This window comes from Peribacillus sp. TH14, from assembly GCF_016651145.1.
Taxonomy (GTDB): Bacteria; Bacillota; Bacilli; order Bacillales; family DSM-1321; genus Peribacillus; species Peribacillus butanolivorans.
Genome location: NZ_JAEKEK010000001.1, coordinates 1901912 through 2012500, shown reverse-complemented (window position 1 = coordinate 2012500; position 110589 = coordinate 1901912). Strand labels below are relative to the sequence as shown.

Genomic DNA, 110589 nt, shown 5'->3' with positions numbered 1-110589 from the left:
AACGATGGGGGGACGCAGAAGGATAGGGTAAGCGCGCTGTTGGATATGCGCGTCCAAGCAGTTAGGCCGGAAACGAGGCAAATCCCGTTTCCATTAAGGCGGAGCTGTGATGGCGAGGGAAATATAGTACCGAAGTTCCTGATTCCACGCTGCCAAGAAAAGCCTCTAGTGAGATGTAAGGTGCCCGTACCGCAAACCGACACAGGTAGGCGAGGAGAGAATCCTAAGGTGTGCGAGAGAACTCTCGTTAAGGAACTCGGCAAAATGACCCCGTAACTTCGGGAGAAGGGGTGCTTTTTAGGGTGAATAGCCCGGAAAAGCCGCAGTGAATAGGCCCAGGCGACTGTTTAGCAAAAACACAGGTCTCTGCGAAGCCGCAAGGCGAAGTATAGGGGCTGACACCTGCCCGGTGCTGGAAGGTTAAGGGGAGAGGTTAGCGCAAGCGAAGCTTTGAACCGAAGCCCCAGTAAACGGCGGCCGTAACTATAACGGTCCTAAGGTAGCGAAATTCCTTGTCGGGTAAGTTCCGACCCGCACGAAAGGTGTAACGATCTGGGCACTGTCTCAACGAGAGACTCGGTGAAATTATAGTACCTGTGAAGATGCAGGTTACCCGCGACAGGACGGAAAGACCCCGTGGAGCTTTACTGCGACTCTGATATTGAATTTTGGTACAGCTTGTACAGGATAGGTAGGAGCCTGAGAAGCCGGAGCGCTAGCTTCGGTGGAGGCGTTGGTGGGATACTACCCTGGCTGTATTGAAATTCTAACCCGCGCCCCTTATCGGGGTGGGAGACAGTGTCAGGTGGGCAGTTTGACTGGGGCGGTCGCCTCCTAAAGAGTAACGGAGGCGCCCAAAGGTTCCCTCAGAATGGTTGGAAATCATTCGTAGAGTGTAAAGGCACAAGGGAGCTTGACTGCGAGACCTACAAGTCGAGCAGGGACGAAAGTCGGGCTTAGTGATCCGGTGGTTCCGCATGGAAGGGCCATCGCTCAACGGATAAAAGCTACCCCGGGGATAACAGGCTTATCTCCCCCAAGAGTCCACATCGACGGGGAGGTTTGGCACCTCGATGTCGGCTCATCGCATCCTGGGGCTGTAGTCGGTCCCAAGGGTTGGGCTGTTCGCCCATTAAAGCGGTACGCGAGCTGGGTTCAGAACGTCGTGAGACAGTTCGGTCCCTATCCGTCGCGGGCGCAGGAAATTTGAGAGGAGCTGTCCTTAGTACGAGAGGACCGGGATGGACGCACCGCTGGTGTACCAGTTGTCTTGCCAAAGGCATAGCTGGGTAGCTACGTGCGGACGGGATAAGTGCTGAAAGCATCTAAGCATGAAGCCCCCTCGAGATGAGATTTCCCATAGCGCAAGCTAGTAAGATCCCTGAAAGATGATCAGGTTGATAGGTCAGAGGTGGAAGCGTGGCGACATGTGGAGCTGACTGATACTAATAGATCGAGGACTTAACCACGCTTTAAAAAATGAAATACCTTCTTATTATCTAGTTTTGAAGGAACAACGTTCCTTTATTGTTTGGTGGCGATAGCGAAGAGGTCACACCCGTTCCCATTCCGAACACGGCAGTTAAGCTCTTCAGCGCCGATGGTAGTTGGGGGTTTCCCCCTGTGAGAGTAGGACGCCGCCAAGCCATTTTGAAAAGATCAGCCATCCTGGCTGATCTTTTTTGTTTAATGAAAAAAAAGTCATTAATAATAAAGTGTTTATCAATTATGGAAACTTTTATAGAGACATACACGTATTGAAAACCTTCATCATACATTGTTAAAAGCAGCCCCGGTTCTCTTAAACTATCTAAAGTTATGTATGCGAACAATGGTTTTTGGGGAGAATGCAGGTATGGAGGTGGAGATGTTGGGGACAACAACAACCAAAACAACGGCAGGGGAATCGTGCGTGGTTTGTGAACAGATAAAAGGTATGGGGATACACTTATATACGACTTTTATTTGTGAGGAATGCGAAAGGGATATGATTGGGACGGATACAAACGATCCTAGGTATAAATATTACTTGAAACAATTAAGAAAAATCACCAATCCTGAAATTTGTTCTTAAGCAATAGTAGTTTATAGAAAGTTGAAGAGTTAGAGAATAAAGAAATGGAATGTTTCTTATTCTCTAACTCTTTTTTTGCTTTAGAAGAATAGTTGCAGACAGCAGGTGCTTGTTTCAGAATTACAAATATACGGAGCGTAGTCCTACATAAATGCTATCCCGCTCGTGTCAATAAGAGATTAAATCGAACTTTTTTGATAAAATGAAATAAATACTATGATTTGAGGGAAGAGAGAGAAATGAATCAATTACAGACGCCATTGTTCGATGCAATGAGTGCATTTAATAAAAAGAATCCGATATCTCTGCATGTCCCAGGGCATAAAAATGGACGGGTGTTTAGTAATAAAGGTCAAGCAGTATATAACTCCTTACTGGGAATAGATACTACGGAACTAAGCGGTTTAGATGACTTACATGCCCCTGAAGGTGCTATTTTGAGATCTGAGGAACTACTCGCTGATTTATTTGGTGTACAGAAGAGTTATTTTCTAGTCAATGGTTCAACTGTTGGGAACCTTGCGATGATCCTTGCCACCTGCCGGGAAGGAGATAAGGTGCTTGTCCAAAGGAACTGTCATAAATCAATTTTACATGGACTGATGTTAGCGAATGTACAACCGATTTTTTTACAACCGATTTTTTACGAGGAATGGGGGGTTGCAGGTGGTGTCAGAATGGAACTATTTGAAGAAGCCCTGGAGGTTCATTCAGATGTAAAAGCTATCATTGTAACGTATCCAAATTATTATGGTCTTGGTGAAGATCTTTCTGAAATGGTGAAGCTGGCACACCAAAGAGGAATTCCAGTGCTGGTAGACGAGGCACATGGTGCTCACTTTCAGTTAGGAGGTCCCTTTCCTAGAACAGCAATTTTAGCTGGGGCGGACGCCGTTGTTCACTCGGCTCATAAAACATTGCCAGCAATGACGATGGGTTCCTATCTCCATATTAATACAACCTTATTAGATATAGATCAGGTGTCATTCTATTTGCAAATGCTCCAATCAAGCAGTCCATCTTATCCGATTATGGGATCTCTAGACTTAGCCAGGGCTTATCTAGCCTCATTTACATTAGAAGATCAAAACTGCCTTATTAAAAGGATATCGGATTTCAGAAGGGAATTAGCTAGTCTCCAATCGGTACGGGTGTTAGAAGCACCACCGGGAACGTCAGCAGACCCTTTAAAAGTAGTCATTCAATCAACAAAGGGTTTAAGTGGGTTTGAGTTACAGCAGTTGTGTGAAGCAGAAGGTATTTATTCAGAATTAGCTGATCCCTTTAATTTGTTAATGATTTTGCCATTATTAAAGAAAAATGACTATTTTCCTTTTCATGAAATTGTTCAAAAAATAAAAAATGTAACTGAAGAAAAAACTGGAAGACGGGAGGCCAATCAAGCAGTGAGCTGGCTAGCTGAGAATTCAATGACAAGCCTTGCGCTTCCATATTCTGTAATGAGTCAAAGGAAATCGAGACACGTAGTATTAAGTCAAGCTGTTGGAGAGGTATCTGCTGAGATGGTCATCCCTTATCCGCCGGGGATCCCTTTAATTATGTCCGGGGAAATGATTACCTCGAAGCATATATTCAACTTAAAAAGACTGCTTGACCTGGGATCGAGATTTCATGGCGGTTCCTCCCTTTCAAACGGAGAGCTAATCGTTTATGAAAGCGGGCAGGTTGGTTAAAATGATATACTACAAACAAAGAACCTTGGAGGTACACCGATGAACCGTGGTATTTTTATAACAATGGAAGGACCTGAGGGAGCTGGGAAAACAACAATTATCCAAATGCTCGGTAAGGCTCTTCAAGAAGAAGGCTACCAAGTCCTATTAACACGAGAACCAGGAGGCGTTCCCATTTCCGAGCAAATTAGGGAGGTTATCCTGAATAAAGCCAATACAGCTATGGACCCAAGAACAGAGGCTTTATTATATGCAGCTGCAAGGCGTCAGCATTTAGTTGAGATAGTTATTCCGGAGCTAGAGCGAGGAGGTATCGTTCTGTGTGACCGTTTTATAGATAGTTCTCTGGCCTATCAAGGGTATGCAAGGGGCTTAGATATAGAAGAAGTATACAATATCAATAAATTCGCAATTGGAGATATGATGCCGGATGCTACGTTCTTTTTTGATATCGATCCAGAAGAAGGGTTGAGACGTATTCAGTCCAATGGAGACCGGGAAGTGAACCGACTAGACCTGGAAGCCATAGATTTTCATAGAAAAGTATGTGAGGGGTATCAGTTAATAATAAATAGATGGAAAGACCGGTTCATTATCGTGGATGCGGGTCGGACAATTGAGGATGTTTTTGAGGAAACGAAAGCCCGCTTACTGACGTTTTTAGAAAAAACAGAACAGTAACTACTTGAATTTCCATATTATTCAACCGGACACTATTCCAAGCAAAGACTAATTGCTATAATAGAGATAGTAGAGTTAGAAAAATTCAGAGTAACCGGAGGATGATGAGAATGAAAATGATCATTGCTGTCGTTCAAGACAAGGATAGTCATCGGCTGCTGAATGAATTAGTAGAAAATAATTTCGGGACAACCAAGCTTGCCAGTACGGGCGGGTTTTTAAAATCAGGAAATACAACCTTTATGATTGGTACAGAGGATGCACGTGTTGACCAAGCCATTCAGATTATCAAACAGAATTGTCAATCACGATCCCAGTTAGTGTCACCGGTTTCACCGATGGGTGGGAATGCCGAATCCTATGTACCTTATCCAGTGGAAATTCAAGTAGGCGGTGCAACCATATTTGTTCTGCCAGTTGAAAACTTTTTACAATTTTAACGGTTAGTTGTATGGAGGTTCATTGTGAAAATCAACCATGATATCCCAATTAAGTTGGATAAAGCGCGGCAGGATACCAAACATACTCAAACGGGCAATGGAAGGTTTCAACAAATGGTCCAAACACAGGATCAAAAGATGCAAATCCAAACATTAAACCGTTTAATAGGTGATATTGAAGGGGCGGGCCAGCGATTGGTTCGGTCACGTACCTTTAGAGAATTGGCGAAATATAAAGCGTTAGTGAAGCGGTTTGTCCGAGAAGCTGTTGAATATGGTCTAGAATTGAAGCAGTCTACGACCTGGAACCAATACGGTCAAAGCCAACCATTGAAAACCGTGGAAACGATCGATGCGAGATTAGTTGAATTAAGCGAGGAAATTCTGAATAAAGAGAAGAGCTCGCTCGAAATATTAGAAATGATTGGTGAAATTAAAGGACTTCTGATTAATTTATATACTTAAGTGAGTTGATAGTGTTGGATAAAACATGGCAAGACATGAGTCAAATTCAGCCACAGGTTATGACGATGCTACAAAACAGCATAACGAAAAACAGAGTGGCTCATGCGTATATATTTGAAGGGGAAAAAGGGTCAGGTAAGCAGGATATAAGTAAAACCTTCGCTAAAAGCTTACTTTGTGAGGCCCTGACAGCAGGTTACAAGCCATGCGAGCAATGTCGGAATTGCAAACGAATTTCAAGTGGGAATCACCCTGATGTTCATTTGATTGAGCGGGATGGGCTGTCGATCAAAAAGGAACAAATTAAGAGTCTTCAAGAAGAATTCTCGAAGAAAAGTGTAGAGGCAGATCGGAAAGTTTATATGATTGCCGATGCGGATAAAATGTCAGTCGGGGCAGCAAACAGCCTATTGAAATTTTTAGAAGAGCCTTCAGCTGATACTGTGGCCATTCTGATGACCGAACAGCTTCAGAGAATTCTTCCAACGATATTATCAAGATGCCAAGTGATTTCGTTTAAGCCGTTATCCCCGGAAAATGTAAAGCGGAAGCTGATAGAACAGGATTTAGATCCGCAGCTTGCCTCGGTTATCTCACATTTAACACAGAATGTGGAAGCTGGAATCGAACTTAGCCATGATGAATGGTTTGTACAAGCTCAAAAAATAGTGGTAAAATTATATGAAGTGTTAAAACAGAATTCCTTGAAGGCTTTGTTATACCTTCAGACGGATTGGTTTTCACACTTTAAAGAAAGAGAACAGGTTGATAGAGGTCTTGATTTGTTACTTCTTATATATAAGGATTTATTATACATTCAGTTGGACAAGAAGGACCTAGTTGTATTTCAAAGTAAACTGAAGGAATTTGAAACTCACGCTCTTCATCTTTCTCCGAGACGCCTCGCTGAACATATGGGGTATATTTTGGAAGCAAAAAGGAAGCTGATGTCCAACACAAATCCACAGCTGTTAATGGAACAGCTTGTGCTGAATTTGCAGGAGGGATCATGATTTGTATGATGTTGTAGGTGTCCGTTTTAAAAAAGCGGGCAAAATATACTACTTTGATCCGGGTGAATTCGCTATTCCTAAGGACGATTTTGTAATAGTGGAGACTGTCCGCGGTGTTGAATTCGGTAAAGTTGTTACAGCCCGTAAACAAGTAGATGAAAATGATGTTGTCCTGCCATTGAAAAAGGTACTTCGGGTTGCCGATGCAAAAGATAAGTTAATTGTTGACGAAAACAAGGCAGCTGCAGAAGAGGCTTATTCTATATGTTGTCAAAAGGTCGATGAGCATAAGCTGGATATGAAGCTTGTAGATGTGTCATATACGTTCGACAGAAATAAAGTTGTATTTTATTTTACAGCGGATGGTCGCGTGGATTTCCGAGATTTAGTCAAAGATTTAGCTGCCATATTCAGAACACGGATTGAACTGCGCCAAATTGGGGTCAGGGATGAGGCAAAAATGCTTGGAGGAATCGGGCCATGTGGCAGAATGCTATGTTGCTCAACGTTTCTTGGTGATTTTGAACCTGTTTCAATCAAAATGGCGAAGGATCAAAATTTATCATTGAACCCTACAAAAATCTCAGGATTATGCGGTCGATTGATGTGCTGTCTGAAATATGAAAATGATGAGTATGAAAGTGCGAAGGAAATGCTTCCTGATTTAGGTGAAATGATTAATACGCCTGGTGGCAAAGGCAAGGTAGTGGGGCTTAATATTCTAGAACGCGTACTTCAGATTGAACTAATCGAGCAGGAAAGAGTATTAGAGTATACTTTAGATGAGATTCTAAAAGAGGGAGCCGTTTCTATTCAAGCCACAGATTATTAAGGTGGTGGGAGAGCGTGGATAAGAAAGATATTTTTGAGTCGGTGACCAATATGGAAACGCAGATAGGCCAATTATATAAACAGCTTGGTGAATTGAAGCAGAATCTAGCGGAAATTCTCGAGGAAAATCAGTCGCTCAAGTTGGAAAACGAGCACTTACGTCATCGATTAGGCCTTGTGGAAGTCGAGAGTGCACCTGCTTCTGTAAAGGTTAAACAAAAAGTAAAAAATCGTACTGCGAGTGCGGAAAAGGTTATGGATATCGGGGAAGGCTATGACAATCTAGCCCGTATCTATCAAGAAGGCTTCCATATTTGTAATCTGCATTTTGGGAGTTTACGAAAAGAAGGAGATTGCCTGTTCTGTTTATCTTTTTTAAACAAGAAGTGAAAATGGAATAATATAAAAGAATGTTCCATCTCTTTTACGTGATAGATAGACCGTTTACAATATATAGTGATTCGGGGTCTGACGCTTACTATGAGTCAGACCCTTTTTGTACGATAGATATGTTAAAGCATGGGCCCTAAACATGCTTTTTCTATACATATATAGGAGGGTAACAGCATTGGTAGAACTTAAAGGAGATGAACGCCTCGATTATCTATTGGCTGAGAATTTAAGAATCATCCAAAGCCCATCGGTGTTTTCTTTCTCATTAGATGCCGTTTTATTATCAAGGTTCGTAAACGTGCCGATTCAAAAAGGAAAACTCGTCGATCTTTGCTCAGGAAATGGGGTTATACCATTGCTGTTGAGCACAAGAACGAAAGGAACAATTAAAGGTATCGAGATTCAAGAGCGGTTATATGACATGGCTCAGAGAAGCGTAGATTATAATGACGTATCCTCCCAGATTGAGATGATTCATGGAGATATAAAAGAGATTCCAAAACAGATAGGGTATAGTAAATATGACGTGGTAACATGTAATCCACCCTATTTTCCTACTCCATCGATCGAGGAAATAAATAAGAATGAGCATTTTGCAATTGCTCGGCATGAAATTATGTGTAACCTTGAGGACGTAATGCGTGTCTCAAGTCAGTTATTACGTCAGGGTGGCAAAGCAGCATTCGTTCATAGGCCTGGCCGTTTAATGGATATTTTACATTTAATGAGAGTGTACAGGATTGAACCAAAGCGACTACAATTTGTTTATCCAAAAAGCACAAAAGAAGCAAATACGATTCTTATTGAAGGGATAAAGGACGGAAGCCCTGATTTAAAGATTCTCCCACCTCTTGTTGTGTATAATGAACAAAATGAATATAATCCGGAAATCAGAAGGATTTTATATGGAGAAGAATAGGCATTATTTTTATGTGTTGAAATGCAAGGATGGCAGCTATTATGCAGGGTATACAAATAACTTAGATCGTAGGGTCGACACGCATAATCAAGGCAAGGGGGCGAAGTATACACGGGGACGTACCCCGGTTGAACTGATTTATCATGAAACGTTTGAATCTCAGACATTAGCCATGCAGGCAGAATACCAGTTTAAGCAATTAACAAGAAAACAAAAACAAAAGTGGATGGCAAAGGAGGATAAGTAACCTATGTGGCAGCAAAAGAGTTTTGAAAAAGAAGGATTGGAGCCGGCCCTATATCTAGTTCCTACACCGATCGGAAATCTTGAGGATATGAGCTTCCGGGCTTTGAGAATTTTAAAGGAAGCGGATGTTATTGCTGCTGAGGACACGCGAAACACGAAGAAACTATGTAATTACTTTGAAATTTCGACCCCTATCGTTAGTTACCATGAACATAATAAGGAATATAGCGGGAAGCAGATGCTTGAGAGGCTTCGTTCAGGAGAAGTAATAGCCTTAGTCAGTGATGCTGGTCTGCCGACAATTTCTGACCCTGGATATGAACTGGTTAAAGATGCGATTGATGAGCAGTTTAAGGTCATCCCATTGCCGGGTGCTAATGCTGCATTAACTGCGTTGATTGCTTCGGGTCTTGCGCCACAGCCTTTTTACTTTTATGGCTTTTTACAGCGGGGAGCAAAAGAAAAAAAGCAAGAGCTAGAGAAGTTGAAAAAAATGGAAGCGACATGGATTGTCTATGAATCGCCACATCGTTTAAAAGAAACATTAAAACATATGCATGAAATTCTAGGAGACCGCCGGATTGTATTATGCCGTGAATTAACGAAGAAGTTTGAAGAGTTCATTCGTGGGACGGTAAGTGAGGCATTGGCGTGGGCAGTGGAATCCGAGATACGCGGTGAGTTCTGTTTGATAATAGAAGGGGCGCAATGGTTGGAGGAAGAGCCTGAAGAAGCATGGTGGATGGCCTTTGACATTGTTGGTCATGTCAATTATTATATAGAAACCAAACAGGTTACCTCCAAGGATGCTATCAAGCAGGTCGCAAAAGACCGTAATATACAAAAACGCGACGTATACCAGGCGTACCACATTGATGAACAATAATATGTTTAAGTAAGCAATAAAAAAAACTTCCGAAGATCGGAAGTTTTTTTATTTATATCATTTATTTAGAAGTTGAAAAGTTTTGTTGAATTTCTTGGATAAGTAATTCAGCGCCTTCACGACTAAGAATTAATTTACCGTTTGCAAGTGTAAGATTATTATCAGAAACTTCACCAGTAACTTGGCAAGTCATGTTTGGTTTGTATTTTTTCAAGATGATGCGCTCGTCATCAACATAGATTTCAAGAGCGTCTTTCTCAGCGATTCCCAATGTACGGCGAAGCTCGATTGGAATAACCACCCGGCCTAACTCATCAACTTTACGAACGATTCCTGTAGATTTCATTTTTGAAAATTCTCCTCTCAGTTTACAATCTAGTACCCATTTTCTATTTTTTTCGCCAATATTCGACAAATTTTTTTATAAATTTATAATACCAGCCATTCCCAAATTCGTCAATGATTTATTTTCATTTTTTTGTAAGAAGAGAGTATAGCTTTTCTTCCCAAGGAAGCAAAAAGGCTGGGAAAGAGAAAAATCCAGCAATTTCGTTTTATGCGAAGATTAAATCAGTAACAAGGAACTACTTACTTCAGCATGATTCGACAAACTACGCATGAAGAACACGCTTCTCTATTATATGATTAAATCCAATTTAGTTTCAAAGTATAAGTTCTGAATTAAGGATAATTTTCTTGGAAAAGACTTTAAATTATGTGATTTGTTGCACAAAAAATAAATATTAGGTATATTTTGTTGAGGTAAGAGGTAATGCTTACATAATATGGGGGCGTGTGTCCTGATATCGAAGGTTTAACTGGGGTATCTACTTATAATATTTTTTATTCTATTATCAAGATAATTTGATTAATGATTCTTGTCGCGTAGAATAGTATATAGAGTTAAAATAGAGATAATAGTTTTAAAGTAGTCTCATTGGCTTGGCCAAGTCCTAAAGCCAGTTTTTTAAAAGTTGAGGAGGGAATAAAGTGCAGGATAAATTAAAAACATTTTATATTACAACACCCATATATTATCCTAGTGGTAATTTACATATAGGGCATGCGTATACGACAGTGGCAGGGGATGCTATGGCTCGTTATAAAAGGATGCGTGGCTTTGATGTGATGTACTTAACAGGAACAGATGAACACGGTCAAAAAATCCAGCGTAAAGCGGCGGAAGAGGGAATTACTCCGCAGCAATATGTAGATAATATCGTATCAGGAATTAAAGAGCTTTGGCAAAAGCTTGATATCTCTTATGATGATTTCATTAGGACAACCGAAGATCGTCATAAAGATGTGGTAGCCAAAATCTTCAAGAAGTTACTTGATCAGGGCGATATATACTTGGACGAATATGAAGGATTATACTGTACACCTTGCGAATCTTTCTTCACGGAACGTCAGGTTGAAGAAAGCAATGGAAACTGTCCAGATTGCGGAAGACCTGTTGAAAAGGTAAAAGAAGAGTCTTATTTCTTCAAGATGAGTAAGTATGCAGATCGGTTGCTAAAGTTTTATGAGGAAAACCCAGAGTTCATACAACCGGAATCCCGTAAAAATGAAATGATTAATAACTTCATTAAACCAGGATTGGAAGATTTGGCTGTTTCCCGTACAACGTTCGATTGGGGTATTAAAGTACCAGGAAATCCAAAGCATGTTATTTATGTCTGGATTGATGCGTTGACTAATTATATTACAGCTTTAGGGTATGGAACGGATAATGATTCTAAATACCTGAATTATTGGCCGGCGGATGTGCATCTAGTCGGAAAGGAAATTGTTCGTTTCCATACGATTTACTGGCCTATTATGTTAATGGCTCTGGACATACCGCTTCCTAAGAAAGTTTTTGCCCACGGATGGCTGCTCATGAAAGACGGTAAGATGTCGAAATCAAAGGGAAATGTAGTCAACCCTGTTACATTAATTGATCGATATGGCTTGGATTCATTACGCTATTACCTTCTACGCGAAGTTCCATTTGGTTCAGATGGAGTATTTACGCCGGAAGGATTTGTAGAAAGAATCAATTTTGATCTGGCGAATGATTTAGGGAACTTATTAAATCGAACAGTAGCAATGGTCAATAAGTATTTTGACGGTGTAATTCCAAGTTACAAAGGTTCGAATAATGAGTTTGAAAAGGCACTGTTAGAAATGAATCAAGATACTGTGGGCAAGTATGAGGAAGCCATGGAGAACATGGAATTTTCAGTTGCTTTAACATCTATTTGGCAGCTTGTCAGCAGAACAAATAAGTTCATCGATGAAACTCAGCCATGGATGCTTGCAAAAGATGAAGCAACAAAAGAAGAGCTTGCGAGTGTTATGGTGCATTTGGCAGAATCTTTACGCAGGACGGCTATCCTTCTGAAACCATTTTTGACACAAACACCGGAAAAAATCTTTGCTCAGCTTAACATCCAGGATGAAATTTTAAAGTCGTGGGATAGCTTAGCGGACTTCGGTCAGATTCCTTCTGAAACAAAAGTGCTAAAGGGAGATCCAATCTTCCCTCGTTTAGACATGGAAGAGGAAGTTTTATATATTAAAGAACAAATGCAGGGTGGAACACCTAAGGTTGCAGAAAAAGTAGAAGAGACTATTCCAGAGGTTGATGAAATTACTATTGATGACTTTACAAAAGTAGAGCTTCGTGTAGCTCAGGTCATAGAAGTAGTGCCAGTAAAGAAAACAGATAAGCTTCTTAAATTGCAGCTTGATTTAGGATATGAAAAGCGGCAGGTTGTCTCAGGTATTGCTCAACACTATAAACCTGAAGATTTAGTAGGGAAAAAAGTGATTTGTGTAACGAATTTGAAACCTGTGAAGCTTCGTGGCGAGCTTTCTCAGGGGATGATTTTGGCTGGTAGCCAGGATGGTGTTCTCTCTGTTGCTACAATAGATGCCTCCATTCCAAATGGTTCGAAGGTAAAATAAACTCAAAACATAAAAGTGTTTCATATGAAACACTTTTATGTTTTTTCTTTATACTTTTGGAAAACATAACTATTATAGGGTCTATGTTTTTAGTCATATATTTGGTGTTGATACATAAAGGGAATATTTGTAATATTTTTGTTACCTAAATGTGAAACATAAAACTCTCATTTTTTTATAAAATAGTGCTAGAAAGGAAGAAAAGTATGTTATTTGATACACATGTGCATGTAAATGCGGAGCAATTCAACGAGGACCTCGAAGACGTCATCGAAAGAGCACAGGAAGCAGGAGTGAATAATATGGTTGTCGTCGGGTTTGACCGACCAACTATAACTAGAGCGATGGAATTAATAGAAACTTATGATTTTATGTATGCTGCAGTCGGTTGGCATCCTGTAGATGCGATAGATATGACAGAAGAAGACTTAAAATGGATTGAGGATCTATCCTCTCATCCTAAGGTTGTGGCTATAGGAGAGATGGGACTTGACTATCATTGGGATAAATCACCGAAAGCTATCCAAATGGAGGTGTTCAGGAAGCAAATCCGATTGGCTAAAAAGGTAGGTCTACCCATTATCATCCATAATCGGGAAGCGACCGCGGATATCGTGAACATATTAAAGGAAGAAGAGGCATCAGAAGTAGGAGGCATCATGCATTGCTTTAGTGGTAGTGCTGAAACGGCAATGGAATGTATTGATATGAACTTCTATATTTCATTGGGAGGTCCTGTAACCTTTAAAAATGCGAAAAAGCCAAAAGAGGTGGCAGCTGCAGTACCTTTAGATCGTCTACTAATCGAAACAGACTGCCCCTATTTAGCACCACACCCTTATAGAGGAAAGCGTAATGAACCGTCCTATGTGAAGCTTGTCGCTGAACAAATCGCTGAAATTAAACAACTTTCAGTAGAGGAAGTTTCTCAAGCGACGACGGATAATGCTAAGAAATTATTCGGCATTAACTGACAGCATTTTTGACACTATCTCCCGGGGTCTGCTAACTAAAATCGCATTTTTTAAGGTTTCTACAAATCTCACTCCTATCATAGGCATATTATGTCGAGAATTCGCCCTTTCCTTTTCAATAGAGAATATGCATAATAGGTAGTAATTTCCTGAATGAGAAGTGAATGGGTTGACAGCTTGATAACTATGTCTATATAATCACCGGGAGGAAGGAGGAGTTTTTCATTCTATTAAAAACTATGAAAAACCTTATTCCCAAGCTAGGAAAGAAGAGAATGGTAATTGCAATATGCAGTGCGATTCTTGTTTCTACGGCACTGGGAATACTAATCCATCAAGGAACAAAGCATACTGTTACAATAATGCTGGACGGAAAAAAAGAGGTAGTGCGGACACACGCAGCTACTGTAAATGATATGTTAAAAGATTTAGAGATTACCGTACAAGCTGCGGACTATGTCCACCCTTCAGGAGACAGTAAGGTAGAGGATAATCTAGAAGTTGTCTGGAAGCCTGCTCAAAAAATTACTTTGGTACAAGATGAAGAGACTGAGGAGGTTTGGTCAACAGCCGATACGGTGGAAGAATTTTTAAAGGAACAAGACCTTGAAGTGAATGAGAAGGATAAAATCACACCTTCAAAAAACACGAAGATGGAAGCGAATATGGAAGTTGCCATCGATAAGGCTTTTTCACTAAAATTAGTGGTAGGTGGAAACGAAAAGCAGGTATGGTCAACTTCGACTACTGTCGCTGACTTTTTAAAGCAACAAGGTGTAAAGCTCAATGATTTGGATCGAGTTGAGCCGGGATTAGTCGAAAAAGTTGAAGCTAAGAATACGGTAAACGTTATTCGAATTGAAAAAGTCACCGATGTAGTGGAAGAACCAGTGGACTTTGCTGTCATAACTAAAAAAGATGACTCCTTATCGAAAGGGAAAGAGAATATCGTCAAAGAAGGAAAAGACGGACTCATTTCTAAGGAATATGAAGTTATTAAGGAGAATGGCAAAGAGGTCAAAAGAAAATTACTTTCAGAAAAAGTCGTAAATAAAAAGCAGGATAAGGTTATAACGGTCGGAACAAAAACGACGGTTGCTCAGGCATCACGCGGAGCGAGTAATGTTAATTCTACAAGTGGAAAAGAGATTTATGTTTCATCAACGGCTTATACAGCAAGTTGTAAGGGCTGTTCAGGTGTTACTTCAACGGGTGTGGACCTTAAGAGTAATCCTGATGCCAAAATTATTGCGGTCGATCCAAGTGTAATTCCAATGGGTTCGAAAGTATATGTAGAAGGTTATGGCTATGCAGTAGCTGCTGACAAAGGCGGAGCGATAAAGGGAAATAGGATAGATGTCTTCTTTTCCTCAAAAAATGATGCATATCGCTGGGGTGTAAAGAAAGTAAAGATTCGCGTATTGAACTAATAAGGTTTCTCTCGCAGGAGATAAATTGTCTCCTGTTTTTTGACGTTTTATTTTCCATTTGTTGAAAACCCCAGTGTAAAACTGTTTTAATAAGATAGACGATTCAATAAGTCATAGGGTTTCCACAATAAGCGGTAAAATTATTTTTATTTAGCAATGGTGTCTAGTTCTAGATTCTAACTCATGGGAAAAACGATGACTCAAAAGGTAATTGTCTATCTGAGTAAAGTCCGTTTTAAAGAGCTAATCAAAGTGCTTGCGCTTTTCTGTATGGAGGAAAACATGAAAAAAATCAAAGAAATAATTGTTGTAGAAGGTAAAGATGATACGGTAGCGATAAAAAGGGCTGTTAATGCTGATACAATAGAAACGAATGGTTCTGCGGTGAATGAATCCTGCATTGAGCAGGTAAAGCTTGCACAAGAGACACGAGGAGTTATCATTTTTACAGATCCGGACTTTCCTGGACAAAAAATCAGGAATATAATTTCAGAACAAGTAAAAGGCTGTAAACACGCCTTTTTAACGAAAAAAGAAGCACTTCCTAAGTCTGGGAGAGGGATAGGTGTGGAGCACGCTTCCCCTGAAGCAATTCGTAATGCCTTGAAAGACGCTCAATTAATGGATGAAGAGGCTTCAGAAGAGATTTCACAGCAGGATTTAATAGATGCAGGTTTAATCGGAGGATCAGGTGCCAAAGAGCGAAGGGAAAGACTTGGCTCTATCTTGAAGATTGGTTTTACAAATGGGAAACAGTTATATAAGAGATTAAAAATGTTCCAAATATCAACTGAGGCTTTTTATGAAGCAATTGTACAGATAAATCAGGAGGAAAAACATGAATAAGGATATTGCAACCCCTGTCAGAACGAAAGAAATACTAAAGAAGCACGGATTCTCTTTTAAAAAGAGCTTAGGCCAAAACTTCTTAATTGATACGAATATTTTGAAACGTATTGTCGATCATGCTGAGTTGACCGAGGAAAGCGGCGCCATTGAAATTGGGCCGGGAATAGGCGCCTTGACGGAACAACTAGCGAAAAGTAGCAAAAAAGTCACGGCTTTTGAGATTGATCAGCGTTTGCTGCCGATTTTATCGGATACACTGTCACCTTATAACAATGTGAACATCATTCATGAGGATATTCTAAAAGCGGATGTAAAAAAGGTCATTGAAGAGGAATTCGCTGATATCTCAGACTTGATGGTTGTTGCAAATCTACCTTACTATGTCACAACACCTATTATTTTAAAGCTTTTGTCTGAGAACCTTCCCATAAGAGGCATTGTGTGTATGTTGCAAAAAGAAGTGGCTGATCGAATTGCTGCTAAACCTGGGACAAAGGAATATGGTTCTTTATCCATCGCCATCCAATATTATACCGAAGCAGAAACAGTGATGATTGTGCCGAAAACGGTTTTCATGCCGCAACCTAATGTCGATTCAGCGGTAATACGTCTGACTAAGCGGGTTAAGCCGATTGTTGAAGTACAAGATGAGGATTTCTTATTTATTGTTACCCGTGCTAGTTTCGCGCAACGTCGGAAAACGATTTTAAATAACTTAACAAGTCAACTACCAGATGGGAAATCGAAAAAAGAACTTATCCTTGACGCTCTCGAAGCCTCAGACGTGGATCCAACAAGACGTGGTGAAACACTAAGCATTAAGGAATTTGGCCGCTTGAGTGATGCGTTATTACCGAATTTCAAATAAGGTAAATGTTAGAAAAGTTTTAGTCGGAACGGGTCTACTCCCAGCTTCCGGCTTTTTTTTATCTAAGCATAGCCTTAGGGGAATAGACTTCTTCTTCCAATAGATATATGTAGTCTCCTTTACTTTCACCTTTCAAGAATGGTTCGCATAACTTAAGAATGAAAATAATCTAGGGCGGGCTGAAAATAAGTCTTCTCATGGGGTGAGGCCATGAATATTCAAATAAACGATATTGTTGGTCGGGTTTCTTATAAATGCGACGTGTTGTTTCGAGTAATCGATATCCGTGATATTGATGGAAGACGTGAAGCGATTCTTTATGGGGAAGATATCCGATTGATTGCAGATGCACCTTTTCAAGACTTAATGATAATAAATGATAATGAGAGAAATGTCCGACAAAGGTCCAATGAGGTACTTCAGGAACAATCTTACCGCTTATTAACACAGGACTTAGAGCTGCAGCAACAAAAAAGCGGCTATCTATCCAGTAATGGGTACCGCTATAGTGGCGAATATTTTCAGATACCAGGTAGGGTGCTTCATGTGGACGGTGATGCTTCCTACCTTAGGAAATGCCTGGATTTATATCAGAAATTCGGTATTCCAGTTAACGGTGTCTATTGCAACGAAAAGGAAATGGCCCAGCGAATAGGGGGGTTATTGGACCATTACAGGCCGGATATCCTTGTTGTCACTGGTCATGATGCCTATTCTAAATCAAAAGGACCAATGAGCGATATCAATGCCTATCGTCACTCAAGGGACTTTGTACAGACCGTACGAGAGGCGAGGAAGAAGGTATCTCATTTGGATCAATTGATTATATTTGCAGGAGCTTGTCAATCCCATTTTGAATCCCTTATCCAAGCTGGGGCCAATTTCGCAAGCTCACCTTCACGTGTTAATATACATGCTCTTGATCCAGTATATATTGTCGGGAAGGTAAGCTTTACGCCTTTTATAGAACATATCCATGTATGGGATGTTCTTCGGAATACGTTAACGGGAGAGAAAGGTTTAGGTGGAGTTGAAACAAAAGGGGTGCTGCGGACAGGGCTTCCCTTTAAGCCATTTCAGGAAGAATAAACGAGCTGCATTTTGAAAGAATGCAGCTCGCTTTTATCATGTTAGAATTCGGATATCATAACAAATAATCTGCTTTTTCTAGATGAAAAGAGCCTAGAAGTGGATTTATTTACGAAAATTCGGCATATTTTATAATGAATAGTTCGTTTACATATTTTCTCATTTACCAGGATATAATAAAAATGTTCGCGATTTTGCCGAATTTCAGGTAAAAATATATTGACTACATTTTTAAGTGCTGATATAATTTATTATTTTGTTTGCGTATATTTACAATTTGTGATATACTAAACTTAGTGAGGTGGACCGAAAATGCCAAAAACTCTAGCTGATATTAAAACTGCACTTGATTCAAACCTAGGTAAAAGATTGCTTTTAAAAGCAAACGGTGGAAGAAGAAAGACTGTAGAACGTTTTGGAACTTTGGCGGAAACTTATCCGGCTGTTTTTGTAATTGAGCTCGACCAAGATGAAAATGCGTTTGAAAGAGTATCTTACAGCTATGCGGATGTTTTAACGGAAACCGTGGAACTAACATTTTTAAACAAACAACAAGAGATGTAACTTAGAGGAGGCAGCGAACAATTATGTTTGCTGCTTTTTGTTTTGTGTTAAATATCTAATACTAACTAGTTTAGGATGAAAAAGGGTGTTATGAAATAGCGTATGATGCAAACACTAGGCATGTGACAGCATGTGAAAGGGGTTGTTTCGCTTGAGTAGAAAAAAAGGGATTATGTCAGAAGGTTTTAAAGAGGAATTGGCAAAAGAACTTGGATTTTACGATGTTGTCCAGAAAGAGGGCTGGGGAGGAATTCGAGCTCGGGACGCAGGAAACATGGTAAAACTAGCTGTCGAAAAAGCACAACGTCAATTGGTGGATAAAGAGTAAGACAAACACTAAATGGAATCATGCTGTCCTTATAAACAAGGCCAGACTCTTTCTACAATGTATAGTCATATTCATTTATGCTTACATTGTAGATATGGAGTCTGGTTTTTTTATGCATGGATCAATACAAATCGGCTGCATATTCACACTTTTTGTGGAGTAGGAGCGATCCCTTCTTCCAAGTGTCTATAGGTGACTATTCCCCTCTATAGTTCAATCTCCACTTCAATACATTGAAATTACGATGAAAAAACCTTTAGAATATAAACAAATATGATAAAATAGGACAAGAACTTTTAAGAACGTTAAAGTAGGTGGACATATTGAAGCTTATGGAAAAAGCCCCGGCTAAGATTAATTTGGCTTTGGATGTGCTTTTCAAACGGCCTGATGGGTATCATGAGGTAGAAATGATCATGACGACAGTCGACCTTGCCGATAGAATTGAACTAAAAGAAATAAAGGGAAATCACATTCAGATTCTATCCCATAATCGATTTGTTCCGGATGATCATCGGAATTTAGCTTATCAAGCTGCATTTATCCTAAAGGAACGTTTTGGAATTAATAAAGGTGTTTCTATTACTATAGAGAAAAATATACCTGTAGCAGCAGGACTTGCAGGTGGAAGCAGTGATGCCGCTGCTACATTAAGAGGTTTGAATAGACTGTGGAAGCTTGGTCTTTCTATGGATGAGCTTGCGGAAATTGGAGCTGAGATTGGCTCTGATGTGTCATTTTGTGTGTATGGGGGTACGGCGTTGGCTAGGGGCCGTGGGGAAAAAATCACGCATCTTCCTGCACCGCCAAAATGCTGGGTTATTTTAGCTAAACCGACAATCGGTGTATCGACTGCTGATATTTACAAAAGGCTGCAAATTGCAAAAATGGAACATCCTGATGTCCCTAGTATGATTTCAGCCATTAAGGAAAGCAGCTATCAAGATGTTTGCCAAGGTTTGGGGAATGTACTTGAGCAAGTGACGTTGCAGTTATATCCCGAGGTTGCGAATATTAAAGATCAAATGAAGACATTTGGAGCAGATTCTGTCTTAATGAGCGGAAGCGGTCCGACCGTTTTTGGTTTGGTGGAACATGATTCCCGCATGCAAAGAATTTATAATGGTCTTCGCGGATTTTGTGATCAAGTCTATGCAGTGCGCTTGTTAGGTGATCGAAACGACCTTGAATAGATACGTACATTAATGGTATAGTTGCAATATAATATTCGGAATTTACAAAGGGGGTGTTTCAATGAAATTTCGTCGCAGCGAGAGGCTAGTCGATATGACAAATTATTTATTAGAACATCCAGGGGAACTTGTTTCGCTGACCTACTTTGCTGAAAGGTATAGTTCTGCCAAATCTTCGATAAGTGAGGATTTAACAATCATTAAAGATACCTTTGAACAACGCGGTATAGGGTCTTTAACGACCGTGCCAGGTGCCGCGGGTGGAGTGAAATATATTGTTTCCATCAAGGAAGATGAAGCCAATGCCTTTATAGATGAACTATGCGATACAATCGCTAGTCCTGAAAGGCTACTTCCGGGCGGCTATCTGTATATGACCGACATATTAGGACATCCGCAAACGGTGAATAAGGTTGGCAGAATAATCGCTTCCATGTATGCTAAAAAAAATGTCTCAGTCATCATGACAATGGCAACCAAAGGGATATCATTAGCATACGCAGTGGCAAATTATTTGAATGTTCCTGTTGTCATAGTAAGAAGAAATAATAAAGTAACAGAAGGTTCTACAGTGAGTATTAACTATGTTTCTGGCTCATCAAAGAGAATTCAGACAATGGTGCTCTCAAAAAGAAGTCTGGTAGAGGGTTCGAATGTATTGATTGTTGATGATTTCATGAAAGCTGGAGGTACGATTAATGGTATGGTCAGCTTGCTGGATGAATTTAAGGCTACCGTTGCCGGAATTGCCGTGCTAGTGGAATCCGAACATACAGAAGAATGTCTCGTAGAGGACTATGTTTCATTAATTAAATTGACGCAGGTAGTTGAAAGAGATAAGAAAATAAATGTCAGTCGTGGCAATTATCTTACGAAAAAGAATTAGGGGGAATTTTTCATGAAAACGATACATACGAATGAAGCACCAGCTGCAATTGGTCCATATTCACAAGGCGTGATCGTAGATAAGTTATTTTTCAGTTCAGGTCAAATTCCTCTTACTGCTTCTGGTGAAATGGTAACAGGAGATGTTAAAGAACAAACACATCAAGTGTTTAAAAATCTTCAGGCTGTATTGAAAGAAGCAGGCGCCTCTTTAGAAACAGTCATTAAAGCTACAGTATTTATTAAAAGTATGAACGATTTCAGTTCAATTAATGAGGTATACGGGGAATATTTTTCAAGTCATAAGCCTGCACGCTCTTGTGTAGAGGTTGCACGTCTTCCTAAAGATGCACTAGTGGAAATAGAAGTGGTTGCGCTCGTTAAATAAACGGGCGTTTTTTATTTTGTCTTCTTTTAGGGGGAATTCGTCATGGGCATTTTCCCTGAAATTTAAGGGGGATTTTTATTTTTTTTGAAAACTAGGCTGAATTTTCTAAAAAACTTACAGATAATAGAAGGAGTTCACGTTTTTTTGTTGAATATGTACTTTAAGTTTTAACAACAACAAAAAGGGATGGTGAGCTTAAATGGAAGTAACTGACGTAAGATTACGCCGTGTGAATACGGATGGTCGTATGAGAGCTATCGCATCAATTACACTGGATAATGAATTTGTGGTTCATGATATTCGTGTAATCGACGGAAACAATGGTTTATTTGTAGCAATGCCAAGTAAACGAACTCCAGATGGAGAATTCCGAGATATCGCACATCCAATCAATTCCTCTACACGCGGGAAAATTCAAGAAGCTGTCTTGACAGAATATCATCGATTAGGAGAACTTGAAACTGAATTAGAGGAAGCGGGAGCTGGAGCTTCTTAATCACTCTTAATTTTGAACTTTAAATTTAAAATTCGTGCATCTAGAGCCTACTTCATAAGTAGTGCTCTTTTTTATTGTTTCAAAACAGAATAGTTTTTTTACTTAACAACTTTAATCGCTTTTTGTTCCACTATTGTCTTATTTTGTATTATTTATGTTAATATCTTCAAAAATTTAAATACCCCCTCTTTTTATTTTTTAAACATTTTTGGACACACTAATTTTTTATTATTTTTAGTTAAAAGGCATTTTAACTATTTTGTAAAAATGTTAACGTAACCTGTGAAAGTCTGAATGTGAAATGACTAGGTAACTCGGATTCGGAATGGAAGTTTACAACAGTGGTTGTGCTTCTAAATGATGTTTACATAGGGCAAAATGCAATTGTAGCAATGCCTTAACATAAGGAGTGGAACGTATTAAAAAGGGTGAGGAGATATCATTTGTGTACTTCTAGCCATTAAGGGGATAATGAAAAAATCTCATTTTTGTAGGCAAATAATTAATATTTAAAGGATTTAATAAATACTAAAACATCAAAAATAAAGTTTGCGAGTAGGTAGAAAATTGAACTTTTTCTTGAATTAGCTGTTGACAATAATATGTACTTTTAATTGTTACCTTGAAATGAATCACTATTTGAGATAATATTTTTAGTGGATAAAAAGGTGAAAATGGAGGCCTGTTATGAGTAATCGCTATGCAATAATTTTGGCCGCTGGGCAAGGTACTAGGATGAAATCTAAGCTTTACAAGGTTTTACACCCTGTTTGCGGAAAACCAATGGTACAACATGTTATCGATCAAGTCAATCAACTTCAGATAGAAGATATTGTAACAGTTATCGGCCATGGAGCTGAAAAAGTTCAAGAACAGCTTGGTGATTCTTGCAAGTATGCATTACAAGAGCAGCAATTAGGCACGGCACATGCTGTAATGCAAGCGGGAGACGTTTTATCCGATAAGAGTGGAATTACCCTTGTTATTTGCGGAGATACACCGTTAATCAAAGCAGAGACGATGGAAGCGCTTATAACATTGCATGAGCAAAGCAAGGCGAAAGCAACGATTCTGACAGCATATGCGGATAATCCGGATGGCTATGGAAGAGTTCTTCGCAGTGAGAACGGCCTGGTTGAAAAGATCGTCGAGCATAAGGATGCCTCAGATGAAGAAAGATATGTTAAGGAAATAAATACCGGTACATATTGTTTCGATAATCAGGCATTATTTAGCGCGCTGAAAAAAGTTTCAAATGATAATGTCCAAGGTGAATATTATTTGCCGGATGTTATTGAAATTTTAAAAGAAGAAGGCGAATCGGTGACAGCCTTTCAATCAAGTGATTTTGATGAGACATTGGGTGTAAACGACCGAGTGGCTTTATCGCAGGCTGAGCAAACTCTACGGAGTCGTATCAATGAATCACATATGAGAAATGGTGTAACGATTATCGATCCACTTACAACGTTTATTGAAGCTGATGTGAAAATTGGGCAGGATACGGTTATTTATCCTGGGTCATTGATTAAAGGGAAAAGTATTATCGGGCAGGATTGCCTGATTGGTCCTAATTCGGAGATTAGTGATTGTGAAATTGGTGATGGAACTGAAATTCACCAATCGGTTGTACACGAAAGCAGTATTGGAAGTTTAGTTAAAATCGGTCCTTTTGCACATGTTCGACCTCAATCCGATATTCAGGATTCTGTTAAAATCGGTAATTTTGTCGAAATTAAAAAAACCGTTTTTGGTAAAGGAAGCAAAGCCTCTCATTTGAGTTATATTGGGGATGCAGAGGTTGGAGAGAATGTTAATATTGGCTGCGGATCTATTACCGTGAATTATGACGGTACAAATAAACATTTGACGAAGATTGAAGACGATGTTTTTATAGGCTGTAATTCTAATCTTGTTGCACCTGTAACGATAGGAAAAGGGGCATATGTAGCTGCTGGGTCAACCATCACTCAAGATGTACCGCAGGAAGCTTTATCTGTTGCTCGTGCTCGTCAAGTAAACAAAGAAGATTATGTGAAAAAGTTAAAATTTAATAATTAACCCACGGAGGTCATCATGTCAAATCAGTATTTAGATCCTAATTTAAAAGTATTCTCTTTAAATTCAAACTTTGATTTAGCTCAAGAAATTGCTGCTGCAATCGGTGTTGAACTTGGAAAATGTAGCGTAACAAGTTTCAGTGACGGTGAAGTTCAGATTAATATTGAAGAAAGTATTCGTGGTTGTGACGTTTACGTAATCCAATCAACAAGCCAACCAGTCAATGAAAATTTAATGGAACTTTTAATTATGATCGATGCTCTAAAACGTGCTTCAGCTAAAACAATCAATATAGTAATGCCTTATTACGGTTATGCTCGACAAGACCGTAAAGCACGTGCTCGTGAACCAATTACAGCTAAACTTGTAGCGAATCTTTTAGAAACAGCTGGTGCCCATCGTGTCATCACATTGGATCTACACGCGCCACAAATCCAAGGTTTCTTTGATATTCTAATTGATCACCTTGTTGCAGTTCCAATTTTAGCTGATTTCTTCAAAGAAAAAGATCTAAGTGACATTGTCATCGTTTCTCCGGATCACGGTGGAGTAACGCGTGCCCGTAAAATGGCAGATCGCTTAAAAGCACCGATTGCTATTATCGATAAGCGTCGTCCAAGACCGAATGTGGCTGAAGTCATGAACATCATCGGTAATATTGAAGGTAAAACGGCAATCCTGATTGATGACATCATCGATACAGCAGGTACTATTACACTTGCAGCTAATGCACTTGTAGAGAATGGTGCGAAAGCAGTCTATGCTTGTTGTACACACCCAGTCCTGTCGGGCCCTGCTATCGAACGGATTCAAAATTCAACTATCAAGGAACTGGTCGTAACAAATTCGATTGTTCTATCTGAAGACAAGAAAATCGATAAAATTGTTGGGCTTTCTGTAGCTCCTTTGATTGCGGAAGCAATTATTCGTGTTCATGAAGAACAATCTGTTAGCACATTATTTGATTGATAAAAAATAAAGAAAACATGGTGGGCCTAGTGTCCGCCATGTTTTTTTATATAAAATATTTGAATTATTCCGAAAATAAATTAATTCTTAGTTGACAGGTGCGAATACTGATATTAATATGTATACATATTCAATTTATATTTTATGAATCTAAAGAAAAAACTCTCTTTCTGGTTCTGAGTAAGAAAAAAGCTCACAAATTAAATGGCCGATCGGGCTACCGAAGGCTCCTTTTCACTTACCATCTCACATTAGGCATCTTTTTGACCTATTGTACTTTTGGTGAAGAAAAGGAGCTTTTTATTTTATACAAATCAGTTTTATGAGGGGTGTATAGTATGGAAAAAAAACGCAATGTGTGGATACTGAGTATTCTTAGCATCATTATGCTGGTATTAGGAGCATGTGGGCAGGAAAAAAGCAGTACAAAGAGTGCTAACGCAAAAGAAAGTGATAAGACTATCAGAATCGGCTATCAAAAATTCGGGACATTAAATATTTTAAAATCAAAAGGAGAGCTGGAAACACGTTTAAAAGAAGTGGGTTATACCGTTAAGTGGACTGAATTTCCTGCTGGGCCTCAGCTGCTTGAGGCTTTGAATGTTGGAAGTCTTGATTTTGGGCACACAGGAGAGGCACCACCGATATTTGCACAGGCTGCTAAGGCCCCACTTGTCTATGTGGCTAATCAGCCAGCAAACCCCTCAGGAGAAGCCATAGTCGTGCAAAAGGATTCGCCTATAAAGAGTGTGGAAGATTTAAAAGGCAAGAAAGTAGGCTTGAATAAAGGGTCCAATGTTCATTATTTATTAGTTAAAGCATTAGAGGAGGCGGATCTTACTCTTGACGATATTCAGCCCGTCTACTTGCCACCGGCTGATGCGAGGGCTGCTTTTGAAGGAAATCAGATTGATGCTTGGGTAATATGGGACCCATTTCTATCTGCAGCGGAACTAGAACTTGAAACAAAAACGATTCAGGATGGAGAAGGATTAGTGGCGAATCGAGAATTCTTTTTGGCAACGGATACATTCGCAGAGAATAAAGAAGTCTTGAAAATTATTAAAGAGGAATTGAAAAAAGTAGATAAGTGGATTGAAGAAAACCCAAAGGATGTTGCAGAGTTCTTAGCTCCAGAGATTGGGATGAGTGTTGAGGCATTAGATAAAACATTAAAAAGAAAAGAATATGGACTAGAGGAAATTTCAAAAACGGCTCTGAACGACCAACAAAAAATTGCTGATACATTTTACAATCTTAAATTAATTCCAACCGAAGTAAATGTTTTCGATGCATCAATAGATGTTAAAAAAAATTAAGGGGGAAATAAAAATGAAAGTATTTTGGTTTATTCCATCACATGGAGAAAGTCGTTATTTAGGGTCAACTAAGGGTGGGAGACCTATTACACTTCCTTATTTGAAGCAAATTGCTCAGGCAGTTGACCATCTTGGGTTTGAAGGAGCATTACTTCCAACTGGACGGTCTTGTGAAGATGCCTGGGTAGTGGGATCTTCATTAATATCTGCAACGGAAAGAATGAAATTTTTAGTAGCCATTCGTCCGGGTTTAATGTCACCGACCTTGGCAGCCCGGATGGCTGCGTCCTTTGACCGGCTGTCGGGTGGTCGCCTTCTAATCAATGTAGTAACTGGAGGAGATCCTGTCGAATTGGCTGGTGATGGTGTATTTCTGAACCATACGGATCGTTATAGGTTAACAGATGAATTTTTGGATATTTGGAGAGCGGAAATGTCTGAAGAACAGGTGAATTTTGAAGGGGAGCACTTGAAGGTTGAAGGTGGGAATATTCTGTTGCCTCCGGTACAAAAACCTTACCCTCCACTATACTTTGGAGGTTCATCTGACCCGGCCATTGATATTTCAGGAAAGCATATTGATGTGTATTTAACTTGGGGTGAACCACCAGCACAAGTGGCTGAAAAAATTGAAAAAGTTCGTAAAAAGGCAGCAGAGTACGGCCGCGAAGTTCGATTTGGTATCCGTATGCATGTCATTGTAAGGGAAACAGAAGAAGAGGCTTGGCAGGCAGCAGATGAACTCATTAAATATGTAGATGATGAAATGATCGAAAATTCACAAAAGATTTTCGAGCGGTTTGATTCAGTTGGTCAGAAGAGGATGTCCCAACTTCATAACGGCAGTAGGGATTCCCTTGAAATCAGCCCTAACCTATGGGCAGGTGTAGGTCTTGTGCGTGGTGGCGCCGGTACAGCATTAGTCGGAAGCGCAGAGAACGTTGCTGCACGAATGAAAGAATATGAGGAAATTGGGGTAGAATCCTTTGTTTTATCTGGCTATCCTCATTTAGAAGAAGCATATCGAGTGGCGGAACTGTTATTCCCTATACTCCCTGTTGAACAGCTGCAAGGTCCCGTGTCAAAAGCTACGAGTCCATTTGGAGAAATATTAGCCAACAACCACTACCCTACAAAAGGAAGTGAAAATAAAAATGAAGAAAAAGTTAAACAAAAAGTTCAATAAGTTCCCTTTCATAACGTGGCTTGTACCTGTTTTTCTACTGGTAGCTTGGCAGTTGCTGTCATTGTGGGGCATTCTGTCGGAGCGGATATTACCTGCTCCGACTGAAGTTCTTAAAGCAGGCATTGCTTTATTGAAAACAGGAGAACTTATAGACTATATCGGCATCAGTGCCCAGCGTGCCTTAATCGGCTTTTTGATTGGTGGGATTATTGGTTTTGTACTTGGTATGTTAAATGGGCTTTCAACCATTGCTGAAACATTATTCGATACTTCTCTTCAGATGTTGCGAAACATCCCACATTTAGCCTTGATTCCGCTCGTAATCCTTTGGTTTGGTATTGAGGAAGAAGCGAAAATATTCCTAGTGGCCTTAGGAGTTCTATTCCCGATCTATTTAAATACGTTTCATGGTGTGAAGTCGGTCGATAAAGGTTTAATTGAAGCGGCGAAGGTTTATGGGTTAAGCGGTTTTTCTTTATTCTGGAACGTGATTCTCCCTGCAGCTTTTCCATCCATTTTAGTGGGCATCCGCTTTTCGCTTGGAATTATGTGGGTCACATTAATAGTCGCGGAAACGATATCCGCCAATTCTGGAATTGGGTATATGGCTATGAATGCCAGGGAATTCATGAGAATGGATATCGTTGTACTCAGTATTCTCTTATATGCTTTATTAGGGAAAATATCAGATGTTTTTGCCAAGGTAATAGAAAAAAGATGCTTGAAATGGCATCCATCATACCAATGAGGAGGCCTTTTATATGAAAAGTGGAAGTTCATTGGAGCTGCAGAATATTAGGAAGGATTTTGGAGGTTTTGAAGTTTTAAAGGGAATAAACCTTACTTTTAAAAAAGGGGAATTCGTAGCTATTGTCGGCAAGAGTGGATGCGGGAAAAGTACCTTACTACGTCTTGCGGCAGGCCTGGATGAACCAACGGAAGGGAAGATACTGGTGGATGGCGAGTCATTAAACGGACTGAATCGATCATCCCGCACGATGTTTCAGGATGGGAGGCTTTTCCCTTGGAAAAAAATTCTTCAAAATGTTGGTGTTGGTTTAAAAGGGGATTGGAAGCCAAAAGCTATAGAGCTACTAGAGCAGGTGGGGCTGGCAGACCGAGCATATGAATGGCCATCGGTTCTATCGGGAGGGCAGAGACAAAGGGTTGCCTTAGCTAGGGCATTGGTGAACGAACCTGACATTCTTCTATTGGATGAACCATTAGGGGCGCTGGACGCTTTGACAAGAATCGAGATGCAAAGGTTAATTGAAGAATTATGGAGAAAAAGAGACTTTACTGCCTTACTCGTTACACATGATGTGGAAGAAGCGGTTACGCTGGCTGACCGGGTCATATTAATTGAAGAGGGCAAAGTGGTTATGAATAAGGAAATTAATCTACCGAGGCCACGGAAAAAGGACAATATTCTTTACTCATCCTTGGCTGGCCAAATTCTTAATAGAGTCATGCAAGTTGAGGAGCAGGTAGAAAAAAAGGCGATTCATGCATAAAGTCTGTAATTGAATGAGTGAGGAAAAAAGAATTCCATTCGATACTTTTCTTTGTTTATCATTCGTTTAAGTTCATATTAGAGCTTTCTGTCATTCCTTTCATGTTTAATACACCGCTATTTAGGGAACTGTTAATTATAGTGAACCTGTAATTAATATTTTAGGAAGGCGGAGGATGTATGAGTAATTTATTAGCTGCAAAAGAACGTACGGATTTAAAACACTCTAATTTAAGGAACTTGAGAGAAAGCGGAGAAATCCCTGCTATTGTATATGGTAATCAAAACGGCAATACGGCCATCTCAGTCAATAATATTGAACTTCAAAAAACAATGAAAGAAATAGGACGAAATGGTATTATTTCTCTTGACTTGAATGGAACTGAATTTAAAGTCATGCTCTCTGATTATCAAAAGGATCCGATAAAGAATTTCATTTATCATGCTGACTTTTTAATTGTAGATATGTCTGCTCAATTACAGGCACAAGTACGCATCAACCTTACCGGTGTCTGTAAAGGGGTGAAAGACGGTGGTGTTCTACAGCAGTCTCTTCATGAAGTAACGGTTACGGCTAAGCCTAATGATATTCCCGAATCCATTAATGTTGATGTTACTGAGCTTCAGGTCGGCGATACAATCTACATATCTGACATTCAAACAAATCAGCAAGTTACAATTAACAACGATGGTGAAGAAGTCGTTGCCTCCGTATTGGCGCCTCGTCAGGAAGAGGAAATTAGTACAGGTGAACAGCAAGATGGCGGTATTCCTGAAAATGAAGAAGGCAGGGAGACTAAGGCTTCACCAGAGTCATGATGCCGGGATTAAACAAGTAAGTCATGGTATAATAGGCGTAGCTCTTAATGAGTTACGTCTTTTCTACTTCTGTATGCGTCCGTTTACATCTGGTAAAACTATTGGGAATTGATTTCTTTAAATAGAGTTTATTTCTAATTAGTTCTCCGGTCGCTTGCAGGTAAGCTTGAAATTGAGGTACTATTTTTCTAGGGTCATTCTGATCTTAGAATTTTCGTCCACACGTAACTCCCTAAATATCGGTAATGACGGAGTGTGAATCATGAAAATTATTGTAGGGTTAGGGAACCCAGGTAAACAATATGAAAAAACACGGCATAACGTCGGTTTTGAAGTAATAGATGAGTTATCTAAAAAGTGGTCGATCTCACTCGATCAAGCCAAGCATAAGGGAATCTATGGTGTAGGAATGGTACGGGGAGAAAAGGTTTTATTACTTAAGCCGCTAACCTACATGAATTTATCAGGTGAATCGATTTCGGCTGTTATGCATTTCTTTAAGGTGGAAATAGCGGATGTGGTTATTATATATGATGACCTCGATTTACCGCCAGGAAGAATCCGTCTTCGTCAAAAAGGAAGTGCAGGCGGTCATAATGGAATAAAATCTACAATTTCTCACTTGGGTACACAAGATTTTAACCGAATTAGAATAGGTATCGGTCGCCCAATCGGCCATGTTCCAGTACCTGACTATGTATTGGGGCGTTTCTCCCAAGAAGAATGGAATCATGTAGGGGCTACGATTGAAAAAAGCGCCGCTTCTTGTGAAGCTTGGTTGGAAAAACCATTTATACAGGTCATGAACGAATATAACCAATAAGCTAAGAGTAGATATAAGTAAAGAATAAAATCTTTCGCTGAATAAATCCCCCTTACTTTTGTACATACTAACACTATTACAAAATAGGGGGTTACCAAATGGCTCTCCATTATCGTTGCCGACATTGTGGAACTAAGCTGGGTTCTATCGAGGCACACGCACTGAGTACGGAGCAGTTAGGTTTTAATCAACTTACTGATGAAGAGCGTCAAGAGATGATCGTTTATGATTCTGAGGGAGATATGCATGTGAGGGCGATATGTGAAGATTGTCATGAATCGCTGCAAAGAAACCCTGAATTATATGAAAGCGATTATATTATTCATTAGCGGGAGAGGGCTTTGGACAAAATCCAAAGCATTTTTCCGTTTGTTTTGTTTTAAAGATATGAAGATAGAGAATGAACCAGTTAATAAAGAGAGACCTTGGCTGAATATGCCGGGTTAAAAATACAAGGACTTGAAACGGTTTTCGCACGTTAAGAGAGGAGGGACAGATTGTGAATGGATTGCAAAACTTATTCTCCAAACAAGATGATGTTCATTCGTTAATAGCCGGCATTGATGAGGGACTTAAGGAACAAATAGTATCTGGTCTAACAGGTTCTTCGAGATCACTTCTGCTGGCGGCCGTATATGAAAAGACGAAGAGGCCGATTTTATTAGTAACCCATAATTTATTGCAAGCACAAAAATTCCATGAGGATTTATCCAGTTTTATCCCAGAGGATGAACTATATATTTATCCCGCCAATGAGTTAATTGCTGCTGATTTGAGTGTAGCCAGTCCTGAATTAAGAGCCCAACGTGTAGAGGCATTGAATTTTTGGACGGAGGGAAAGAAAGGGATTGTCATTGCGCCTATTCCTGGGGTTCGCCGTGTGCTTCCTCCAAAGGATATTTGGAAGAGGCATCAGCTTACATTTAAACTAGGTGAAGAAATTGAACTTGACCCAACGCTTAATAAATTTATTGCAATGGGCTATAACCGGGCGGAAATGGTTGCCTCTCCAGGAGAATTCAGCATTCGGGGCGGTATCATCGATATATATCCGATTACGGAACCTAATCCAATGCGAATTGAGTTATTTGATACAGAAATAGATTCCATTAGAACCTTTTCTACGGAAGATCAGCGATCAATTGAGAAGCTCCAAAAAGTGACAATCGGTCCGGTTAGTGAGGCCTTGCTAGAAGAAAGGCACATTGAAAGAATTATATCGAAACTCGAAAGCGGATTAAGTAAAAGTTTGAAAAAGCTTAAAGATGAAAAAACAAAGGAACAATTGGTTCAAACGATCAGCTCTGAACTTGAACAGCTGAAAATGGGGAATAAGCCCGACCAAATCTTTAAATACTTAAGTTTAGCTTATGAGGAACCAGCTAGTTTAATAGACTATTTACCTGTAAATGGCTTAGTTTTCTTAGATGAAATCAGTAGAATCCAGGAAATCAATGATTCTTTGGAAAAGGAAGAGGCAGGATGGTATACCGACCTTTTAAGTCAAGGGCAGATTATCCATGATATTAAATTGGCTCATCCCATGCATGAATTAATTATGAAATCAAACAGGCCGTTTGTGTATCTTTCATTATTTTTAAGGCATGTACCGCATACAAATCCTCAGAATATCCTGAATTTTGCCAGTAAACAAATGCAAAATTTCCACGGACAGATGAACGTGTTTAAAACTGAACTGGAACGTTGGAAAAAAGGAAAGTATACAGTCGTTATACTAGGCCAGGATGATGAACGGGTGAAAAAGCTGCATTCGGTTTTAGAGGATTATGATATTGAAGCGGCAGAGCTTTTTGATGCGAACAGTATTCTTCCGGGGAAAGTACAGATTTTACGCGGCAGCCTTAACAGTGGCTTTGAATTACCTATGCAAAAATTTAGTATTATTACGGAAACGGAATTATTTAATAAGAAATCTAAAAAATCAATTCGCAGGCAGAAACTATCGAATGCGGAACGAATAAAGAGTTATTCCGAACTGAAAATCGGTGACCATGTCGTTCATGTTAACCATGGTATCGGGAAATATTTGGGGATTGAAACGCTAACCATCAATGGAGTTCATAAGGATTATCTACATATCCGGTATCAGGCGGATGACAAGCTGTATGTACCAGTTGACCAAATTGATCTTGTCCAAAAATATGTCGGTTCCGAAGGCAAGGAGCCGAAGCTTTACAAATTAGGCGGGACGGAATGGAAACGTGTTAAAAGCAAGGTTCAATCATCTGTTGAGAATATTGCGGATGATTTAATCAAGCTGTATGCAGAAAGGGAAGCGGCAAAGGGTTATGCCTTTTCACCTGATGGGGATATGCAGAGGGAATTTGAAACATCATTCGCCTATAACGAAACAGAAGATCAACTGCGTTCTATTGTAGAGATTAAAAAAGATATGGAACGTGAAAGGCCAATGGATCGTTTATTATGTGGTGATGTTGGTTATGGGAAGACAGAGGTAGCTATTCGCGCTGCTTTTAAAGCTATTATGGATGGCAAGCAGGTTGCTTTTCTCGTTCCAACCACTATCCTTGCCCAACAGCATTTTGAAACATTGAGAGAGCGTTTTCAGGACTATCCTATTTCGATTGGGCTTATGAGTCGTTTTCGGACGAAAAAGCAGCAAACGGAAACGATAAAGGGATTAAAAGCTGGAACGGTGGATATCGTTGTGGGTACGCACAGAATTTTATCCAAAGATATTGTATATCGAGACTTAGGCTTGCTTATTATTGATGAAGAACAGCGGTTTGGCGTAACGCATAAGGAAAAAATCAAACGCTTAAAAACCAATGTCGATGTATTGACTTTGACAGCGACGCCAATTCCAAGGACTCTCCATATGTCCATGCTTGGCGTGCGGGATTTGTCTGTCATCGAAACACCTCCAGAGAACCGTTTCCCAATCCAAACGTATGTAATGGAGTATAATGGCTCGCTGGTAACAGAAGCAATTGAGCGAGAATTGGCAAGGGATGGTCAGGTTTATTTTCTCTATAATCGGGTAGAAGATATAGCAAGAAAAGCAGAAGAAATTTCCATGTTGGTGCCAGATGCCCGCGTCACATATGCACATGGGCAAATGTCTGAGCAGGAACTAGAAGCTGTTATGTTTGGATTTTTAGAAGGCGAATACGATGTTTTAGTAAGTACAACTATTATAGAGACCGGTGTGGATATTCCAAATGTCAATACACTTATTGTGAATGAAGCAGATAGAATGGGACTTTCCCAACTTTATCAGCTGCGTGGTCGTGTTGGGCGATCCAATCGGGTAGCATATGCATTCTTTACTTACAGAAAAGATAAAGTTTTGACGGAAGTAGCAGAAAAACGTCTCCAATCCATTAAGGAATTTACAGAATTGGGATCAGGGTTCAAAATTGCGATGCGTGATTTATCCATCAGGGGAGCTGGGAATATACTAGGTGCTCAACAACATGGCTTCATCGATTCAGTCGGTTTTGATTTGTACTCTCAAATGCTGAAAGAAGCTGTAGAGGCGAAACGTAATGATCAACCAGTTGAAGAAAAGTCTTCACTTGAAATTGACGTTGAAGTAGATGCGTATATCCCTGATGCCTACATAGCGGATGGACATCAGAAAATCGAAATGTATAAAAGATTCAGAGGCATTACTTCTCTAGAAGAAGTGGAAGAATTACAAGATGAAATGCTCGATCGATTCGGTGAATATCCTGATGAAGTCGCCTATTTATTTCTAATTGCTGAAATGAAGGTGTATGCTGAAAAAGCTGGAATTGAAAGCATTAAGCAATTGAAGCAGGAAATCAGCATTCTTCTCAGGGAAAAAGTAAGTAGCGGCGTAGATGGACAAAAGGTATTTGAGCTAGGATCAAAGTACGGCCGTATGGTTGGCTTTGGTATGGATGGCAATCGAATGAAGCTTGTTTTACACATTAAAGGTGTAGAACAAAGCAAGTGGTTAGACATCCTCTTTGAGATGGCTAAAGGCTTACAACATGTAAAAAAAGAAATTCAAGCAACAAAAAATTAAAGAAAATGATTGTCTTTTTGAAGTTGTCTGTTTTTAAGATGTTATGGTAAAAAGGTGTATCAAAAAGAAAAATTTTTTCAAAGTGCATAGAACTTACCATTAGAAAAATACTAAGTACAATAGCTGGTGTTGATTTTGCTACGAAAAGAGGATTTATCAAATCAATTAGAGGAAAGTGAGGCAACATTAGATGAAAGCAACTGGTATCGTTCGCCGAATTGATGATTTAGGAAGAGTTGTCATCCCGAAAGAAATTCGAAGGACTCTCCGCATTCGTGAAGGTGATCCATTAGAGATTTTTGTGGACAGAGATGGAGAAGTCATCTTAAAGAAATACTCTCCTATTAGTGAATTAGGCGATTTTGCAAGAGAATATGCAGAAGCACTTTATGATAGCCTTGGAAACCCAGTTATGATCTGTGACCGGGATACTTACATTGCAGTGGCAGGTGGATCTAAAAAAGAATACTTAAATAAAAGTGTTAGTGAACTAGTAGAAAAAATTATGGAAGAAAGAAATCCCGTTCTGGAATCTCCAAATGGACAGATTTCCTTCGTGGATTCGAATGATGAAGAGATTCAATCATATACAGCAGCTCCGATCATTGCGAGTGGTGACCCGATTGGTGCCGTCTTGATTTTCTCTAAAGAAGGAACATTAGGTGAAGTGGAACAGAAATCGGTTGAAACAGCAGCAAGTTTCCTAGCTAGACAAATGGAACAATAGGTTAGGACATGCCATTATATTTTTGGATGTAAAAAGGGCAGCAATCGCTGTCCTTTTTGTCTTTTAATAAAGACAAAAAAATATAGAGGAACATTTAAAGCGGGGAGGCCCAAGCCTCTTTGTGGAAATTGGAAAATCATTAACAGTATGGATAACCTATGAAAAACAACCACTCAATTATGCTATAATTACTACCACATATGAGTGAAAAGGGGAAAAAAAATGGCTGCAAAGCCTTACAAAACTTCAAAAGAACTTTTCAGGGGTGCGTTAATCCTAAGTGCAGCCGCGATTATCGTAAAGATTTTGAGTGCGGCCTATCGCATTCCTTATCAAAACATAGCTGGAGATATCGGGTTTTATATCTATCAGCAGGTATATCCGTTTTATGGGGTTGCTTTAACGCTCTCTACACTAGGCTTCCCGGTTGTCATATCTAAACTAATTGCAGAACGGGAGTCTTCTAAAAATAGTTTTGCGGTTAAAGATATTTTATTGACCTCGTTTGTCGTCTTATGTTCGTTAGGGATTATCATGTTTATTGCACTGTTCCTAGGGGCAGAATGGATTGCCGGGATGATGAAAGATCCTCAACTATCAGGTCTGCTGAGAATCATTGCTTTTTCCTATTTATTAATGCCGTTTTCTTCTGTTTTAAGGGGCTACTTCCAAGGAATAAACGACATGATTCCTACAGCAAGTTCGCAGGTCGCTGAACAATGTATCCGGGTTTTAACAATACTGGTGTTGTCTACTCTATTGGTGTATTGGGATTACTCTGATTATGATGTCGGTAAGGGAGCAGTCTTTGGTTCGATTACGGGTGGCATAACAGGACTGGTACTGCTTTTTGTTTTCGTTTTCTTAAGAGAAGAATGGAAGCTTTTTTCCCAAATGAAAATCAAACCGTCAATTTTCATCAGGATTTCCAAAGCTTTGATCTTCCAAGGTTTGGCTTTTTGCATCACGGGCCTTATTCTAATCTTGTTTCAGTTCGTTGATTCACTGCACCTGTATTCTCTATTAAGGGAAACGGGGATGGGAGAAATAGAAGCAAAAGAATGGAAAGGGGTTTATGACCGTGGACAGCCCTTACTACAGCTAGGGACAGTCGTGGCGAACTCTTTTGCATTGGCACTTGTACCAGTTATTGCTGGATTCGTTCAGAGGAGAAATAAACAGGAATTGCTTAATAAGATAAAATTAGCACTGCGTGTAAGTGCGACTATTGGAATGGCGGCCGCTATCGGGTTGGTAGTAACAATGAAACCGGTCAATTATATGCTGTTTACTGACGATAAGGGGACAATTACTTTAGCAATTTTCTCCTTATCGATATTATTTACATCGCTCATTATGGCGAAAGCGGCAGTTATTCAAAGTTTAGGGTATTCGATTGCCCCGGTGATCATTACGATTGTAGGGGTGTGCAGCAAATGGACGTTGAACCTTGTTCTTGTGCCCCGTTACAAAATTGCAGGGGCAGCCTCAGCAACAGTACTTGCCTTTATAATTATGACTGTATTGTTTTATATAGTATTGAAAGTACATATAAAAAAACCTTTAATTGAAAAGAAGCAGCTGTTTATAATTTTAAAGAGTACGGTCTACATGGGTACATCAGTTCTGTTATTCAACACCGTATTTCAGGTGGTGTTGCCAGATGAAAGCCGACTGTTAGCTACAATTCAGGCATTGATTGGTGTGGGAATTGGTGCAGTTGTTTTTGTTATGGCAGTCATTCGGGCAGGTTTATTTAGTCAGGAAGAACTCTCCTTTATACCTGTAGGGTCAAAGCTTAAACGATTTATCATAACGAATAGGAGTAAATGAAATCATGAATGAGATTACTATAATAGGACTCGGGGCAGGCGATTTAGACCAGCTTCCATTTGGGATTTATAAAAAATTAACAAAGACAAAAGAATGCTTCGTCCGGACGATAGATCATCCGGTGATCAGAGATTTAACAATTGAAGGAATTAAGTTCACTGCTTTTGACAAGGTATATGAAAAACACGATCAATTTGAAGAGGTATACGAAGAAATTTCAGAAGCATTATTACAAGAAGCTGTAAATAGTTCTGTTCTGTACGCGGTTCCAGGGCATCCAATGGTTGCAGAAAAAACAGTCCAACTCTTGCTAGAGAAAGGTCCAGCTAGAGGCATTGCTATTAAGCTTGAGGGAGGACAAAGTTTTCTTGACCCGTTATTTCAGGCCGTTCAAATTGACCCAATTGAAGGATTTCAGCTTCTAGATGGAACTGCTCTTTCACCAGATGACCTGCATATTAGACAGCATATGATAATCGGGCAGGTGTATGACGCGTTCAGTGCTTCCAATGTGAAGTTGACTTTGATGGAAAAGCTTCCAGATGACTACGAGGTATATATCGTTACAGCGGCAGGCAGTAGCCAGGAAAAAGTAACAAAATGTGCACTTTATGAACTGGACCGCCAAATGGAGTTAAGTAACTTAACGAGTGTCTATGTGCCACCCGTTAAAGAAGATGCATTACAGTATCGTGAATTTTCTAAGTTGCGACAGATCATCGCGGAACTGAGGGGACCTGACGGATGTCCTTGGGATAAGAAACAAACTCATCAAAGCTTGAAGAAATATCTAATAGAAGAGGCATACGAACTTATTGATTCCATTGATGCCGAGGACGATGAGGGCATGATTGGTGAACTAGGGGACGTACTCCTTCAAGTGATGCTTCATGCGCAAATCGGAGAGGATGAGGGCATGTTCACAATAGATGATGTGATCGAAGGAATTACAGCAAAAATGGTTCGACGCCACCCTCATGTGTTTGGAGATATAGAAGTGACCGGTGAAGAAGATGTTTTAGTGAACTGGCAGAAAATCAAGGAAGAAGAAAAAGGAAGCGAGAAAAATGTTCCACAATCCATTCTAGATGGTATAGAAAAATCGCTGCCAAACTTACTTCGTGCTGAGGAGTATCAAAAAAGGGCTGCGAAGGTCGGATTTGACTGGGATGAGGTTTCCGAAGCGTGGAAAAAGGTTAAAGAAGAAGTGCAGGAACTTGAAGATGAGATACTGAACCCGAATCCGGATATCGACCGGATCAAATCCGAATTGGGAGACCTCTTTTTTGCGATTGTCAACATTTCGCGCTATTATGACATACAAGCAGAAGAAGCTGTCTATAAAGCAAACCAGAAGTTTCACCAGCGTTTTACATATATCGAAGAGCGTATTCAAAGGGAAGACAAGAAGTTTGCTGATTATACATTAGAAGAACTGGATTCATATTGGGATGAGGCAAAAGCTAAAGGACTTTAATTAAAGGAGAGAATTGAATGTCGATGAGATTAGATAAATTCTTAAAAGTATCAAGGTTGATTAAGCGCCGCACTCTTGCTAAAGAAGTAGCGGATAAAGGGAGAATTACAATTAACGGCCAACAGGCTAAAGCAAGCTCGAATGTAAAAGATGGTGATGAATTAACCGTACGTTTTGGTCAAAAGCTAGTCACGGTACGCGTTGACAAAATTCAAGAAACGACGAAAAAAGAAGCTGCTGCCGATATGTATACAATCGTAAAAGAAGAAAAGCTAGCAGAGGAGTAAGGACAGGCTTTGTTCTAATTTCCCTCTTACGGACATACACTTGTACAAAATCAGTGGTACTGTGAGGGATGAAAAATGAGCCAATATATTGATCCGAATGCTGGTTACACAAAGGGAACAATCCAAGAGCATGATGTAACGATGAAAGGCCGCCGTTTATTGGATATTACCGGAGTAAAACAAGTGGAAAGCTTTGATAATGAAGAATTTTTGCTTGAAACGTCAATGGGCTTCTTATCTATACGTGGTCAGAACTTGCAAATGAAGAATTTAGACGTAGATAAAGGGATTGTTTCAATCAAGGGGAAGATTTTTGACCTTGTATATTTAGATGAGCAATCCGGGGAGAAAGCTAAAGGCTTCTTTGGCAAGCTGTTCAAATGACCTTAACGATCCAATTTTATACGTTGCTTGCGATGATAGGCATGGGCAGTTGTTTTGGAGCTGCCCTCGATACGTATAACCGGTTCCTGAAGCGTTCAGTAAGGAAGAGGTGGATTGTCTTCCTCCATGATTTTCTTTTCTGGATTATTCAGGGTCTCCTTATTTTTTATGTTTTGTTTTTAGTGAATGAAGGAGAGTTTCGCCTATATTTATTTTTGGCCTTATTATGCGGTTTTTCAGCATATCAAGCACTTTTTAAAGGAGTCTATCAACGCTTTTTAGAGTTTTTGATTTTACTGGTAATAAAGGTGGTCAGATTTTTAACTAAATCGGTTCAAATGCTGATATTTCTTCCGATAAAATGGGTAATAGTTACTGCAATTTCCATCATCATAGGTATGGGCAGATTTGTTTTAGTCCTTTTAAAATGGATAGGGAAAATAATTCTCTTTATTTTAAATGTTTTCTGGAAACCTTTAAAATGGATACTAACAAGGATATGGAATTTATTGCCGGTTTTTGTTACAAAAAACGTCGGGAAGTTTTATAATAAAGGAAAAGGGATTTTATTGAAAATAAAGAATTCTATAGTTAGCATGGTAATTAGATGGAGAACTAAAAAGAAATGAGGAGTGATAAAACATGAGTAGCCTTCGGAAGAGGAAAGTGGCAAAAATAGAAAATCCCTACGTCGCTCTACAAGAGAAAAAAGTACAAACTGTTGAAAAAAAGAAGCGTGGTCTTATGCGTAGATTAACACTGTATTCAGTTTTCGCCGCTATCTTTTTGATTTTGGCTGTTTCCACCCTCATTACGCAAAATGTTGCACTAGATGAAAAAGTACAGCAGAAAGAAAAATTAGAAGTAAAGTTAGCTAAATTGGAAAAAGGTGAAACCCTTCTTAAAGAAGAAATTGTAAAACTCAATGATGATGACTATATTGCTAAAATAGCAAGACGAGATTATTTCTTATCGGACAATGGTGAAATCATTTTTAATCTTCCAAAAGCAAAGGAAGATAGTGACTAATATTGACACTGTTTTTTTACTTTCGTTATAATATAGTGTGAAGAGATTTTTAACATTTCTAAGGAGGAACATTTTTTTTATGTCAATCGAAGTAGGCAGCAAGTTACAAGGTAAAGTAACAGGCATAACTAATTTTGGTGCATTTGTAGAGCTCCCTCAAGGTTCAACAGGTCTTGTCCATATCAGTGAAGTAGCAGATAACTATGTCAAAGATATTAACGATCACTTAAAAGTGGGCGATACAGTTGAAGTGAAAGTCATCAATGTGAAAGATGGCAAAATTGGCTTGTCCATTAAAAAAGCAATAGACCGTCCTGAAGGCGAGCAAAAACCTGCATACACACCACGTCCGCGCCAAGGAAGAGGGAACGACAGCCGTTCCAAAGACTTCCGCTCAAAAGGTAGTAGTTTCCAACCCAAGGAAAACTTTGAGCAAAAAATGGCTAAATTCTTAAAAGATAGCGAAGACCGCCTAACAACCCTTAAACGTAGCACCGAAACAAAACGGGGAGGTCGAGGAGGAAGACGCGGATAAAACTGCTGCTGAAAATAATAGATTAGCAACTTTTCCTGTGAAATTATTCATAGTGTAGATAAAGGCAAGCTTGCTGGCTTGTCTTCTTTTATATATATAAAGGTGTTTCTCTTATTAGATTCGCCATCAATACCAATAAAAAAAGCACCTCATGTACACTTTCTCGATTGAGTGTGCTGAGGCGCTTTTTTTATATGTGATGACCCGTACGGGATTCGAACCCGTGTTACCGCCGTGAAAGGGCGGTGTCTTAACCGCTTGACCAACGGGCCAAAATTAATATTAAAAGATAGCGGCAGAGGGGATCGAACCCCCGACCTCACGGGTATGAACCGTACGCTCTAGCCAGCTGAGCTACGCCGCCATAATGGTAAGTGCTACTGAAGCACAAGTTATATCTTACATTCGTGAGGAAAGATTGTCAACAAAAAAAAGAAAGATTGTCGGTTTCCATTTTTTAAAGATATATTCGTGTTATTTTCCACAAAAATAACCTAAAAACTTTGCTTTTCCTTTAAAAAAAAAGAACGCCTGTTTCTGTATTTTAAAAAAAGGTATAAAAACCTGTATACAAATGATTGTTCAAGGAGAATTTCGTCGAACGTTTTTCATTTGCGCTTTTAAAATTCTGACAAAAAAATGGTTAAGCCCTCTATATAATAAAAATCACTAATATGAATGGGGTGTTGAAATGGAAAAAGTAGAAAGACCTATGATGGAACCTCTTGGGGATGTTCAGTTAAAAGAAGCAAAGGAGGGAGCCATCAATTGGATCCAACAGCTGCAAACGAAAACAGATGATATCTTTATAAAGAAAGGTATCTCTTTAGCCATTATCGGTTTTTTATTAGGACGAGCATTAATTCTTTCGCAGTTAGCACCATTTGGGCTTCCGTTTTTCGCAGCCGTTTTTCTCATGAGACGTGACCGAGCTCCACTCGCACTGTTTGGCTTAATCGCTGGGGGGCTCACCGTTCACTATTCTAATAGTTTAGTCATCTTTACATCGGCGTTCCTGCTTCTCTTATTTCATAAAATCAAGAAGCCGGCCGTAGAAGGGCAATTTAAGACGATGTCGATGTACGTCTTTGCTTCACTCTTCCTGGTAAACCTGGCCGAGCAATATCTTGTGTTTCGAACGATTCAGCTGTACGACCTGATGATGATAGGAGTAGAGGCGGGGCTCGCCATGATTTTAACTTTAATTTTCATACAGTCCATCCCGCTGCTATCAATACGGACAAAGTCACAATCTTTAAAGACAGAAGAGATCGTCAGCATTATCATTCTACTCGCGTCGGTGATGACCGGAACAATTGGGTGGATGATATATGACTTGTCACTCGATCATATATTTTCACGGTACCTTGTCCTCCTATTCGGGCTGGCGGGAGGGGCCGCCATAGGCTCCACTGTAGGTGTCGTTACCGGATTAATATTCAGCTTAGCGAGTATAGCCAGCCTTTATCAAATGAGCCTCCTCGCTTTTTCAGGCCTGCTCGGTGGTTTGTTGAAGGAGGGTAGGAAGATAGGGGTTGCGGCAGGCCTGTTAATTGCTACGTTACTAATTGGTCTATACGGAGAGGGAACTAATAATATTATGGTTACCCTCTATGAATCACTTATAGCTGTGGTGTTATTTATTTTAACACCATCTTCCATAATCAATAAAATAGCAAAGCATATACCCGGGACCGTAGAGAACTCGGATGAACAGCAACAGTATGCCCGGAAAGTGAGGGACGTTACCGCCCAAAGAGTGGAACAATTCTCTCATGTATTTGAGGCGCTCTCAAATAGCTTTTCCCAAATAGATGAACGAGGAAGATTGGAGGAAGATGAGAAAGAGTTCGATTATTTTTTAAGTAATGTAACTGAAAAAACGTGCCAAATCTGCTTTAAAAAGGAACAATGCTGGGCTAAAAACTTTAATACAACCTATGACGGTATGCAGGAAATTATGCTTCAATTAAGTGAAAATAATGGACAGCTCCCCCAAAAAACTTCAAAAGAATGGGGGAAATACTGTAGTCGTGGGCCGCAGGTCATTGGGGCAATTTCTCAGGAACTTACTTACTTTGAAGCAAACCAAAAGTTAAAAAGGCAGGTGAAAGAAAGCAGGAAGCTAGTGGCGGACCAACTACGTGGAGTTTCTGCAGTGATGGATGATTTCGCGAAAGAAATTCAAAGGGAAAGGAAGAATCATCATTTACACGAGGAATCCATTATGGAGGCCATTCAGGATTTTGGCCTGCATATCGGTTATGTGGAAATATACAGCCTTGAACAGGGAGGTGTTGATATAGAGATGAGTGTCCCATACTGCCAAGGCAGAGGGGAATGTGAGAAGTTGATTGCACCTATGCTTTCAGACATTTTAGGAGAAACGATTGTTGTACATTCCGAAGAGTGTGCAACTTATCCAAACGGGCAATGTGAGGTGATATTTAGGTCAGCAAAAAAATTCACGGTCGAAACGGGTGTGGCTCATGCTGCCAAGGGGGGAGGGCTTGTTTCAGGAGATAGTTATACGACCATGGAAATTAGTTGCGGCAAATTTGCAATAGCCATTAGTGATGGGATGGGTAATGGGGAAAGGGCCCATTTTGAAAGCACCGAGACTTTGAAGCTGCTACAAAAATTTTTACAATCGGGAATAGAAGAAAAAATAGCCATTAAATCCGTAAACTCCGTATTATCCCTTCGCACGACCGATGAAATATTTTCAACTCTTGATCTGGCAATGATTGACCTTCAGGATGCAAAGGCTAAGTTTTTAAAAATATGTTCGATACCAAGTTTCATTAAAAGGGGGGATAAAATCATTAAAATTGAATCAAGTAACCTGCCGATGGGTATCATCCAGGATTTCGATGTTGATGTCGTATCCGAGGAGCTAAAGGCAGGGGATATTTTAATAATGATGAGTGATGGGGTATTCGATGGTCCCTCTCATGTGGAAAATATCGAGTTCTGGCTTAAACGAAAAATCAAGGAAATGGAGACAGATGACCCACAGGAAATATCTGATTTAATATTAGAAGAGGTCATTCGAACAAAAGGGATCATAGATGATGATATGACAGTGGTAACCTCAAAAATTAAACATAATACACCGAAATGGGCATCCATCCCCGTTTCACCAAAACGGAAAAAGGCTCAGTAACGAGAAATCTTTCCATAAATTAAGATAAGGAGGTCGTCTACAAACGAGGTGTTATGTTGGCAGCTATGTAAAGAAATAGTTGGTTAACTCCATGGATCCACTGCCAAAGTGTATAAGAAATGTGACTTGGTAGTGTGTGTTTTTGGTGTATAAATTATCCCCTTTTAGTCAATTATGGTAATAGATTGAATGGAAGGGAGAGCCAAACATGAAAGCAGGAACATTAAGACAGGTTTTGCTTATTACCGACGGCTGTTCAAATCATGGTGAGGAGCCGGCTGCTATGGCTGCTTTAGCACGGGAGCAAGGCATAACCATCAATGTCATAGGTGTCATGGAAAATGATGTGATAGATGAAAAGGGACTTAAAGAAATTGAGAAGATTGCTGGTTCCGGGGGTGGTGTAAGCCAAATTGTCTATGCACAGCAGTTGTCACAAACCGTCCAAATGGTTACCCAAAAGGCAATGACTCAAACCATACAGGGAGTTATTAATCGTGAACTTCAACAAATATTAGGTGATTCAAGAACAATGGAAGATCTCCCTCCGGATAAACGAGGAGAAGTGATGGAGGTGGTTGATGAGCTTGGGGAAACTAGCAAGCTTGAAGTGCTAATTCTTGTCGATACAAGTGCGAGTATGAAACATAAGCTGCCAACTGTAAAAGAATCCTTATTAGATCTTTCCCTAAGTATGAATGCAAGAATGGGTGACAGCCGATTTTCCGTATTCGTATTTCCTGGGAAAAGAAATGATGTGGAAAAGTTGCTTGATTGGACCCCGAACCTTGAAGCTTTGACGGCAACTTTCCCTAAGCTTAGTACAGGTGGGCTCACTCCAACAGGGCCAGCAATTCGTGAAGCTTTATCTTATTTTAATAAAAAACGTTCATTGAGGGGATTGTTATCACATGATGATGAACAATACTTTGAGGAATCAATGTAAACTCCTTCCTGGCAGCTTAATCACTGGAAAGTGGAATAAAAACCGGTACAAAATTATCAAGGAATTGGGGTGTGGCGCTAACGGGATTGTCTATTTGGTGGAAAGTGAAAATCGTCATTATGCGCTTAAGCTCAGTGATAATGGGACGTCTATTATTTCAGAGATGAATATCCTAAAATCCTTTTCCAAGGTCCAGGGGTCTACCCTTGGACCTTCCTTTTTGGAAGCGGACGACTTTATGGAAACAGGAAAGCAGCTACCTTTTTATGTTATGGAATATATCCATGGGCACGATTTTTTGCGTTTTATTGAAAAAAAAGGATCATCGTGGATTGGTGTCTTAATGCTTCAGTTATTAACTAGTTTGTCAGCTTTGCATACAAATGGCTGGGTATTCGGTGATTTAAAACCTGAGAATTTAATAGTGACCTCTCCAGCCTACAAAGTCCGATGTGTAGATGTTGGTGGGACAACCTTGATTGGTAGATCTGTTAAAGAGTTCACCGAGTTCTTCGACAGAGGTTATTGGGGACTTGGGTCAAGAAAGGCTGATCCACAATATGATTTGTTCGCGGTAGCGATGATAATCATCAATTCTGCCTATCCTGCACGTTTTCACAAGAAAGGGGAGGGGTATCGGCAGCTTATCGACTTGATTAAGCAGAAAAAGGAATTACACCCATATAGAAAGATGCTAGATAAAGCACTACTCGGGAAGTATGATTCAGCATTACAAATGCGGGAGGACCTAGTTACTATGCTAAGTAATCAAAATCATTTAAAGAAAAAGCCCTCGAGTCAAACTGCGACAAGGCAAGCTACAACGAGACAAGCAAGAAGGTCTCAGAGTCATTCTAAAAAAATGAAGGGAGGTTTTTTTGAAACTTTTTTGCTGGTTGCTATAATATCGATACTCTATGTTCTTTACATATATGAACAGTTGTTATGATATAGTTAAATACGTTACCAACATGGAATATTTGAAACCATTTCATGTTTGAATCGTATAAAATAATACCTGTCCATAAAAGAAGGAAGATTGTATGTTAAAGGAAAAAGTTCTTAAGACCATTTATAGAAACGAATTAATTCAGGAAAAGTCGAAGTTGCTTGTAGGTGTTTCTGGGGGTCCTGACTCATTGGTTCTTCTCCATTTTCTAAAGCAAGTTCAACCTCTTTTTCATTACGAGTTAACTGTAGCGAGTGTTGACCATATGTTCCGTGGCGAGGAATCCTACGAAGATTATAAGTATGTCGAACAAATATGTGAACAGTGGGGCATCGTTTTTGAAGGTAGAAGGATCGACGTACCAGCCTATATAGAACAGACAGGAGAAAGCTCCCAATTAACTTCAAGAAAGTTACGTTTTGCTTTCTATGAAGAAATGATGGCTAAACACCAAACCTCCACTCTTGTTTTAGGGCATCATGGAGATGATCAAATTGAAACGGTGCTCATGCGTTTAACAAGAGGGGCGACAGGTAAGGCCAGAGCGGGTATTCCTCTAAAGAGACCTTTTCATACCGGTTATCTAATAAGGCCCTTTCTTGAACTTACCAAAGACGAAATAATTGAATATGCGGGTATTCATAAACTTGAGCCAAGGTATGACCCGAGCAACGAAAAAGATGACTATGTAAGAAACCGTTTTAGGCATGAAGTTCTTCCATTTTTAAAGAAAGAAAATAGAAAGGTTCACGATCATTTTCAACGCTTTAGTGAAGAACTTTATGAAGATGAAGAGTTTTTTCTGAACCTTGTCTCAAGCAAAATGCCTGAGGTTTGGGCTCAACAGGAAAAAGATTATGCAGTAATTCAGATTGATAGGGTTCTGGCGATGCCTAAACCTTTACAAAGAAGAGCGATTCAACTAATATTAAACTATCTTTATTTGGAGAGACCTTCATCGCTTTCAGCATTACATATTGACCAACTTTTAGCTTTGTTTTTAAATCCTCAACCATCTGCAGAATTGCATCTTCCGGAGGGCCTTATTGCGGAAAAATCATATAAAACTTGTACCTTTAGATTTTTTCGGCAAGAAAGCCAAAAATATTCCCTTAAATTACAAATTCCCGGTGAGACTATTCTTCCGAATGGATATAAGATTAAAGCGCACTATATAAAAGAAGAAATTCCCGTTCTTAGAGGAAACTATTCTTTTATTCTTCCCGAATCCGCGGTTCAGTTTCCGCTTACAGTCCGAACTAGGAATGAAGGCGAACGGATGGCAGTTAAGGGATTGGGTGGAAGTAAAAAGTTGAAGGAGATTTTTATTAATGAAAAAATCCCGTTGCTAGAAAGAAATGTATGGCCGGTTATCGTCGATCAGGCAGGAACGGTTATTTGGCTTCCTGGCTTGAAAAAATCGAATGTTGAACCGGATATAATTTCTGATGAAACATCTTTAATCTACTTAGAATATAAAAAAGCTTAATTCTTCATGGGGGGCAATTAATTACAATGACCATGCAAAATGACATTGAAAAAGTTTTAATAACTGAGGAAGAACTTCAAAAAAAAATCAGGGAACTTGGAGCACAGCTTGAAGCTGATTACCAAGGTAAGTTTCCGTTGGCTATCGGTGTGCTAAAAGGCGCCATGCCATTTATGTCAGATTTACTAAAACGTGTGGATACACACCTTGAAATGGACTTCATGGATGTTTCAAGCTACGGCAACTCCACTGTATCTTCTGGTGAAGTGAAAATCATTAAAGATCTTGATACATCAGTAGAAGGCCGTGATATTTTAATTATTGAAGACATTATCGACAGCGGTTTGACCCTGAGCTACCTTGCTGAACTTTTCCGTTATAGAAAAGCAAAATCAATTAAAATCGTTACCTTATTAGATAAACCAACAGGCAGGAAAGCAGATATTACTCCGGACTATTTTGGATTTATCGTACCAGACGCATTTGTTGTCGGATACGGTCTTGATTTTGCAGAAAAATATCGTAATCTCCCGTATATTGGCATATTAAAGCCTGAAATTTACTCGAATTAATAGTACCTGTTTGAAAGAGAAGACCAGATAAAAACAGCGGTGTTAAATTATTGTAATTCATTAATTTTATATGATAGTATTTACTATAGTTTGTTTACCCGTGGGAGGAGGTAAGGGATGAATCGGATCTTCCGTAATACCATATTTTATTTACTGATCTTTTTGGTCATCATTGGGATTGTAAGCATCTTTAATAATAACAATGAACCAACACAGAAAATGACCCAAGATGAATTCTATAAGCATTTGGAGAGTGGGGACGTTACATCACTAACGATGCAGCCCGAAAGCAGTGTGTTTGAAATCACAGGGAAGCTCAAAGGTTATGAGGAAAACAAATACTTTGTGACGTACGTGCCTTTCAGTGAATATTCGCAGAGTCGAATTAATGATGCCGTAACTAAGTTAGGTAAAGACATCATCACTGTTGAACCTCCAGAAAAGACAAGTGGCTGGGTGACATTTTTCACTTCCATTATTCCATTTGTAATCATTTTTATCCTCTTCTTCTTTTTACTTAACCAAGCTCAAGGTGGCGGCGGTGGTCGCGTCATGAACTTCGGGAAAAGTAAGGCGAAATTGTATAATGATGATAAGAAAAAAGTACGCTTCAATGATGTTGCTGGAGCGGACGAAGAAAAGCAGGAACTTGTAGAGGTCGTTGAATTTTTAAAAGATCCTCGCAAATATGCCGAGCTCGGTGCCCGTATTCCAAAAGGAGTACTTTTAGTGGGACCTCCTGGTACAGGTAAAACTTTACTTGCCCGGGCAGTAGCTGGTGAAGCCGGTACTCCTTTCTTCTCAATCAGTGGTTCTGATTTTGTTGAAATGTTTGTAGGGGTCGGTGCATCACGTGTTCGTGATTTGTTTGAAAATGCTAAGAAAAATGCACCATGTATCATCTTTATTGATGAAATTGATGCAGTAGGACGTCAACGTGGCGCTGGTCTTGGTGGCGGACACGATGAACGTGAACAAACGCTAAACCAATTACTTGTAGAAATGGACGGTTTCGGTGGAAATGAAGGTATCATTATTATCGCCGCGACAAACCGAGCTGATGTATTAGATCCGGCACTATTGCGCCCTGGACGTTTTGACCGTCAAATTACGGTTGGCCGCCCGGATGTTAAAGGCCGTGAAGAAGTACTGAAGGTCCATGCACGTAACAAGCCTTTAGCGGAGACTGTTGATTTAAAAGCAATAGCTCAGCGTACACCTGGATTTTCTGGTGCCGATCTTGAAAACTTACTAAATGAAGCAGCTCTTGTAGCAGCACGTCAAGATAAGAAGAAGATCGACATGTCCGATTTGGATGAAGCCTCGGATCGCGTTATTGCCGGACCTGCTAAGAAAAACCGTGTTATTTCTAAAAAAGAACGGAATATTGTAGCATGGCATGAAGCAGGCCATACTATTATCGGATTGGTTCTTGATGATGCCGAAGTGGTTCATAAAGTTACGATTGTCCCTCGTGGTCAAGCTGGTGGATATGCAGTAATGCTTCCGAAAGAAGATCGTTTCTTCATGACGGAGCCTGAACTAAAAGATAAGATTGTTGGCCTTTTAGGTGGCCGGGTTTCCGAAGAAGTTACATTCGGTGAAGTGAGTACCGGAGCTCATAATGACTTCCAACGTGCAACAGGCATAGCCCGTAGCATGGTTATGGAATATGGTATGAGTAAGCTTGGACCTCTTCAATTCGGTAATTCACAAGGTCAGGTCTTCTTAGGCCGCGATTTCAATAATGATCAAAATTATTCAGATGCAATAGCATATGAAATTGATCTTGAAATTCAACGTATCATTAGAGAAGCATACGAAAGATGTAAGAAAATTCTTACTGAAAATCGTGAAAAACTTGATTTGGTTGCCAAAACCTTGCTTGAAGTAGAAACACTTGATGCTGAACAAATCAAAGGTTTATTCCATAACGGTAAATTGCCAGAACGGGATTATACCGCTCTAAATGGGAATTTAACTACTGATGAGAATGTCAAGGTAAACATCAATACGAAGAAGGAAGAAAAAGAAGCTCTTTTAGATCCATTGGATAAGAGAGGACCTGAGGACCTTGAAGTAACGGAGGAAGGATTGAATACTCCTCCAATCAAAGAAGGAACACCTCAAGATCAGCCGCTTTCCTTCCCGAACGAAGATGACAATAAAAAGTCTTAAGTTGACTAATTCAAAAGGGTATTTCCGCCTCGGAAATACCCTTTTCTTAACCCTTAAATAAATATGTGGGGCTAAGAAAAATCTGATTGGATTTTTTTACCTCTCGAAAAGTTTGACTAATAGCGTGGGAAATAACAGTGTGGTATGATGTGGGAGAATAATTTACCGGAGTGATGATTACGATGATTTTTGTATTGGATGTTGGGAATACGAATACTGTATTGGGCGTATACGATGAAGATATTTTAAAATATCATTGGCGAATTGAGACGAGCCGTAATAAGACAGAAGATGAGTATGGAATGGTCATAAAGTCTTTGCTACAACATGAAGGTCTTTCGTTTGATCAATTCGATGGCATCATCATTTCTTCAGTTGTACCGCCAATTATGTTTGCACTTGAACGCATGTGTAAAAAATACTTTGGTATAAAACCGCTTATAGTGGGACCTGGAATAAAAACTGGATTGAATATTAAATACGAAAATCCCCGTGAGGTGGGAGCAGACCGAATTGTTAATGCTGTTGCAGGCATTCAGGAATATGGAAGCCCTCTCATTATCGTGGATTTTGGCACGGCAACGACATATTGCTATATAAATGAGGATAAACAATACATGGGTGGAGCCATTGCCCCGGGTATTAACATTTCTACAGAAGCACTTTATTCAAAAGCAGCCAAGCTTCCAAGAATAGAAATTAATCGTCCTGATGGGGTTATTGGGAAAAATACAGTATCCGCTATGCAGGCAGGCATTTTGTATGGGTATGTCGGGCAGGTAGAAGGAATCGTAAATCGAATTAAAGCACAAAGTAATCTAGAGCCAACGGTAATAGCTACTGGCGGACTAGCGACCTTAATTGCTAATGAGTCTACTGTGATTGACGTTGTTGAACCATTTTTGACCTTAAAAGGATTGCAGCTGATTTATAAACGTAATCGTGAGCAAGTGAAGAAATAAAGAAGGAATCACAGCATGGAAGGAGCACAACAAATGAAGGATTATCTAATAAAGGCGTTAGGCTATGAAGGACAGGTTCGGGCATATGCTGTTTCAACAACGGATACCGTAGGAGAAGCTCAGCGACGCCATTATACATGGCCTACTGCTTCCGCAGCCCTTGGGCGTGCAATGACGGCAGGCGTGATGATGGGCGGCATGTTAAAAGGTGAAGAAAAGCTGACGATTAAAATCGAAGGCGGAGGTCCAATTGGATCAATTCTTGTCGACAGTAACGCTAAGGGCGAAGTGCGGGGATATGTGACAAATCCTCAAACCCACTTTGACCTGAATAAACAAGGAAAGTTAGATGTCAGTAGAGCGGTTGGTACTGATGGATTGTTGACAGTTGTGAAAGATATTGGTCTGCGTGATCACTTTTCAGGACAAGTACCGCTTGTATCGGGAGAATTAGGAGAAGATTTCACTTATTATTTTGTAACTTCCGAACAGGTGCCTTCTTCAGTGGGGGTTGGGGTTCTGGTGAATCCGGATAATTCGATACTTGCAGCAGGTGGATTTATCATTCAACTAATGCCTGGTACATCCGATGACACGATTTCTAAAATCGAGAGTCGACTAAGCACGATAACTCCTGTCTCTAAAATGATTCAAAATGGCCTGACTCCAGAGGAAATCCTAACGGAGATTTTAGGTGAGGGTAATGTGAAAATCTTAGAAAAAATGGATGTCGAGTTCTCCTGTCAATGTTCAAGGGAGAGAATTGCCAATGCATTGATTAGTCTTGGACAAAATGAGATTCGGGATATTATTGAGACAGAGGGACATGCAGAGGCACAATGCCATTTTTGTAATGAGACCTACCAGTTCTCGAAAGAAGACCTTGAGGAATTAGAAGCAGAAACCAAAAAATAATTGACGGGGGAAAAGGGTTTTGCCTAAACAAAAGCTTCGGGCAATTATTGCCGGCCTTGCCTTGTTGAACCTATTGACTATCGTTATCTTTGTTATAAAACCATTAATCATCTCAAAATCCGTTATTGGGGAAGAAACGGTTGCAAAGATTGGATCTACAGATATTTCCCGGGAAGCATGGATTAATGAACTCGAAAAGAGATACGGGGAAGATGTTCTTGAGGAAATGGTCGATAAAGAGGTAGTGAAACAAGCTGCAGAAAAATACAAAGTGAAAACTTCGGATGAAGAGGTTGATCGGGAACTTAAAATGATGAAAACGATGTATGGGACCGCCGGTCAGACTCTTAATAAAAGTACAGATCAATTGAGGCAGGAAATTCAATCGAGTCTCCTGCTTGAGAAGTTGCTTACCAAGGACGTTTCGGTTTCCGAAACGGCGATGCAGAAATATTATGATAACAATAAGGATATATACCGAATCCCTACTACGTATCATATTTCTCATATTACCTCGTCTACAAAAAAGCAAGCAGATCAAATCATTAATGAGTTGGAGAAAGGCGTTTCGTTTGCTGTTTTAGCAATGGAAAAGTCGCTTGATGAATTTACTGCCAATCAAGGGGGCGACTTGGGATATATATCGCAAGATAACGAGCAAGTTTCTAAGGAATACATTACAGCTGCAGAGAAATTAAAGGTAAATAAGTGGAGTGGTCCTGTAGAAACAGATGAAGGGTGGGCTGTTCTCTATTTGCATGAAAAAATAGAGGGCAATCAATATACGTATGATGAAGTTAAAGACCAAATTCACCGCCAAATAGCTCTTGAACAGATTCAGTCACCGGTTTCCGGAAAGATTTTTTGGGACGAATTAGATGTAGAATGGTTTTATGGATTGAAAGAACAGAAATAGGTCAATAGTTGTGAAAGAAAATTTAGAATATAGTAGATAATCATTGACAATGAACTATTAAAACTGGTAACTTTAAATTAATAAAACCAATAAACATACTCGGTATTGGGATGATAAGGAGTGGAGAACATGGCACGTATAGCTAATTCTGTAATAGATTTGATTGGACAAACACCTATTGTAAAATTAAACAAGCTTCAAAATGAAAACAGTGCAGATATTTATTTGAAACTTGAGTATTTTAACCCGGGCAGTAGTGTAAAAGACCGAATCGCTCTTGCGATGATTGAAGCGGCAGAAAAAAGCGGAGACCTTAAACAAGGTGATACGATCATTGAACCTACAAGCGGAAACACTGGAATAGGGCTTGCAATGGTAGCTGCAGCAAAAGGATATAAATCTATCCTTGTTATGCCAGAAACAATGAGCTTGGAACGTCGTAACTTGCTTCGTGCTTATGGAGCAGAGTTAGTTCTTACACCTGGACCAGAAGGAATGAAAGGCGCAATTGCTAAGGCAACGGAGCTATCTAAAGAAAAAGGATACTTTATTCCACAGCAATTCGAAAACAAAGCAAATCCTGAAGTGCACCGTAACACTACTGGTCCTGAAATTGTAGAAGCTTTTGGTGACGATGGTCTGGATGCATTTATTGCAGGAATCGGTACTGGCGGAACAATTACAGGTGCGGGAGAAGTGCTACGTGAAAAATACCCTGACATTAAAATCTACGCTGTTGAGCCTGCAGATTCTCCTGTATTATCTGGCGGGAAACCAGGGCCACATAAAATTCAAGGAATCGGCGCAGGCTTCATCCCAAGTATTTTAAATACTGATCTTTACGATGAAATCATACAAGTTGATACAGAGGAATCGTTTGATTACGCACGTCGTGCAGCCAAAGAAGAAGGGATCCTTGGTGGAATTTCTTCTGGTGGTGCCATCGCTGCGGCTATTAAAGTAGCTGATAAACTTGGAAAAGGCAAAAAGGTACTTGCTATCATACCAAGTAATGGTGAACGTTACTTAAGTACACCGTTATATAACTTTGAGTAAGATTAACCATTAAACGAGAAGCAAAGTTCCTATAGGGGCTTTGCTTTTCTTTTTTGTAGTAAAGACTAACAGATTTTTTCTATTCTCTAAGGTGCTTGCACTTTACCTATGTAAATAGGTAAACTCGTATATATAGATTTTTTTGGTGAAGGAGAACGCTGGATGTCATTATCTGATACTTTAAAGATTACATGTGGTTCATTTGAATTGGATTACAGCAAGAAGACCTTAATTATGGGGATTTTAAATGTTACGCCAGATTCCTTTTCGGATGGCGGGAAATATAACCGGGTAGATGCTGCTTTGAAGCATGCTGAACAGATGGTTAAGGACGGAGCTGATGTTTTGGACATTGGCGGAGAGTCCACCCGTCCTAATTATGAGCGGATTTCGGATGAGGAAGAGATAGAGAGAGTAGCCCCTATCATTGAGGCTATCTCCCGTAATATTCAAGTTCCAATCTCAATCGATACATATAAGTCTAGGGTTGCAGAGGAAGCAGTAAAAGCAGGAGCGCATATATTAAATGATATTTGGGGGGCAAAGGCTGATACCATGATGGCAAGTGTTGCAGCAAAGTATCAGGTGCCGATTATTTTAATGCATAACCGGGACAAAATGGATTATCGTCATTTTGTCCGGGATGTCCTTCAAGATTTGTTTGAAAGCATCACGATTGTAAAGAAAGCGGGAGTCCAGGATGAAAATATCATTCTCGACCCCGGCATAGGGTTTGCGAAAGACTTAAAGTTAAATTTGGAAATGATGAGGAATCTTGATAAGCTGGTATCATTAGGTTACCCTGTGCTTCTTGCGACATCAAGAAAGTCCATGATTGGACATGTTCTCGATTTGCCGCCTAGTGAGCGAGTGGAAGGTACGGCTGCCACAATCTGTAATGGAATTCAACAAGGCTGTCAAATGGTACGTGTTCATGACGTTAAGGAAATGGCACGCACCGCTAAGATGATGGATGCTCTTTTAGGAAAAGGTGGTTTCAATGGATAAAATTTTTGTGAATAAAATGGAGTTTTATGGTTATCATGGTGTGTTTCCGGAAGAAACGAAGCTTGGGCAGCGGTTTAAAGTGGATTTGATTGTAGAGGCCGATTTAGCCAAGGCGGGGAAGAGTGATGAACTAGAGGACTCAATAAATTATGGAGAGTTATATGAAGTTTGTAAAGGCGTTGTTGAAGGGAAGCCGTTTAAGTTAGTGGAAGCCGTTGCCGAAGAGATTGCCTCAGAATTACTTAATAAGTTTTCTTCAATTGAGAAGTGCACCGTGAAAGTCTATAAACCAGATCCACCTATAGCAGGGCACTATGAATCGGTTGCTGTAGAAATTGTAAGAGGGCGCTGACGGTGGTAAATATTTCGTACCTTTCAATTGGATCGAATCTAGGAGATCGCCTAGTCACCATCCAAAACGCTTTCCAATTATTGGCTGAAAACGCACACATCGAGTTGGTTGCCTGCTCGTCTTTATACGAAACAGACCCAGTCGGATACGCTGATCAGGATTGTTTTTTAAACGCTGTTTTTAAAGTGAAAACGGATTTAAAGCCAGAGGAGTTACTGCGAACTTGTATGCAGATTGAACAAGGATTAGGAAGAAAAAGGGAAGTTAGATGGGGACCCCGTACTTTAGACCTTGACATTTTGTTATATAATCATGAAAATATTGAGACAGAGATTCTTTCAGTCCCACATCCTCGGATGCAAGAAAGAGCATTCGTGCTCGTGCCTTTAATGGAAGTGGACCCTGATATTAAACTTCCGCAAATGTATACACCTTTGAGCGGCCTGCTTGAACAGATTCCGGATAAAGAAGGAGTTCGATTATGGAAGGCGAAAAATGGGGAAGGCGTATTCGCGCTTTTCGAAAGTTAAAGGGATTTACCCAAGAAGGGTTTGCGAAAGAAATTGGCGTTTCTGTTTCCTTACTAGGAGAAGTCGAAAGAGGGAACCGCAATCCTTCAGAGTCGTTTTTAATAGAAGTGGCGGATGTGCTCCGTGTTTCCATTGAGGAGCTTAGACCGCCTGAGGATAAATGAAAGAATGTTATAGGAGGCCACACCGTGTTAAAAATAGGCGATATTGAAATGAAGAATCCAGTAGTGCTTGCACCGATGGCTGGAGTATGTAACTCAGCATTCCGTTTGACGGTCAAAGAATTTGGTGCTGGATTAGTCTGCGCGGAGATGGTCAGTGATAAGGGAATCGTTCTTCAAAATGCAAGAACGATGAATATGCTTTATATAGATGAAAGAGAGAAGCCGCTAAGCTTGCAAATCTTTGGTGGTGAAAAGAAATCATTGGTAGAAGCTGCACAGTTTGTAGATAAAAATACAAATGCCGACATCATTGATATAAATATGGGTTGCCCTGTTCCGAAGATCACCAAATGTGATGCTGGTGCAAAATGGTTACTAGACCCGAATAAAATTTATGAGATGGTTTCAGCGGTTGTTGATGCTGTTGAAAAGCCAGTTACTGTTAAAATGCGTATGGGCTGGGACGAGGAACATATCTTTGCTATTCAAAATGCTCAAGCTGTGGAACGTGCAGGTGGTAAAGCAGTTTCTCTCCATGGTAGAACTCGAGTTCAAATGTATGAAGGAAAAGCTAACTGGGATATCATTCGTGAAGTGAAAAAATCCATTAATATTCCCCTTATCGGGAACGGTGATGTGGAAACACCTCAGGAAGCGGAGAGAATGTTAAAAGAGACTGGTGTCGATGGAGTCATGATTGGCCGTGCAGCTCTAGGTAATCCTTGGATGATCTACCGTACTGTTAAATATTTAGAAACAGGACAACTGATGGATGAGCCTACAGTTCGTGAAAAAATGGATGTTTGCGTTCTTCACATGGATCGACTAATTGCATTGAAAAATGAAAATGTTGCTGTCCGTGAAATGCGCAAGCATGCTTCTTGGTACCTAAAGGGTGTTAAAGGGAATGCTAATGCTCGTAAAGGCATTAATGATTGTGAGACAAGAGAAGATGTTGTAAGCCTTCTTTATGGACTTGTTGATGATATTGAAGCGAAGCAACAGAATATTCAAATGGTCTGATGTTTGACATTACCTTCCTGTTTTCCTATAATACGCTTATCTAAAACTGCCAGTAATCCTGGCAGTTTTTATATGTACATAAACAAGATTTTAAGATAAAAAGCTGTTGAATTCCTTTACTTTATGTAAGAATAAATACGTATGCAAAAGAAATCCTCAATAATTATATAAGTTTTTTATTAATAGAGATGGAGATGATTTTCGTGAGTCATGAAGAATTAAATGACCAACTGCAGGTAAGACGCGATAAAATGCAGGCCATGATTGATAATGGACAAGACCCTTTTGGGAGCAGATTCGAACGTACCCATAACGCCCAGGAGATTGTAAGCGCATATGGTGAATTAGAGAAAGAAGAACTAGAGGAAAAAGAGATCGAGGTTACGATTGCGGGTCGTGTAATGACTAAACGTGGGAAAGGGAAAGCAGGATTTGCTCATATTCAGGATATCAGCGGTCAAATCCAAATCTACGTTCGTTTAGATAAAATTGGTGAAGATTCATACAAGTTATTCAACCAAACGGATCTTGGAGATATCGTAGGGATCACTGGTGTTATCTTTAAAACAAAAGTTGGAGAACTTTCTATTAAAGCTAATGACTTTGTGTTCCTTGCCAAAGCGCTTCGCCCGCTACCTGATAAGTTTCATGGTCTGAAGGATGTCGAAGAACGTTATCGGAAACGTTATGTGGATTTAATTACAAATGAGGAAAGCAAAAACACCTTAATCATGCGCAGTCGAATTGTTCAGGCTATGAGACGTTATTTAGACGATCATGGATATCTGGAAGTGGAAACGCCGCTATTACACTCTGTTGCAGGTGGAGCTGCTGCGCGCCCTTTCCTTACTCATCATAATGCGCTTGATATGCCATTGAACTTGAGGATTGCTATTGAACTTCATCTAAAACGCCTGATTGTCGGTGGGTTAGAGAAAGTTTATGAAATCGGCCGTGTATTCAGAAATGAAGGTGTATCTACAAGACATAATCCAGAATTCACTCTAATTGAATTATATGAGGCCTATGCGGATTATAAGGATATTATGAGTCTGACAGAAAACCTGGTTGCTCATATTGCTCAAGAAGTTCTGGGTACAACAACCATTCAATATGGAGAATATGAGATAGAATTAAAACCAGAATGGAAACGACTTCACATGGTTGACGCTGTAAAAGAATACACAGGTGTAGACTTCTGGACTCACATGAGTAAGGAAGAGGCACAGCAGCTTGCTAAAGACAATGGCATTGAAGTGAAGGAATCCATGGAGTTTGGCCATATTGTAAATGAATTCTTTGAACAGAAGGTAGAAGACAAATTAATTCAACCTACGTTCATTTATGGACATCCGGTAGAAATTTCTCCATTAGCTAAGAAAAATCCGGAAGATTCCCGTTTTACTGATCGTTTTGAACTATTCATTGTGGGTAGAGAGCATGCAAATGCTTTCACGGAACTTAATGATCCTATTGATCAACGTCAACGCTTTGAAGCTCAATTAAAAGAGCGTGAGCAAGGTAATGATGAAGCTCATGAAATGGATGAGGATTTCTTGGAAGCCTTAGAATACGGCATGCCACCAACTGGTGGATTGGGAATTGGTGTTGACCGACTAGTTATGCTATTAACCAATTCACCTTCAATCCGTGATGTCCTGTTATTCCCGTTAATGAGACATCGCTAATAATATATGAAGAGTAAAAAAGGAAACCGAGTTGGGCCTGAGGATCCATAGAGCATAGCTCTTGGTCCTCGGGCAGTCCAGTTCGGTTTTTGTTTTTTAATAATAATTTAACAGGCTATTTATTGATTGAATTCTAAGGCATGAAAGAAAAACAATATTATCTCAAAAAAACTTTATAAAAGGTATTGCGCAGTTAACCTAATGATGTTATATTTATATCTGTTGTTACGAACGAGTTTCAAATGGATTACAAACTTTTAAAAAAAGTTTTAAAAAGTTGTTGACTCGAAGTAATGAAATGTGTTATTATAAATAAGCTGTTCCGAAAGACATTGCTCTTTGAAAACTGAACAAAACAAAGCGCCAACGTTAAATTTTAAGTGAGCACACACTATCAAAAAAGCAAAATGAGCAAGTCAAACATTTCTTCGGAGAGTTTGATCCTGGCTCAGGACGAACGCTGGCGGCGTGCCTAATACATGCAAGTCGAGCGAATCGATGGGAGCTTGCTCCCTGAGATTAGCGGCGGACGGGTGAGTAACACGTGGGCAACCTGCCTATAAGACTGGGATAACTTCGGGAAACCGGAGCTAATACCGGATATGTTCTTTTCTCGCATGAGAGAAGATGGAAAGACGGTTTTGCTGTCACTTATAGATGGGCCCGCGGCGCATTAGCTAGTTGGTGAGGTAATGGCTCACCAAGGCGACGATGCGTAGCCGACCTGAGAGGGTGATCGGCCACACTGGGACTGAGACACGGCCCAGACTCCTACGGGAGGCAGCAGTAGGGAATCTTCCGCAATGGACGAAAGTCTGACGGAGCAACGCCGCGTGAACGAAGAAGGCCTTCGGGTCGTAAAGTTCTGTTGTTAGGGAAGAACAAGTACCAGAGTAACTGCTGGTACCTTGACGGTACCTAACCAGAAAGCCACGGCTAACTACGTGCCAGCAGCCGCGGTAATACGTAGGTGGCAAGCGTTGTCCGGAATTATTGGGCGTAAAGCGCGCGCAGGTGGTTCCTTAAGTCTGATGTGAAAGCCCACGGCTCAACCGTGGAGGGTCATTGGAAACTGGGGAACTTGAGTGCAGAAGAGGAAAGTGGAATTCCAAGTGTAGCGGTGAAATGCGTAGAGATTTGGAGGAACACCAGTGGCGAAGGCGACTTTCTGGTCTGTAACTGACACTGAGGCGCGAAAGCGTGGGGAGCAAACAGGATTAGATACCCTGGTAGTCCACGCCGTAAACGATGAGTGCTAAGTGTTAGAGGGTTTCCGCCCTTTAGTGCTGCAGCTAACGCATTAAGCACTCCGCCTGGGGAGTACGGCCGCAAGGCTGAAACTCAAAGGAATTGACGGGGGCCCGCACAAGCGGTGGAGCATGTGGTTTAATTCGAAGCAACGCGAAGAACCTTACCAGGTCTTGACATCCTCTGACAACCCTAGAGATAGGGCGTTCCCCTTCGGGGGACAGAGTGACAGGTGGTGCATGGTTGTCGTCAGCTCGTGTCGTGAGATGTTGGGTTAAGTCCCGCAACGAGCGCAACCCTTGATCTTAGTTGCCAGCATTCAGTTGGGCACTCTAAGGTGACTGCCGGTGACAAACCGGAGGAAGGTGGGGATGACGTCAAATCATCATGCCCCTTATGACCTGGGCTACACACGTGCTACAATGGATGGTACAAAGGGCTGCAAACCTGCGAAGGTAAGCGAATCCCATAAAGCCATTCTCAGTTCGGATTGTAGGCTGCAACTCGCCTACATGAAGCCGGAATCGCTAGTAATCGCGGATCAGCATGCCGCGGTGAATACGTTCCCGGGCCTTGTACACACCGCCCGTCACACCACGAGAGTTTGTAACACCCGAAGTCGGTGAGGTAACCTTTATGGAGCCAGCCGCCTAAGGTGGGACAGATGATTGGGGTGAAGTCGTAACAAGGTAGCCGTATCGGAAGGTGCGGCTGGATCACCTCCTTTCTAAGGATAAATACGAGAGCGCTTTTGTTTTGTTCAGTTTTGAATGAGTAATTCATTCAGATTCGAAAGATCTCATCACGTTGTGATGAAGTTTTTTCTTCTTTGTTCCTTGAAAACTAGATAATAGATAGAAGGCAATTAATTTTTTCAAAGCATCAGTAAGATCTTTTTAACGGTTAAGTTAGAAAGGGCGCACGGTGGATGCCTTGGCACTAGGAGCCGATGAAGGACGGGACTAACACCGATATGCTTCGGGGAGCTGTAAGTAAGCTTTGATCCGGAGATTTCCGAATGGGGAAACCCACTGTTCGTAATGGAACAGTATCTTTACCTGAATACATAGGGTACTGAAGGCAGACCCGGGGAACTGAAACATCTAAGTACCCGGAGGAAGAGAAAGCAAATGCGATTTCCTGAGTAGCGGCGAGCGAAACGGAATTAGCCCAAACCAAGAGGCTTGCCTCTTGGGGTTGTAGGACACTCAACATGGAGTTACAAAGGAACGGGGTAAATGAAGTGATCTGGAAAGGTCCGTCAAAGAAGGTAAAAACCCTGTAGTTGAAACTTCGTTCCCTCCTGAGTGGATCCTGAGTACGGCGGGACACGAGAAATCCCGTCGGAAGCAGGGAGGACCATCTCCCAAGGCTAAATACTACCTAGTGACCGATAGTGAACCAGTACCGTGAGGGAAAGGTGAAAAGCACCCCGGAAGGGGAGTGAAATAGATCCTGAAACCGTGTGCCTACAAGTAGTCAAAGCCCGTTAATGGGTAATGGCGTGCCTTTTGTAGAATGAACCGGCGAGTTACGATTTCATGCGAGGTTAAGTTGATAAGACGGAGCCGCAGCGAAAGCGAGTCTGAATAGGGCGAATGAGTATGAGGTCGTAGACCCGAAACCAGGTGATCTACCCATGTCCAGGGTGAAGTTCAGGTAACACTGAATGGAGGCCCGAACCCACGCACGTTGAAAAGTGCGGGGATGAGGTGTGGGTAGCGGAGAAATTCCAATCGAACCTGGAGATAGCTGGTTCTCTCCGAAATAGCTTTAGGGCTAGCCTCAAGATGAGAGTATTGGAGGTAGAGCACTGATTGGACTAGGGGCCCCCAACGGGTTACCGAATTCAGTCAAACTCCGAATGCCAAATACTTATTCTTGGGAGTCAGACTGCGAGTGATAAGATCCGTAGTCGAAAGGGAAACAGCCCAGACCACCAGCTAAGGTCCCAAAGTATACGTTAAGTGGAAAAGGATGTGGAGTTGCTTAGACAACCAGGATGTTGGCTCAGAAGCAGCCATCATTTAAAGAGTGCGTAATAGCTCACTGGTCGAGTGACTCCGCGCCGAAAATGTACCGGGGCTAAACGTATCACCGAAGCTGTGGATTGACACCGTATGGTGTCGATGGTAGGAGAGCGTTCTAAGGGCGTTGAAGTCAGACCGGAAGGACTGGTGGAGCGCTTAGAAGTGAGAATGCCGGTATGAGTAGCGAAAGAAGGGTGAGAATCCCTTCCACCGAATGCCTAAGGTTTCCTGAGGAAGGCTCGTCCGCTCAGGGTTAGTCGGGACCTAAGCCGAGGCCGAAAGGCGTAGGCGATGGACAACAGGTTGATATTCCTGTACCACCTATACATCGTTTGAACGATGGGGGGACGCAGAAGGATAGGGTAAGCGCGCTGTTGGATATGCGCGTCCAAGCAGTTAGGCCGGAAACGAGGCAAATCCCGTTTCCATTAAGGCGGAGCTGTGATGGCGAGGGAAATATAGTACCGAAGTTCCTGATTCCACGCTGCCAAGAAAAGCCTCTAGTGAGATGTAAGGTGCCCGTACCGCAAACCGACACAGGTAGGCGAGGAGAGAATCCTAAGGTGTGCGAGAGAACTCTCGTTAAGGAACTCGGCAAAATGACCCCGTAACTTCGGGAGAAGGGGTGCTTTTAGGGTGAATAGCCCGGAAAAGCCGCAGTGAATAGGCCCAGGCGACTGTTTAGCAAAAACACAGGTCTCTGCGAAGCCGCAAGGCGAAGTATAGGGGCTGACACCTGCCCGGTGCTGGAAGGTTAAGGGGAGAGGTTAGCGCAAGCGAAGCTTTGAACCGAAGCCCCAGTAAACGGCGGCCGTAACTATAACGGTCCTAAGGTAGCGAAATTCCTTGTCGGGTAAGTTCCGACCCGCACGAAAGGTGTAACGATCTGGGCACTGTCTCAACGAGAGACTCGGTGAAATTATAGTACCTGTGAAGATGCAGGTTACCCGCGACAGGACGGAAAGACCCCGTGGAGCTTTACTGCGACTCTGATATTGAATTTTGGTACAGCTTGTACAGGATAGGTAGGAGCCTGAGAAGCCGGAGCGCTAGCTTCGGTGGAGGCGTTGGTGGGATACTACCCTGGCTGTATTGAAATTCTAACCCGCGCCCCTTATCGGGGTGGGAGACAGTGTCAGGTGGGCAGTTTGACTGGGGCGGTCGCCTCCTAAAGAGTAACGGAGGCGCCCAAAGGTTCCCTCAGAATGGTTGGAAATCATTCGTAGAGTGTAAAGGCACAAGGGAGCTTGACTGCGAGACCTACAAGTCGAGCAGGGACGAAAGTCGGGCTTAGTGATCCGGTGGTTCCGCATGGAAGGGCCATCGCTCAACGGATAAAAGCTACCCCGGGGATAACAGGCTTATCTCCCCAAGAGTCCACATCGACGGGGAGGTTTGGCACCTCGATGTCGGCTCATCGCATCCTGGGGCTGTAGTCGGTCCCAAGGGTTGGGCTGTTCGCCCATTAAAGCGGTACGCGAGCTGGGTTCAGAACGTCGTGAGACAGTTCGGTCCCTATCCGTCGCGGGCGCAGGAAATTTGAGAGGAGCTGTCCTTAGTACGAGAGGACCGGGATGGACGCACCGCTGGTGTACCAGTTGTCTTGCCAAAGGCATAGCTGGGTAGCTACGTGCGGACGGGATAAGTGCTGAAAGCATCTAAGCATGAAGCCCCCCTCGAGATGAGATTTCCCATAGCGCAAGCTAGTAAGATCCCTGAAAGATGATCAGGTTGATAGGTCAGAGGTGGAAGCGTGGCGACATGTGGAGCTGACTGATACTAATAGATCGAGGACTTAACCACGCTTTAAAAAATGAAATACCTTCTTATTATCTAGTTTTGAAGGAACAACGTTCCTTTATTGTTTGGTGGCGATAGCGAAGAGGTCACACCCGTTCCCATTCCGAACACGGCAGTTAAGCTCTTCAGCGCCGATGGTAGTTGGGGGTTTCCCCCTGTGAGAGTAGGACGCCGCCAAGCAGTTTCATATGGAGGATTAGCTCAGCTGGGAGAGCATCTGCCTTACAAGCAGAGGGTCGGCGGTTCGATCCCGTCATCCTCCACCATTTTTACACCTGCCGGTGTAGCTCAACTGGTAGAGCAACTGACTTGTAATCAGTAGGTTGGGGGTTCAAGTCCTCTTGCCGGCACCATTTTCATACAAGCTTAATATAGCATTTATAAATAGTTTCTATGAGCCATTAGCTCAGTTGGTAGAGCATCTGACTTTTAATCAGAGGGTCGAAGGTTCGAATCCTTCATGGCTCACCATTTTATTATGCGGGTGTGGCGGAATTGGCAGACGCACCAGACTTAGGATCTGGCGCCGCAAGGCGTGGGGGTTCAAGTCCCTTCACCCGCATGTTTGCGGAAGTAGTTCAGTGGTAGAATACAACCTTGCCAAGGTTGGGGTCGCGGGTTCGAATCCCGTCTTCCGCTCCACTATTTATTTATGCCGGGGTGGCGGAACTGGCAGACGCACAGGACTTAAAATCCTGCGGTAGGTGACTACCGTACCGGTTCGATTCCGGTCCTCGGCACCATCTTAATATGCGCCCGTAGCTCAATTGGATAGAGCATCTGACTACGAATCAGAAGGTTGTAGGTTCGACTCCCGCCGGGCGCACCATGTTTTTTCGGGAAGTAGCTCAGCTTGGTAGAGCACTTGGTTTGGGACCAAGGGGTCGCAGGTTCGAATCCTGTCTTCCCGACCATTGATTTTTGGGGCCTTAGCTCAGCTGGGAGAGCGCCTGCCTTGCACGCAGGAGGTCAGCGGTTCGATCCCGCTAGGCTCCACCAAAAAAACTTGACAAGCTAAACAAGCTTTGATATGATGTAAAAGTTGATTCTTTAAAGGAATCAAATATTGCTCTTTGAAAACTGAACAAAACAAAGCGCCAACGTTAAATTTTAAGTGAGCACACACTATCAAAAAAGCAAAATGAGCAAGTCAAACATTTCTTCGGAGAGTTTGATCCTGGCTCAGGACGAACGCTGGCGGCGTGCCTAATACATGCAAGTCGAGCGAATCGATGGGAGCTTGCTCCCTGAGATTAGCGGCGGACGGGTGAGTAACACGTGGGCAACCTGCCTATAAGACTGGGATAACTTCGGGAAACCGGAGCTAATACCGGATACGTTCTTTTCTCGCATGAGAGAAGATGGAAAGACGGCCTCTAGCTGTCACTTATAGATGGGCCCGCGGCGCATTAGCTAGTTGGTGAGGTAATGGCTCACCAAGGCGACGATGCGTAGCCGACCTGAGAGGGTGATCGGCCACACTGGGACTGAGACACGGCCCAGACTCCTACGGGAGGCAGCAGTAGGGAATCTTCCGCAATGGACGAAAGTCTGACGGAGCAACGCCGCGTGAACGAAGAAGGCCTTCGGGTCGTAAAGTTCTGTTGTTAGGGAAGAACAAGTACCAGAGTAACTGCTGGTACCTTGACGGTACCTAACCAGAAAGCCACGGCTAACTACGTGCCAGCGAACTCGCGGTAATACGTAGGTGGCAAGCGTTGTCCGGAATTATTGGGCGTAAAGCGCGCGCAGGTGGTTCCTTAAGTCTGATGTGAAAGCCCACGGCTCAACCGTGGAGGGTCATTGGAAACTGGGGAACTTGAGTGCAGAAGAGGAAAGTGGAATTCCAAGTGTAGCGGTGAAATGCGTAGAGATTTGGAGGAACACCAGTGGCGAAGGCGACTTTCTGGTCTGTAACTGACACTGAGGCGCGAAAGCGTGGGGAGCAAACAGGATTAGATACCCTGGTAGTCCACGCCGTAAACGATGAGTGCTAAGTGTTAGAGGGTTTCCGCCCTTTAGTGCTGCAGCTAACGCATTAAGCACTCCGCCTGGGGAGTACGGCCGCAAGGCTGAAACTCAAAGGAATTGACGGGGGCCCGCACAAGCGGTGGAGCATGTGGTTTAATTCGAAGCAACGCGAAGAACCTTACCAGGTCTTGACATCCTCTGACAACCCTAGAGATAGGGCGTTCCCCTTCGGGGGACAGAGTGACAGGTGGTGCATGGTTGTCGTCAGCTCGTGTCGTGAGATGTTGGGTTAAGTCCCGCAACGAGCGCAACCCTTGATCTTAGTTGCCAGCATTCAGTTGGGCACTCTAAGGTGACTGCCGGTGACAAACCGGAGGAAGGTGGGGATGACGTCAAATCATCATGCCCCTTATGACCTGGGCTACACACGTGCTACAATGGATGGTACAAAGGGCTGCAAACCTGCGAAGGTAAGCGAATCCCATAAAGCCATTCTCAGTTCGGATTGTAGGCTGCAACTCGCCTACATGAAGCCGGAATCGCTAGTAATCGCGGATCAGCATGCCGCGGTGAATACGTTCCCGGGCCTTGTACACACCGCCCGTCACACCACGAGAGTTTGTAACACCCGAAGTCGGTGAGGTAACCTTTATGGAGCCAGCCGCCTAAGGTGGGACAGATGATTGGGGTGAAGTCGTAACAAGGTAGCCGTATCGGAAGGTGCGGCTGGATCACCTCCTTTCTAAGGATAAATACGAGAGCGCTTTTGTTTTGTTCAGTTTTGAATGAGTAATTCATTCAGATTCGAAAGATCTCATCACGTTGTGATGAAGTTTTTTCTTCTTTGTTCCTTGAAAACTAGATAATAGATAGAAGGCAATTAATTTTTTCAAAGCATCAGTAAGATCTTTTTAACGGTTAAGTTAGAAAGGGCGCACGGTGGATGCCTTGGCACTAGGAGCCGATGAAGGACGGGACTAACACCGATATGCTTCGGGGAGCTGTAAGTAAGCTTTGATCCGGAGATTTCCGAATGGGGAAACCCACTGTTCGTAATGGAACAGTATCTTTACCTGAATACATAGGGTACTGAAGGCAGACCCGGGGAACTGAAACATCTAAGTACCCGGAGGAAGAGAAAGCAAATGCGATTTCCTGAGTAGCGGCGAGCGAAACGGAATTAGCCCAAACCAAGAGGCTTGCCTCTTGGGGTTGTAGGACACTCAACATGGAGTTACAAAGGAACGGGGTAAATGAAGTGATCTGGAAAGGTCCGTCAAAGAAGGTAAAAACCCTGTAGTTGAAACTTCGTTCCCTCCTGAGTGGATCCTGAGTACGGCGGGACACGAGAAATCCCGTCGGAAGCAGGGAGGACCATCTCCCAAGGCTAAATACTACCTAGTGACCGATAGTGAACCAGTACCGTGAGGGAAAGGTGAAAAGCACCCCGGAAGGGGAGTGAAATAGATCCTGAAACCGTGTGCCTACAAGTAGTCAAAGCCCGTTAATGGGTAATGGCGTGCCTTTTGTAGAATGAACCGGCGAGTTACGATTTCATGCGAGGTTAAGTTGATAAGACGGAGCCGCGCCGAAAGCGAGTCTGAATAGGGCGAATGAGTATGAGGTCGTAGACCCGAAACCAGGTGATCTACCCATGTCCAGGGTGAAGTTCAGGTAACACTGAATGGAGGCCCGAACCCACGCACGTTGAAAAGTGCGGGGATGAGGTGTGGGTAGCGGAGAAATTCCAATCGAACCTGGAGATAGCTGGTTCTCTCCGAAATAGCTTTAGGGCTAGCCTCAAGATGAGAGTATTGGAGGTAGAGCACTGATTGGACTAGGGGCCCCCAACGGGTTACCGAATTCAGTCAAACTCCGAATGCCAAATACTTATTCTTGGGAGTCAGACTGCGAGTGATAAGATCCGTAGTCGAAAGGGAAACAGCCCAGACCACCAGCTAAGGTCCCAAAGTATACGTTAAGTGGAAAAGGATGTGGAGTTGCTTAGACAACCAGGATGTTGGCTCAGAAGCAGCCATCATTTAAAGAGTGCGTAATAGCTCACTGGTCGAGTGACTCCGCGCCGAAAATGTACCGGGGCTAAACGTATCACCGAAGCTGTGGATTGACACCGTATGGTGTCGATGGTAGGAGAGCGTTCTAAGGGCGTTGAAGTCAGACCGGAAGGACTGGTGGAGCGCTTAGAAGTGAGAATGCCGGTATGAGTAGCGAAAGAAGGGTGAGAATCCCTTCCACCGAATGCCTAAGGTTTCCTGAGGAAGGCTCGTCCGCTCAGGGTTAGTCGGGACCTAAGCCGAGGCCGAAAGGCGTAGGCGATGGACAACAGGTTGATATTCCTGTACCACCTATACATCGTTTGAACGATGGGGGGACGCAGAAGGATAGGGTAAGCGCGCTGTTGGATATGCGCGTCCAAGCAGTTAGGCCGGAAACGAGGCAAATCCCGTTTCCATTAAGGCGGAGCTGTGATGGCGAGGGAAATATAGTACCGAAGTTCCTGATTCCACGCTGCCAAGAAAAGCCTCTAGTGAGATGTAAGGTGCCCGTACCGCAAACCGACACAGGTAGGCGAGGAGAGAATCCTAAGGTGTGCGAGAGAACTCTCGTTAAGGAACTCGGCAAAATGACCCCGTAACTTCGGGAGAAGGGGTGCTTTTTAGGGTGAATAGCCCGGAAAAGCCGCAGTGAATAGGCCCAGGCGACTGTTTAGCAAAAACACAGGTCTCTGCGAAGCCGCAAGGCGAAGTATAGGGGCTGACACCTGCCCGGTGCTGGAAGGTTAAGGGGAGAGGTTAGCGCAAGCGAAGCTTTGAACCGAAGCCCCAGTAAACGGCGGCCGTAACTATAACGGTCCTAAGGTAGCGAAATTCCTTGTCGGGTAAGTTCCGACCCGCACGAAAGGTGTAACGATCTGGGCACTGTCTCAACGAGAGACTCGGTGAAATTATAGTACCTGTGAAGATGCAGGTTACCCGCGACAGGACGGAAAGACCCCGTGGAGCTTTACTGCAGCCTGATATTGAATTTTGGTACAGCTTGTACAGGATAGGTAGGAGCCTGAGAAGCCGGAGCGCTAGCTTCGGTGGAGGCGTTGGTGGGATACTACCCTGGCTGTATTGAAATTCTAACCCGCGCCCCTTATCGGGGTGGGAGACAGTGTCAGGTGGGCAGTTTGACTGGGGCGGTCGCCTCCTAAAGAGTAACGGAGGCGCCCAAAGGTTCCCTCAGAATGGTTGGAAATCATTCGTAGAGTGTAAAGGCACAAGGGAGCTTGACTGCGAGACCTACAAGTCGAGCAGGGACGAAAGTCGGGCTTAGTGATCCGGTGGTTCCGCATGGAAGGGCCATCGCTCAACGGATAAAAGCTACCCCGGGGATAACAGGCTTATCTCCCCCAAGAGTCCACATCGACGGGGAGGTTTGGCACCTCGATGTCGGCTCATCGCATCCTGGGGCTGTAGTCGGTCCCAAGGGTTGGGCTGTTCGCCCATTAAAGCGGTACGCGAGCTGGGTTCAGAACGTCGTGAGACAGTTCGGTCCCTATCCGTCGCGGGCGCAGGAAATTTGAGAGGAGCTGTCCTTAGTACGAGAGGACCGGGATGGACGCACCGCTGGTGTACCAGTTGTCTTGCCAAAGGCATAGCTGGGTAGCTACGTGCGGACGGGATAAGTGCTGAAAGCATCTAAGCATGAAGCCCCCCTCGAGATGAGATTTCCCATAGCGCAAGCTAGTAAGATCCCTGAAAGATGATCAGGTTGATAGGTCAGAGGTGGAAGCGTGGCGACATGTGGAGCTGACTGATACTAATAGATCGAGGACTTAACCACGCTTTAAAAAATGAAATACCTTCTTATTATCTAGTTTTGAAGGAACAACGTTCCTTTATTGTTTGGTGGCGATAGCGAAGAGGTCACACCCGTTCCCATTCCGAACACGGCAGTTAAGCTCTTCAGCGCCGATGGTAGTTGGGGGTTTCCCCCTGTGAGAGTAGGACGCCGCCAAGCCATTCAAAAAGATCAGCCATCCTTGGCTGGTCTTTTTTCTTTTACAAATAGATAGCGATTTAAAGATCAGCAAAGATGTTGGTCTTCTTTGTATTTGACCAGGTGTTTGGATTCGGCAGGAGAATTAATACACGTAATAGAATATTCTATTATAAAATAGGTTTTGTGTTTAACTGTTTAGGGTATTTAAGTAAGATATTTAAATTTTAGTGTGCATTAGGGTATGTAAGTACATATAATTTGGAGAAAATGGATAATACATTTAAATGAGTGCATTTAAGTTGCAAAATGCATTTTTCCTTGTATAATAATAGTCAAATATAGTCAAAGTCAGATTGGAGGAGGCTGAGTGAGAAACATATCTGATATTATCGAAACTTATTTGAAACAAGTACTAGAAATAAGTCAGAAAGATATCTTAGAAATTAAAAGAAGTGAAATAGCAGATAAATTTCAGTGTGTTCCTTCTCAAATCAATTACGTAATTAATACCAGGTTTACAATCGAAAGAGGTTATGTTGTAGAGAGTAAGCGTGGAGGCGGCGGTTATATACGGATCATGAAAGTGAAATCGCAGGATTACGTGCATCTTATTAACCAATTATTGTCCCTTATTGGTTCTAGGGTAACTCAATCGATGGCTGAAGGTGTTATTTCTCGGCTTATGAGTGAAGAAGTTATAAATGAAAGAGAAGCCAAGATCATGATGAGCGTCATTGATAGATCGGTGATTTATATAGATTTACCCGACCGAGATGAGCTTAGGGCAAGGATTTTAACTGCGATGCTTACAACTTTAAAATATAAATAAAACTGGCAGAGGTGATGAACATGATTTGCCAAGAATGTCATCAAAGACCTGCTACCCTGCACTTCACCAAGATCATTAATGGAAAAAAAACCGAGGTTATGATTTGTGAGAAATGTGCTCAGGAAAAAGGTGAAATGGCTATGGTTGCAGGAGGACATGGTTTTTCAATAAATAATTTATTAGCAGGATTGTTGAATATGGAGTCGAATATTCAACAGACGAAGGCAAATGCATTTCCTAAGACAGAAGAGAAGCGCTGCCCTCATTGTCACCGATCCTATAAAGAGTTTGTCCACCTTGGTAAATTTGGATGTGCTGAATGTTATAAAACTTTCAATGATCAATTAAATCCGATTTTAAAGAGGGTTCATAGCGGCAACATTGCACATATAGGTAAAATTCCAAAAAGGATTGGTGGCACCATTTATCTTCGAAAACAAATTTCAGATTTGAAAGAGGTTTTAAAGGTTCACATCAATCAAGAGGAATTTGAGAAAGCAGCAGAAGTAAGAGATAAGGTTCGTTCCCTTGAAAAAAGGTATGAAGCACAAGAGGGAGGCGACGAATTATGAGTTTAGAAAAGTTTGTAGAAAACGCCTTGAGTTCCTGGATGAGTGCCGAAGGGCCTGAAATTGATATTGTATTAAGTTCTAGAATTCGGTTGGCCAGGAATTTCAAAGATTTCACCTTTCCTACCTCCTTTTCTAACGAAGAAGCTAAAGAAATCATTGAATTAGTAAAAAAAAGAATTGAAGAGGAAGTTACCCCGGAGATTGGCAAACTTGAACTTCTAGAGATTGACCAAATCCAACCACTAGAAAAGCGTGTTCTCGTTGAAAAGCATTTAATCAGTCCTCATTTAGTTGATGAATCAGCAAAAGGTGCTTGTCTTCTCTCAGAAAATGAAGAAATAAGTATCATGATCAATGAAGAGGATCATCTCCGTATTCAGTGTTTAATGTCTGGGCTGCAGCTAAAAGAAACGTTAAAGCTCGCAAATGTTCTTGACGATTGGATTGAAGAATCCATAGACTATGCATATGATGAAGAAAGAGGATACTTAACTAGTTGTCCAACTAATGTGGGAACAGGATTAAGGGCTTCGGTCATGATGCATCTGCCGGGCCTAGTCCTTACACAGCAGATGAATCAAATTATACCGGCTATCAATCAATTAGGGTTGGTAGTTCGAGGGATTTATGGAGAGGGCAGTCAAGCGTTAGGGAATATCTTTCAAATCTCTAATCAAATTACTCTCGGAAAGTCTGAAAGAGACATCGTTGAAGATCTAACGAGTGTAGTTCAACAAATCATTGCCCAGGAAAGGTCAGCAAGGGATGCATTAGTGAAGACCTCTCACATACAATTAGAAGATAGAGTTTACCGTTCTTATGGGATTTTGTCTAATGCTCGAGTCATTGAGACTAAGGAAGCAACTACCTGTATCTCCGATGTTAGGTTAGGTATAGATCTTGGGTATATAAAAAATATTTCTAAAAGCATCTTAAATGAGTTGATGATATTAACTCAGTCAGGATTTTTACAAAAATACGCAGGTGGCCCATTAAGATCCCATGAAAGGGATATCCGTAGAGCAGCACTCATTCGAGAACGCTTAAACTTCACGGAAACTTCCTCCTCATAGAGGTTAATTACCTCTGAGTGAGTACCTATATTCATGTAATAAATGTAGTGCAATGAAGCCTCTGCCGTTACTTAGAGTAGCTTTACTCAAAACGAAAATTCTTAAGGAGGAATTCCCTATGATGTTTGGTCGTTTTACTGAAAGAGCCCAGAAAGTATTAGCATTAGCCCAAGAAGAAGCAATCCGCTTAGGACATAATAATATTGGTACAGAACATATTTTGTTAGGCCTGGTTCGAGAAGGCGATGGTATTGCAGCTAAAGCGTTATATGCTCTTGGTTTAGGAGCGGAAAAAATCCAGAAAGAAGTAGAAAACCTGATTGGCCGTGGACAGGATACTGCCCAAACAATACACTATACCCCAAGAGCTAAAAAAGTCATTGAACTTTCAATGGATGAAGCAAGAAAATTAGGCCATTCATATGTTGGGACAGAGCATGTACTTCTTGGTCTAATCCGAGAAGGTGAAGGTGTTGCAGCCCGAGTACTGAACAACCTTGGAGTAAGCTTAAATAAAGCACGCCAACAGGTATTACAACTGTTAGGCAGTAATGAATCAGGTGGACATCAGGGGTCAGCAGCGTCAAATGCAAGCACACCAACCCTGGATAGTCTCGCCCGAGATTTAACGGCGATTGCTCGTGAAGGCAGCCTGGATCCTGTTATCGGAAGAAGCAAGGAAATACAGAGAGTCATTGAGGTATTAAGTCGTCGTACAAAAAATAACCCAGTATTAATCGGTGAACCTGGGGTTGGTAAAACAGCCATCGCTGAAGGTCTTGCCCAACAGATCATTAATAATGAGGTACCTGAAATCCTGCGCGATAAACGCGTTATGACACTTGATATGGGTACTGTTGTAGCTGGTACGAAATATCGTGGTGAGTTTGAGGACCGTTTAAAGAAGGTAATGGACGAAATTCGTCAGGCAGGCAATATAATCTTATTCATCGATGAGTTGCACACATTGATTGGTGCTGGCGGGGCTGAAGGTGCCATTGATGCTTCTAATATCCTTAAACCTTCATTGGCCCGTGGTGAATTACAATGTATCGGTGCAACGACTTTGGATGAGTACCGTAAATATATCGAAAAAGACGCTGCGCTAGAACGACGCTTTCAACCAATTCAAGTCGACGAGCCAACGATGGAAGAGTCCATTCAAATATTGAAGGGTTTACGTGACCGGTATGAAGCCCATCACCGCGTTTCAATTACGGATGAAGCGATTGACGCTGCAGTTAAATTATCTGATCGTTATATATCCGATCGCTTCTTACCGGATAAAGCGATTGACTTGATTGATGAAGCAGGTTCAAAAGTACGGTTACGCTCATATACAACACCACCAAACTTAAAAGAACTTGAAGTGAAACTAGATGATGTTCGTAAGGAAAAGGACGCTTCCGTTCAAAGTCAAGAGTTTGAAAAAGCTGCTTCACTTCGCGATACAGAACAACGTTTAAGAGAACAATTGGAAGAAACGAAGAAAACATGGAAAGAAAAACAAGGGCAAGAGAACAGTGAAGTGACAGTGGACGATATTGCCCATGTCGTTTCCAGCTGGACGGGAGTTCCGGTTACTAAACTGGCGCAAACTGAGTCTGATAAACTGCTTAATATGGAATCAATCCTCCATGATCGTGTAATTGGGCAGGAAGAAGCCGTCATAGCGGTCTCTAAAGCGGTACGACGTGCAAGAGCAGGATTGAAAGATCCTAAGCGTCCAATCGGTTCATTCATCTTCTTGGGGCCTACAGGAGTTGGTAAAACCGAGCTTGCCCGTGCTCTAGCTGAATCCATCTTTGGTGATGAAGATGCCATGATAAGGATCGACATGTCTGAATATATGGAGAAACATTCAACTTCACGTCTTGTTGGATCCCCTCCAGGATATGTAGGATACGAAGAAGGCGGACAGTTAACAGAAAAAGTGCGGAGAAAACCATATTCCGTCGTTCTGCTTGATGAAATTGAAAAGGCACATCCAGATGTTTTTAATATTCTTCTTCAAGTACTAGAAGACGGAAGGCTGACAGACTCTAAAGGCCGTACTGTCGATTTTAGGAATACGATTCTGATTATGACTTCAAATGTTGGGGCTTCTGCATTAAAAATTGATAAGTATGTCGGCTTTAACATCCAGGACACTGGCCAGGACTACAAAAATATGAAAGGGAAAGTGATGGAAGAACTTAAACGTGCCTTCCGTCCAGAATTCCTGAATCGTATTGATGAAACCATCGTGTTCCACTCGTTAGAGAAAGATCACTTGAAACAAATTGTTACATTAATGTCTAATCAGCTGACTACTCGTTTGAAAGAACAGGAAATATACTTGGAGCTGACAGATGCGGCTAGAGAAAAAATTGCTACGGAAGGCTTTGATCCTGAATACGGGGCACGTCCAATCCGAAGAGCGCTTCAGAAACATGTAGAAGATTATTTGTCCGAAGAGTTGCTGAAAGGTAATGTGAAAAAAGGGCAAACGGTCGTGATGGACGTTGTGAATAATGAGTTTGCAATCCGACAAGGCGAGCCTGTTAACGTAAGTGAATAATCTGATTCTAAACTTCGAGGTACACGCAGATTTTTTGCAGTGTACCTCTGTTTTTTATTCATAGGTAGAAATGTTCATATTTAAAATTTTTAAGCAATCAATATCTGGCGAAAAAAAGGGAAATATGGGTGCAGAAGTTATTTTTTAAAAAACTTATCATTAAGAAGGTTTAAATAAAACCGAGATATAATATCCTTTATATAGGTATTTTTTCAAATAGGAAGAGGAGTAATTATGGCTGCAAAAAAGAAAACGAAGTTTATGTGTCAGTCTTGTGGGTATGAATCAGCGAAGTGGATGGGAAAGTGCCCGGGCTGTGGAGAATGGAATAAGATGGTCGAGGAAACCGAAATTGTTAAACCGGCTAGAAAAGGAGCTTTTACTCATTCAGAGGTTAGAGGTTCCGGGGAACGTGAGAAGGCGGCACCTATAACTACTATTCAGTCAGACAAGGAACCTCGAATTAAGACAGATTTAATGGAATTGAATCGTGCGCTTGGTGGCGGGATTGTGCAGGGGTCACTTGTGTTAATTGGAGGAGATCCGGGTATTGGTAAATCCACCCTACTTTTGCAAGTATCTTCACAGTTGGCGCATAAACAGAAAAAAGTGCTATATATTTCAGGTGAAGAATCAGTTAAACAGACCAAACTGAGAGCGGACCGGCTTGGGGTTATGTCAGAAAATCTATTCGTTTATGCGGAAACTGATATGGATTATATCCAACAGGCAATTCAAGAGGTAAATCCGGATTTAGTTATTATTGATTCAATTCAAACAGTGTATCATTCTGAAGTGACTTCCGCGCCGGGAAGTGTTTCACAAGTAAGGGAATGTACGGCATCGCTCATGCGTATTGCGAAGACGAATGGAATTGCGATCTTTATCGTCGGGCATGTTACGAAAGAAGGGGCGATTGCAGGGCCAAGGTTGCTTGAGCATATGGTAGACACTGTTTTATATTTCGAAGGAGAAAGACACCATACATATCGAATTATACGCGCGGTCAAAAACCGCTTTGGTTCGACAAATGAGATGGGTATTTTTGAAATGAAGGAACATGGTCTAGAAGAAGTCGCGAATCCCTCGGAAATTTTCCTTGAGGAACGGTCACAAGGAGCTTCGGGATCTACCGTTGTTGCGTCAATGGAAGGAACAAGACCGGTGCTTGTCGAAATTCAGGCATTAATTTCACCGACGAGTTTTGGAAATCCAAGGCGAATGGCTACTGGGATTGATCACAATAGGGTCTCGCTTTTAATGGCAGTCTTGGAAAAGAGAGTGGGTTTGTTATTACAAAACCAAGATGCGTACCTAAAGGTTGCTGGAGGTGTCAAGCTGGATGAACCGGCAATTGATCTGGCTGTGGCAATTAGCATTGCCTCAAGCTTCCGTGATAAACCAACAAATCCTGCCGATTGCATCATTGGAGAAGTTGGGTTAACGGGGGAAGTAAGAAGGGTGTCCCGGATTGAACAACGAGTACAGGAAGCAGCAAAACTAGGGTTTGAACGGGTCATTATACCAGCTAATAATATAGGTGGATGGACAGCTCCAAAGGGTATTAAGATTGTTGGGGTTTCATCGGTTTCGGAGGCTCTTCATCATTCGTTAGGGGGGTAAAGATGACAGATAAAAAAGGGTATGAGAAAACCAAATTGGAGATTTTGCAAATTGTAGCCCCGGGTACCCCGCTTCGGGAAGGCATTGAAAATGTCCTGAGGGCAAATACGGGTGGATTGATTGTAGTTGGATATAACGAAAAGGTACGCACAATTGTAGATGGTGGCTTCCAAATTAACTGTAACTGTACCCCAAGTACATTATATGAGCTGGCGAAGATGGACGGAGCCATCATTTTAAATGAAAAGGCCGATACTATCATTTTCGCCAATGCTCAATTAGTACCTGATAATAGTACACCCTCCACTGAAACAGGTATGCGGCACCGGACAGCGGAGCGTGTAGCTAGAGAGACCAAGTCTTTAGTAATTGCAATCTCACAACGTCGAAATGTAATTACTTTATATCAAGGTAATTTTCGATATGCCCTTAAAGATATTGGTGTCATACTCGCTAAGGCTAATCTAGCCATTCAAACCTTGGAAAAATATAAGGTGGTACTGCAGCAGAGCATATCTGTGTTAGGAGCTCTGGAATTTGAAGAACTTGTGACTTATGCTGACCTTTTACAAGTATTTCATCGTTATGTTATGGTTCTTCGAATCAAAGCTGAGTTACTTACCTACCTAAATGAACTCGGTACAGAAGGACGGCTGATCCGTCTGCAAATGAACGAAATTCTGGCGGATATTGAAACGGAAGGAAAATGGCTTATCAAGGATTATACCTCTAGTAATGATGAAAAACCTGAAGAAATTATCTTCCGGCTTCAAGAGTTGGCCATGCAGGAACAATTGGACGAAAGCATACTTTTAAAAATACTGGGCTATCATGGTTACATTCATCTTGATGAGGCTATACATGCCCGTGGATACCGGATTCTTCATAAAATCCCACGCTTGCCGGGTTTGATCATTGAAAATTTAGTGAAACAGTTCGAAAGCTTTAAGGAGGTCAATAAAGCGACGGTTGAAGATCTTGACGATGTAGAAGGTATTGGGGAAGTCCGTGCCAATAAAATTAGAGAAGGACTTCGTATTTTGAAAAATCAGCTTGTCACAAATCGAAGGATGTAAGGTGCAAACTTACATCTAAATTTTCCTATATTAGCTTGAAATTGATTGGTGTTTATTTTTGACACTCAAAACTTAGGGTGCTAGGCTAATAATACGAAAAAGAGAAGGAATCATATTTGTAAATCCACTAATTCCTTAGGTGAATTTCACGTATATAATGAAAACGAATTTTCGAAGGTTTCATTTTTTTTTATTGGTCAATAATGAGTAGAGGGAGGTGAAAGGGATGTTAAAACGCATTATACAAGCATGCTTCTTAATAGTCGGTGGGACACTTGGTATGTTACTTATTCCGGAATTATTAATTGTTTTACATGCAGATGATATTGCTTTAATAAACAATCCTTATGTAAGTGTACTGTTGGGTGCCATTATCTTTTATCTTATTACTTTTTGGGCAGTAGATCATGTGATCTATTTTATGAAGTGGCTGGAGGAACAGCTTGTTAAAATACCAAGTACGGACATAATCTTTGGCAGCGTCGGTCTTTTAGTGGGACTACTTGCGGCATTTTTAGTTGGATCCGCTTTTAGTGCAATTAGGGTGCCTATTTTAAATACAGTAGTTCCTATCATCCTTACGCTTTTGTTTGGTTATCTTGGGTTTCAGGTTGGCTTTAAAAAACGTGATGAACTATTGAATTTATTTACGAAAAATAATAAGAAAAAAACTTCAGACGGTGAAGAGAGTGAAGAGGACGAAGAAGGTTACAGCAAGCGATTGAAGATCCTCGATACAAGCGTTATTATTGACGGTAGAATTGCAGATATCTGTCAGACAGGCTTCCTAGAAGGTACCATAGTAATACCACAATTCGTATTAAACGAGCTTCAGCACATTGCTGATTCCTCAGATGCTTTGAAAAGGAACCGCGGTAGACGTGGATTGGATATCCTTAACCGGATTCAAAAAGAACTACCGATTAAAGTAGAGATGTACGAAGGGGATTTTGAAGACATCCAAGAAGTGGACAGTAAATTAGTGAAGCTTGCCAAAATATCAGGTGGGATGGTTGTTACAAATGACTTTAATTTAAATAAAGTATGCGAGTTTCAAAATGTAGCAGTCCTTAATATTAATGACCTGGCGAATGCTGTTAAACCTGTTGTACTTCCTGGAGAAGAAATGAATGTGCAAGTCATTAAGGATGGGAAAGAGCAGAATCAAGGCATTGCTTATTTAGACGACGGTACGATGATTGTTGTCGAAGGTGGTCGTGATCATATTGGAAAACGCATTGATGTACTTGTGACAAGTGTACTGCAAACCTCAGCAGGTCGGATGATTTTTGCTAAACCGAAACTATTAGAAAAAGCATTATAAAGAAGAGTAGGAGAAACCGTTATGTTTTATGAAGTAGTGATACCTGCAGCTGGACAAGGAAAACGAATGAAAGCGGGCAAGAATAAACTTTTTATTGAACTATCAGGTACCCCGATTATTGTTTATACACTTCGTGTTTTTGAAGAAGATCCTAACTGTCGGGGGATTATCCTTTCGATAAATCCGACAGAAGAGGATTATTTCATACAAATGATAGCGACTTATGACCTTAAGAAGGTCAAGAAACTCGTGACAGGTGGCAAGGAACGTCAACAGAGTGTTTATAATGGGCTAAAACATGCAGGAGAAGAAATTATCCTGGTCCACGACGGCGCTCGCCCTTTTATCGACCAGGTGCAAATCAGTGAATTAACGTCTTCTGCTTCCCTTCATGGAGGGGCGGTCATTGCGGTTCCAGTAAAGGATACCATAAAAAAAGCCGCCGATAAAAAGGTTCTAGAAACGGTGGAACGATCAAGCTTGTGGGCGGTACAAACTCCACAAGCTTTTCGTGTATCTATATTAAAAAGGGCGCATGAACAGGCGGAGTTGGAGTCATTTTTAGGTACGGACGATGCAAGTTTGCTAGAACGGATCAACGAACAGGTAGTTATTATTGAAGGCACTTATGATAATATTAAAATTACGACACAGGAAGACCTTTATTTTGCAGAAGCGATTTTACATAAACAACAACTTTGATGATAGGGGAGAATAAGATGTTTCGAATTGGACAAGGATATGACGTTCATCAGCTTGTAGAGGGAAGACCTTTAATTATTGGTGGGATTACAATTCCTTATGAGAAAGGGTTACTTGGCCATTCGGATGCGGATGTGCTTCTACATACTGTTGCCGATGCTTGCTTAGGAGCAATTGGTGCAGGAGATATTGGTAAGCATTTTCCGGATACTGACCCGGAATTTAAAGACGCTGATTCGGCAAAACTGCTGCAGTATATTTGGGCGATTGTAAAAAAAGAAGGCTATGTACTAGGGAATGCTGATTGTACAATCATTGCACAAAGTCCGAAGATGGCTCCATATATTGAAGAAATGCGAGTCAGGATTGCAGAACTTTTAGATGCTTCAGTTGATCAAATCAATGTAAAAGCAACCACAACCGAGAAGCTTGGATTTACTGGAAGAAGTGAAGGAATTGCGGCACAGGCTGTTGTCTTATTGGTTAAATCAAACTAAATTCGTTTTTAGAGTGGATACCTTTATCCCAATGAATTTAAATGATAAAATAAACGATAGAAAAGAAAGACTGGGAGGTCTAGATATATCATGAGCAGCGATATTCGAGTTCGCTATGCACCGAGTCCGACTGGACATTTACATATAGGAAATGCACGGACGGCTTTATTTAATTATTTATACGCACGAAATAAAGGCGGGAAATTCATCATCCGGATTGAAGATACCGACAAAAAGAGAAATATTGAAGGCGGCGAAGAAAGTCAGCTGAAATATTTAAAATGGCTTGGTATGGACTGGGACGAAGGTGTTGATATTGGCGGGGAATATGGCCCGTATCGTCAATCAGAGAGAAACGACCTGTACCAAGAATTGTATCAAGAGCTTCTGAACAAAGGCTTGGCTTATAAATGCTATTGTACGGAAGAGGAACTTGAAGCAGAGCGGGAAGGACAGGTTGAACGTAATGAAACACCAAAGTATTCAGGGAAGTGCAGGCATTTAACTGATGAAGAGCAAGTGAAACTAGAGGCAGAAGGCAGAAAGCCTAGCGTTCGTTTTGCCGTTCCTTCAGGTAAGGTCCTTACGTTCAAAGATATGGTTAAGGATGACGTATCGTTTGAGACAGATGGCTTTGGAGACTTTGTTATCGTTAAAAAAGATGGTATTCCAACTTATAACTTTGCGGTAGCGGTTGATGATCACTTGATGAAGATTTCCCATGTTCTTCGCGGTGATGATCATATCTCCAATACTCCAAAGCAATTAATGATTTATGAAGCATTCGGTTGGGAACCGCCTGTGTTCGGTCATATGACTCTAATTGTAAATGAAAGCCGAAAAAAACTAAGTAAACGTGATGAATCGATTATTCAATTCATTGAGCAATATGAAGAGTTGGGTTATTTGCCTGAAGCGTTATTCAACTTCATTACTTTACTAGGATGGTCACCGGGCGGCGAGGAAGAGATCTTCTCAAAAGAAGAGTTTATTAATCTTTTTGAGCCTGATCGATTGTCTAAATCGCCTGCACTTTTCGATAAGCAAAAGCTTACTTGGATGAATAACCAATATGTGAAGCAATTGGATGAGGATCGTGCAGTGGAATTGTCTATGCCACATTTAATCAAGGCTGGGAAGGTTTCTGCGTCCCTAACTGCTGAAGAAGAAGAGTGGGTACACGGGCTTGTTTCTCTTTATCAAGAGCAGATGAGCTATGGAGCGGAAATTGTTGAGCTGTCTGAACTATTTTTCAAGGATGAGGTCGAGTTTGAGACTGAAGCGAAAGAAGTCCTAGCAGAAGAGCAAGTACCAGAAGTCATGAATGCTTTCCTTCAAGAAATCGAAGGGCTGGAGGAATTTAAGGCCGACGAAATTAAGAAGTCAATTAAAGCTGTACAAAAAAGCACAGGGCATAAAGGGAAAAAATTATTCATGCCAATTCGTGCAGCTGTGACTGGTCAAACACATGGACCTGACTTGCCTAAAGCTATTTCATTACTTGGCAAAGAAAAAATTAAACAACGTATTCAAAGTATTTTATATTAACAATTTGTCAAAAATGTAATATAGTATTTAATAATCTTACAAAAGAACGCGTAGATGGGGAGAAGTAAGTAAACGAAGCTTATTAGAGAGAACCATAACCTGCTGAAAGTGGTTCAAGCCTCTCGTTTTCTGAAATGCACCCTTGAGTCCTTTGCTGAACTAACCTCTAGTAGGCACAGGCGGAATATCCTCCGTTATAGGGATAAAAGTTGGGAATGGAAAAACAGGGGTGCTTTTTACCTGCTGGAAACCATTCCAAACAGAGTGGAACCGCGCTTAGAGCGTCTCTGTCTATTAGGACAGAGACGCTTTTTTATATGCTTTAAAAGGTTTATGAGGGGATGTTGGAAAAGGAAGGAACATAGGGGGGAATCATTTTGTTAAAGATGTTTAAAGAGGATATCGAAGTGGTTTTTGATCAAGATCCTGCTGCGCGTAGTTATTTGGAAGTTATTTTAACGTATGCTGGTTTACATGCAATTTGGAGTCATAGAATGGCTCACGTACTTTTCAAGAAGAAGTTTTTTTTCCTAGCGAGAAGTATTTCTCAAATCAGTCGGTTTTTTACTGGGATTGAAATTCACCCAGGGGCTACTATAGGCCGTCGATTTTTCATTGACCATGGAATGGGGATCGTCATTGGTGAAACATGTGAAATTGGCGACAATGTGTCTGTCTTTCAAGGGGTCACGCTTGGAGGAACAGGTAAGGAAAAGGGAAAACGCCATCCTACGATAAAAGATAATGTATTGATTGCAACAGGAGCAAAAGTACTGGGTTCCATCACAGTTGGTGAAAACTCAAAAATCGGTGCAGGTTCTGTCGTTTTAAAGGAAGTACCTCCTAATTCAACGGTGGTAGGCATTCCAGGTAAAGTAGTCATTCGAGATGGTATCAAAATCAATAAAGACTTAAATCATTCAGATCTTCCTGATCCGATTGCTGACCGTTTCAAGGAAATGGATAAAGAAATCTTTGCCTTAAAAGCGAAGTTGGCTGAGCAGAGGCAGGAAGAAAGGAGTTTATAATATGGCAATTAAAATATATAACACAGTTACAAGACAGAAAGAAGCCTTCGTTCCGATTGAAGAAGGAAAGGTGAAAATGTATGTGTGCGGACCTACTGTCTACAATTACATTCATATTGGAAATGCTAGACCCGCAATAGTATTTGATACCGTTCGAAGATATTTAGATTATCGTGGGTATGAAGTTCAATTTGTTTCGAATTTCACAGATGTTGATGATAAACTCATTCGCGCAGCAAAAGAATTGGGGGAAGATGTCCCGGCCATTTCAGAACGTTTTATTAAGGCGTATTTTGAAGACGTTTCTGCGCTTGGTTGCAAAAAGGCGGATGCACATCCGACCGTGATGGAGAACATGGATACAATTATTGAATTTATTTCGGCATTGATTGAAAAAGGATTCGCTTATGAATCTGAAGGTGATGTGTACTACCGAACTCGTAAATTTGAAGGGTATGGAAAGTTGTCCCACCAATCCATCGATGAGCTGCGAGTTGGGGCACGCATTGAAATTGGTGAGAAAAAACAAGATGCCCTTGATTTTGCCCTTTGGAAAGCGGCTAAGGAAGGTGAAATATCTTGGGAGAGTCCATGGGGTAAGGGGCGTCCTGGTTGGCATATCGAATGCTCTGCCATGGTCAGAAAGTATTTGGGCGATACAATTGATATACACGCAGGCGGCCAAGATCTAGCTTTTCCCCATCATGAAAATGAAATTGCACAATCTGAGGCATTAACGGGCAAGACCTTTGCGAATTATTGGATGCATAACGGATATATCAATATTGATAATGAAAAAATGTCTAAGTCCTTAGGCAATTTTGTTCTTGTGCATGACATCATTCAGAAGCATGATCCACAAGTGTTACGCTTCTTCATGTTATCCGTACATTACCGCCATCCTATCAATTACAGCGAAGAAGTACTAGAGAATGTAAAGGCGGCACTTGATCGTTTAAGAACATCATACCAAAACTTAAAGCATCGTCTCCAAGTAAGTGATGGGTTGACTGAGAATAATGATGTTTGGCTGGAGAAAGTAAATGCGTTACATGAACAGTTCATTCAAGAAATGGACGATGATTTTAACACAGCTAACGCGATATCCATTCTCTTTGAACTGTCCAAGCAAGCAAATTATTACTTGATGGAGAAAAATACCGACAAGGAAGTCATTGAGGCTTTCCTTGAAGAATTCCAAACACTGTTTTCAGTTCTAGGTTTGTCTCTAGAAGAAGAAGGGTTGTTGGATGAAGAAATTGAAGGCTTGATTCAGCAGAGAATTCAAGCGCGGAAAGATCGCAACTTTGGGTTATCTGATGAAATTCGTGACCGCTTGAAAAACATGAATATTATATTAGAGGATACCCCTCAAGGTACAAGATGGAAAAGAGGGTAATTGATGCTTCATTACGATAATAAAGTAGATGAAAAAATGTTAAACAGTCTTGCTCTAGCCTATATAGGTGATGCCGTATATGAAACGTATATCCGGCATCATCTCATTCAAAAAGGAGCGGTCAAGCCTAATCTTCTTCACAAAAAAGCAACATCTTTTGTATCAGCTAAAGCTCAAAATAAGATTATTCATTTTTTCTTGGAGTCAGGTTGGTTATCAGAAGAAGAATCCGCTGTCGTCCGTCGCGGCCGTAATGCGAAATCCGGTTCGGTTCCGAAGAATACAGATGTGCAAACGTATCGTTACAGTACGGCCTTTGAGGCTCTTATGGGCTTTCTGTATTTATCCGGTCGAATAGAAAGAATGGAAGAGCTTATTAGAAAGTCTATTGAATTCATTGAAGAAGAAAAGGGGAGTAACCCATGAGTGAAGAATACATCATTGGAAGAAACCCCGTATTGGAAGCACTTCGCTCCGAACGGGATATAAATAAAATTTGGATAGCAGAAGGCTCACAAAAAGGGTCAATGCAACCACTTATTGGTCTTGCTAAAGAAAAGAAGGTATTTGTGCAAATTGTTCCAAAGAAAAAAATTGATCAAATGGCAGATGGTATTCATCAAGGTGTTGTCGCACAAGTGGCGGCTTATGAATATGTAGAATTGGATGACTTATTCGCCAAAGCGGCAGAACGGGATGAAGCGCCATTTTTCATGATTCTTGATGAAGTTGAAGATCCACATAATTTAGGATCAATTATGAGAACAGCAGATGCTGTCGGAGCCCATGGAATTATTATTCCAAAACGGAGAGCAGTGGGATTAACGGCAACAGTAGCGAAAGCATCGACCGGTGCAATTGAGTATATTCCAGTTGCTCGTGTTACGAATTTGGCACGAGCAGTTGAAGAGTTAAAAGAGCGTGGTGTCTGGATTGTCGGTACAGATGCGAAAGGTAGCGATGATTACCGTAACATGGACGGCAAGATGCCCATTGGACTTGTAATTGGTAGCGAAGGTAAAGGAATGGCCCGTTTAATGAAGGAAAAATGCGATTTCCTCATCCGTCTCCCTATGGCAGGACAAGTAACGTCGTTAAATGCATCGGTAGCAGCTGGTTTATTGATGTATGAGGTCTATAGAAAAAGAAATCCTTTAGGCCAATAATGGGATGAATATTCTGTTAGTGGACGGTTACAACATTATTGGGGCCTGGCCGGAACTGAGAGAATTGAAAGAACGGGATCTTGCTGCTGCAAGGGACCGGTTAATTGAAATGATGGCGGAATATCAAGCCTTTACCGGGTATCGCGTAATTGTCGTATTTGACGCCCAATATGTTCAAGGAATTGCCCGGATATTCAAAAATCATAAGGTAGATGTAATTTTTACAAAAGAAAATGAAACTGCTGATGAGAGAATAGAAAAGATGGCAATTGAACTGAATAATATCAAAACGCAGATTCAAGTGGCGACTTCTGACTTCACGGAGCAGTGGGTGATATTTGGCCAAGGGGCTCTAAGGAAATCTGCCCGCGAACTGCTTATTGAGATGGAAGAAATTCAAGGGGAAATTGAGAAGGATGTAAAAAAAACAACCATAATAAAACCCGCTGCTAAAATCCCTTTAAGTGAAGAAGTTGCAGAAATTTTCGAAAAATGGCGTCGAGGGAAGATTTGAACCATTGACGGGTAATTTTTACCTGCTGTATAATATTTCTATCTGAGTCAGGTCAGGGGGATATAATGTGGGTCTCAAATTCGGAATGAAACTGAACGAAAAGTATCTGCAGTTTGATGATGATGAATTGATAGAGTTGGTACACACTGGAGACAGTGAAGCGCTGGATTACTTGATCCAAAAGTATCGTAATTTTGTTAGAGCAAAGGCAAGGACTTATTTCTTAATTGGTGCAGATAAGGAAGACATCGTTCAAGAAGGTATGATTGGTTTATATAAAGCCGTCCGTGATTTTAAAGGTGATAAGTTATCCTCCTTTAAAGCGTTTGCCGAACTATGTATTACGAGGCAGATCATTACAGCTATTAAAACAGCAACGCGTCAAAAGCATATTCCGCTCAATTCCTATGTTTCCCTGGACAAGCCTATTTATGATGAGGAATCCGATCGAACTCTTATGGATATAATATCGGGTACAAAAGTTTTAGACCCGGAAGAGCTGATTATCAATCAAGAAGAGTTTGACGATATCGAATTAAAGATGGCCGAGCTTCTGAGTGATCTGGAGAGAAAAGTGTTAGCTCTTTACCTAGATGGACAAACCTACCAAGAGATTTCGGAAGAGTTGAACCGACATGTGAAGTCAATCGACAACGCCCTTCAGCGGGTGAAAAGAAAGCTCGAGCGCTATTTGGAAGTAAGGGAAATCAGTTTATAATCCCTCCGCTTTTTCCGCTTAATCTCATCTGTCCCATCTCCACTTGGAAGTTTTATTCACTAAGATTTGAAATTGGATGTAAAGAAAAAAAGGTTTTCGATACACGATTATCCATACTGGGATGGGCTCAGCCCGCTTTGTTATTGACAATAAAAGACAGTCGTGATAAGGTTTTATGGATATAGTAGATAGGATAGGTGTATCAAATGAGAAAAAAAATTGTTCTAGCTTGTACTGAATGTGGTTCAAGAAATTATAGTTATGAAAGTAATCAATCAACAAGCAGCGAACGCCTTGAAATAAAGAAATTTTGTAGTACATGCAATTCACACGCGATTCATAAAGAAACGAAATAACCGTTTTATTAATAGATTAACAAAGAAGCTTTCTAATGCTTGGAGGATACATTCATGAAACGCTTGACCGAATTTTTCAGCGGAGTGGCTCGCGAAATGCAAAAAGTAAGCTGGCCGAAACGCAAAGAGCTTACCAAATATACAATCGTGGTAGTAACAACTGTATTGTTTATGGCTTTATTCTTTACGGTGGTAGATTTGGGCATTTCCGAATTAATTCGCTTAGTTATTGAATAAGAGATTCGAAAATAAGGTATAATAGTGATAGAATAATATGTGTCAGCAGAAAAGCCCGGAAACGGGTTTTTTAATTTGTCTTTTTTAAGAAGTGAAGAAGTTCAAAATTCAGCACTGCTGTAAAATGAATTATCACAATATATTCTAGTTAAGTCGGGATAACGCCGGGGATTGATTTTTGGCTAAAACGTTCAAAGATAAAGTTTAATAAAGAAAATGATTGTTGCAGGGAGGGAAGGACGTTAAAGTCCTAACACATGGAAAAGAATTGGTATGTAGTTCACACCTATTCAGGTTATGAGAACAAGGTTAAGGCTAACTTGGAAAAACGTGTTGAAACAATGGGGATGGAAGACAAAATCTTTCGAGTTGTAGTTCCTGAAGAAGAAGAAACAGAAATTAAAGATGGCAAAAAGAAAGTAACGAAAAAGAAAGTATTCCCAGGGTATGTACTAGTGGAAATCATTATGACGGACGATTCCTGGTATGTAGTTCGGAATACACCTGGCGTAACAGGTTTTGTGGGTTCGTCAGGAGCTGGATCTAAACCGACAGCGCTTCTTCCTGAAGAAATTGAAGTCGTTCTTAAGCGGATGGGCGTTGATGAAAGCAAAATCGAAGTTGATTTTGAAATCGGTGATACCGTTCAGGTTAAAGAAGGACCATTTGCAACCTTTGCAGGTCCTATTGAAGAACTTGATAAAGATAAAGGTAAAGTAAGAGTTCTGGTTAATATGTTTGGCCGTGATACGCCAGTTGAACTTGACTTTAATCAAGTGGAAAAATTATAAACGGAAAAAAACTTGAAATTGCCATTTGAAAGTGGTAAAATTTCAAAGGTCAGTATGTTTCAATTTTTAGGCCTCAACGATACAAGCATTCTTTATTAATATATAAAGAATTCAAGATGAGTGGGAGGGTATATCCCTATTACCACATCACGGACTTATAAGGAGGTGTGTCTCGTGGCTAAAAAAGTAATTAAAATGGTTAAATTGCAAATTCCTGCTGGTAAAGCGAATCCGGCTCCCCCAGTTGGTCCTGCATTAGGTCAAGCTGGTGTAAACATCATGGGATTCTGTAAGGAGTTCAACGCTCGTACAGCAGATCAAGCTGGTCTAATTATTCCTGTTGAAATCACGGTATTTGAAGACCGTTCATTTACATTCATTACAAAAACTCCACCCGCTGCTGTATTGCTTAAGAAAGTAGCAGGTATTGAGTCTGGTTCTGGTGAACCTAACCGTAAAAAAGTTGCTACAGTCAAGCGTGATCAAGTGCGCGAGATTGCTGAAACTAAAATGCCTGACCTAAACGCTGCAAACGTTGAAGCTGCAATGCGTATGGTTGAAGGTACTGCTCGCAGCATGGGTATTGTCATCGAAGACTAATCCATGTAATTGCTATTTGTTTCTACGGGGTTGCGATTGATACTCGCAACCTTTATTCGTGGGAGGTTATACCGTTAAAACCACAATTTAGGAGGATTTATATCATGGCGAAAAAAGGTAAAAAGTATCTTGAAGCAGCTAAGCTTGTAGAAGTTTCTAAGGCTTATGCTGTAACTGAAGCAATCGAAGTTGCTAAAAAAGCTAACTTCGCAAAATTCGATGCAACTGTTGAAGTGGCTTTCCGTTTAGGTGTAGACCCTAAGAAAGCAGACCAACAAATTCGTGGAGCAGTTGTTCTACCGAATGGTACTGGTAAAACTCAACGCGTATTAGTATTCGCTAAAGGCGAAAAAGCAAAAGAAGCTGAAGCTGCTGGTGCTGACTATGTTGGCGAATCTGACTACATCAACAAAATCCAACAAGGTTGGTTCGAATTCGATGTAATCGTTGCGACTCCAGACATGATGGGTGAAGTTGGTAAACTTGGTCGCGTATTAGGACCTAAAGGTTTAATGCCTAACCCTAAAACAGGCACAGTTACATTTGATGTAACAAAAGCAGTTAACGAAATCAAAGCTGGTAAAGTTGAATACCGCGTAGATAAAGCTGGTAACATCCATGCTCCAATCGGTAAAGTATCTTTCGAAGATGCTAAACTAGTGGAAAACTTCACTACTATCTATGATACGTTAATGAAAGTGAAACCTGCGGCTGCTAAAGGAACTTACATGAAAAACGTTTCTGTAACAACTACAATGGGCCCTGGTGTGAAAGTTGATTCTTCTTCTTTCAATAAATAATTGACATTCCAAAACTATTATTGTTATAATATGTTTTGTTGTGAATAAATGAATATCATTTGTACCGTAGACAGTAGGTGCTCAACTAGAGCTTAATTCCCTGCCGAGGTAATTCGATAATAATAGTCGTTGACTATGACCTTTGAAATTACTGCCTTCATGTCTGCAATAGAGATGAAGGCTTTTTCTTTGAAACGGTATAAATGTTTTCAAGCAAATCTACAGGAGGTGTAAGGATGAACGCAATTATTGAACAAAAGCAAAAAATCGTTGCTGAGATTTCTGAAAAATTAACTGCAAGCCAATCAACAGTAGTTGTTGACTACCGTGGATTGACTGTTGCTGAATTAACAGAACTTCGTAAGCAACTTCGTGATGCTGGCGTTGAGTTTAAAGTTTACAAAAACTCTTTAACTCGTCGTGCTGCTGAAAGTGCTGAACTTAGCGCTTTGAACGAATCATTAACAGGACCAAACGCAATTGCATTCTCAACTGAAGATGTTATTGCGCCAGCAAAAATCCTTAACGATTTTGCGAAAAAACATGAAGCGTTAGAAATCAAAGCTGGAGTTATCGAAGGAAATGTTGCAACTGCAGAAGAAATTAAAGCTCTTGCAGAACTACCTTCACGCGAAGGCCTACTTTCAATGCTACTCAGCGTGCTACAAGCACCTATGCGCGGACTTGCTATTGCTACAAAAGCAGTTGCAGATCAAAAAGAAGAACAAGGCGCGTAAGCTAACCGCTTATCTAGCCTATTGATTCAAAAAAAAACCAACCATTTCGAGGAGGAAATAACAATGACTAAAGATCAAATCTTAGAAGCAGTTAAAAACATGACTGTTTTAGAATTAAACGACCTTGTAAAAGCAATCGAAGAAGAATTTGGCGTAACTGCTGCTGCACCTGTAGCTGTAGCTGCTGCTGGTGGCGCTGCTGCTGAAGAGCAAACTGAGTTTGATGTAATCCTTACATCTGCTGGAGATCAAAAAATCAAAGTTATCAAAGCTGTACGTGAAGTTACAGGTCTTGGACTTAAAGAAGCAAAAGAACTTGTTGACAACACTCCAAAAGCAATCAAAGAAGGCGCTTCTAAAGAAGAAGCTGAAGAAGTTAAAGCTAAACTTGAAGAAGTTGGAGCTGGCGTTGAAGTTAAGTAATCTTGCATAAACAAAAAGCTCGCTATCACTGGCGGGCTTTTTTCTCTTCATTTTAAAGAAAATGACGGAAAATTGTTGTTAATAGTTTGGTTAAGAGATTCTACAAACTTAACGGCATGCAAGTATCCATTCTTCAAATCTCTTCTCTCATTAAATCTTCAATATTCCTTTCTGATAGGGGGAGATGACTCTGACAGAGCATTACTACTCACATAAACCGGATGTCGTAAGCAATCCGAAATTTTGGGATTTTACATTAAAGGGACGTACTTTCCGCTTCAAAAGCGATAATGGCGTTTTTTCAAAAAAAGAAGTTGATTTTGGTTCTCGTCTTTTGGTTGAAACCTTTAACCTTAATGAAGCTGTGGAAGGAGATATTCTTGATGTAGGTTGCGGTTATGGACCAATTGGAATATCAATTGCAGCAGCTTATCCCGATAGAGCGATAGAAATGATTGATATAAATAGCCGGGCAGTTGAATTGTCAAAAGAGAATGCCGCTTCTAACGGGATCGCCAATGTAAAAATATTCGAAAGTGATCGTTTTGACAAAGTTGGCTCCAGTCAATTCGCTGCAATTCTTACGAACCCTCCCATTCGCGCAGGTAAAAGTGTTGTCCACGAAATTTTAGAAGAAAGCTATCAAAGTTTGGTAGCTGGTGGAGAATTATGGGTTGTCATTCAAAAAAAACAAGGTGCACCATCCGCCATGGATAAAATGGAGCAGTTATTTGGAAATATTGAGGTGCCAGTTAAGAAAAAGGGTTACTATATACTATTATCCAAAAAGGTTTGACTCTAAATTTTCGCTATGTTAGTATTATAAAATGCATATATATAATTCCGTAACTATGCAATTTTTATACCATTGGTGTATAACCAATGGATAATATGGGAAAAATATATAAATAATAGTTCGTTTTATGAGAAATAGTGGTTTTTAAAATAAAAACCATTTTCTTTTTGTCTATGGAAATGATTCCTTTTCCGAGGCAAATTGATCCTTATAACGCTTGATTTAAGGGGTGAATCAGTTGACAGGTCAACTTGTTCAGTATGGACGACACCGCCAACGTAGAAGTTATGCAAGAATCAGTGAGGTTTTGGATCTTCCGAATCTGATTGAAATTCAAACAGCTTCTTATCAATGGTTTCTAGATGTAGGTTTAAAAGAAATGTTCCAGGATATTTCTCCTATTGAGGATTTTACAGGTAATTTATCATTAGAGTTCATCGATTACAGCCTAGCTGAACCGAAGTACTCTGTGGAAGAAACGAAAGAACGCGATGTTACTTACTCTGCTCCACTTCGTGTGAAAGTGCGCCTTGTTAACAAAGAAACAGGGGAAGTAAAAGACCAGGATGTATTTATGGGCGACTTCCCTCTGATGACTGAAACAGGTACATTTGTCATCAATGGTGCAGAACGGGTAATTGTATCCCAATTAGTGCGCTCACCGAGTGTTTACTACAATGGTAAAATGGATAAAAACGGTAAGCTTGGATTCTCTGCGACCGTTATTCCTAACCGTGGCGCATGGCTCGAATACGAAACAGACGCCAAGGATGTTGTGTATGTTCGAATCGATCGCACTAGGAAATTGCCTATTACGGTATTGATGCGTGCGCTTGGATTCGGAACCGATCAAGAAATTATTGATTTAATCGGTGACAATGAATACCTTCGTAACACTCTTGAAAAGGACAACACTGAGAGTGTGGAAAAAGCATTACTAGAAATTTATGAGCGTCTACGCCCGGGTGAACCACCTACAGTCGATAACGCGAAAAGTCTTTTAGTATCCCGCTTTTTTGATCCAAAACGTTATGATTTAGCTAACGTAGGTCGTTATAAAATAAACAAAAAACTGCATATTAAGAACCGTTTGTTTGGGCAACGTATTGCGGAGACTTTGATTGATCCAGAAACAGGGGAAATTATAGTTGAAAAAGGTACAATGCTTGACCGTCGGACTCTTGATAGAATTCTGCCTCATATTGAAGCGGGAATCGGTTTTAAAACATTCCACCCATCTGGTGGCGTGGTAGAAGAAGAAACTCTTCTTCAACCTATTAAAGTATTTGCACCAAACGATGCTGAAGGCGAAAAAGTGATTAATATCATCGGTAATGCTTACGTGACCGACCAGGTTAAAAACATTACACCGGCTGATATCATTTCTTCTATTAGCTATTTCTTTAACTTATTGCATGGTGTAGGAATCACAGATGATATTGACCATTTAGGAAACCGTCGTCTGCGTTCTGTTGGTGAATTGCTGCAAAACCAATTTAGAATTGGTTTATCTCGTATGGAACGTGTCGTTCGTGAAAGAATGTCTATTCAGGATACGAATACAATCACTCCACAGCAACTAATTAACATTCGTCCAGTTATTGCATCTATTAAAGAATTCTTTGGAAGCTCTCAGCTTTCTCAATTTATGGATCAAACTAACCCGCTGGCTGAGTTGACGCATAAACGTCGTCTATCTGCATTGGGACCTGGTGGTTTAACACGTGAACGTGCGGGCTTTGAAGTACGTGACGTTCATTACTCCCACTATGGCCGTATGTGTCCGATTGAAACGCCTGAGGGACCGAATATTGGTTTGATTAACTCATTATCTAGTTTCGCAAAGGTAAATCCGTATGGTTTCATCGAAACACCATATCGTCGTGTGGACCCTGAGACAGGTAGAATTACAAGCCAAATTGATTACTTAACAGCTGATGAAGAAGATAACTATGTAGTTGCTCAAGCGAATGTTCGTCTATCAGATGACGGATCATTCCTTGATGACGATGTCGTTGCTCGTTTCCGCGGTGAAAATACCGTTGTACCGCGTGACCGCGTAGATTACATGGATGTATCTCCTAAACAGGTTGTATCTGCCGCGACAGCATGTATTCCTTTCTTGGAAAATGATGACTCCAACCGTGCCCTTATGGGAGCGAACATGCAACGTCAAGCAGTACCTTTGCTTCAACCAGAAGCCCCTCGTGTTGGAACAGGTATGGAATATGTTTCAGCGAAAGACTCTGGTGCTGCTGTCATCTGTAAACATCCTGGTATCGTAGAACACGTTGAATCACGTGAAGTATGGGTACGTAGGGTAAGTGAGGTTGACGGACAGCAAGTAAAAGGAAACATTGATAAATATCGTTTATTAAAATTCATCCGTTCCAACCAAGGAACGTGCTATAACCAACGCCCAATCGTAAGTGTTGGTGACAACGTTGTAAAAGGTGAGATTCTTGCTGATGGTCCTTCAATGGAAAAAGGTGAGTTAGCGCTTGGACGTAACGTATTAGTTGCCTTCATGACTTGGGATGGATATAACTATGAAGATGCCATCATCATGAGTGAACGTTTAGTTAAAGATGATGTGTACACTTCTATTCATATTGAAGAATATGAGTCTGAGTCCCGTGATACGAAATTGGGACCGGAAGAGATCACACGTGATATCCCGAATGTTGGGGAAGATGCGCTTCGCAATCTTGATGAGCGCGGAATTATCCGTGTCGGCGCTGAAGTAAAAGACGGAGACCTTCTAGTTGGTAAAGTTACGCCTAAAGGTGTAACAGAATTGACTGCTGAAGAACGTTTATTACATGCAATTTTCGGTGAAAAAGCACGTGAAGTACGGGATACATCACTTCGTGTACCTCACGGCGGCGGTGGAATCGTTCTTGATGTTAAAGTATTTAACAGAGAAGATGGCGATGAACTACCTCCTGGTGTAAACCAACTTGCGCGTGTATATATCGTTCAAAAACGTAAGATCCACGAAGGCGATAAAATGGCTGGACGTCATGGTAACAAAGGGGTAATCTCTAGGATTCTTCCTGAAGAAGATATGCCTTACTTACCAGATGGCACACCGGTCGACATCATGTTAAACCCATTGGGTGTACCATCACGTATGAACATCGGGCAGGTGCTGGAGCTTCACTTAGGTATGGCAGCACGCGCGCTTGGCATTCATGTAGCATCGCCGGTATTCGATGGTGCTACTGAGGAAGATGTTTGGGGTACGATTGCAGAAGCTGGGATGTCCCGTGATGCAAAAACTGTCCTTTATGACGGACGTTCAGGTGAAGCATTCGATAACCGTGTGTCTGTTGGTGTCATGTATATGATTAAACTTGCACATATGGTTGATGATAAACTTCATGCTCGTTCAACTGGACCTTACTCCCTTGTTACGCAACAGCCACTTGGTGGTAAAGCGCAGTTTGGTGGACAGCGTTTCGGTGAGATGGAGGTATGGGCACTTGAAGCTTATGGTGCTGCTTATACATTACAAGAAATCCTTACCGTTAAATCAGATGATGTCGTCGGTCGTGTGAAGACTTACGAAGCGATTGTCAAGGGTGAAAATGTCCCTGAGCCTGGTGTCCCTGAATCCTTCAAAGTATTGATTAAGGAACTTCAAAGCTTAGGATTGGATGTTAAAATTCTTAATGCCGAAGACCGTGAAATTGAAATGCGTGACTTGGAAGATGAAGAAGAAGCCAACCAAGCAGACAAATTAAGCCTTGATTCAGAAACAAAAGATATGGTTGCTTCCGAAGTAGGGGCACCAGCTAAAGAATAAATTAAATATAAACACATCAATTTATATATTATCCGCTCTGACTGGCAGCAAGATGTTTCTTTTATGATCCTGCTGCCTTGTTAGAGTCTTATTGATTCAATCAACCATCATCCGGTGTAGATTGCCTGATATTAAGACGGCAATCAAGGGTTAAACCTGGAGATTAAAAGGGAGGTAGGCCCCTTGTTAGACGTTAATAATTTCGAGTATATGAAAATTGGTCTTGCTTCGCCAGACAAGATTCGTTCTTGGTCGCATGGAGAAGTTAAAAAACCAGAAACAATCAACTATCGTACGTTAAAGCCAGAAAAAGACGGTTTATTCTGTGAGAGAATTTTTGGACCTCAAAAGGACTGGGAATGTCATTGTGGAAAATATAAACGTGTTCGTTATAAAGGCGTAGTTTGTGACCGTTGTGGCGTTGAAGTCACTCGTGCTAAAGTTCGTCGTGAACGTATGGGTCATATTGAGCTGGCAGCTCCAGTTTCACACATATGGTATTTTAAAGGAATTCCGAGCCGTATGGGACTTGTTCTTGATATGTCTCCGCGTGCATTGGAAGAAGTTATTTACTTTGCATCTTACGTGGTAACTGAAACAGGCGATACAACTTTAGAGAAGAAACAGCTTCTTTCTGAAAAAGAATATCGTACATACCGTGAAAAATACGGTAAGAAGTTCCAAGCAGCGATGGGTGCGGAAGCTATTAAAAAACTTTTACAAGACATTGATACGGAAAAAGAAGTAGAGTCGTTGAAAGAAGAGCTTAAAACAGCTCAAGGACAACGCAGAACCCGTGCAATTAAACGCTTGGAAGTGCTAGAAGCATTCCGTAACTCTGGTAATGAGCCTTCATGGATGATACTAGACGTGCTACCGGTTATTCCACCGGAGCTTCGTCCAATGGTACAACTTGATGGTGGTCGTTTTGCTACATCTGATTTAAATGATTTATATCGTCGTGTTATCAACCGTAATAATCGGTTGAAAAGATTATTGGACCTTGGAGCACCAAGCATTATCGTTCAAAACGAAAAACGTATGCTTCAAGAAGCTGTCGATGCTTTAATCGATAATGGCCGTCGTGGTCGTCCAGTAACTGGACCTGGTAACCGTCCATTAAAATCTTTATCTCATATGTTAAAAGGTAAACAAGGCCGTTTCCGTCAAAATCTTCTTGGTAAACGTGTTGATTACTCTGGTCGTTCTGTTATCGTAGTTGGACCTAACTTAAAGATGTACCAATGTGGTCTGCCGAAAGAAATGGCGATTGAATTATTCAAACCATTCGTTATGAAGGAACTAGTTCAAAGAGGTTTAGCGCATAACATTAAATCTGCTAAACGTAAGATTGAACGACTATCTCCTGAAATTTGGGATGTCCTTGAAGAAGTTATTAGAGAACACCCGGTACTACTGAACCGTGCACCGACTCTTCATAGACTTGGTATTCAAGCATTTGAACCAACTCTAGTTGAAGGTCGCGCAATTCGTTTGCACCCGCTTGTATGTACAGCTTACAATGCTGACTTTGACGGTGACCAAATGGCGGTCCATGTTCCTTTATCTTCTGAAGCTCAGGCAGAGGCTCGTATGCTAATGCTTGCTGCGCAAAACATTTTGAATCCTAAAGATGGTAAACCTGTTGTTACACCTTCTCAAGATATGGTATTAGGTAACTATTACTTAACATTGGAAAGAGAAGGCGCTATCGGTGAGGGTATGATCTTTAAAGATACAAGTGAAGCGTTGCTTGCATACCAAAATGGTTATGTACACTTACATTCCCGTTGTGCTGTGCATGCATCATCACTAAATAATGAAACATTCACGGAAGAGCAAAATAGCCAACTCTTAATAACAACTGTTGGTAAATTGATCTTCAATGAAATTTTACCAAAATCATTCCCGTATATTAACGAACCAACACGTTATAATTTGGAAACAAAAACTCCAGAGAAGTATTTCGTGGAAAAAGGCGCTGATATACCTGAATTGATTAAGGCTCAACCCGCTATTGATCCATTCAAGAAAAAAATTCTTGGGAATATTATTGCGGAAGTCTTTAAACGTTTCAAAATTACCGAAACTTCTAAAATGCTTGACAGGATGAAAGATCTTGGATTCAAATATTCGACAAAAGCAGGTATTACCGTTGGTGTGGCTGATATTGTTGTTTTAAAAGAAAAACAAGAAATCATTACTGAAGCTCAAACGAAAGTAGATAACGTCCTAAAACAATTTAGACGGGGTCTAATTACGGAAGATGAGCGTTATGATCGCGTTATCTCAATCTGGAGTGCTGCTAAGGATACCATTCAGTCCAAACTTATGGACTCTCTGGACCGACGCAACCCAATCTTCATGATGAGTGACTCCGGTGCCCGTGGTAATGCATCCAACTTTACGCAGCTTGCGGGTATGCGTGGATTGATGGCCAACCCGGCTGGACGTATCATTGAATTACCGATTAAATCAAGTTTCCGTGAAGGTTTAACAGTGTTAGAGTACTTTATCTCTACACATGGTGCTCGTAAAGGTCTTGCTGATACAGCACTTAAAACAGCCGATTCCGGTTACCTTACACGCCGACTAGTTGACGTAGCTCAAGACGTTATCATTCGTGATGATGATTGTGGTACAGACCGCGGCTTGAAAATTTCTGCCTTGAGAGAGGGTACAGAAATAATCGAGCATCTAGAAGAGCGTCTAGTAGGTCGATATGCAAGAAAAGCGATTAAACATCCAGAAACAAATGAAGTGATTGTAGCTGAAAACGATCTTATCACTGAGGATCTGGCTAATTATATTGAATCTCTTGGTATTGAAACAGCATGGATTCGTTCTGCCTTTACATGTAACACTAGTCATGGTGTATGTAAAAAATGTTATGGACGTAACTTGGCTACTGGTCAAGAAGTTGAAGTGGGCGAAGCAGTTGGTATTATTGCTGCTCAATCAATCGGAGAACCAGGTACACAGTTAACGATGCGTACATTCCATACTGGTGGGGTTGCCGGAGATGATATTACTCAAGGTTTACCTCGTATCCAAGAAATATTTGAAGCGAGAAATCCTAAAGGTCAAGCTATCATTTCTGAAATCGAAGGAACAGTTGTTTCGATTAATGAAATCCGCGATAAACAACAGGAAATCGTTGTTCAAGGTGCAGTTGAATCACGCACTTATACTGCGCCGTACACAGCGCGTTTAAGGGTAGCTGTTGATACAGCCGTACGTCGAGGCGAAGAGTTAACAGAGGGTTCAATCGATCCGAAAGAATTGCTGAAAGTTACTGATGTACTTACTGTTCAGGAATACCTGCTTCATGAAGTACAAAAAGTATACCGGATGCAAGGGGTAGAAATCGGTGATAAACACATCGAGGTTATGGTTAGACAAATGATGCGTAAGGTCCGTGTGCTTGACGCTGGTGAAACTGAAGTTCTTCCAGGAACATTATTGGATGTTAACCAGTTTACAACTGCGAACACAGATGCATTACTGACTAGCAAATTACCTGCTACTGGACGTCCTGTATTACTAGGTATTACAAAAGCATCTCTAGAAACGGATTCCTTCTTGTCCGCAGCGTCATTCCAAGAAACAACTAGAGTCTTGACGGATGCAGCAATTAAAGGAAAACGTGATGAATTGCTTGGACTTAAAGAAAATGTTATCATCGGTAAACTTGTCCCTGCAGGAACAGGTATGCTTCGTTACAGAAAAGCTAACCCTGTCGTTGTTGGTGGCGAAAGCACAGATACAGTAACAGTAGATTAAATGAAATATGACCAGCTCATCATTAAAACTGAAGACCGCACTCCTTTAGTATGGAGGAGTTGAAGGATCAGAATTTATTGAGCTGGTCTCTCTTAATAAGAACGACTAACTAAATAGACGAGTGAAAACTCGCTTTATTTCTATTTTAGGCAAAGTGAATATCTTAATAGTATTATGTAAGGAAAACCTTTTGCTTAAATTAATTTTTTGAAAGAAGTTGACAGTATCCGACTAAAAGTGATACTATAGCAAAGGTGCTCCTATGTTACCCTGTAACTTTGGAGGATATGGACCATGTCTTATGAAAAAGTAATACAGGCAAAGTCAGTGATTATAGGGACGAAACAAGCAGTTAGAGCTCTGAAAAACAATTTAATTCAAGAAGTTATCATCGCTGATGATGCAGATATATACTTGACTGGGCGTGTCGTTGAGACCGCTAAAGAATTGGATGTTCCTATCACATATGTTGATTCGATGAGAATGCTTGGCAAAGCATGTGGTATTGATGTCGGAGCAGCAACTGTTGCCATTAAAAAGTAAAAATGTTTTTGCAATACTATTTGCAAAGACTTTGTTTTTACCCATTTATGAACCACCTGGATGTGTGGTACTAGAAATGAAAACGTGAAGGGAGGAAAAATGTAATGCCTACTATTAATCAATTAGTGCGTAAAGGACGCGAGTCTAAAGAGGTTAATTCAAAATCTCCAGCACTTAACAAAGGCTACAACAGCTTTAAAAAAGCACAAACTAACGTATCATCTCCGCAAAAACGTGGTGTTTGCACTCGTGTGGGTACTATGACACCGAAGAAACCAAACTCCGCGTTACGTAAATATGCGCGTGTACGTTTAACAAACGGTATCGAGGTAACAGCTTATATCCCAGGTATTGGACACAACCTACAAGAACACAGCGTGGTTCTTATCCGTGGCGGTCGTGTAAAAGATTTACCAGGGGTACGTTATCATATCGTACGTGGTGCTCTTGATACTGCAGGAGTAAATAATCGTATGCAAAGCCGTTCTAAATACGGTACTAAGCGTCCGAAAGCAGCAAAAAAATAATTTGAAACAAAAAATTAACTTTCTTGAAAGGAGGAAATATAATGCCTCGTAAAGGACCTGTAACGAAAAGAGACGTATTACCAGATCCAATTTATAATTCAAAACTTGTGACTCGCTTAATCAACAAATTAATGGTTGATGGACAAAGAGGTAAATCACAAAAAATTCTTTACTCTGCATTTGATTTAATCAAAGAACGTACTGGCAATGAACCAATCGAAGTTTTTGATCAAGCACTTAAAAACATCATGCCTGTATTAGAAGTAAAAGCACGCCGTGTGGGTGGAGCTAACTACCAAGTACCAGTTGAGGTGCGCCCAGATCGTAAATCAACTCTAGGACTTCGTTGGTTAGTAAACTACTCTCGCCTTCGTGGAGAAAAAACGATGGAAGAGCGTTTAGCTTATGAAATCATGGATGCTGCTAACAATACTGGAGCAGCTGTTAAGAAACGTGAAGATACACACAAAATGGCTGAAGCTAATAAAGCATTCGCTCATTATCGCTGGTAAGATCAATTACTATAAAATCCTTATAGAAGGAAGGAGAAAGACAAATGGCAAGAGAGTTCTCCTTAGCAAACACTCGTAATATCGGTATCATGGCTCACATCGATGCTGGTAAAACGACAACAACAGAACGTGTTCTATACTACACTGGTAAAATCCATAAAATTGGTGAAACACACGAAGGTGCTTCACAAATGGACTGGATGGAACAGGAACAAGAACGCGGAATCACGATCACATCCGCTGCAACAACTGCACAGTGGAAAGGTCACCGTGTAAACATCATCGATACACCAGGACACGTAGACTTCACAGTTGAAGTTGAACGTTCATTGCGTGTACTTGATGGAGCTGTAGCTGTACTTGATGCCCAATCAGGTGTTGAGCCTCAAACTGAAACAGTTTGGCGCCAAGCTACAACTTATGGTGTACCGCGTGTCGTATTCGTAAATAAAATGGACAAAATCGGTGCGGATTTCCTTTATTCAGTTGGAACAATCCACGATCGTCTACAAGCTAATGCTCATCCAGTTCAGTTACCAATCGGTGCTGAAGATCAATTCTCTGCAATCATTGACCTAATTGAAATGAAAGCTCATTTCTATGCTAATGATTTAGGAACTGATATCACTGTTGGTGAGATTCCTGAAGAACATCGGGAACTAGCTGAAGAATACCGTGAAAAGTTAATTGAAGCAGTTGCAGAAGTTAATGAAGACTTAATGGAAAAATACCTTGGCGGCGAAGAAATCAGCATTGCTGAATTAAAAGCAGCTATTCGTACAGCAACTGTTAACGTTGAATTCTTCCCAGTTATCTGTGGATCAGCTTTCAAAAACAAAGGTGTCCAATTAATGCTAGATAACGTTATCGACTTCCTTCCATCTCCTTTAGATGTACCTGCAATTAAAGGTACTCTTCCAGATACAGAAGAAGAAGTAGAACGCCACTCAGATGATTCTGAACCGTTCTCCGCTTTAGCGTTTAAAGTAATGACGGATCCTTACGTTGGTAAACTTACATTCTTCCGTGTGTACTCAGGTACATTAGAATCAGGATCTTATGTAATCAACTCAACTAAAGGTAAACGTGAACGTATTGGACGTATCCTTCAAATGCACGCAAACAGCCGTGAAGAAATATCAACTGTATACGCAGGAGATATTGCTGCAGCTGTAGGATTGAAAGATACTACAACTGGTGATACTCTATGTGACGACAAGAACCAAGTTATTCTTGAGTCCATGGTATTCCCAGAACCAGTTATTTCTCTTTCAGTTGAACCAAAATCGAAAGCAGACCAAGACAAAATGGGTCAAGCTTTACAAAAGCTACAAGATGAAGATCCAACATTCCGTGCGCATACTGACCAAGAAACTGGTCAAACGATTATCGCTGGTATGGGTGAACTTCACTTGGACATCCTTGTTGACCGTATGCGTCGCGAATTTAAAGTGGAAGCTAACGTTGGTGCTCCTCAAGTAGCATACCGTGAAACTTTCCGTGGTTCAGCTAAAGTTGAAGGTAAATTCGTTCGCCAATCAGGTGGTCGTGGACAATTCGGACACGTATGGATTGAATTTGGTCCAAACGAAGAAGGTAAAGGATTCGAATTTGAAAATGCTATCGTCGGTGGTGTAGTACCACGTGAATACATCCCTGCTGTACAAGCTGGATTAGTTGATTCACTTGACCGTGGTGTACTTGCTGGTTACCCGCTAGTCGACATCAAAGCAAAATTATTTGACGGTTCTTACCATGACGTTGACTCCAATGAAATGGCATTTAAAATTGCAGCATCCATGGCACTAAAAAATGCTGCTTCTAAATGTAAACCTGTTATCCTTGAACCAATTATGAAAGTAGAAGTTGTAATTCCTGAAGATTACCTAGGCGACATCATGGGAGATATCACATCTCGTCGTGGTCGTGTAGAAGGTATGGAAGCTCGCGGTAACACACAAATGGTTAAAGCGATGGTTCCACTATCTGAAATGTTCGGATATGCTACATCACTACGTTCTAACACACAAGGACGCGGAACATTCTCTATGCACTTCGATCATTATGAAGAAGTACCTAAGAGCATTTCTGAAGAAATCATCAAAAAAAATAAAGGTGAATAATTGATTTTCATCTCTTATTAAAGTATAACTATCTTATGTAAGCTGTGATGGAAGAATTAGTCTTCCTTCACAGCCCTATATACTTAATCTATTATTTATAATTTTAAGGAGGAATTCCTAATGGGAAAAGCTAAATTTGATCGTTCAAAACCGCACGTTAACGTTGGAACAATTGGTCACGTCGACCATGGTAAAACAACTCTAACTGCTGCAATCACAACTGTACTTGCTAAATCAGGTGGAGCAGAAGCTCGCGCTTATGACCAAATTGATGGTGCTCCAGAAGAAAGAGAACGTGGTATCACAATCTCTACAGCACACGTTGAGTACGAAACAGCTACTCGTCACTATGCACACGTTGACTGCCCAGGACATGCTGACTATGTTAAAAACATGATCACTGGTGCTGCACAAATGGACGGCGGAATCTTAGTAGTATCTGCTGCTGATGGCCCAATGCCACAAACTCGTGAGCACATCCTTCTTTCTCGTCAAGTAGGTGTACCATACCTAGTAGTATTCATGAACAAATGCGACATGGTTGATGACGAAGAACTTCTTGAATTAGTAGAAATGGAAATCCGTGATCTTCTATCTGAATACGAATTCCCTGGCGATGACATTCCAGTTATCAAAGGATCTGCACTAAAAGCTCTTCAAGGAGATGCTGCTTGGGAAGAAAAAATTCATGAATTAATGACAGCTGTTGACGAGTATATCCCAGAACCAACTCGTGACACTGACAAACCATTCATGATGCCAGTTGAGGATGTATTCTCTATCACTGGTCGTGGAACAGTTGCTACTGGCCGTGTTGAGCGTGGACAAGTTAAAGTCGGTGACGTTGTTGACATCATCGGTTTCAACGAAGAGTCTAAACCAACAACTGTAACAGGTGTTGAAATGTTCCGTAAGCTTCTTGATTATGCTGAAGCTGGTGACAACATCGGTGCACTACTTCGTGGTGTTGCTCGTGAAGATATCCAACGTGGACAAGTTCTTGCTAAACCAGGTACAATCACTCCACACACAAGTTTCAAAGCTGAAGTTTATGTTCTTTCTAAAGAAGAAGGTGGACGTCACACTCCATTCTTTACAAACTACCGTCCTCAGTTCTACTTCCGTACAACTGACGTAACTGGTATTTGTAACCTTCCTGAAGGCGTAGAAATGGTTATGCCTGGAGACAACATCGAAATGACTGTAGAACTAATCGCTCCAATCGCTATCGAAGAAGGTACTAAATTCTCTATCCGTGAGGGTGGACGTACTGTAGGCGCTGGCGTCGTTGCTACAATCACAGAGTAATTGATTCTTTAATGAATATTGGAAGGGACGCCTTCCGGGAAAAGCAGATGGGACGCCATCTGCTTTTTTTATTTATTAAAGACTTTTAATTTATTTCTTCTATAGTATTGCTTAAAAAGTAATTAAATTTTAAAGAGATTTTTAATGATCTTTCAGAAGAAGAAAATGGATATGAAAGACCGTGTAGAATGTACTTGTAAATACTTGTGATAGTATGTATAATAATAAAAGTGTGTTGCACAAGAAAAGTTTAAGTTTAACTTGCATTCTACTTGTGCTTTATGTATAATAGACAATGTTGGTCTTTGACTGCGATGATATGGAAGGTTGCTGACACACCCGGCCGCTTTGCCATGGCGAGTGTGTGGGAAATTTCCATTGAGAAGGTCTATTTTAAAATAGGCGAAAAGGAGGGAAAATTATGGCAAAACAAAAAATTCGTATACGTTTAAAAGCATATGATCACAGAATTCTTGATCAATCTGCTGAGAAAATTGTTGAAACTGCAAAACGTTCTGGTGCGGCTGTATCTGGTCCAATTCCATTACCTACTGAAAGATCGGTATACACGATCCTACGTGCGGTTCATAAATACAAAGATTCTCGTGAACAATTCGAAATGCGTACGCATAAACGTCTAATCGACATCGTTAATCCAACTCCACAAACAGTTGATTCATTGATGCGTTTAGATTTACCATCAGGCGTTGACATTGAAATCAAATTATAATTCATATAAATATGAACAATTACTCTAGGAGGTGTGACTTATGACCAAAGGAATCTTAGGAAGAAAAATCGGTATGACTCAAGTTTTTGCTGAAAACGGTGAACTTATCCCGGTAACAGTTATCGAAGCTGCTAATAACGTGGTTCTTCAAAAGAAAACTGTTGAAACTGATGGCTATGAAGCAGTTCAAGTTGGTTTTGAAAACAAACGTGAAAAGCTTTCTAACAAACCTGAAAAGGGACATGTTGAAAAAGCAAATACTACTCCTAAGCGCTTCATTCGCGAATTCCGCGGAACGGATCTTAATGAATATGAGATCGGTCAAGAAGTCAATGTTAGTATTTTCGCTGAAGGCGATTTAGTAGATGTAACAGGAATTTCAAAAGGTAAAGGTTTCCAAGGCTCTATCAAACGCCATGGACAATCACGCGGACCAATGTCTCATGGTTCTCGTTACCACCGTCGCCCAGGTTCAATGGGTCCTGTAGCTCCAAACCGCGTATTCAAAGGTAAACTATTACCAGGACGTATGGGTGGGGAACAAATTACTGTTCAAAACTTAGCTATCGTTAAAGTTGATGTTGAACGTAACCTACTATTGATCAAAGGTAATGTACCTGGTGCTAGAAAAGCATTGATCAAAGTAAAAACTGCTGTTAAAGCAAAGTAATTTCTGAGAAAGGAGGAGCAATAGAATGCCAAAAGTTACATTGTTCAACCAAACAGGTTCACAAGTTGGCGACATCGAATTAAATGAATCCATCTTTGGTATCGAACCTAATAATCATGTATTATTTGAAGCAATCATTATGCAACGAGCTTCCTTACGTCAAGGAACTCATAAAGTTAAAAACCGTTCTGAAGTTGCAGGCGGTGGACGTAAACCTTGGAAACAAAAAGGAACTGGACGTGCGCGTCAAGGTTCTATCCGTTCTCCACAATGGCGTGGCGGTGGCGTTGTTTTTGGACCAACTCCAAGATCTTACGCTTACAAGCTACCTAAAAAGGTACGTCGTTTAGCTATTAAATCTGCATTGTCTGCAAAGGCATTGGAAGAGAACATTTTGGTACTTGAAAGCTTGTCTTTCGAAGCTCCAAAAACAAAAGAATTTGTAGCAGTACTTAAAAACCTTTCTGTTGATACTAAAACGTTAGTCGTTACTGACGGTTTAGATGAGAAAGTTGCTCTTTCTGCACGTAACATCCCTGGTGTTACTGTAGTGGAAGCTGTTGGTCTTAATGTTCTTGATGTTGTTTCACACAACAAATTGATCTTGACTAAATCAGCTGTCGAAAAAGTAGAGGAGGTGCTTGCATAATGGATGCACGCGATATCATTAAGCGCCCCGTAATCACTGAACGCTCTTCAGACATAATGGCTGAGAAAAAATATACTTTTGAAGTTGATGTTAGAGCTAACAAAACTCAAGTTAAAGATGCTGTTCAAGAAATTTTCGGCGTTAAAGTTGAGAAAGTTAACATCATGAACTACAAAGGTAAATTTAAACGTATGGGCAAACATGCAGGCTATACTAACAAGCGCCGTAAAGCTATTGTTAAATTAACTGCTGACAGCAAAGAAATCGAGCTATTCGAGGCTTAATTCATTAGAGAAGGAGGGAAATACAAATGGCGATTAAGAAGTATAAACCTACCTCTAACGGTCGACGTAATATGACAACTTCCGATTTTGCTGAGATTACTACAGACAAACCGGAAAAATCATTACTTGCTCCTTTACACAGCAAAGGCGGCCGTAATAACCAAGGTAAGTTAACAGTTCGTCATCAAGGTGGCGGCCACAAGCGTCAATACCGTATCATCGATTTCAAACGGAATAAAGATGGTATACCTGGACGCGTTGCTACTATTGAGTACGATCCAAATCGTTCTGCAAACATTGCATTAATTAATTATGTTGATGGAGAAAAACGTTATATCCTAGCTCCGAAAAACCTAGAAGTAGGTTTGGAAATCATGTCAGGTCCAGAAGCTGACATTAAAGTGGGTAACGCTCTTCCTCTTATTAACATTCCAGTTGGTACAGTAATTCATAACATCGAACTTAAACCAGGAAAAGGTGGACAATTAGTCCGTTCAGCAGGAACATCTGCTCAAGTACTTGGTAAAGAAGGTCGTTATGTACTTGTACGTTTAAACTCAGGTGAGGTTCGTATGATTCTTGCTACTTGCCGTGCTACAATCGGTCAAGTTGGTAACGAACAACATGAACTTATCAACATTGGTAAAGCTGGTCGTAATCGTTGGTTAGGCAAACGCCCAACTGTTCGTGGATCAGTAATGAACCCGAATGATCACCCACACGGTGGTGGTGAAGGTAAATCTCCAATCGGACGTAAATCACCAATGTCTCCATGGGGTAAACCAACTCTTGGATTCAAAACTCGTAAGAAGAAAAATAAATCCGATAAATTTATCGTACGTCGTCGTAAAAAATAACGGGATTGACCTACGGTTCATATATAGAACCGTAGAACAGTCACGAAGGGAGGTACTCGCATGGGTCGTAGCTTAAAAAAAGGGCCTTTTGTTGATGATCATTTATTGGTAAAAGTTGAAAAATTAAATGAAGCTGACAAGAAACAGGTAGTAAAAACTTGGTCTCGTCGCTCAACAATCTTCCCGCAATTCATCGGACATACAATCGCTGTTTATGACGGTCGTAAGCATGTGCCGGTTTATGTAACAGAAGATATGGTAGGTCACAAACTAGGCGAATTCGCGCCTACACGCACTTATAAAGGTCACGCAAGTGATGACAAGAAAACAAGACGTTAATGAGAGGAGGGCATCTCATGCAAGCAAAAGCTGTCGCTAAAACAGTTCGTATTGCTCCTCGTAAAGTGCGTTTAGTCGCAGATTTAATTCGAGGAAAACAAGTAGGTGAAGCAGTGGCGATTCTTCGCTTAACACCAAAATCTGCTTCTCCAGTCGTAGAAAAAATTCTGAAATCTGCTATCGCAAATGCAGAACATAACTACGAAATGGATATTAATAACCTAGTCGTTTCAGAGGCATACGTTAACGAAGGACCAACATTAAAACGTTTCCGTCCTCGCGCTCAAGGTCGTGCGAGTGCAATAAACAAACGTACTAGTCATATTACAATCGTTGTATCAGAAAAGAAGGAGGGGTAATCTGTGGGTCAAAAGGTAAATCCTATCGGTTTGCGTATCGGAATCATTCGTGATTGGGAATCCAAATGGTACGCTGATAAAGACTACGCTACTCTTTTGCATGAAGACATTAAAGTTCGTGAATATATCGCGAAACGCTTAAGTGATGCTTCTGTATCCAAGGTTGAAATCGAACGTGCTGCTAACCGCATCAATGTATCAGTTCACACTGCTAAACCAGGAATGGTTATCGGTAAGGGCGGTACTGAAGTTGAAGCACTTCGTAAAGCTTTGAACCAGCTAACTGGCAAAAGAGTTCATATTAATATCATTGAAATTAAAAGAGCAGATCTTGACGCAAAATTGGTTGCTGAAAACATCGCTCGTCAATTAGAAAACCGTGTTTCATTCCGTCGTGCTCAAAAACAAGCTATTCAACGCACTATGCGTTCTGGCGCAAAAGGAATCAAAACACAAGTTTCTGGTCGTCTTGGCGGTGCTGATATTGCTCGTGCTGAACACTACAGCGAAGGAACAGTTCCACTTCACACACTTCGTGCTGACATAGATTATGCTCATGCTGAAGCAGATACTACTTACGGGAAGCTAGGCGTGAAAGTTTGGATCTACCGTGGAGAAGTTCTTCCTACTAAGAAGAAATCTGAGGAAGGAGGAAAATAATATGTTATTGCCAAAACGCGTAAAATACCGTCGTGAACATCGCGGTAAGATGAGAGGGATGGCTAAGGGCGGCACTGAAGTTCATTTTGGAGAATTTGGACTTCAAGCTCAAGAAGCTTCTTGGATCACTAACCGTCAAATCGAGGCAGCTCGTATTGCGATGACTCGTTACATGAAACGTGGAGGAAAAGTTTGGATTAAGATTTTCCCAAGCAAACCTTACACTGCAAAACCGCTTGAAGTACGGATGGGTTCCGGTAAAGGTGCTCCTGAAGGTTGGGTAGCAGTAGTTAAGCCGGGCAAAGTATTGTTTGAAATCTCTGGTGTATCTGAAGAGGTGGCAAGAGAAGCATTGCGCCTTGCAGCACACAAACTTCCAATCAAATGTAAGTTTGTAAAAAGAGAGGAAATTGGTGGTGAAACAAATGAAAGCTAATGAAATCAAAGATCTAACCACTGCTGAAATTGAACAAAAACTAAAATCTCTTAAAGAAGAACTATTTAATCTTCGTTTCCAGTTAGCTACTGGACAACTTGAAAATACAGCTCGCATCCGTGAAGTTCGCAAATCGATTGCTCGTATGAAAACAGTTGTTCGTCAAAGAGAGATCGGTGTCACTAATCGATAATGAATGGAGGTTTGCAGAATGAGCGAACGCAACCAACGCAAAATCTACACTGGCCGCGTAGTATCCGATAAAATGGATAAAACAGTAACAGTTGTTGTAGAAACCTATAAAAAGCATTCTTTATACGGTAAACGCGTGAAATACTCTAAAAAGTTAAAAGCTCATGACGAGCTAAATGAAGCGAAAGCTGGCGACGTAGTACGTATTATGGAAACTCGTCCACTTTCAGCTACAAAACGCTTCCGTCTTGTAGAAGTAGTAGAAAAAGCAGTAATTATTTAATATAGTTCGGATTAAGCTAATTCCGAAGGGAGGTACCGTACATGATTCAACAAGAATCTCGTTTAAAAGTCGCTGACAATTCAGGTGCTCGTGAAGTACTAACAATTAAAGTCCTAGGTGGTTCTGGCCGTAAATATGCTAACATCGGTGATGTTATCGTTTGTACAGTTAAACAGGCAACACCAGGAGGCGTTGTTAAAAAAGGTGAAGTCGTTAAGGCTGTTGTTGTCCGTACAAAACGTGGTATGCGTCGTCCTGACGGTTCTTACATTCGTTTTGATGAAAACGCATGTGTAATTATCCGTGACGATAAGAGCCCACGTGGAACTCGTATTTTTGGACCTGTTGCTCGTGAATTACGTAACAATAGTTTCATGAAGATCGTTTCTCTAGCTCCAGAAGTTCTATAATATGTAAAATTTGTATAAAGCCTTTCAAGGAGGTGCCAAGCTAATGCATGTTAAAAAAGGTGACAAAGTCGTAGTCATCTCTGGTAAGGACAAAGGCAAACAAGGAACAATTCTTGAAGCATATCCGAAACAAAATCGTGTGCTTGTTGAAGGAATTAACATCGTGAAAAAGCATTCCAAGCCATCTCAAATTAATCCACAAGGTGGAATTATTAGCAGAGAAGCTGCAATTCACGTATCCAATGTAATGCCACTTGATCCAAAATCAGGTAAACCGACTCGTGTTGGATATAAGATTGAAAATGGTAAAAAAGTACGCGTAGCTAAAATATCAGGTGAAACTTTAGATAAATAAGTCATAAATGAAGGGAGGTACACTAAGCAATGAGCCGCCTTAAAGAAAAATTCAAAAGTGAAATTACACCATCATTGATGGGTAAATTCAACTATCAATCAGTAATGCAAGTACCAAACATTGAGAAAATCGTTATTAATATGGGTGTTGGTGACGCAGTATCTAACTCAAAAGCTTTAGATACAGCTGTTGAAGAACTTACACTTATCACTGGTCAAAAACCAGTTGTAACAAAAGCTAAAAAATCAATCGCAGGCTTCCGTTTGCGTGAAGGTATGCCTATCGGAGCGAAAGTTACATTACGTGGAGAACGTATGTATCAATTCCTTGATAAGCTAGTATCAGTATCTTTACCACGTGTACGTGATTTCCGCGGCGTTTCAAAGAAATCTTTTGACGGACGTGGGAACTATACATTAGGTGTTAAAGAACAACTTATCTTCCCTGAGATTGATTACGATAAAGTGAGCAAAGTTCGTGGTATGGATATCGTTATCGTAACGACTGCCAACACTGACGAAGAAGCTCGTGAACTACTTACTCAAGTTGGAATGCCGTTCCAAAAGTAATCTCTAAATAAAGGGAGGCGAAATCGTGGCTAAAAAGTCTATGATCGTAAAGCAAAAACGCGAACAAAAGTTTAAAGTACAAGAATATACACGTTGCGAACGTTGCGGACGTCCACATTCTGTATTACGTAAATTTAAGCTTTGTCGTATTTGTTTCCGCGAACTTGCATATAAAGGACAAATTCCTGGCGTTAAA

The 110589-nt window shown here is 41.0% G+C and carries 104 protein-coding genes, 11 tRNA genes, 8 rRNA genes and 2 other annotated features (2 of these 125 only partly in view); of the genes, 120 read left to right on the top strand and 3 right to left on the bottom strand.

Going from position 1 to position 110589, the window contains the following annotated elements; translation table 11 throughout:
- The 13 genes from JFU50_RS09790 to rsmI form a co-directional block, all read left to right on the top strand.
- A 23S ribosomal RNA gene (locus tag JFU50_RS09790) occupies nt 1-1469 on the top strand; it begins 1464 nt to the left of the window's first position.
- Between the two features lie 61 nt (nt 1470-1530).
- A 5S ribosomal RNA gene (gene rrf / locus JFU50_RS09785) occupies nt 1531-1646 on the top strand.
- A gap of 185 nt (nt 1647-1831) precedes the next feature.
- Nucleotides 1832-2074, top strand: coding sequence for a sigma factor G inhibitor Gin (locus JFU50_RS09780; RefSeq protein WP_376182452.1), 243 nt, complete (start codon nt 1832-1834; stop codon nt 2072-2074).
- Between the two features lie 239 nt (nt 2075-2313).
- Nucleotides 2314-3768, top strand: a complete 1455-nt coding sequence (locus JFU50_RS09775; RefSeq protein ID WP_201222477.1) for an aminotransferase class I/II-fold pyridoxal phosphate-dependent enzyme — start codon at nt 2314-2316, stop codon at nt 3766-3768.
- 39 nt (nt 3769-3807) lie between these two features.
- Nucleotides 3808-4449: a dTMP kinase gene (tmk, locus tag JFU50_RS09770; protein WP_201187776.1), complete on the top strand. Its 642-nt coding sequence runs from the start codon at nt 3808-3810 to the stop codon at nt 4447-4449.
- A 110-nt stretch (nt 4450-4559) separates the two neighbouring features.
- On the top strand, nt 4560-4889 hold the full coding sequence (locus JFU50_RS09765; RefSeq protein WP_053349015.1) for a cyclic-di-AMP receptor: 330 nt from the start codon (nt 4560-4562) through the stop codon (nt 4887-4889).
- A 24-nt stretch (nt 4890-4913) separates the two neighbouring features.
- Nucleotides 4914-5354: a YaaR family protein gene (locus JFU50_RS09760; RefSeq protein ID WP_201187778.1), complete on the top strand. Its 441-nt coding sequence runs from the start codon at nt 4914-4916 to the stop codon at nt 5352-5354.
- A 14-nt stretch (nt 5355-5368) separates the two neighbouring features.
- Nucleotides 5369-6367 carry a DNA polymerase III subunit delta' gene (gene holB / locus JFU50_RS09755; RefSeq protein ID WP_053349022.1) on the top strand — a complete coding sequence of 333 codons (999 nt, stop codon included), beginning with the start codon at nt 5369-5371 and terminating at the stop codon, nt 6365-6367.
- Between the two features lies 1 nt (nt 6368).
- On the top strand, nt 6369-7199 hold the full coding sequence (locus JFU50_RS09750) for a PSP1 domain-containing protein (RefSeq protein WP_053349013.1): 831 nt from the start codon (nt 6369-6371) through the stop codon (nt 7197-7199).
- A 50-nt stretch (nt 7200-7249) separates the two neighbouring features.
- On the top strand, nt 7250-7588 hold the full coding sequence (yabA, locus tag JFU50_RS09745; protein ID WP_207196469.1) for a DNA replication initiation control protein YabA: 339 nt from the start codon (nt 7250-7252) through the stop codon (nt 7586-7588).
- A gap of 178 nt (nt 7589-7766) precedes the next feature.
- Nucleotides 7767-8510, top strand: a complete 744-nt coding sequence (locus JFU50_RS09740) for a tRNA1(Val) (adenine(37)-N6)-methyltransferase (protein ID WP_053349011.1) — start codon at nt 7767-7769, stop codon at nt 8508-8510.
- Nucleotides 8497-8757 (top strand): GIY-YIG nuclease family protein, encoded by a 261-nt coding sequence (locus JFU50_RS09735; protein WP_056525514.1) that lies wholly within the window; start codon nt 8497-8499, stop codon nt 8755-8757. Before JFU50_RS09740 ends, JFU50_RS09735 begins: the two co-directional genes overlap by 14 nt.
- 3 nt (nt 8758-8760) lie before the next feature.
- Nucleotides 8761-9642 carry a 16S rRNA (cytidine(1402)-2'-O)-methyltransferase gene (rsmI, locus tag JFU50_RS09730; protein ID WP_201222476.1) on the top strand — a complete coding sequence of 294 codons (882 nt, stop codon included), beginning with the start codon at nt 8761-8763 and terminating at the stop codon, nt 9640-9642.
- Nucleotides 9643-9703: 61 nt separating this feature from the next.
- On the opposite strand, the gene JFU50_RS09725 is transcribed toward rsmI, so the two are convergent.
- Complete coding sequence (locus tag JFU50_RS09725) at nt 9704-9988, bottom strand: AbrB/MazE/SpoVT family DNA-binding domain-containing protein (protein ID WP_056525508.1); 285 nt, start codon at nt 9986-9988, stop codon at nt 9704-9706.
- A gap of 644 nt (nt 9989-10632) precedes the next feature.
- Between JFU50_RS09725 and metG the strand changes: the two genes are divergently transcribed.
- The 30 genes from metG (at nt 10633) to JFU50_RS09575 (ending at nt 40656) form a co-directional block, all read left to right on the top strand.
- Nucleotides 10633-12594 (top strand): methionine--tRNA ligase, encoded by a 1962-nt coding sequence (gene metG, locus JFU50_RS09720; RefSeq protein ID WP_201222475.1) that lies wholly within the window; start codon nt 10633-10635, stop codon nt 12592-12594.
- 206 nt (nt 12595-12800) lie between these two features.
- Nucleotides 12801-13568, top strand: coding sequence for a TatD family hydrolase (locus JFU50_RS09715; RefSeq protein WP_201222474.1), 768 nt, complete (start codon nt 12801-12803; stop codon nt 13566-13568).
- A 275-nt stretch (nt 13569-13843) separates the two neighbouring features.
- A complete protein-coding gene (locus JFU50_RS09710) occupies nt 13844-14998 on the top strand; it encodes a G5 and 3D domain-containing protein (RefSeq protein WP_242485348.1) in 1155 nt (384 codons plus the stop codon).
- Nucleotides 14999-15280: 282 nt separating this feature from the next.
- Nucleotides 15281-15844 carry a ribonuclease M5 gene (gene rnmV / locus JFU50_RS09705; RefSeq protein ID WP_201188168.1) on the top strand — a complete coding sequence of 188 codons (564 nt, stop codon included), beginning with the start codon at nt 15281-15283 and terminating at the stop codon, nt 15842-15844.
- On the top strand, nt 15837-16715 hold the full coding sequence (gene rsmA, locus JFU50_RS09700) for a 16S rRNA (adenine(1518)-N(6)/adenine(1519)-N(6))-dimethyltransferase RsmA (RefSeq protein WP_201187786.1): 879 nt from the start codon (nt 15837-15839) through the stop codon (nt 16713-16715). The genes rnmV and rsmA overlap by 8 nt, the downstream gene beginning before the upstream one ends.
- Nucleotides 16716-16925: 210 nt before the next feature.
- Nucleotides 16926-17804, top strand: coding sequence for a sporulation peptidase YabG (gene yabG, locus JFU50_RS09695; protein WP_201187789.1), 879 nt, complete (start codon nt 16926-16928; stop codon nt 17802-17804).
- 312 nt (nt 17805-18116) lie between these two features.
- A complete protein-coding gene (veg, locus tag JFU50_RS09690) occupies nt 18117-18368 on the top strand; it encodes a biofilm formation stimulator Veg (protein WP_034316343.1) in 252 nt (83 codons plus the stop codon).
- Nucleotides 18369-18519: 151 nt separating this feature from the next.
- Nucleotides 18520-18696 (top strand): small, acid-soluble spore protein, alpha/beta type, encoded by a 177-nt coding sequence (locus JFU50_RS09685; RefSeq protein WP_053349002.1) that lies wholly within the window; start codon nt 18520-18522, stop codon nt 18694-18696.
- A 323-nt stretch (nt 18697-19019) separates the two neighbouring features.
- A complete protein-coding gene (ispE, locus tag JFU50_RS09680) occupies nt 19020-19889 on the top strand; it encodes a 4-(cytidine 5'-diphospho)-2-C-methyl-D-erythritol kinase (RefSeq protein ID WP_053349001.1) in 870 nt (289 codons plus the stop codon).
- Nucleotides 19890-19950: 61 nt separating this feature from the next.
- Nucleotides 19951-20775 (top strand): pur operon repressor, encoded by an 825-nt coding sequence (purR, locus tag JFU50_RS09675; RefSeq protein ID WP_053349000.1) that lies wholly within the window; start codon nt 19951-19953, stop codon nt 20773-20775.
- 12 nt (nt 20776-20787) lie between these two features.
- A complete protein-coding gene (locus tag JFU50_RS09670; protein WP_053348999.1) occupies nt 20788-21162 on the top strand; it encodes a RidA family protein in 375 nt (124 codons plus the stop codon).
- A 199-nt stretch (nt 21163-21361) separates the two neighbouring features.
- Complete coding sequence (spoVG, locus tag JFU50_RS09665; RefSeq protein ID WP_034316332.1) at nt 21362-21658, top strand: septation regulator SpoVG; 297 nt, start codon at nt 21362-21364, stop codon at nt 21656-21658.
- A gap of 687 nt (nt 21659-22345) precedes the next feature.
- A complete protein-coding gene (gene glmU / locus JFU50_RS09660; RefSeq protein ID WP_201187791.1) occupies nt 22346-23719 on the top strand; it encodes a bifunctional UDP-N-acetylglucosamine diphosphorylase/glucosamine-1-phosphate N-acetyltransferase GlmU in 1374 nt (457 codons plus the stop codon).
- 15 nt (nt 23720-23734) lie between these two features.
- The gene (locus JFU50_RS09655) at nt 23735-24688 is read left to right on the top strand and encodes a ribose-phosphate diphosphokinase (protein WP_053348997.1); all 954 of its coding nucleotides are present in this window, start codon (nt 23735-23737) and stop codon (nt 24686-24688) included.
- 338 nt (nt 24689-25026) lie between these two features.
- Nucleotides 25027-26007 (top strand): sulfonate ABC transporter substrate-binding protein, encoded by a 981-nt coding sequence (locus tag JFU50_RS09650; RefSeq protein WP_201187793.1) that lies wholly within the window; start codon nt 25027-25029, stop codon nt 26005-26007.
- A 13-nt stretch (nt 26008-26020) separates the two neighbouring features.
- Nucleotides 26021-27193 (top strand): FMNH2-dependent alkanesulfonate monooxygenase, encoded by a 1173-nt coding sequence (ssuD, locus tag JFU50_RS09645; protein WP_201222473.1) that lies wholly within the window; start codon nt 26021-26023, stop codon nt 27191-27193.
- Nucleotides 27162-27941, top strand: coding sequence for an aliphatic sulfonate ABC transporter permease SsuC (gene ssuC / locus JFU50_RS09640; protein ID WP_201187798.1), 780 nt, complete (start codon nt 27162-27164; stop codon nt 27939-27941). Before ssuD ends, ssuC begins: the two co-directional genes overlap by 32 nt.
- Nucleotides 27942-27954: 13 nt before the next feature.
- Nucleotides 27955-28707: an ATP-binding cassette domain-containing protein gene (locus JFU50_RS09635; protein ID WP_201187800.1), complete on the top strand. Its 753-nt coding sequence runs from the start codon at nt 27955-27957 to the stop codon at nt 28705-28707.
- A gap of 179 nt (nt 28708-28886) precedes the next feature.
- Nucleotides 28887-29525 (top strand): 50S ribosomal protein L25/general stress protein Ctc, encoded by a 639-nt coding sequence (locus JFU50_RS09630; RefSeq protein ID WP_201222471.1) that lies wholly within the window; start codon nt 28887-28889, stop codon nt 29523-29525.
- 262 nt (nt 29526-29787) lie between these two features.
- A complete protein-coding gene (gene pth / locus JFU50_RS09625; protein WP_201187804.1) occupies nt 29788-30348 on the top strand; it encodes an aminoacyl-tRNA hydrolase in 561 nt (186 codons plus the stop codon).
- A 98-nt stretch (nt 30349-30446) separates the two neighbouring features.
- On the top strand, nt 30447-30677 hold the full coding sequence (locus tag JFU50_RS09620; RefSeq protein ID WP_056525473.1) for an anti-sigma-F factor Fin family protein: 231 nt from the start codon (nt 30447-30449) through the stop codon (nt 30675-30677).
- Nucleotides 30678-30847: 170 nt separating this feature from the next.
- Complete coding sequence (mfd, locus tag JFU50_RS09615) at nt 30848-34384, top strand: transcription-repair coupling factor (protein WP_201222469.1); 3537 nt, start codon at nt 30848-30850, stop codon at nt 34382-34384.
- 190 nt (nt 34385-34574) lie between these two features.
- The gene (gene spoVT / locus JFU50_RS09610; protein WP_053348988.1) at nt 34575-35111 is read left to right on the top strand and encodes a stage V sporulation protein T; all 537 of its coding nucleotides are present in this window, start codon (nt 34575-34577) and stop codon (nt 35109-35111) included.
- Between the two features lie 222 nt (nt 35112-35333).
- Nucleotides 35334-36944: a putative polysaccharide biosynthesis protein gene (locus JFU50_RS09605; protein WP_201222467.1), complete on the top strand. Its 1611-nt coding sequence runs from the start codon at nt 35334-35336 to the stop codon at nt 36942-36944.
- 4 nt (nt 36945-36948) lie between these two features.
- A complete protein-coding gene (gene mazG / locus JFU50_RS09600) occupies nt 36949-38421 on the top strand; it encodes a nucleoside triphosphate pyrophosphohydrolase (protein WP_201222465.1) in 1473 nt (490 codons plus the stop codon).
- A gap of 23 nt (nt 38422-38444) precedes the next feature.
- Nucleotides 38445-38708: an RNA-binding S4 domain-containing protein gene (locus tag JFU50_RS09595; RefSeq protein WP_034316386.1), complete on the top strand. Its 264-nt coding sequence runs from the start codon at nt 38445-38447 to the stop codon at nt 38706-38708.
- Nucleotides 38709-38783: 75 nt separating this feature from the next.
- Nucleotides 38784-39092, top strand: coding sequence for a sporulation protein YabP (gene yabP, locus JFU50_RS09590; RefSeq protein WP_053348985.1), 309 nt, complete (start codon nt 38784-38786; stop codon nt 39090-39092).
- Nucleotides 39089-39721 carry a spore cortex biosynthesis protein YabQ gene (yabQ, locus tag JFU50_RS09585; RefSeq protein ID WP_053348984.1) on the top strand — a complete coding sequence of 211 codons (633 nt, stop codon included), beginning with the start codon at nt 39089-39091 and terminating at the stop codon, nt 39719-39721. Before yabP ends, yabQ begins: the two co-directional genes overlap by 4 nt.
- A 37-nt stretch (nt 39722-39758) precedes the next feature.
- On the top strand, nt 39759-40121 hold the full coding sequence (locus JFU50_RS09580) for an FtsB family cell division protein (protein ID WP_309446321.1): 363 nt from the start codon (nt 39759-39761) through the stop codon (nt 40119-40121).
- 79 nt (nt 40122-40200) lie between these two features.
- Nucleotides 40201-40656, top strand: a complete 456-nt coding sequence (locus tag JFU50_RS09575) for a S1 domain-containing RNA-binding protein (protein WP_201222463.1) — start codon at nt 40201-40203, stop codon at nt 40654-40656.
- A 200-nt stretch (nt 40657-40856) separates the two neighbouring features.
- On the opposite strand, the gene JFU50_RS09570 is transcribed toward JFU50_RS09575, so the two are convergent.
- Nucleotides 40857-40928: transfer RNA gene (locus tag JFU50_RS09570), tRNA-Glu, on the bottom strand.
- A gap of 18 nt (nt 40929-40946) precedes the next feature.
- Nucleotides 40947-41020: transfer RNA gene (locus tag JFU50_RS09565), tRNA-Met, on the bottom strand.
- Between the two features lie 327 nt (nt 41021-41347).
- Between JFU50_RS09565 and spoIIE the strand changes: the two genes are divergently transcribed.
- From spoIIE to JFU50_RS09180, 77 genes are all read left to right on the top strand, one after another.
- The gene (spoIIE, locus tag JFU50_RS09560; RefSeq protein ID WP_201222461.1) at nt 41348-43822 is read left to right on the top strand and encodes a stage II sporulation protein E; all 2475 of its coding nucleotides are present in this window, start codon (nt 41348-41350) and stop codon (nt 43820-43822) included.
- A gap of 208 nt (nt 43823-44030) precedes the next feature.
- Nucleotides 44031-44768, top strand: a complete 738-nt coding sequence (locus tag JFU50_RS09555) for a VWA domain-containing protein (protein WP_053348980.1) — start codon at nt 44031-44033, stop codon at nt 44766-44768.
- Nucleotides 44734-45717: a protein kinase domain-containing protein gene (locus JFU50_RS09550; protein WP_397443390.1), complete on the top strand. Its 984-nt coding sequence runs from the start codon at nt 44734-44736 to the stop codon at nt 45715-45717. Before JFU50_RS09555 ends, JFU50_RS09550 begins: the two co-directional genes overlap by 35 nt.
- 94 nt (nt 45718-45811) lie before the next feature.
- On the top strand, nt 45812-47206 hold the full coding sequence (tilS, locus tag JFU50_RS09545; RefSeq protein WP_201187818.1) for a tRNA lysidine(34) synthetase TilS: 1395 nt from the start codon (nt 45812-45814) through the stop codon (nt 47204-47206).
- Between the two features lie 32 nt (nt 47207-47238).
- Nucleotides 47239-47778 (top strand): hypoxanthine phosphoribosyltransferase, encoded by a 540-nt coding sequence (hpt, locus tag JFU50_RS09540; protein WP_053349019.1) that lies wholly within the window; start codon nt 47239-47241, stop codon nt 47776-47778.
- A gap of 117 nt (nt 47779-47895) precedes the next feature.
- Nucleotides 47896-49956: an ATP-dependent zinc metalloprotease FtsH gene (gene ftsH / locus JFU50_RS09535; protein WP_082612830.1), complete on the top strand. Its 2061-nt coding sequence runs from the start codon at nt 47896-47898 to the stop codon at nt 49954-49956.
- 182 nt (nt 49957-50138) lie between these two features.
- A complete protein-coding gene (locus JFU50_RS09530; RefSeq protein ID WP_201187820.1) occupies nt 50139-50918 on the top strand; it encodes a type III pantothenate kinase in 780 nt (259 codons plus the stop codon).
- Nucleotides 50919-50951: 33 nt separating this feature from the next.
- The gene (hslO, locus tag JFU50_RS09525) at nt 50952-51833 is read left to right on the top strand and encodes an Hsp33 family molecular chaperone HslO (RefSeq protein ID WP_057217165.1); all 882 of its coding nucleotides are present in this window, start codon (nt 50952-50954) and stop codon (nt 51831-51833) included.
- 19 nt (nt 51834-51852) lie between these two features.
- On the top strand, nt 51853-52749 hold the full coding sequence (locus JFU50_RS09520) for a peptidyl-prolyl cis-trans isomerase (protein WP_053348977.1): 897 nt from the start codon (nt 51853-51855) through the stop codon (nt 52747-52749).
- A 129-nt stretch (nt 52750-52878) separates the two neighbouring features.
- On the top strand, nt 52879-53805 hold the full coding sequence (gene cysK, locus JFU50_RS09515) for a cysteine synthase A (RefSeq protein ID WP_053348976.1): 927 nt from the start codon (nt 52879-52881) through the stop codon (nt 53803-53805).
- 162 nt (nt 53806-53967) lie between these two features.
- The gene (gene folP / locus JFU50_RS09510; RefSeq protein WP_201187824.1) at nt 53968-54813 is read left to right on the top strand and encodes a dihydropteroate synthase; all 846 of its coding nucleotides are present in this window, start codon (nt 53968-53970) and stop codon (nt 54811-54813) included.
- Nucleotides 54806-55165, top strand: a complete 360-nt coding sequence (folB, locus tag JFU50_RS09505) for a dihydroneopterin aldolase (RefSeq protein ID WP_201187826.1) — start codon at nt 54806-54808, stop codon at nt 55163-55165. Before folP ends, folB begins: the two co-directional genes overlap by 8 nt.
- Nucleotides 55166-55167: 2 nt before the next feature.
- The gene (gene folK / locus JFU50_RS09500; RefSeq protein WP_201222459.1) at nt 55168-55695 is read left to right on the top strand and encodes a 2-amino-4-hydroxy-6-hydroxymethyldihydropteridine diphosphokinase; all 528 of its coding nucleotides are present in this window, start codon (nt 55168-55170) and stop codon (nt 55693-55695) included.
- Nucleotides 55647-55859, top strand: coding sequence for a helix-turn-helix domain-containing protein (locus tag JFU50_RS09495; protein ID WP_098177753.1), 213 nt, complete (start codon nt 55647-55649; stop codon nt 55857-55859). Before folK ends, JFU50_RS09495 begins: the two co-directional genes overlap by 49 nt.
- A gap of 24 nt (nt 55860-55883) precedes the next feature.
- Nucleotides 55884-56882 (top strand): tRNA dihydrouridine synthase DusB, encoded by a 999-nt coding sequence (gene dusB / locus JFU50_RS09490; protein ID WP_053348971.1) that lies wholly within the window; start codon nt 55884-55886, stop codon nt 56880-56882.
- Between the two features lie 188 nt (nt 56883-57070).
- A complete protein-coding gene (gene lysS, locus JFU50_RS09485) occupies nt 57071-58570 on the top strand; it encodes a lysine--tRNA ligase (protein ID WP_277950976.1) in 1500 nt (499 codons plus the stop codon).
- A gap of 425 nt (nt 58571-58995) precedes the next feature.
- Nucleotides 58996-60545: ribosomal RNA gene (locus JFU50_RS09480) — 16S ribosomal RNA — on the top strand.
- Between the two features lie 174 nt (nt 60546-60719).
- Nucleotides 60720-63651, top strand: a 23S ribosomal RNA gene (locus JFU50_RS09475).
- Between the two features lie 61 nt (nt 63652-63712).
- Nucleotides 63713-63828 (top strand): 5S ribosomal RNA (rrf, locus tag JFU50_RS09470).
- A 10-nt stretch (nt 63829-63838) separates the two neighbouring features.
- Nucleotides 63839-63914: transfer RNA gene (locus JFU50_RS09465), tRNA-Val, on the top strand.
- Between the two features lie 11 nt (nt 63915-63925).
- A tRNA-Thr gene (locus tag JFU50_RS09460) sits at nt 63926-64001 on the top strand.
- Nucleotides 64002-64043: 42 nt separating this feature from the next.
- Nucleotides 64044-64119 (top strand) — tRNA-Lys (locus tag JFU50_RS09455).
- Between the two features lie 9 nt (nt 64120-64128).
- Nucleotides 64129-64210 (top strand) — tRNA-Leu (locus tag JFU50_RS09450).
- Nucleotides 64211-64215: 5 nt separating this feature from the next.
- Nucleotides 64216-64290, top strand: a tRNA-Gly gene (locus JFU50_RS09445).
- Nucleotides 64291-64302: 12 nt separating this feature from the next.
- A tRNA-Leu gene (locus JFU50_RS09440) sits at nt 64303-64391 on the top strand.
- Between the two features lie 9 nt (nt 64392-64400).
- Nucleotides 64401-64477: transfer RNA gene (locus tag JFU50_RS09435), tRNA-Arg, on the top strand.
- A gap of 8 nt (nt 64478-64485) precedes the next feature.
- Nucleotides 64486-64562, top strand: a tRNA-Pro gene (locus JFU50_RS09430).
- Between the two features lie 9 nt (nt 64563-64571).
- Nucleotides 64572-64647: transfer RNA gene (locus JFU50_RS09425), tRNA-Ala, on the top strand.
- 160 nt (nt 64648-64807) lie between these two features.
- Nucleotides 64808-66361, top strand: a 16S ribosomal RNA gene (locus JFU50_RS09420).
- A gap of 174 nt (nt 66362-66535) precedes the next feature.
- Nucleotides 66536-69468: ribosomal RNA gene (locus tag JFU50_RS09415) — 23S ribosomal RNA — on the top strand.
- 61 nt (nt 69469-69529) lie between these two features.
- Nucleotides 69530-69645: ribosomal RNA gene (rrf, locus tag JFU50_RS09410) — 5S ribosomal RNA — on the top strand.
- Together the 16S, 23S and 5S rRNA genes with 9 tRNA genes alongside form the textbook arrangement of a ribosomal RNA operon.
- A gap of 349 nt (nt 69646-69994) precedes the next feature.
- Nucleotides 69995-70456, top strand: a complete 462-nt coding sequence (locus tag JFU50_RS09405; protein ID WP_053349092.1) for a CtsR family transcriptional regulator — start codon at nt 69995-69997, stop codon at nt 70454-70456.
- A gap of 20 nt (nt 70457-70476) precedes the next feature.
- Complete coding sequence (locus tag JFU50_RS09400; protein ID WP_098175000.1) at nt 70477-71028, top strand: UvrB/UvrC motif-containing protein; 552 nt, start codon at nt 70477-70479, stop codon at nt 71026-71028.
- A complete protein-coding gene (locus JFU50_RS09395) occupies nt 71025-72101 on the top strand; it encodes a protein arginine kinase (RefSeq protein WP_053349090.1) in 1077 nt (358 codons plus the stop codon). Before JFU50_RS09400 ends, JFU50_RS09395 begins: the two co-directional genes overlap by 4 nt.
- Before the next feature lie 118 nt (nt 72102-72219).
- Nucleotides 72220-74661, top strand: a complete 2442-nt coding sequence (clpC, locus tag JFU50_RS09390; RefSeq protein ID WP_056521792.1) for an ATP-dependent protease ATP-binding subunit ClpC — start codon at nt 72220-72222, stop codon at nt 74659-74661.
- A gap of 234 nt (nt 74662-74895) precedes the next feature.
- Complete coding sequence (gene radA / locus JFU50_RS09385; RefSeq protein ID WP_201188189.1) at nt 74896-76284, top strand: DNA repair protein RadA; 1389 nt, start codon at nt 74896-74898, stop codon at nt 76282-76284.
- 2 nt (nt 76285-76286) lie between these two features.
- Entirely contained in the window at nt 76287-77360 is a 1074-nt protein-coding gene (gene disA / locus JFU50_RS09380) for a DNA integrity scanning diadenylate cyclase DisA (RefSeq protein WP_201188190.1), read from the top strand.
- A gap of 226 nt (nt 77361-77586) precedes the next feature.
- Entirely contained in the window at nt 77587-78684 is a 1098-nt protein-coding gene (locus JFU50_RS09375; protein WP_056521799.1) for a PIN/TRAM domain-containing protein, read from the top strand.
- A gap of 21 nt (nt 78685-78705) precedes the next feature.
- Nucleotides 78706-79386 carry a 2-C-methyl-D-erythritol 4-phosphate cytidylyltransferase gene (gene ispD / locus JFU50_RS09370; RefSeq protein WP_201188191.1) on the top strand — a complete coding sequence of 227 codons (681 nt, stop codon included), beginning with the start codon at nt 78706-78708 and terminating at the stop codon, nt 79384-79386.
- Between the two features lie 17 nt (nt 79387-79403).
- A complete protein-coding gene (ispF, locus tag JFU50_RS09365; protein ID WP_056521805.1) occupies nt 79404-79883 on the top strand; it encodes a 2-C-methyl-D-erythritol 2,4-cyclodiphosphate synthase in 480 nt (159 codons plus the stop codon).
- 90 nt (nt 79884-79973) lie between these two features.
- A complete protein-coding gene (gltX, locus tag JFU50_RS09360) occupies nt 79974-81431 on the top strand; it encodes a glutamate--tRNA ligase (RefSeq protein WP_201188192.1) in 1458 nt (485 codons plus the stop codon).
- Nucleotides 81432-81473: 42 nt separating this feature from the next.
- Nucleotides 81474-81723, top strand: a binding site (T-box leader).
- A gap of 85 nt (nt 81724-81808) precedes the next feature.
- The gene (gene cysE, locus JFU50_RS09355) at nt 81809-82459 is read left to right on the top strand and encodes a serine O-acetyltransferase (protein WP_201188193.1); all 651 of its coding nucleotides are present in this window, start codon (nt 81809-81811) and stop codon (nt 82457-82459) included.
- A 1-nt stretch (nt 82460) separates the two neighbouring features.
- Nucleotides 82461-83858, top strand: coding sequence for a cysteine--tRNA ligase (gene cysS, locus JFU50_RS09350; protein ID WP_201188194.1), 1398 nt, complete (start codon nt 82461-82463; stop codon nt 83856-83858).
- Nucleotides 83859-83861: 3 nt separating this feature from the next.
- Nucleotides 83862-84284 carry a Mini-ribonuclease 3 gene (locus tag JFU50_RS09345; RefSeq protein ID WP_201188195.1) on the top strand — a complete coding sequence of 141 codons (423 nt, stop codon included), beginning with the start codon at nt 83862-83864 and terminating at the stop codon, nt 84282-84284.
- Nucleotides 84281-85024 (top strand): 23S rRNA (guanosine(2251)-2'-O)-methyltransferase RlmB, encoded by a 744-nt coding sequence (rlmB, locus tag JFU50_RS09340; RefSeq protein ID WP_056521815.1) that lies wholly within the window; start codon nt 84281-84283, stop codon nt 85022-85024. The genes JFU50_RS09345 and rlmB overlap by 4 nt, the downstream gene beginning before the upstream one ends.
- 4 nt (nt 85025-85028) lie before the next feature.
- On the top strand, nt 85029-85538 hold the full coding sequence (locus JFU50_RS09335) for an NYN domain-containing protein (protein ID WP_053349078.1): 510 nt from the start codon (nt 85029-85031) through the stop codon (nt 85536-85538).
- 85 nt (nt 85539-85623) lie between these two features.
- Entirely contained in the window at nt 85624-86256 is a 633-nt protein-coding gene (sigH, locus tag JFU50_RS09330) for an RNA polymerase sporulation sigma factor SigH (RefSeq protein WP_098175004.1), read from the top strand.
- A gap of 206 nt (nt 86257-86462) precedes the next feature.
- Nucleotides 86463-86612 (top strand): 50S ribosomal protein L33, encoded by a 150-nt coding sequence (rpmG, locus tag JFU50_RS09325; RefSeq protein ID WP_082527447.1) that lies wholly within the window; start codon nt 86463-86465, stop codon nt 86610-86612.
- A gap of 54 nt (nt 86613-86666) precedes the next feature.
- Nucleotides 86667-86849 (top strand): preprotein translocase subunit SecE, encoded by a 183-nt coding sequence (gene secE / locus JFU50_RS09320; protein WP_053349076.1) that lies wholly within the window; start codon nt 86667-86669, stop codon nt 86847-86849.
- Between the two features lie 257 nt (nt 86850-87106).
- Nucleotides 87107-87640 carry a transcription termination/antitermination protein NusG gene (gene nusG, locus JFU50_RS09315; RefSeq protein ID WP_053349075.1) on the top strand — a complete coding sequence of 178 codons (534 nt, stop codon included), beginning with the start codon at nt 87107-87109 and terminating at the stop codon, nt 87638-87640.
- Between the two features lie 174 nt (nt 87641-87814).
- Nucleotides 87815-88240 (top strand): 50S ribosomal protein L11, encoded by a 426-nt coding sequence (rplK, locus tag JFU50_RS09310; RefSeq protein WP_053349074.1) that lies wholly within the window; start codon nt 87815-87817, stop codon nt 88238-88240.
- A 104-nt stretch (nt 88241-88344) separates the two neighbouring features.
- On the top strand, nt 88345-89040 hold the full coding sequence (gene rplA, locus JFU50_RS09305; RefSeq protein WP_056521819.1) for a 50S ribosomal protein L1: 696 nt from the start codon (nt 88345-88347) through the stop codon (nt 89038-89040).
- Nucleotides 89041-89086: 46 nt separating this feature from the next.
- Nucleotides 89087-89237: a sequence feature (ribosomal protein L10 leader region), on the top strand.
- A gap of 39 nt (nt 89238-89276) precedes the next feature.
- Nucleotides 89277-89777, top strand: coding sequence for a 50S ribosomal protein L10 (gene rplJ, locus JFU50_RS09300; RefSeq protein WP_201188196.1), 501 nt, complete (start codon nt 89277-89279; stop codon nt 89775-89777).
- A gap of 63 nt (nt 89778-89840) precedes the next feature.
- Entirely contained in the window at nt 89841-90200 is a 360-nt protein-coding gene (rplL, locus tag JFU50_RS09295; protein WP_053349071.1) for a 50S ribosomal protein L7/L12, read from the top strand.
- A 190-nt stretch (nt 90201-90390) separates the two neighbouring features.
- Nucleotides 90391-90996 (top strand): class I SAM-dependent methyltransferase, encoded by a 606-nt coding sequence (locus tag JFU50_RS09290; protein WP_201188413.1) that lies wholly within the window; start codon nt 90391-90393, stop codon nt 90994-90996.
- A 238-nt stretch (nt 90997-91234) separates the two neighbouring features.
- On the top strand, nt 91235-94804 hold the full coding sequence (gene rpoB, locus JFU50_RS09285) for a DNA-directed RNA polymerase subunit beta (RefSeq protein WP_201188198.1): 3570 nt from the start codon (nt 91235-91237) through the stop codon (nt 94802-94804).
- A 183-nt stretch (nt 94805-94987) separates the two neighbouring features.
- Nucleotides 94988-98587, top strand: a complete 3600-nt coding sequence (gene rpoC / locus JFU50_RS09280) for a DNA-directed RNA polymerase subunit beta' (RefSeq protein WP_098174991.1) — start codon at nt 94988-94990, stop codon at nt 98585-98587.
- A 294-nt stretch (nt 98588-98881) separates the two neighbouring features.
- Nucleotides 98882-99130, top strand: coding sequence for a 50S ribosomal protein L7ae-like protein (locus JFU50_RS09275; protein WP_034305040.1), 249 nt, complete (start codon nt 98882-98884; stop codon nt 99128-99130).
- A 104-nt stretch (nt 99131-99234) separates the two neighbouring features.
- The gene (gene rpsL / locus JFU50_RS09270; RefSeq protein WP_053349068.1) at nt 99235-99657 is read left to right on the top strand and encodes a 30S ribosomal protein S12; all 423 of its coding nucleotides are present in this window, start codon (nt 99235-99237) and stop codon (nt 99655-99657) included.
- A gap of 41 nt (nt 99658-99698) precedes the next feature.
- Nucleotides 99699-100169 (top strand): 30S ribosomal protein S7, encoded by a 471-nt coding sequence (gene rpsG, locus JFU50_RS09265; RefSeq protein ID WP_048677878.1) that lies wholly within the window; start codon nt 99699-99701, stop codon nt 100167-100169.
- A gap of 44 nt (nt 100170-100213) precedes the next feature.
- Complete coding sequence (gene fusA, locus JFU50_RS09260; protein ID WP_056521830.1) at nt 100214-102292, top strand: elongation factor G; 2079 nt, start codon at nt 100214-100216, stop codon at nt 102290-102292.
- A 120-nt stretch (nt 102293-102412) separates the two neighbouring features.
- Entirely contained in the window at nt 102413-103600 is a 1188-nt protein-coding gene (tuf, locus tag JFU50_RS09255; protein WP_201188200.1) for an elongation factor Tu, read from the top strand.
- A gap of 421 nt (nt 103601-104021) precedes the next feature.
- Nucleotides 104022-104330 (top strand): 30S ribosomal protein S10, encoded by a 309-nt coding sequence (gene rpsJ, locus JFU50_RS09250; protein WP_019244375.1) that lies wholly within the window; start codon nt 104022-104024, stop codon nt 104328-104330.
- Between the two features lie 40 nt (nt 104331-104370).
- Nucleotides 104371-105000 (top strand): 50S ribosomal protein L3, encoded by a 630-nt coding sequence (gene rplC, locus JFU50_RS09245; protein ID WP_201188202.1) that lies wholly within the window; start codon nt 104371-104373, stop codon nt 104998-105000.
- 25 nt (nt 105001-105025) lie between these two features.
- Nucleotides 105026-105649, top strand: a complete 624-nt coding sequence (gene rplD / locus JFU50_RS09240) for a 50S ribosomal protein L4 (protein ID WP_053349064.1) — start codon at nt 105026-105028, stop codon at nt 105647-105649.
- Entirely contained in the window at nt 105649-105933 is a 285-nt protein-coding gene (gene rplW, locus JFU50_RS09235; protein WP_034305023.1) for a 50S ribosomal protein L23, read from the top strand. Before rplD ends, rplW begins: the two co-directional genes overlap by 1 nt.
- Nucleotides 105934-105959: 26 nt before the next feature.
- Nucleotides 105960-106790 carry a 50S ribosomal protein L2 gene (rplB, locus tag JFU50_RS09230; RefSeq protein WP_053349063.1) on the top strand — a complete coding sequence of 277 codons (831 nt, stop codon included), beginning with the start codon at nt 105960-105962 and terminating at the stop codon, nt 106788-106790.
- A 60-nt stretch (nt 106791-106850) separates the two neighbouring features.
- Nucleotides 106851-107129, top strand: a complete 279-nt coding sequence (gene rpsS / locus JFU50_RS09225) for a 30S ribosomal protein S19 (RefSeq protein WP_034305018.1) — start codon at nt 106851-106853, stop codon at nt 107127-107129.
- Nucleotides 107130-107146: 17 nt separating this feature from the next.
- Entirely contained in the window at nt 107147-107488 is a 342-nt protein-coding gene (gene rplV / locus JFU50_RS09220) for a 50S ribosomal protein L22 (protein ID WP_034305017.1), read from the top strand.
- A gap of 3 nt (nt 107489-107491) precedes the next feature.
- Entirely contained in the window at nt 107492-108148 is a 657-nt protein-coding gene (gene rpsC, locus JFU50_RS09215) for a 30S ribosomal protein S3 (RefSeq protein ID WP_053349062.1), read from the top strand.
- A 1-nt stretch (nt 108149) separates the two neighbouring features.
- Nucleotides 108150-108584, top strand: coding sequence for a 50S ribosomal protein L16 (rplP, locus tag JFU50_RS09210; RefSeq protein WP_053349061.1), 435 nt, complete (start codon nt 108150-108152; stop codon nt 108582-108584).
- Nucleotides 108574-108777 (top strand): 50S ribosomal protein L29, encoded by a 204-nt coding sequence (gene rpmC / locus JFU50_RS09205; RefSeq protein WP_034305010.1) that lies wholly within the window; start codon nt 108574-108576, stop codon nt 108775-108777. Before rplP ends, rpmC begins: the two co-directional genes overlap by 11 nt.
- A gap of 18 nt (nt 108778-108795) precedes the next feature.
- Nucleotides 108796-109059, top strand: a complete 264-nt coding sequence (gene rpsQ, locus JFU50_RS09200) for a 30S ribosomal protein S17 (protein WP_034305007.1) — start codon at nt 108796-108798, stop codon at nt 109057-109059.
- A 41-nt stretch (nt 109060-109100) separates the two neighbouring features.
- Nucleotides 109101-109469 carry a 50S ribosomal protein L14 gene (gene rplN / locus JFU50_RS09195; RefSeq protein ID WP_053349060.1) on the top strand — a complete coding sequence of 123 codons (369 nt, stop codon included), beginning with the start codon at nt 109101-109103 and terminating at the stop codon, nt 109467-109469.
- A gap of 43 nt (nt 109470-109512) precedes the next feature.
- A complete protein-coding gene (rplX, locus tag JFU50_RS09190) occupies nt 109513-109824 on the top strand; it encodes a 50S ribosomal protein L24 (RefSeq protein WP_053349059.1) in 312 nt (103 codons plus the stop codon).
- Nucleotides 109825-109853: 29 nt separating this feature from the next.
- Nucleotides 109854-110393 (top strand): 50S ribosomal protein L5, encoded by a 540-nt coding sequence (gene rplE / locus JFU50_RS09185; protein WP_053349058.1) that lies wholly within the window; start codon nt 109854-109856, stop codon nt 110391-110393.
- Nucleotides 110394-110418: 25 nt separating this feature from the next.
- Nucleotides 110419-110589: the 5' portion of a type Z 30S ribosomal protein S14 gene (locus tag JFU50_RS09180; protein ID WP_034304998.1), read on the top strand. It continues 15 nt past the right edge of the window; the window shows 171 of its 186 coding nt (coding positions 1-171); it begins with the start codon at nt 110419-110421; its stop codon lies off the right edge, out of view.

What these genes read in the sequence shown, in the direction of transcription:
- cysK (WP_053348976.1), top strand. Translation starts at nt 52,879, where the DNA reads ATGGCACGTATAGCTAATTCTGTAATAGATTTGATTGGACAAACACCT.
- rnmV (WP_201188168.1), top strand. Translation starts at nt 15,281, where the DNA reads ATGAAAAAAATCAAAGAAATAATTGTTGTAGAAGGTAAAGATGATACG.
- pth (WP_201187804.1), top strand. Translation starts at nt 29,788, where the DNA reads ATGAAAATTATTGTAGGGTTAGGGAACCCAGGTAAACAATATGAAAAA.
- clpC (WP_056521792.1), top strand. Translation starts at nt 72,220, where the DNA reads ATGATGTTTGGTCGTTTTACTGAAAGAGCCCAGAAAGTATTAGCATTA.
- rplX (WP_053349059.1), top strand. Translation starts at nt 109,513, where the DNA reads ATGCATGTTAAAAAAGGTGACAAAGTCGTAGTCATCTCTGGTAAGGAC.
- JFU50_RS09780 (WP_376182452.1), top strand. Translation starts at nt 1,832, where the DNA reads ATGGTTTTTGGGGAGAATGCAGGTATGGAGGTGGAGATGTTGGGGACA.
- radA (WP_201188189.1), top strand. Translation starts at nt 74,896, where the DNA reads ATGGCTGCAAAAAAGAAAACGAAGTTTATGTGTCAGTCTTGTGGGTAT.
- rsmI (WP_201222476.1), top strand. Translation starts at nt 8,761, where the DNA reads ATGTGGCAGCAAAAGAGTTTTGAAAAAGAAGGATTGGAGCCGGCCCTA.
- tuf (WP_201188200.1), top strand. Translation starts at nt 102,413, where the DNA reads ATGGGAAAAGCTAAATTTGATCGTTCAAAACCGCACGTTAACGTTGGA.
- JFU50_RS09550 (WP_397443390.1), top strand. Translation starts at nt 44,734, where the DNA reads ATGATGATGAACAATACTTTGAGGAATCAATGTAAACTCCTTCCTGGC.
- nusG (WP_053349075.1), top strand. Translation starts at nt 87,107, where the DNA reads ATGGAAAAGAATTGGTATGTAGTTCACACCTATTCAGGTTATGAGAAC.
- JFU50_RS09765 (WP_053349015.1), top strand. Translation starts at nt 4,560, where the DNA reads ATGAAAATGATCATTGCTGTCGTTCAAGACAAGGATAGTCATCGGCTG.
- JFU50_RS09595 (WP_034316386.1), top strand. Translation starts at nt 38,445, where the DNA reads ATGAGATTAGATAAATTCTTAAAAGTATCAAGGTTGATTAAGCGCCGC.
- spoIIE (WP_201222461.1), top strand. Translation starts at nt 41,348, where the DNA reads ATGGAAAAAGTAGAAAGACCTATGATGGAACCTCTTGGGGATGTTCAG.
- ssuD (WP_201222473.1), top strand. Translation starts at nt 26,021, where the DNA reads ATGAAAGTATTTTGGTTTATTCCATCACATGGAGAAAGTCGTTATTTA.
- rplW (WP_034305023.1), top strand. Translation starts at nt 105,649, where the DNA reads ATGGATGCACGCGATATCATTAAGCGCCCCGTAATCACTGAACGCTCT.
- JFU50_RS09715 (WP_201222474.1), top strand. Translation starts at nt 12,801, where the DNA reads ATGTTATTTGATACACATGTGCATGTAAATGCGGAGCAATTCAACGAG.
- JFU50_RS09735 (WP_056525514.1), top strand. Translation starts at nt 8,497, where the DNA reads ATGGAGAAGAATAGGCATTATTTTTATGTGTTGAAATGCAAGGATGGC.
- rplJ (WP_201188196.1), top strand. Translation starts at nt 89,277, where the DNA reads ATGAACGCAATTATTGAACAAAAGCAAAAAATCGTTGCTGAGATTTCT.
- yabA (WP_207196469.1), top strand. Translation starts at nt 7,250, where the DNA reads ATGGAAACGCAGATAGGCCAATTATATAAACAGCTTGGTGAATTGAAG.
- veg (WP_034316343.1), top strand. Translation starts at nt 18,117, where the DNA reads ATGCCAAAAACTCTAGCTGATATTAAAACTGCACTTGATTCAAACCTA.
- JFU50_RS09575 (WP_201222463.1), top strand. Translation starts at nt 40,201, where the DNA reads ATGTCAATCGAAGTAGGCAGCAAGTTACAAGGTAAAGTAACAGGCATA.
- yabP (WP_053348985.1), top strand. Translation starts at nt 38,784, where the DNA reads ATGAGCCAATATATTGATCCGAATGCTGGTTACACAAAGGGAACAATC.
- JFU50_RS09670 (WP_053348999.1), top strand. Translation starts at nt 20,788, where the DNA reads ATGAAAACGATACATACGAATGAAGCACCAGCTGCAATTGGTCCATAT.
- ftsH (WP_082612830.1), top strand. Translation starts at nt 47,896, where the DNA reads ATGAATCGGATCTTCCGTAATACCATATTTTATTTACTGATCTTTTTG.
- rplB (WP_053349063.1), top strand. Translation starts at nt 105,960, where the DNA reads ATGGCGATTAAGAAGTATAAACCTACCTCTAACGGTCGACGTAATATG.
- rplE (WP_053349058.1), top strand. Translation starts at nt 109,854, where the DNA reads ATGAGCCGCCTTAAAGAAAAATTCAAAAGTGAAATTACACCATCATTG.
- hslO (WP_057217165.1), top strand. Translation starts at nt 50,952, where the DNA reads ATGAAGGATTATCTAATAAAGGCGTTAGGCTATGAAGGACAGGTTCGG.
- rplL (WP_053349071.1), top strand. Translation starts at nt 89,841, where the DNA reads ATGACTAAAGATCAAATCTTAGAAGCAGTTAAAAACATGACTGTTTTA.
- tilS (WP_201187818.1), top strand. Translation starts at nt 45,812, where the DNA reads ATGTTAAAGGAAAAAGTTCTTAAGACCATTTATAGAAACGAATTAATT.
- rplN (WP_053349060.1), top strand. Translation starts at nt 109,101, where the DNA reads ATGATTCAACAAGAATCTCGTTTAAAAGTCGCTGACAATTCAGGTGCT.
- rplP (WP_053349061.1), top strand. Translation starts at nt 108,150, where the DNA reads ATGTTATTGCCAAAACGCGTAAAATACCGTCGTGAACATCGCGGTAAG.
- rplA (WP_056521819.1), top strand. Translation starts at nt 88,345, where the DNA reads ATGGCGAAAAAAGGTAAAAAGTATCTTGAAGCAGCTAAGCTTGTAGAA.
- JFU50_RS09620 (WP_056525473.1), top strand. Translation starts at nt 30,447, where the DNA reads ATGGCTCTCCATTATCGTTGCCGACATTGTGGAACTAAGCTGGGTTCT.
- folP (WP_201187824.1), top strand. Translation starts at nt 53,968, where the DNA reads ATGTCATTATCTGATACTTTAAAGATTACATGTGGTTCATTTGAATTG.
- JFU50_RS09345 (WP_201188195.1), top strand. Translation starts at nt 83,862, where the DNA reads ATGCTTCATTACGATAATAAAGTAGATGAAAAAATGTTAAACAGTCTT.
- mazG (WP_201222465.1), top strand. Translation starts at nt 36,949, where the DNA reads ATGAATGAGATTACTATAATAGGACTCGGGGCAGGCGATTTAGACCAG.
- fusA (WP_056521830.1), top strand. Translation starts at nt 100,214, where the DNA reads ATGGCAAGAGAGTTCTCCTTAGCAAACACTCGTAATATCGGTATCATG.
- JFU50_RS09275 (WP_034305040.1), top strand. Translation starts at nt 98,882, where the DNA reads ATGTCTTATGAAAAAGTAATACAGGCAAAGTCAGTGATTATAGGGACG.
- JFU50_RS09495 (WP_098177753.1), top strand. Translation starts at nt 55,647, where the DNA reads ATGGAAGGCGAAAAATGGGGAAGGCGTATTCGCGCTTTTCGAAAGTTA.
- cysS (WP_201188194.1), top strand. Translation starts at nt 82,461, where the DNA reads ATGGCAATTAAAATATATAACACAGTTACAAGACAGAAAGAAGCCTTC.
- folB (WP_201187826.1), top strand. Translation starts at nt 54,806, where the DNA reads ATGGATAAAATTTTTGTGAATAAAATGGAGTTTTATGGTTATCATGGT.
- rpmG (WP_082527447.1), top strand. Translation starts at nt 86,463, where the DNA reads ATGAGAAAAAAAATTGTTCTAGCTTGTACTGAATGTGGTTCAAGAAAT.
- rpsL (WP_053349068.1), top strand. Translation starts at nt 99,235, where the DNA reads ATGCCTACTATTAATCAATTAGTGCGTAAAGGACGCGAGTCTAAAGAG.
- disA (WP_201188190.1), top strand. Translation starts at nt 76,287, where the DNA reads ATGACAGATAAAAAAGGGTATGAGAAAACCAAATTGGAGATTTTGCAA.
- rpsG (WP_048677878.1), top strand. Translation starts at nt 99,699, where the DNA reads ATGCCTCGTAAAGGACCTGTAACGAAAAGAGACGTATTACCAGATCCA.
- JFU50_RS09635 (WP_201187800.1), top strand. Translation starts at nt 27,955, where the DNA reads ATGAAAAGTGGAAGTTCATTGGAGCTGCAGAATATTAGGAAGGATTTT.
- JFU50_RS09530 (WP_201187820.1), top strand. Translation starts at nt 50,139, where the DNA reads ATGATTTTTGTATTGGATGTTGGGAATACGAATACTGTATTGGGCGTA.
- JFU50_RS09710 (WP_242485348.1), top strand. Translation starts at nt 13,844, where the DNA reads ATGGTAATTGCAATATGCAGTGCGATTCTTGTTTCTACGGCACTGGGA.
- rplC (WP_201188202.1), top strand. Translation starts at nt 104,371, where the DNA reads ATGACCAAAGGAATCTTAGGAAGAAAAATCGGTATGACTCAAGTTTTT.
- yabQ (WP_053348984.1), top strand. Translation starts at nt 39,089, where the DNA reads ATGACCTTAACGATCCAATTTTATACGTTGCTTGCGATGATAGGCATG.
- JFU50_RS09725 (WP_056525508.1), bottom strand. Translation starts at nt 9,988, where the DNA reads ATGAAATCTACAGGAATCGTTCGTAAAGTTGATGAGTTAGGCCGGGTG.
- JFU50_RS09375 (WP_056521799.1), top strand. Translation starts at nt 77,587, where the DNA reads ATGTTAAAACGCATTATACAAGCATGCTTCTTAATAGTCGGTGGGACA.
- rlmB (WP_056521815.1), top strand. Translation starts at nt 84,281, where the DNA reads ATGAGTGAAGAATACATCATTGGAAGAAACCCCGTATTGGAAGCACTT.
- lysS (WP_277950976.1), top strand. Translation starts at nt 57,071, where the DNA reads ATGGAGATGATTTTCGTGAGTCATGAAGAATTAAATGACCAACTGCAG.
- JFU50_RS09655 (WP_053348997.1), top strand. Translation starts at nt 23,735, where the DNA reads ATGTCAAATCAGTATTTAGATCCTAATTTAAAAGTATTCTCTTTAAAT.
- JFU50_RS09335 (WP_053349078.1), top strand. Translation starts at nt 85,029, where the DNA reads ATGAATATTCTGTTAGTGGACGGTTACAACATTATTGGGGCCTGGCCG.
- yabG (WP_201187789.1), top strand. Translation starts at nt 16,926, where the DNA reads ATGAATATTCAAATAAACGATATTGTTGGTCGGGTTTCTTATAAATGC.
- ispD (WP_201188191.1), top strand. Translation starts at nt 78,706, where the DNA reads ATGTTTTATGAAGTAGTGATACCTGCAGCTGGACAAGGAAAACGAATG.
- rpsQ (WP_034305007.1), top strand. Translation starts at nt 108,796, where the DNA reads ATGAGCGAACGCAACCAACGCAAAATCTACACTGGCCGCGTAGTATCC.
- rplD (WP_053349064.1), top strand. Translation starts at nt 105,026, where the DNA reads ATGCCAAAAGTTACATTGTTCAACCAAACAGGTTCACAAGTTGGCGAC.
- secE (WP_053349076.1), top strand. Translation starts at nt 86,667, where the DNA reads ATGAAACGCTTGACCGAATTTTTCAGCGGAGTGGCTCGCGAAATGCAA.
- spoVG (WP_034316332.1), top strand. Translation starts at nt 21,362, where the DNA reads ATGGAAGTAACTGACGTAAGATTACGCCGTGTGAATACGGATGGTCGT.
- JFU50_RS09555 (WP_053348980.1), top strand. Translation starts at nt 44,031, where the DNA reads ATGAAAGCAGGAACATTAAGACAGGTTTTGCTTATTACCGACGGCTGT.
- sigH (WP_098175004.1), top strand. Translation starts at nt 85,624, where the DNA reads ATGAAACTGAACGAAAAGTATCTGCAGTTTGATGATGATGAATTGATA.
- rpmC (WP_034305010.1), top strand. Translation starts at nt 108,574, where the DNA reads ATGAAAGCTAATGAAATCAAAGATCTAACCACTGCTGAAATTGAACAA.
- ssuC (WP_201187798.1), top strand. Translation starts at nt 27,162, where the DNA reads ATGAAGAAAAAGTTAAACAAAAAGTTCAATAAGTTCCCTTTCATAACG.
- purR (WP_053349000.1), top strand. Translation starts at nt 19,951, where the DNA reads ATGAAATTTCGTCGCAGCGAGAGGCTAGTCGATATGACAAATTATTTA.
- JFU50_RS09400 (WP_098175000.1), top strand. Translation starts at nt 70,477, where the DNA reads ATGATTTGCCAAGAATGTCATCAAAGACCTGCTACCCTGCACTTCACC.
- JFU50_RS09775 (WP_201222477.1), top strand. Translation starts at nt 2,314, where the DNA reads ATGAATCAATTACAGACGCCATTGTTCGATGCAATGAGTGCATTTAAT.
- glmU (WP_201187791.1), top strand. Translation starts at nt 22,346, where the DNA reads ATGAGTAATCGCTATGCAATAATTTTGGCCGCTGGGCAAGGTACTAGG.
- JFU50_RS09630 (WP_201222471.1), top strand. Translation starts at nt 28,887, where the DNA reads ATGAGTAATTTATTAGCTGCAAAAGAACGTACGGATTTAAAACACTCT.
- ispF (WP_056521805.1), top strand. Translation starts at nt 79,404, where the DNA reads ATGTTTCGAATTGGACAAGGATATGACGTTCATCAGCTTGTAGAGGGA.
- JFU50_RS09395 (WP_053349090.1), top strand. Translation starts at nt 71,025, where the DNA reads ATGAGTTTAGAAAAGTTTGTAGAAAACGCCTTGAGTTCCTGGATGAGT.
- tmk (WP_201187776.1), top strand. Translation starts at nt 3,808, where the DNA reads ATGAACCGTGGTATTTTTATAACAATGGAAGGACCTGAGGGAGCTGGG.
- rpsJ (WP_019244375.1), top strand. Translation starts at nt 104,022, where the DNA reads ATGGCAAAACAAAAAATTCGTATACGTTTAAAAGCATATGATCACAGA.
- JFU50_RS09650 (WP_201187793.1), top strand. Translation starts at nt 25,027, where the DNA reads ATGGAAAAAAAACGCAATGTGTGGATACTGAGTATTCTTAGCATCATT.
- rpsS (WP_034305018.1), top strand. Translation starts at nt 106,851, where the DNA reads ATGGGTCGTAGCTTAAAAAAAGGGCCTTTTGTTGATGATCATTTATTG.
- JFU50_RS09605 (WP_201222467.1), top strand. Translation starts at nt 35,334, where the DNA reads ATGGCTGCAAAGCCTTACAAAACTTCAAAAGAACTTTTCAGGGGTGCG.
- hpt (WP_053349019.1), top strand. Translation starts at nt 47,239, where the DNA reads ATGCAAAATGACATTGAAAAAGTTTTAATAACTGAGGAAGAACTTCAA.
- rsmA (WP_201187786.1), top strand. Translation starts at nt 15,837, where the DNA reads ATGAATAAGGATATTGCAACCCCTGTCAGAACGAAAGAAATACTAAAG.
- gltX (WP_201188192.1), top strand. Translation starts at nt 79,974, where the DNA reads ATGAGCAGCGATATTCGAGTTCGCTATGCACCGAGTCCGACTGGACAT.
- spoVT (WP_053348988.1), top strand. Translation starts at nt 34,575, where the DNA reads ATGAAAGCAACTGGTATCGTTCGCCGAATTGATGATTTAGGAAGAGTT.
- rplV (WP_034305017.1), top strand. Translation starts at nt 107,147, where the DNA reads ATGCAAGCAAAAGCTGTCGCTAAAACAGTTCGTATTGCTCCTCGTAAA.